We start from the raw sequence: 96,401 nt of genomic DNA, 5'->3' as shown, positions 1-96,401 counted from the left end.
TGATGGCCGTAGTGCTGTGGTCCCACCTGATTCCATCCCGAACTCAGAAGTGAAACGCAGTAACGCCGATGGTAGTGTGGGGTTTCCCCATGTGAGAGTAGGGCACCATCAGGGTTTTATTAACTTAGTTCATTAAATTAGTGAACTAACTTAATAAAAGAATTTATTGGCAACCATAGTGCTGTGGTCCCACCTGACTCCATCCCGAACTCAGAAGTGAAACGCAGTAACGCCGATGGTAGTGTGGGGATTCCCCATGTGAGAGTAGGGCATTGCCAATTACCTAATTCGCGGAGCGGTAGTTCAGCTGGTTAGAATACCTGCCTGTCACGCAGGGGGTCGCGGGTTCGAGTCCCGTCCGTTCCGCCACTTATTAATAAGCAAGTTTCATACTTGCTTTAGCTTTAGGGGCGTAGTTCAATTGGTAGAGCACCGGTCTCCAAAACCGGGTGTTGGGAGTTCGAGCCTCTCCGCCCCTGCCATTATTAGAAGAACCGATTAGTGAAAGCTAATCGGTTTTTTCGTTTGACGTATATCGAAATCCTGTTTCGCTTTTATGTTAGAATTTTGCAAATTTTTATGACAATCTCACCGCTTGTATGAAACAGCTTGATCCTATTATTGAACAATTTCTCGATTCATTATGGCAAGAACACGGTTTGTCGGATAATACCGTGGCCTCTTATCGTCTTGATTTGGAACATTTTGTCCGGTCATTACCGCATCCGAATGCATTTTTGTCATTGGAACATATTGATTTACAAACGTTTTTGGGTGAGCGTTTATTGCAAGGGTATAAAAGCAGTAGTTCGGCAAGAATGCTTAGTTGTTTGCGAAAATTTTTCCGTTTTCTTTATTTAGAGCATTATCGTCAGGATGATCCGACGGAAACGCTCACTTTCCCTCGAAAAGCAATGCATTTACCGAAATCATTAAGCGAAGAGCAAGTCATGGATTTGTTGAATGCTCCGCGAACCTCGGAGCCTCTGGAATTACGTGATAAAGCCATGCTGGAGTTGCTGTATGCGACAGGATTGCGCGTCACTGAGTTGGTCTCGTTAACGACGGATAATTTAAGTTTACGGCAAGGTGTTGTACGAATTATCGGTAAAGGGGATAAGGAGCGTCTCGTTCCGTTTGGCGAAGAAGCGGGGTACTGGCTTCAGGAGTTCTTTCGGTACGGGCGAGGTGCTCTGTTAAACGGTGAGCAATCCGATGTGGTCTTTCCCAGTCGGCGAGGGACTCAAATGACGCGTCAAACATTTTGGCATCGCATCAAGCATTATGCATTGCTTGCCGGAATTGATAACGATAAACTTTCTCCCCATGTGTTACGACATGCTTTTGCCACACATTTGGTGAATCACGGGGCGGATTTGCGCGTGGTACAGATGCTACTGGGGCATAGCGATTTATCGACAACACAAATTTATACGCAGGTTGCAAAGGCCCGCTTAAAATCATTACATCAACAATTTCATCCAAGAGGATAGCATGCAGAAAGGTTTTTCCGCGTTTAGCTGGGCGTTGGCACTGTTTTGTGTACCCGGCGCATTATGGCCGTTGGCATTATTAATCTCGCCTTCATTTTCGGAGAATCCGGCATTAACGCCCAGTCAAGTGGATTGGTTTTCCATCCTGTTTTGGGTGTATCCGTTAATATTACTTGTCATTGCCGGTATGTTGTACAAATTACACCGGACACACGCTAAGCTGGCGCGGGGGTTGCTCTTTATCGCCTTTGCCGTTTTTTACAGCATATTGATTTACATTGTCAAAAGTCTTTGAATACAAGCGGTCGGATTTGCGAAAAATTTTGCAAATCTGATTTGTTTCCGTGCCGTTAGTCTGAATCCGTCAATTTCCGTGCTATAATTCACCACTTTTTGAAACGTAAAAATTGAAAGATGACACAAAACTTAGTTCATTTCCTTACCCATACATTAGAGGGATTAAAAGCAAAAGATATTCGTGCGATTGATGTTCAAGGAAAATCCGGTATTACGGATACCATGATTGTTTGCACGGGTACCTCCAGTCGGCATGTGGCTTCTACTGCCGATAATTTAATTGAAGAAAGTAAAAAGGCCGGTGTGGAAGTCTTTGCGCAAGAGGGCAAAGCCATCGCCGATTGGGTCGTGATTGATTTCGGTCAGGCGATTGTGCATATCTTGCAGCAAGACAGCCGTGATATGTACCAACTTGAAAAACTTTGGGCGTAATGAAGATTCAGTTAATTGCCGTCGGTACCAAAATGCCTGATTGGGTGACAAAAGGTTTTGAGGAATATCAGCGCCGCTTTCCGAAAGATATGCCGTTTGAGTTGATTGAAGTACCGGCAGGAAAACGCGGTAAAAATGCGGATATCAAACGTATTTTAGAACAAGAAGGTAAAGCAATGTTGAGTGCTTGTGGTCGAGGAAAAGTGGTGACCTTGGATATTCCCGGTAAACCTTGGACGACGGAACAACTGGCTCGGCAGCTTGAAGGGTGGAAAAATGACGGTCGGGATATTTGTCTGTTGATCGGCGGTCCCGAAGGGTTGTCTCCCGAATGTAAAGCGGCGGCAGAACAAAGCTGGTCGCTTTCGCCGTTAACGTTACCGCATCCGTTGGTTCGGGTGGTGGTGGCTGAAAGTTTATATCGCGCCTGGTCATTGACGACCAATCATCCGTATCATCGAGAATAATGACGCATGCTCAATAAATTACTGAAACCGCAACAACGCTATGAAAAAGTGCGCAACGGTAAAGCAGAGGTGAATCTGTTTGTCCGTCGCGCACTGATTGCGTTTTTAGGGGTTTTGGCATTAACCGGAGTGCTGCTGACAAACCTGTATCATTTACAAGTGATCGATTATGAATCCTATCAAACGCGTTCAAACGGTAACCGTATTAAATTATTGCCCGTTCCTCCGACCAGGGGATTGATTTACGATCGTAACGGTAAGATCTTAGCGGAAAATCTGACGTTTTTCGGGTTATATATCGTGCCGGAAAAAGTGGAAAACTTGGACGAAACGTTTAATGAGTTGAAAAACGTTGTGGGATTAACCGACGAAGATATCGAGAACTATCGCAAAGAAAAAAAACGGACATCGCGCTATACGCCGATTCTATTAAAACCAAATTTGACGGAAGAGCAAATCGCCCGTTTTGCCGTGAATCAATACCGCTTTCCAAGTTTGGATATTCAGCCGTACTTTAAACGTAATTACCCTTACGGCGATATTTTGACACACGTATTGGGGTATGTTGCCAAAATTAACGATAAAGATAAGAAAAAGTTACAAGACGAAGGTAAATTCGGGAATTATGCGGGATCACACGATATCGGTAAACTCGGTATCGAAAAATATTATGAAGAGCAGTTACATGGCGTGACGGGTTTTGAAGAAGTGGAGATCAATAACCGAGGTAAAGTGATTCGAAAATTACGGGATCAACCGGCAATTGCGGGCGGTAGTATTCGTTTGACGATCGATGTTGACTTGCAACGTTATATCGTTTCGCTATTGGGTAATCAAAAAGGTGCCGTCGTGGTGTTGGATCCGCGTGACAGCAGCATTTTAGCCATGGTTTCGACACCGAGTTATGATAATAATTTATTCGTTGACGGCATTTCGGGGGCGGATTACAAAGCCTTGTTGGATGATCCTGATCGCCCGTTGTACAGCCGTACGACACAGGGAACCTATCCGCCGGCATCGACGATCAAACCATTCATGGCGGTTGCCGGTTTAGCGGAAGGAAAAATTACGCCGGCTACTGCGATTTTTGACCCGGGATATTGGATTCTGCCAGGCTCTACGCAACGTTTCCGCGACTGGAAAAAAGGCGGTCACGGCAGAACGGATGTGAATAAAGCGATTACGGAGTCATCCGATACGTTCTTTTATCAACTCGCTTATGATATGGGGATCGATAAAATGTCCGATTGGATGAAAAAATTCGGTTTCGGGGTAAAAACCGGGATTGATATCGGTGAAGAGTCCGTCGGCATTATGCCGAGCCGTGAGTGGAAACAAAAGCGCCATAAAAAATCGTGGATTCAAGGAGATACGATTTCTGTCGGGATTGGGCAAGGTTATTGGATAGCTACGCCGCTTCAATTGGCAAAAGCTACAGCGGTATTGATTAACGACGGCAAAGTGAATACGCCGCATTTGATGAAAGAAATAGTATCGACCGATACCAAGGTGTATCAGGATCCGCTGTTATATGAAGACATTAAAGATGTGCCGCCACGCTATTGGCAGTTGGCTAAGTTGGGTATGTATAATGTGGTGAACGCCAGTAACGGAACCGGTAGAAAGGCGTTTATCGGTGCGCCTTATCGCGCGGCGGGAAAAACGGGTACGGCTCAGGTTTTCAGCTTGAAAGGGCAAAGCTATAACTCCAGCGCAATTAAAAAAGAATTGCACGATCATGCTTGGTTCACCGGTTATGCGCCTTATGATGATCCGAAGGTGGTGGTGTCAATCATTTTAGAAAATGCGGGCGGCGGCTCCAGTGCCGCCGCACCTGTCGTGCGTAAGATCATGGATTATGTGCTGAGCCGTCAACCGGAAAGCAATACGGAGAATTTGCAAAATTCGGAACAAAACGCACCGCTTGTTACAGATGAGGGATTGAGTGAGTAAGAAATCGTTTTCAGAGCGTTTTTGGAAAGTGTTTGCCATTGACCTCTTATTGCTTATCGGCTTATTGGCGATCACATTATACGGCTTGTTGGTACTTTATAGTGCCAGCGGCGGTAATGAAAGAATGTTTATGAACCGTTTGATTCAAGTCGGGTTAGGCTTGGGCTTAATGCTGTTTATGGCTTTTTTCCCACCGCGGTTTTATGAAAAGGTTTCGCCCTATCTTTATGTTGTTTGCATTATTTTGTTGGTGTTGGTTGATGTCGCGGGAGAAATCAGTAAGGGCGCACAACGTTGGTTAAATTTGGGTTTTGTCCGTTTTCAACCTTCGGAAATCGCTAAACTTGCCGTGCCGCTGATGGTCGCGGCGTATTTAGGCAAACGTCAGCTTCCGCCGACATTTCGTGATACTTTTATTGCATTAGCCTTGATTATTGCGCCGACGTTGTTGGTAGCTGCTCAGCCGGATTTAGGGACGTCGATTTTGGTATGTGCCGCCGGTGTATTTGTTTTGTTTTTAGCCGGATTAAGTTGGAAACTGATCGCCGCCGGTGTTGTCTTTCTAGCAGGGTTTATTCCGATTATGTGGTTTTATTTGATGCATGATTATCAGAAAACCCGGGTAATGACCCTCATCGACCCTGAGAAGGACCCGTTAGGCTCAGGCTACCATATTATCCAATCCAAAATTGCTATTGGTTCGGGGGGTATGGAAGGTAAAGGGTGGATGGAAGGAACCCAATCCCAATTGGAATTTTTACCGGAACCGCATACGGATTTCATTTTTGCGGTGCTGAGTGAAGAGCACGGTATGATTGGAATATTGATTTTACTTGCCATTTACTTGTTTATCATTGCAAGAGGGCTTGTGATTGGCGCAAAAGCCAATACGGCGTTCGGACGGATATTGTCCGGCGGTACCGCATTGTTGTTTTTTGTGTATGTTTTTGTCAATATCGGTATGGTGAGTGGTATTCTACCGGTGGTTGGTGTTCCGTTACCGCTTTTTAGTTACGGCGGCACGTCTTATGTGACGCTGATGGCTGCTTTCGGATTAATGATGTCCGTGCATGTCCATCGTGAGCGTCGTGATAAAGACAATCCGTACAATAAATTGAAATAACCAACGCTATATTGCTTTCTTGCAGTAACGAAAGCAAAAAGGAGATTTTATGCCATTAAACAAAGTCGCATCGTTATTGCTAACGATTTTTATCGCATTAACCCCTTTGCAACATTCGTCGGCGACCACTCAAAATGTCACTAAAAAATTGTATGGTGTGAAGGGTGCAACGTTAAAGCCGACAAAGGTCAGTGAAAAGAAGTATAGTTACACCATAAAAGGGAAAACGCACTCAACCATCAGTAAAGAAGCGTCACGTGAATATAGCCAAACCGGTACGGCAAGTTATTACGGCGGTAAATTTCACGGGCGAAAAACCGCCAGCGGTGAAATCTACGATCAGGAGGGTTTTACTGCCGCTCATAAGTCGCTGGCTCTCGGATCGTATGCGTTAGTGACGAATTTAAAAAACAATCGTAAAGTGATTGTACGAATTAATGATCGCGGACCGTTCAGTAAAGCGCGTATTATTGACTTATCCAAAGGTGCGGCAAGGGAAATCGGCATGTTAAATGCGGGAATTTCAAAAGTCAGGGTTGAAGCGCTCCATGTTGATAGTCAAGGCTATATTACCGGTAAGGGTGCCGAACGATTAATGCAGTTGGCGAAAAAGGAAGGATTGCCGCTTAAAATCAAAGAAAACGGCGATGATTTGGCGATTAAAGCAACCGGTTCGGCATCCTCTTCCTCAGAAAAAAGTACCGATAAAACGTCTCGCTATTTGTTGAAGGTGATTGCCGATAATGAACGGGAAGCAAATAAAGTCACCCAAAAACTTAAACAGAAAACGCGTGTTGAAGCACGTAATCAGCGTTATGAAATTATAGTCAATGTGGCTGACCAAGCCGAAAGTTTACGCGTTAAAAGAGAACTTTCTAAGCTGGGTCAGTTTCAGGTTTTCAGTTATTCAGAAAAATAAAACGGAAATTTCTTTATGTTAAAAAATAAACTTCTCAAATCAGCCGTATTATGCGCCTTTGCGTTTTCGAGTGTCTCGCTTGTGCAGGCTAACGACTTCGATTACGGGATTCCCGTGCCGGAGTTAAATGCCCAAACCTTTGTGCTAATGGATTATAACTCGGGAGCCGTATTAGCCGGGCTGAATCCCGATCAACGCCAATATCCGGCAAGTTTGACCAAAATGATGACAAGCTATGTGGTCGGTCAGGCAATAAAAACGGGCAAAATTAATAATAATGATTTGGTGACGGTGACGGAAAGTTCTTGGAGCCAAAAATTTCCGGGATCATCAAAAATGTTCCTTGATTTAAACCAGCAGGTCTCGGTTGCCGATTTAAATCGAGGGATCATTATCGTGTCGGGTAACGATGCGTGCGTGGCGATTGCGGAACATATTTCCGGTTCGCAGCAAGCGTTTATTGATACGATGAACAAATACGTTCAGCAATTCGGTTTGAAAAATACCCATTTTGCTACCGTGCATGGTTTGGATGATCCGAATCAATATACTTCTGCGCGGGATATGGCGATTATCGGCGCACACATTATCCGTGATTTGCCGGAGGAATATAAAATCTATGCGGAGAAAGAATTTACCTTCAATAAAATCAAACAGCCGAACCGTAACGGGTTATTGTGGGATAAATCGATTAATGTTGACGGCATGAAAACCGGACATACGGAGAAAGCCGGTTACAATTTGGTTGCTTCCGCCTATAATTCCAACACTCGTCTGATTTCGGTCGTCATGGGCGTACCGACATATAAAGGCCGTGAAATTGAAAGCAAAAAACTTCTTCAATGGGGTTTTGCCAACTTTGAAACGATTAAACCGCTTTCTTCAGGACAAAACGTCGCGGAGCAAAGTGTTTATTACGGCGATTTAAACGAAGTCCAATTAGGTACCTTACAAGACCGTTATATCACCATACCGAAAGGTAAATCCGGTGAACTCAAAGCACAAGTGACCTTTGAAAAGAAAAATCTTGAGGCACCACTGACCAAAGGGCAAGTGGTGGGTAAAATTCTTTATCAATTAGACGGTAAAGATATTGCGAGCGTGAATTTACAAGTCATGCAAGATGTCGAAGAAGCGGGGATTTTCGGTCAGGCGTGGGACTGGATTGTATTGACCGTAAAAGGCTTATTCGAATAACTTGTAATTACAATGTTTACCCCCATATGACGGGGGTTCGCACAAGCGGTGTGATGTTGTAAATATTTTGCAATATCTCACCGCTTGTTGATTCGTATTCATTAACAGGATTGATAACATGACAGAAACCAAAAACGTCAACTTAGCCGATATTCCGCAACAAAAACTCAAAGACTTGCTCGAATTTCCTTGCTCATTCACTTTCAAAGTCGTGGGTGCCGCCCGTGATGGATTGATGGATGATGTGGTCAGCGAAGTGCAAAAAGTCGTCAAAGGCGACTACAATCCATCACTCAAAGAGAGCGGCAAAGGGACTTATCATTCGATATCCATCACTATTCAAGCCGAAAATATTGAACAAGTCGAAACACTCTATACCGACTTAGCCAAAATTGAAGGCGTTAGAATGGTGTTGTGACCTATGCCCCAACTTATCATTCGCCAACTTGGTGTGCAAGATTACCAAGAAATTTGGCACAAAATGCAGGACTTTACCGATAGCCGTGACGAACAGACCGCCGATGAAATTTGGCTGGTTCAGCACCCGTCGGTGTTTACTCAAGGTTCCGCAGGGAAACCTGAGCATCTGCTCAATCCGACGAATATTCCTGTCGTACAATCGGATCGTGGCGGGCAGATTACCTATCACGGTCTAGGACAGCAAATTATGTATGTGCTGATCGACATCAAACGCCACAAAGCAAAAGGTAACGATTTGAGCGTGCGAGATTTGGTGACGGCATTAGAGCAATCTGTGGTGAAAACCCTTGCTGATTATGGGATTGATGCCTATCCAAAACCGGACGCACCAGGGGTGTATGTGAACGGTAAGAAAATCTGTTCCCTTGGTTTACGCATTCGCAAAGGCTGTTCGTTTCACGGGCTGGCATTGAATATCCAGATGGATTTAACCCCATTTCGCAACATCAATCCTTGTGGCTATGCAGGATTGGAAATGTGTCAATTAGCTGATTTTGTCGCTGAAGCTGAAGCCGATTGTGACAAGGTTTCACCTAAATTGGTCGATTACTTTACCCAAATTCTCGGCTATAATAAGCAACAAATTATTAACAAATAGGACAATTATCGAATGGGTACACCTTTTAAAATGGAACGTGGCGTGAAATATCGTGATGCCGCTAAAACGTCCATTATTCCCGTTAAAAATATCGATCCCAACCAAGAATTACTGAAAAAACCTGAGTGGATGAAAATTAAACTACCAGCCAACTCAGCGAAAATTGAAAGTATCAAAAACGGTATGCGTCGCCATGGGTTACACTCTGTGTGTGAAGAAGCATCTTGCCCGAATTTGCACGAGTGTTTTAATCACGGCACGGCAACCTTTATGATTATGGGTGCAATTTGTACACGCCGCTGTCCGTTCTGCGATGTGGCTCACGGCAAACCGTTACCTTTAGATCAAGATGAGCCGAAGAAACTGGCGGAAACCATTCAGGATATGAAGCTCAAATATGTGGTGATTACCTCGGTGGATCGTGATGATTTACCTGACCGTGGTGCAGGGCATTTTGCGGAATGTGTGAAAGAAATTCGTGCGTTAAATCCGGGAATTAAAATTGAAATTTTAGTGCCGGATTTCCGAGGTCGCATTGAACAAGCGATTGAAATTTTAAAAGAAAATCCGCCGGATGTGTTCAACCATAATCTTGAGAACGTACCACGCCTGTATAAAGAAATTCGTCCGGGGGCAGATTATGAATGGTCACTCAAATTGCTCAAGGAATTTAAGGCGGTTTTCCCAGACATTCCAACCAAATCAGGGATTATGGTCGGTTTGGGCGAAACCAACGAAGAGATTTTACAGGTGATGCAAGACTTGCGTGATCACGGGGTCACAATGCTGACATTAGGGCAGTATTTACAGCCAAGTCGCCACCATTTACCTGTGGCACGTTACGTTCACCCGACGGAATTTGATATGTTCCGTGAAAAAGCCAACGAAATGGGCTTTGAGCACGCAGCCTGCGGGCCTTTTGTTCGTTCTTCCTACCATGCAGATTTACAAGCAAGCGGAGGGTTAGTGAAATAATTTTGCAAAAATGTAGGGCGCCATTTGGCGCCCTTCGTTATTCCAAAGTAATGGAATCTTTAATTTTCTTTAATGCTTGATTTTCAAGCTGGCGCACCCGCTCTGCGGAAATACCGTATTTATCCGCCAGCTCTTGGAGCGTTGCCTTTTCATCATCCAACCAACGGGTTTTAATGATATCCCGGCTGCGTTCGTCTAATTGCGCCAAGGCATAAGCCAGCTGTGCCGTCGCTTGACCGTTATATTCCTCATTCTCCATTTCTTCGGCAAAATTCGAGTTATTGTCTTCAATATACATGGAAGGCACATAAACTTCATCGCTGTCTTCACCGACCGGAATATCGAATCCCATATCTTGCCCGGTCATACGGGATTCCATCTCTTTCACATCTTCCGGTGAAACGCCCAATTCGTCCGCCACTTTTTGAATCTCTTCTTCATTAAACCATGCAAGACGTTGTTTATTTTTACGCAAGTTAAAGAATAATTTGCGCTGCGCTTTCGTCGTAGCGACTTTGACAATTCGCCAATTTCTCAGCACGTATTCGTGAATTTCCGCTTTTACCCAATGTACCGCAAACGAGACCAAGCGCACACCGACTTCCGGATTAAAGCGTTTTACCGCTTTCATTAAACCAATATTACCTTCTTGGATTAAATCCGCCAGCGGCAAGCCGTAACCCATATAACCACGGGCAATATGCACCACAAAGCGTAAGTGCGACATAATCAGCTGTTTTGCCGCCTCAAGATCTTCGTCATAATAAAAGCGCTCGGCCAGCTCTTTTTCTTGATCGGCGGTGAGCATAGGGTATTGATTTGCCATACGGATATAGCTGTCCAGATTACCCTGAGGGACCAACATGGCATTTGATAATGGTGAAGGTGCCTTATCACCGCTTTCTTCGATTAATTCCACCTCATCCGGCTCAATAATTTCCGTGTCTTCGATTTCTTCATCGTCATACGGTTTAGTCGTTAATTCTTTCATTCTCTATCTCTTTGCAAAAACGTTTACAGATCTTACCGCTTTCTGCTAAAATCACCAAACTTTTTGGGGCTGATTTTGGATTCGACGGGATTAGCGAAGCCCAAGGTGCACGTCGAGGTGCGGTAGGCCTCGTAAACAAACCGCAAAAAAATAGTCGCAAACGACGAACAATACGCTTTAGCAGCTTAATAACCTGCTCATAGCCTTATCGCCTCAGCTTCCGCTCGTAAGACGAGGAGTTCGATAAGTCACCCAAAACGAGATCGCGCGGACGCCTCCGCTTGAGGATCGAAGCGTTAAATTGAACCAAGCTAGTTTATTCTTTGCGTGTCTGTCCGCTGGGGGTAAGCGAAATGAAAGACGAGACTAAACGTGTAGTGCTGAAGGTAGAATAATTTCGGACGGGGGTTCAAATCCCCCCAGCTCCACCAAATTCTAATCCGATACGGTTCAATCGAGACCGACAAAGCCTTGAAAATCAATACTTCAAGGCTTTTTTATTGCCCATTCCGTACCGATGAGATACTATTAAATCCGCAGATTTTAGTAACACGGAATGTAACACAGCTTAAAACATAGAAAAAACTGTGTTACTAAAACTCCGCCAAACCTTGATTTTAAAGGCTTAGATGATGTTTATTTTTTCCGTTTAGTAACACGGAAATTGATTGAAATGTAACACAGCAAAACAGGCTTATTCTATGGCACGAGTAACCAAAGCACTCACAAACACCGAGATAGCCAAAGCCAAACCGCAGGAAAAAGAATACAGCCTAGCGGACGGGCAAGGGCTATTTTTACGGATCAGACCAAACGGGGCGAAAACGTGGATATTTAACTACGCCCAGCCCTACACCAAGAAACGCACAAATCTAGTTATTGGCGGTTATCCTGAAATATCGCTTTCACAAGCACGGGATAAGCGGGAAGAATACCGCTCACTACTTGCTAACGATATAGATCCACAGCAACACCGCCAACAGCAGGAACAGGCAAAACGGGCAGAAATTGAGAATACCTTCGAAGCCGTTACGTGGCAGTGGTTCGAATACCGCAAAACACGGGCGAACTTCTCCCCCGATTATCAAAAGGATATTGCGAGCCTAATCAACCGGTATTTACTCCCCGCTTTTGGCGGATTGCCTATTTCGCAGATAACCGCCCCGCTTGCCCTTAAAACATTCAAACCATTACAGGAAAGCGGGAAGCTGGAAACCTTAAAACGGGCCATTCAAAAGCTCAATGAGATAATGATTTATGCCGTTCATAGGGAAATAATTCCACACAATCCGACCGCCAACATTTCACGGGAATTTGATAATCCGAAAGTAGAACACTTCAAGACTATTACACCTGATGAACTCCCCGAATTTATGCGGGCATTGAGTACGGCACAAATCCACCTACAAACCCGTTACTTGATTTTGTGGCAGTTGCTCACGATGACCCGCCCGAATGAGGCGAGTAACGCCCGCTATGACGAGATAGACGAAAAAGCGAGACTATGGACAATCAAGATCAAGAAAGGGATAAAAGAGGACGATGGCGGACGTATTCATAAAATCACACTTTCCCGCCAAGCTCTAGCCCTTTTGCGAGAGATTAAGAAATTGAGTGGCGGGAAAACGTATTTATTCCCGAGTATCAAAAATCCACAAAAACCGATGAATTCTCAAACCGCCAACGATGTAATAAAGCGAATGGGCTTTAAAGGTAAGTTAGTGGCTCACGGATTGCGAAGCATTGCCAGCACCTACTTAAACGACAAGGGCTTTAATTCTGACGCTATCGAAGTGGCTTTATCGCATATGAACAGCGACCGCATAAAAGCCAGTTACGACAGAGGCGAACGCCTAGCAATGCGTTTTGAAATCCTCCAAGCGTGGGGCGATTTTGTCGAACAATGCTCACAGCAGACGATCCCGCAATATCATTTAAAAGTGGCATAAGCCATTATTCGAAAGGAAATGGAAACGATGAAATTCAATTTAGCAGACCTTGAAAATAAATTCCTGACAGAGAATAGGGAGATTGTGAAATTAGAAACCGTTTTAAGAAAGCTACAAGAAAAATCAAATCTATCCTTAGACTTTATTTTAGATGAGCTGGATAAAATAAAAAGAGAATTGCAACAACAGAGACACGAAATAAATATAATTCTGATTGATATAAATAAAAAACCTGAAATAGTTTTTTTAAAAAATTATTTTAATGAAATAAATTTAATTTTAGAGGGGAATATTTTTACAACCTTTAAATTATTATTCCAGCAATACAATATTCAAGAAAAACATTACAGGGAAAAAGTAAATGATTTTGGCGGGGTGATAAAAATTAATTTAGATGAGCTGGTTAAAGCTCTAAATGAATCGGAAGCGTACTTATTAAAATCAGATGTAGAAATGTTATCAGATGAGATTCAAATAAGTGATGATGAAGTATTCTTTATTCCTAATTTTCTAGGCATAGACGGGAATGATAGCGAAAGCTACACCACCGAAAAGAATTATGATGATTTTACATATAGCGGGGCTTGTGATCTAGCGTTTGATTTATGGCTAGATGACAAAGAAAACTACGCTACCAACCTAAACGGGCTTAAACAAGCAAAAGCGAGAATAGCCGAATTGTTGGCGGAAAATGAACGCTTAAAAGCACAAATAGAGCAAGCTCAAACCAGCACCGAAGATTATCTGCTAGGTAAATTTATACAAAATGACCCGCTTGCGATTGCCCTAAATGTTCGCCTTAATGAATGGAGAAACTATAACCACGAAACAGGGGAAGGGAAAAAATCAGCTACACAGATAAAAGCCAAAATTAAAAAACAATGGGGCATTAACGACACTTTGGCGGAACAAATAGAGCGTATAGCCTGCCCGATTGATCGATCCTTGAATAAATAGCCCGATTACTATCCCCCTGATACCCCCCCTTATTACAGGGGGAGATTTTTTAAAGCCCTCCCTATTGCCCCCCTATATTCCTCACTTCATAAAATCCACCCCGCACCGCTTACGCCCTTTCACGGTTTAAGCATTTCAACATTCACACTACACGGGGGAAACAATGACCGAAAGCACACTTACACACTTAGGCGATGATGTCCGCATTATCCGCCCTCTTCAAGTCCGCCAAAAGCTAGGCATAGGCAAGACCACGTTCAGCGATTGGCAGAACCCAAAGCATAAACGCTACCGCCCAGACTTTCCGAAGAAGATCAGATTAGGGGCAAATTCCGTAGGCTACTTAGAAAGCGAAATCAACGCTTTTATTCTGAAACTAGCGGGCAACCGCCAACACTAAAGGGGGCAATATGATTACATTTTCAAGTATTGCCGAAGAGTTAGACAACCTTTTGACTTATATCGACACCGTACGCAGTGGCACGCCGATTTATTGGGCAAACACCGCCACCGGCGAACGCACGAAATCCACCTTAGACGACAATCTAGCCTACATTGAAGACCACGTTTTATTAGTGGCGGCGGATTTAAACATTCTCAAAGAGGAATTTAAGAAACGGCTAGATCAACAGACAACCAAGAGAGAACGGGGAAAATGATGAAAGCACAACAAAAGCCAACCAATGAAGAAAAAGCCTTACGTTTTTTGATTCTGAACCCGCAGGGATTTAGCGAACGGGAAGCCGTTTTCAGCCTGAATTTTACCAGCGGGCGAAACTACATAAACACAGCCGAGAAACTGCTAGATGTGAGGTTTAAGCGGGAATGGGAGAAAACCGCAGACGGCCAAGGGCAATACTACCGTTATTCTTGCCCTGACCGCCACACAGCCGAAAAGGTGATCCGACACCTTAACGCAAAATCAGCTTTACGGGGAGAAATTGCGATAAGCCCAGCACAGGCAGAAAGCATTTTACAGCGTTTTACTGATTAAGCGAGGGGATTTTATGACCGAAACCACAAACACCGCCAAACAAGCGAATATGGGCGTTATTTACCGAGTTTTCGCACGGGATTTACTAGGCAACCACTTCTTAAAGGGCAGTTATGCGAGTAAGTCTGAGGCGTGGCGGAAAGTGGTTGAGCTTGAAAACACCACCACACCCAGCGGGCTAACCCGCATTTATGACAGCGTCTATTTAACTTCAATCAACCCACACACGGGGCAACCCGTGCTTTTAAACGATGAGGACTAAACGAATGACACAGACCCAGCCGAAAGCACTTAAATACACCTTAGACCCGAAAGGCATTACCGCTTTAATGAACGAACCAATCAAAGCAACGTTGAGCTTTTTAGATTTTCCCTATATCCAAATTGAACGACTGTACCAAGATGACGACAAGCCATTTTTTAACGGCGTTTTACATTTAGAACTAGACGATCAAATAACTATTGAAATGGCGGGCGCAACGGCATTTAGAGAAGCCCTGGCGATTGTGGCATTTCAGCAACAGATGACCGCTACCCCGTTACTTGTAAATGATGACCTGTTGGCGGAAATCAACAAGCTACCACCGCCACAGCGCACAAACCCATTTATCGACCGCAATAGCAACGAAATCACACGAGAACAGATGAGCAAAGAGAACCGCAAAGCCGTTGATCTACTCTTTACCGAAAAGCGAATGAATGCGGGAAAGTAGTAACGCAATGATTAACCCACTAACCGAGATGAAAGCCAAACGGCAACAAACCGCCCTAAATCAAACACAGACGGCGAAAACGGGAAAAGGCGAACAACCACAAGCCCAAACACAGAACACGCACAAGCGGGCGATTTTGGCAGTTTATCCGCAAATTTCCCGCCAGTTTGAAATGCTCAAATCGAGCGTAGGGCATTGTAAACAGAAATTCCCTGACTGCTTCCATCACAAACGGCAGACTGCCAATGAATGCCAACTGTTGGCGGAGAACTTACGAAAGGGCGTGGAGATGATAAAGGCAATGACGGTTATCAAGCCTGAAATGCGAGCAGAAGCACAGCAAGCAATCAATGCGAGCCGTTACCTAATCCGCCAATTTGAAAGCGTGATCGCAGAAGTGGAACGAGTGGAAAAAGCCAACGTTCTCCAAAATTGGAGAGGGGTATTTCACGACTAAACACCCTAAAAACAAAAGCCCCAAGCAGACAACGGCAAGGGGCGATCAAAAATTCAAAAAAGAAATGTAACAATTTAGCAAGGGCATTATATGCGAAATTCACACGGAAAAACAGTAAAGAAATACAGTACTGGTAAAAATAACACATTGAGAAAGCCGAGTAGTTGGCGGTATGATAAAAATACTACAACCTTTGACGGATACCGCAAGCGTTATTTAAGCGGTATTTTTTTACCTATAATTTCCTACAATCACGGGATTACTACACCCGAGATCTATTCAGAATTAGCGGTAAGGGCGACACTCCGAAATAAGGCGGGCAACCGCACGAATAAGGGGGGCTGTTCAAAGGCAGTAGTTGAACCCTTATCGCACCCTATCAAACAGGGCGATATATCCTATTCATCACCAACTAAAACCTTTGAAATTATGAAAAAAACAACCCAAACCCCATACACTTACTTAAATAAATCCGATGACCTAGATCGACACCTTTCCCAAGCAAAAGCCGTTATAGACTATCTTTGTGTAGATCACGGCGCAACTGGCGGAGAATTTAGCGTAAATGCGGAAATTGTCGGAAATATGCTATGGACGGCGCAAACCCTACTGGAAAACGCCATTCAAACCGCCAGCGAACTTCACGAAGTAAGCAAAGCAAAATTTCAAGGGGGCAAAAATGCGTAATATCGCCCTTAATAACCTGAAATTCAGCCTTGAAAGACTATGGCGGATCAACACTGTAAGCAGTCTTATTTCACGCTTAGACCCTAACAAGGTAGAGCCGAGCGAATATCAAGAGGCACTGGCATTCATTACGGCAACAATGAGCGAAGAAATGACCGAGTTTGAAGAAGTCTATTTTGAGATTGAGGAACTGCTAACCAAACCAATAACACCGCCAACAGAAGCGAAAGGGGGTGGCAAATGATATATAAATTTCAGACCACCGGCACAAAGCGGATCAACATTCTGATTTATGCTCAATCGTTGGCGGAAGCACAGGCAAAATTCAGCACCGCAGGAAATGCCCCTAAACCGCTCTTAGTGGCGAGATTACCTAAAAGCTAGGGGTAAACTATGGCAAGCTATGAAAAAAGCAAAGGGCGAGCGAGTAAAGGCGGTTTACAAAGCAAATTGAACGGCAACAGCTTTACACCGTTACGACACGACCTGATAGCCAGCCAAGAATTTAACGCTCTTAGCCTTTCCGCAAAAGCCGTATTTATCGCATTTCTAGGCAGGTTTAACGGCTTTAATAACGGCGCTATTGCTTTTCAGCAGAGCGAAGAACAGGCGGAAAAGCTGAATATCAGTGATAGAACGCTCCGAAATGCTATTAAAGAGTTGATAGAAGCGGATTTTATCGAAGTAACGAAACAGGGCTATAATCGCTCCCCCAGCCTCTACGCCTTAACGTGCTACCCAGTAAATGAAATCAAGCGAAAAGGCGAACCGAAACAGGTGGGAACCTTGCGAGCCTCCGACCGTTGGCGGAAATCGCAACCGCCCTAATCCGCCAAGCGACAATCTCAAAGGCTAGAATATCCCACATTCTAGCCTTTCTTATTGGCGGTAGAGGAGCGGGGGAATAGGTAAACGGCTTTCACACGGACAGAACTGCCCGCCTACTTGAATTTTTACGCACAGCAATTTTTCAGAAAATATAGGCGTGGTTATGATGAATACGCCATTATTTCACTTACTCACTTATGCGGATTTTTACTCAAAACTGACCGCTTGCGATTGCCTGTTTTTTTCCTGTTTTGACCTATCGCAGACCGCCCGCTATTTTTCTCTCTTTTTTTCTCTTTTTGACACAATAAAAAATAAAGGATATGGCAATAATTCTTAAGAAGCACGGTAAAATTTACCGTATAACTTTTAAAAAATGGCGAATTACACGGTAGATTTTACCGTATAACTCAATTTTAAAAGGCAAAAACGGTTAAAAAATGCCAGTTATACGGTAGATTTTACCGGTCTGACCGGTAGAATTTACCGTGCTAAAAATCGAAATTTGCGGAAAAATTCCCCACCTTTTCCACCGACGGACGGATTTTTTTCCGAGAGGCGGATTTTTTTCCGAGAGGCGGATCAGCCTAAAAGATGATGATGAAAACCAGCAAACCAATCAACAACATTCACCCCGCAAATACAGTCCGCAACCTTGCTACGCCCAGCAGGACAATTTCAAAAGATGATGATGCTTAGAACTCCAAAAATCAGCAACAAACCACGCACCCGAAACCCCGTGGAAAGCCCCACCCCGTGGGGAGTACCTTTTAAGCCAACCTACACCGCCAACCGCAGACAAAACACCACGCACAGCCCGCCAAATCGCTCAGTACTGAAAAGCACAATACAAGCTATTAGGTATACGGCATTGCCGTACCCCCCCCAGCTCACGAACCGCCACAAGGGAGGGGGGAGGGAAAATCTCTACACGGCTCAAAGCCGAAAACCGCCCAAGGAACTCAATTTTTACGCCCGCAAAATTAAAAATTTAGGGGATCAAGAAAAACCTGATAGGTTTTGACCTATCTACTAAAATGTAGCCTGTTATTTTTTAATTTTGCCTTAAAAAACTGTAATAGCGTTTTAATAATGTTCCGGTGGCGGTATTTAGAGCTTTTTTGCTGAACTTTATAACCGCCCCTAGTGGCTTTTGTGCGGGGCAGTGATTCGCTCTTCTGAAAATATGAGAAATGACTTTTGATTTTAGTAACACAAATAGTAACACAGAGAAAGTTTGAATTGAGAAAAACCCAGTAACCACAAGGCTTCATCGACTACAATTCAGCTCTCCCCAGCCCACCAAATCGAAATAAACCAACGTCAACGAACGTAACAAGAAGCCTTGAAAATCAACCTTTCAAGGCTTTTTTGTTTCTCTCAACGTAACCCAATGTAAACCTAAATAATAGACTTTTAGTAAGCTCACCCAAAGCAACATAAAAAGCCGTCCTACGAAAACCTTGAAAGCAATTGCTACACAATGCTTAAGCCTTATTACTTTTTCGAGAATTAAAATAAAGCGTTCTACTATGGCTAGGATATCGAAACCACTCACAAACCAGATTCAGGCTCAAAACCCTTTATTGATATAGAATTTACCAGTAAGGCAATCTTTGCTACAAAAAATATGCAAAATCTTGCTCAACCTCAGAATATCAATAACAATCAACGAAAAGAAATTGTAAGCAATGGTGGAGTTAATGTACACTCTAGTGGAATTGGTATGATGAAACGTGCGCCTTTAGTGTGTTTTCTTTAATATTTTATGTTCTTCTGTATTTACAAATACTACTATTTTTGAATGCAAAACAGATAATGGCAACGATATCCCTGTATCTTAAATCGCAGATGGGTATAAATATACTTTTGGCGCTTCAAAAAAAGAAACCTGAATTGTTTTTTAGAAACGAGAGTAATGAACTAGAGCAATGAACTAGAGCAAATTACTTCAGATGATGGAAATTATTCAGATTCATTTCTGCAAACTAAAAACGGGAAACACATTGCTAATGTATTATGTTCAAGACCTTAAGTTAACTAGAAAGTACAAAAGTTTATTCTGCGGTAACTCATAAGATTAGGACAGATATCCCTGCCGGAGAATACAAAGTTGTAGCAACTTCTGATGATAAAACAGCTAGTTTATTTGTCAGCTCCATGGCTAATTATCGAGAATCAGCAGTACACAGCGAGATATTCAAAAATTCACTTATGTAACCGTAAAAGATGGGCAGTATTTACGAGTTTAGCTTGAATAAGTAAATATATCTAACCTCTGTTTTTAAAAGGTGCTGAAGAGTTTCAATTAATAAAATATCTTAAAGGAAATCTTATGGCAAAACGATCTAATAACCTTTTTAATTTTCGTAAAAGAATAAAAGTATTACCAGGGATTACATTAAATCTGAGTAATAGTGGTGTGAGTACTACATTAGGGGGGAAAGGGGTATCTATAAATATTGGCAAACAAGGTGTTTTTGCAAATATGGGCATCCCCGGGACTGGTATTTACAAAAGACAAAAATTAATGTCTACTTCTCTAGATAATACTTCTTATGAATGCTCATCAGATTTTGATTGTATATACCAGAATTATCTTAAAAATAGTAAAAAAAGACAAAAAGCTGTATGGCTTTCATTTTTATTTGGTTTTTTAGGTCTTCATAAATTCTATCTTGGTAAAAAATGGCAAGGGATAATATATCTATTGCTTATATTTACTGGTGTTAGTTTTGTTCTTTGGGTAATTGATGTATTCTATTTATCGCTAATGAGTGATGAAACATTCACACTTAAATATAACAAAGATTTATTATATTCATATGGGATAAATGTCAATTTTATTGACAAAGATTCATATGAGTGGGATTTATTAGTTAGAAATGGGAGTAAATTTAGGCATTATGGAGGTTTTTTTAGAACAGTTTTAAAATTACTATTTTTATTCATTGTGTTTATATTTACGTTTTATGTAGTTCAAAGTAAATAGTTTAAGTCTTAAACCTCCAAAGCCGAAACATCATCAAGAAAAGCATTAAGCCATTCTATGATTGTTTCGGTTTCTTCTTCTGTGGCATCGATGAAACAAGGTTTCTGGCTAATTGGCCAATTTTTGAAAAGCTCTTTCATTGCTCTGATCCAAAAAAGTTAGATCACTATTGATCTGCACCTTTATCAGTTGGTTTTTAATCCAACTTTTGGGGGGCAGAGCAAACAGACCCTTTATATTTCCCAAGAAGTGAGCTTGCTCAACGCATTTTGAATAGTTTAAAAGATGGCATTACGCACGCTTTAACGCTTTTTGCGCCTCGAAGCATAGGTAAAACGCTACAAATTAACAACCCTCATTTTAAAATCTAGATCAAGTAAAGTACTCACGACTAGCACAATATAAGAGGCTATCTATCTCCAAATGGAATAGATAGCTTAACCATGAAATACAAGCGGTCTGTTTTGGCTGAAAATTTGCAAATTTTTCACTGAAATCGACCGCTTGTTTCCGTTTTATTGCCGGGCAGGAGTTGAGATAACGCCTATGTATCACGGCGTTGAGTTTATTTCCAACAAAAACGTTCATCCACTTGATTGGCTTTACGATCGGCTAAAAATTCTTGTTCATGCTGTTTCAAATAGCTATCTTCTTCAACCGCCATGTTGTCCAGATATTTTTCGACTTCTCGTATTGCTTCTAGGCGATCCGTATGTTTGCTTGGCAGTTTGGGCGATAATAGTGCTCGATAGGGATGTGCTTTAGTCCATGCGATAGCGTTTTGGCGAATCTGTTTACGTTTTTCGATATCGCAATAAGAGTAAGGATTTATGAAACTTCCTACCAGCTGAACAAAACCGGCATATTCCGCCTGATTTACTTTTGGTAAATCGGCAATATCTCGGACCATAATATAGCGATACTGACCGTTTAAATACCAAAAAACCGCATCGTCACGTAGTCCTAGATCATAGGCTCTTGCCGATAGTGTCAATAAGGTCATCGGTGTCACATAATCCGGCTCTTTTTCGACAATTTGTACGGCTTTGTGAAACGCGGCTATATTATTTTCCATCAGGAGTTGATCGATTTTAGAATAAACATTTACGTATTCCGGCTTTCCGTTTGCCGCAGAATAATAAGGCGTAGCATAAATATCGACCGATTTGACCGGCTTTGCGGTATTCGCTGAAACCATACCGGAAATAGCAAGAAAACTGATTAAAGACAAAAGTAATTGTTTGGCTAAGTTCATATTATTTTTTCCTATTAACGTGTACGATGTAATGACAAGGATGAAAATACGACTTTTAATCCGCTCTTCGATAACGGTGAATCGCATATACTATACTCAAAAAAAACGGCATCACAATGGTGATACCGTTTTTTAATGATTGATTTTATCCAGTTTATTTATTTTTTAATAAATCACGAATTTCGGTAAGCAGTTTTTCTTCTGCTGATGGTTCCGGTGCAACTTCCGGCTCAGGTTCCGGTGCTCTTTTCAAGTTATTGATCACTTTAACCATTGCAAATACGGCAATAGCGATAATTAAGAAATCAAAAACGTTTTGGATAAATGCACCGTATTTCAACGTAACGGCTTCAGCACCGTCTTGTGCTTCTTTTAATACGATTGCAAGATCTTTAAAATCAACGCCGCCGATTAATAAACCGATTGGTGGCATAATGACGTCACTGACTAAAGAAGAAACGATTTTACCGAAAGCACCACCGATGATCACACCGACTGCTAAATCAACGACATTACCTTTTACCGCAAATTCACGGAACTCTTTTAAAATACTCATTACTCTTTCCTTAAAACTTGAAAGTGAATAAAAAATGAACTGCCTGAATTTAGGCAGAAAAGTATTATAATCAAATTTTTCATATAAAGGTAAAATTTAACAAAATTTACTTTTATATTAATAAATATTTTATGGAAAATATTGATTTAAATGCTTAGCGAATTGGTTTACTTTTTGCCAGTCGGTATATTCGTACTCTTTACTGGTATCCGTATCGCCTTTGGTAATTTTCATAATAAAGCGAATCATAAAACGGTCGAAAAATGTATAGCGTGGGTAGCGCAACGCTCCTGCAATCACTTCGACTAAATTCGGCTTCCACTGAATACGTCTGAGTAATTTTCGGGTGTAGACATTGGTTTCTGGGGTATTACGATTCGCCTTACGAGCGGTCAGATTGACGCTAAAAAATGCAGATTTTTTTTGATTGAGCAGAGCATAGTGTTGCTGAATAAACGGCTCTAAAATCGGATCAAAATGCCCATAACGAATAGAAGCTCCGATGATAATACAGTCAAACTGTGCAAGTTGTTCGGCGGATGGTTGCGGTACATCACGCAAAGAGATGAGCGTTATATCACCATGGAGTGATTGAGCAATATATTCCGAAATCTTTTTAGTTTGTCCGTCACGGGTGAGATAGAGAATCGCCGTTTTCATTTGAAGTCCTTACGATAAAATTTGTCGCTATCTTAGCAGATTCTGCAAAATTTTGAGGAAATCCGACCGCTTTTTTGCTATGGTACGCCTAATTTTTCCTAACGAGAACAAGACAATGAACGACGCTCAACAACCCCAATCAGAAACCACCCACTTTGGCTTTAAAACCGTTGCCAAAGAAGAAAAACAGCAGTTAGTTGCCAATGTATTCCATAGTGTTGCAGGCAAATATGATTTAATGAACGATCTGCTCTCTTTTGGTATTCACCGTGTATGGAAGCGTTTTACCATTGATTGCAGTGGGGTGCGAAAAGGGCAGAAAGTGTTGGATTTAGCAGGGGGAACAGGGGATTTCACCGCTAAATTTTCTCGTATTGTTGGCGAAACAGGCGAAGTTGTACTTGCCGATATTAACAGCTCAATGTTGGAAGTCGGGCGTGAAAAATTGCGGAATTTGGGCGTTGTCGGCAATGTGAATTATGTGCAAGCGAATGCAGAGTGCCTGCCGTTTGCGGATAACACCTTTGATTGCATTGTGATTAGCTTCGGTTTGCGTAATGTTACTGATAAAGATAAGGCGTTACGTTCAATGTTCCGTGTGTTGAAACCGGGCGGACGTTTGCTGGTGTTGGAATTTTCTAAGCCGATTATCGATCCGATTAGCCAAGTTTATAACTTCTATTCATTTAATATTTTGCCGAAAGTGGGCGAAGTGGTCGTCAATGATGCCGACAGCTATCGTTACCTTGCCGAGTCTATTCGTATGCACCCGAAACAAGATGAGTTAAAGGGAATGATGGAAAATGCAGGGTTTGAAAATGTCGGTTATTACAATTTAAGTGCTGGGATTGTGGCATTGCATCGTGGGTACAAATTTTAAAAATGAAAATGTTATTACAACAGTTGATGTTACCGCAATTTGCGTTAGGGGCATTGGAAACGGCGTTTAATCATTTGATTGAACGTTCACCCCAAACATTGCCGATGTTACGTAAACTTGCAGGGAAAATTCTTAAAATTCAGTTAAATCAACCGAATATTATACTTTTTGTGATTTTCAGTGAAAATCGTGCGGATTGGCTGGCGAATTATGAAGGTGAAGTTGATTGTGCGGTGAGCCTTGATGCAACAGCTCTCCCAAAACTGGCGGATAAAAGTAAACTGAGTGAGTTGATTAATAATAAAACACTGATTTTGACGGGCGATATTCAAGTATTACAGCATTTTTCACAGTTACTTGACGAGTTGGAAAAAGATCCTGCGGAATTGCTCTCACGTTTTATCGGTGATGTACCGGCTCAGGCTTCAACAGATTTCGCCAAAGGTATTTTTACCAAGGTGAAAAATCAGTTTGTGCAAGACAGTCAGCACCTTGTCGATAACCTGACTACCGAACGCCCTGTGCTTGTTCATCGTTTGCAAGTGGTTGATTTTTGCGATCAGGTAAAAGAGTTGGAACAACAAGCGGTACGATTAGAGCAAAAATTTGCAAAATTGGGAATGTAATGAACATCAAAAGCCTGCGTCGCCTTTATCACATTATTCACACCTTTCTTCGCTATGGTATTGATGAGGTGATTCCGGATATTCCGCTAACACGGGGGATTCGTTGTGGGCGGAAATCCTTGTTTTGGGTAAAAAATCAATATCCGAACGAGCCTTTTGGCGTGCGTTTACGCCTTGCCTTGCAAGAGCTTGGGCCTGTGTGGATTAAGCTGGGGCAGATGCTTTCTACTCGTCGGGATCTGTTTGAGCCTGAACTGGCGGATCAGCTTGCGTTGCTACAAGACTCCGTTGAAGCCTTTGACGGAAAACTGGCTCGTCGTTTAATTGAAGAGGCTCTGGGTGATAAGCTGGAAAAATGGTTTGATGATTTTGATGAAACCGCATTGGCTTCTGCGTCTATTGCCCAAGTGCATACGGCAAAATTCAATCAAAACCAACCGCTTGCAGGTAAAGAGGTGGTATTAAAAGTCCTTCGCCCGGAAATTGACCGTGTGATCAAAGACGATTTAGCCTTGATGTACCGTTTGGCGAGTTGGATTCCACGTTTAAATAAAGAAGGCAGACGCTTACGCCCTGTGGAAGTGGTGCGTGAATATGAAAAAACGCTGTTGGACGAACTTGATCTTCGCAAAGAAATGGCGAATGCTATTCGCTTGCGTAACAATTTTGAAAACAGTGAAATGCTCTATGTACCTGAGATGTATCAAGATTTTTGCCATAAAAATGTGATTGTGATGGAACGGATTTATGGTATTCCTGTGGCAAATATTGATGAACTAAAAGCTAATGGTACGGATATGAAACTGCTTGCCGAACGTGGCGTGCAGGTGTTTTTTACGCAGGTTTTCCGTGATAGCTTTTTTCACGCCGATATGCACCCGGGGAATATTTTTGTGAACCCAAATCATCCCGAAAATCCACAATATATTGGGATTGATTGCGGTATTGTCGGCACCTTAAATCAGAACGATAAACGTTACCTTGCCGAAAGTTTTGTTGCCTTTTTCAATCGTGATTATCGCCGAGTTGCGTTAATGCACGTTGAGTCAGGCTGGACACCGGCGGATACCGATATTGATGCTTTTGAAGAAGCCTTTCGAGAAGTCTGCGAACCGATTTTTGCCAAACCGCTATCAGAGATTTCTTTCGGGCAGGTGCTATTGAATCTGTTTAACGTAGCCCGTGAGTTTAATATGGAAGTGCAACCGCAGTTGGTGTTATTGCAAAAAACATTACTTTATATTGAAGGTTTAGGCAGACAGGTTTATCCCCAGTTAGATTTATGGCAAACCGCTAAACCGTTTTTACAAGATTGGTTGAATGAACAAGTGGGCTTTAAAGCCATGTGGCGAGATCTAAAACAGCGTGCGCCGCAATTTAGAGAGCATTTCGCCGAGTTTCCCGAAGCAATGTTCCAAGCGTTACAACAGCAAAAACAGATCAATTTCCGTTTAAATGAAATCAATCAAAGCCTGAAGGCACAAAATAATCACAGCAGTTTTTACCGTTTAATGATTTTAGGTGTGGCGATTGCCGGCACCTTTTGGAAGTTTGAGGCGCTGCCGTTGTGGGTGAGTGTGCCGTTGTTGGCGGTGGAATTGGGATTGCTGGTGAGGAAATAGCTGACCGAATCGATACAAAAGAGGGGAGAAAACACTTCAGTTATTGATAAAACGGCATGGCTGAGGGGCTCCGCCCCTCAATTTGTCGACAACTTTTCGGTTCGGCTAAACCCATATTCCCAATTTACCCGCACTCCACTGAGATCAAAAATCACGGTGTTGATTGTGGCTGTATTCATACGAGAGCCTCCGATTGATTAAAAATGATTCATCGATGTTTTCATTGCGCCGAAACGCCTTGCCGTGTTCGTCAATGCAGGCGTGCCACTCTTGGCATTGCTTGAGCGTCGCTTGCTCAACAATCGGTTGTAACGCTTTTCGCATTGTCTCATAGTGATGAAAGTCACCTAAATTTAAGCGCTTAAATAAGCGCATGGCGTATTGGTCGGCAATAAAGACTTTACGTTCAAACAGGTACAGTAACATCACGTCCGCCGTTTCAAAACCAATCCCCTTTACCTCAAGTAACATATCGCGCAAATTGTCCGTCGGAATAGCGTGGCAAGCGGTCAGATCGTAGTGAAAATTTGCAAAAAACGCCGTGATATTTTTCAAATAATGCGCCTTTTGTTGATAAAATCCCGCCGGGCGGATCAAAGTCTGCAAATGGGTGATGTTCAATTCCGCCAACTGCGGAAAAGTCAAATAGGGGGTGAGATTTTCAAGGGCTTTTTCCACATTTTGCTGTGTGGAGCGCTGAATTAATATCATCGAGACACAATCCCGTACCCGATTTTCCGCCTGCCACCAATGCTGTTCACCATAGTGTAGGACAAGGTTATTTAACACATTCAGTATATTTGCCGATTCCACTTTTGGTCCTATTCGAAATGTTAGTGAGAGCAGGGAGATTACCCAGCCTCAAGACTTCCGCAAATCGCCGGGTTGCTTGTGCATCCGTATGCAAATACAGTGCCGGTTCGATCAATTCCAATTCGTTTAACAGAAAATCATCGTCAATCACCGTACCGTCGATACGGGCGTAAACCGGCATATCAGGCAGCGCCGCCAACACTTGACGGGCAAGCCAAATAATTTGTGTCGGTGGGGCTATTGAGTTAACAGTAACACCATAAGCTGAATTGGCTCGAAAGTCGCCTGCTTTAGGTTGTCGCCGTACCGCATGGCTAAATTCGCCGTTAAAGAAAATCAAGCTGGTTTCACCGTTTGTAGCCACCTCTGCAATATAAGGCTGAATAATCAATCCTTGAGCATACGGTGACAAGTCGGGTAACGGCTCACCTTGGCGATATTTCACCACCGCCGTTCCACTCTGTCCGATTGCCGGTTTGAATACCACATCCCGCCAGCCTTGTCGGTCTATGGTTTGTCGGATCCGCAACGGTTCGGCGGTGAGATGAACGGTCGGAATCACCTGAATACCTTGGGTTTGTAAATCACACAAATAGCTTTTATGCATGTTCCATAACATCAATTCAGGTGAATTGATAAAACAACTGCCTTGTTGGGCTAATTGTTTGATCCATTGGCGAAATTGCACCGGCACTGAGGCATAATCCCAAGCTGCAAGCGGTAAGATTGCGTCACTTTTTTGCACCTTTTGCCAAGGTAGAACTTCACACTCAATCCCTATGCCATTGAGTGTTTTTGCTAAGGTTTTAATGTCCTCGGACGGTGTCGGATAAGCGAGACAAGTAGCGATAGTAAGTGAATTCATCGCAATATTCTCTGAATGTTTGGCGTGGGGTAGACCCACTTTTATTTCATATAAATGATATTACTTCACTTGTGCCATATATTCGGCTAAACGTCCTTTATTTTCCGTTGCACGTTTTTCCAATTTATCCACTTCGGCTTGAGCGGCATCTTTATTCACCGGGTTACCGACCTGAATAATCCCACTCATATTCATCATACGGTGTGGTGGACAAATATAGACGTAAACGCCCTCTTTCGTAAGAGTTAAGGTAAATTCCTCATCTTCTTTAGATAGAAATTTATCAACCCCCTCAGGCACAGCACGACTTTGTACCCAATGTCCTTTATGAGTTGGCTTGAACGTAACGGTATCGCCCACCTCAGCTTTTAAAAAGCCAGGTTCGAATACCATACCGCCATCTTTGCCGTTATCGAGCATTTTAACTTCATAGTTAGCTGCAAAAGCAGTCGTGGAAAGAGCCATTAAGGCAGTTATCAGGATCTTGTTCATATTTTAATTCTCCGAAGATAAACAACATTTGTCCGACAAGCATTTTCGTAACGGGCGAATCACAGGTGAACCGGTGCTGTCGTATAAAATTTCAATCTGTACGTTATACAGACGGCTGATGATGTCCGATTGTAACACTTGTCGTGCGGCACCCTGTCTTTGTACTTTTCCTTCTCCAAGCAAGATCACGCAATCGGAAAATTGGGCGGCAAGACTTAAGTCGTGTAAGACCATCAGCGTAATCAAATTGTGTTGCCGCGTATAGTTACAAACGTGTTCCAGCAAATTAATTTGGTGATGCATATCCAGTGCGCTGACCGGCTCGTCCAACATCAAGATTTCAGGATGACGCAATAATACTTGAGCAAACATGACCATTTGGCGTTGACCGCCGCTTAAGCGCATCACATCTTTATGGGCAAGGTGGGCAATACCGAGTTTATCCATAATTCGAGCGACTTCCCGTAACAATTCATCACCGACATGCATATGCAAGGCATCAATCCGCCCGAGTAAAATGACTTCCAGTGCGGTCAATGAGGCTTCTACCAGCGTGTCTTGCGGCATATAACCAATGCGCTTACGCCAACTCAGTAAATTGCGTTTACTCAAGCTTTCTTCGTTGTAGCGAATTGTACCGTGAAAAGGCACTTCACCGAAAATCGTTTTAATCATCGAAGACTTACCCGCACCGTTAGGGCCGAGAATCGTATACACCTTTCCTTTTTCAAGGGTAAGGTTGATGTTGTCGGCGACGCATTGCGTTCCCCGTCGAACGGTTAAATTTTCTAACTGTAACATCCGATTACCCACGCTTAGTTAATACGATCCAAAAGAAGAACGGCACACCGACAAATGCAGTGATGATCCCGACCGGAAATAATGCTCCGGGGATAATCACTTTAGAGAGTACGGAGGCAATCGACAAAAACGCCGCGCCGACCAACATTGCCCCCGGTAGGAAGAAACGCTGATCTTCCCCAAGCAACATTCTGGCAACGTGAGGTGCAACCAAGCCGATGAAGCCGATAATACCGACAAAACTGATTGCCGTTGCCGTCATTATTGCGACGATCACCAAGGTCTTTAAGCGCAACCGTTGTAAATTGATGCCGAGGCTTAATGCCCGTTCTTCGCCGAGGCGTAAAGCGGTCAGTTTCCACACGTCTTTTGCCAAAAGTGTTACGCTAATAGCGGTCACCACCGTAGCGATAATCAGCGTTTCCCAAGTTGATTTAGTTAAGCTGCCGAATAGCCAAAATAAGATCTGTTGGGAAATTTCGGGGGCGGAAATAAATTGAATTAACGACAATAACGATTGGAATAGGAAAAGCAAGGCGATACCGACTAACACCAACATTGCCGAGCTGAAACGACGTAGGGAAGCAAACACAAACAGAATCCCTGAAGCCAACATGGTCATCAAAAACGCACCGACCGGGACAGCAAAGCCGAGAGGCAAACCGAAGCCACCGAATGCGATTACCGTTGATGCGCCTAATCCAGCTGCCGCTGCTAATCCTAACGTATAAGGGCTTGCCATCGGGTTGTTCAGTAAGGTTTGAATTTCCGCTCCACCTACACCCAGTGCAGCACCGACAACTAACGCCATTAATGCCATCGGTAATCGCAGATCGTACACAATCACATGGGTTGTCGTTTCAACATTATCTAAGCGTAACAATGCTCTCACAACATCTTCAAGAGGGAGCATTGACGGACCGGTGACAATATCAAATACCAACCCCACAACGCTGATTACTAAAAATACGATTACAACAAGCCAGCGTTTGCGTTCCAACGCCCGCTGGCTTTGAATGATTTGTTCAACCGCTTGACTCATTATTTATTCTCAGGGTAGAGATAGAATGTACCTTGCGGCACAACCGGTAAATTTTGGCGGTAAAACTCGACATAGGTTTTGGTCGGATCCAAATCTTTAAAGAGCTCGGGATAAACGGCTTTAGCCACAAACTGAATTGAGGCGCTGTCCGACAAGGTACGTGAGTTCGCATGATATACGCCGTACAAGCGGTTAGATTTGATTGCCGGCAGTTCGCTCCAACCCGCACGGTTCTTAAAGCCGTCTAGACGTTTTCTTGCTTCGCTCTCTTCGATATTAAAGCCCATGACCATCGCTTCGGGGTTCTTCTTTAATTCGGTTTCACGACCACTGATGATAACGACATCCGGTTTTGCCGCTAAGACCAATTCAGGATTGATCGGGCTATAAAATTCCACTGCGGTTTTTGATACATTATCGGCACCGACTAAATCGAGCATTGCTCCCCACATACTTTTCCCGAAGGTGAAGCTGTGTTCTTTCGGACCTTTATTCCCGAACTCCACATAAACTTTCGGTTTCGGTAAGTTTGCCTTGGCGACGCGATGTTGGATCTCTTTAACAACTGCTTGGTACTCATCATTAAGCTGTTTGGCTTTTTCTTCGTTGCCGGTAAGTAAACCGATAATTTCCGTCGAGCGCACGTGTTTTTCTACCGTTTGGGCTAAATAATCAATAACCACGATCGGAATACCCGCCGTTTCAAGCGGTTCCAAATCGGAATCTAAGGCTTTGTACTGCCAATCCGCCATCACCACCAAATCAGGCTTCAACGCTAAAATTTTCTCTACGGAAAACGTACCGACTTCCACTTCACCGACATCTTCCAATTCATTTAAACGCGGAACCGCTTTGCTAAACTCCGTCCAACTTGCCGGTGCCCAATCCGACCAAACCGCTTTCGAAAAACCGACGACATTATCAAATGATTTTACGCCGGCAACCGCCATATAATCTTGATAGTTAAACGCAAGTACAACGCGCTTCGCCGGTACGTCTACGGTGACTTTGCGATCTAAAATATCCGTCAATTCAACAGGTTTTGCGTATGCCATTGAATTCAATGCAAGTAAAGATGAGAGTGCGACAGCACAAAGTTTAACGGTTTTTAACATAAACGTTCCTTTTTATAAATGAGAATGAATCGCACATAGATTACAAAAAAGTTCGTTCTTATGCAAACGGCTGAAATAAAAAAACGCAATCCTCTACATAAAAGATTGCGTTTTTGTGGTATGGAGGAGTCGGATTACGGATTACGTTTAAACTTACTAAAGTCAGGCGCACGTTTTTCATTAAACGCATTGCGACCTTCTTGACCTTCTTCCGTCATATAGAACAGCATTGTTGCATTACCTGCTAATTCTTGAAGACCCGCTTGTCCGTCACAGTCCGCATTTAATGCTGCTTTTAAGCAACGTAATGCAATCGGGCTGTTGCGTAACATTTCACGACACCAACGCACCGTTTCTTTTTCCAAATCCGCATAAGGCACAACGGTATTCACCAAGCCCATCTCTAAGGCTTCTTTCGCATCATATTGACGGCATAAGAACCAAATTTCACGCGCTTTTTTCTGCCCAACGATACGTGCCATATAGCTTGCACCCCAACCGCCATCGAATGAACCCACTTTCGGACCTGTTTGACCGAAAATCGCATTTTCTGCCGCAATGGTTAAATCACAAAGCATATGTAAAACGTGACCGCCACCAATCGCATAACCAGCCACCATTGCCACCACAGGCTTCGGACAGCTACGAATATCACGTTGGAAATCCAATACGTTTAAGTGATGTACACCACTTTCATCTTTATAACCGCCGTAATCGCCACGCACTTTTTGATCGCCACCGGAACAGAACGCTTTTTCGCCTTGACCCGTTAAAACAATCACACCGATTTTTTCATCAAAACGAGCATCAGAAAATGCTTGGATCATCTCTTTTACCGTTTGCGGACGGAACGCATTACGCACTTCAGGGCGATTGATGGTGATTTTGGCAATACCGTCAGTCGATTTATGATAAAGAATATCCGTATAACCTTCGCTACAATCGTGCCATTCAACAGGGGCATAAAGTACATCATCTTTTGGGTTTTGCATTTTGTATTCCTTTTAGTTTAAACAAGCGGTCGGATTATACCCGAAATTTGCAAATTTTTGCCAAAATCCGACCGCTTGTACTTGTAATTTGCCAATCTGGCTCTATATTACAGCCGTCATTATTTTAATGAATGTAGGGGCGAGGTTTATCCTCGCCCGAATTTATATAAACACATTAACGGGTGGGGATAAACCCACCCCTACACATAAGGAAAAATTATGTCTTTAAATTTAGAACAAGTGAAATTAGAAAGCGTTGAAGCAAAAGGCGGTTACGGTATCGGTTTACAAATCGGTCAGCAATTATTAGGCAGTGGTTTAGACGTTGAACCGGAAGCGGTGGTAAAAGGGATTTTTGATGTGTTAAATCAAAACCCACCGGCATTAGATTTGAATGAAGTAACCAAAGCGTTACAAGAGTTATCTCAACGTGCTGAAGCGGAACAAGCAAAAGCCTTTGAAGCGTTAGCTGCAGAAGGTAAAGCGTTCTTAGAAGAGAATAAAAAACACCCGTCTGTGAAAGAAACAGAAAGCGGTTTACAGTATGAAGTGTTAGTGGAAGGTACAGGTAAAGTGCCTGCGAAAACGGATAAAGTGCGTGTTCACTATACGGGTTCATTAATTGACGGTACGGTATTTGACAGCTCAGTGAAACGTGGTACACCGGCAGAGTTCCCGGTCACAGGCGTGATTGCAGGTTGGGTTGAAGCGTTACAAATGATGCCTGTGGGTTCAAAATGGCGTTTAACCATTCCACATAACCTAGCTTACGGTGAGCGTGGTGCAGGCGCGTCCATTCCGCCGTTTAGCACATTGATTTTTGAAGTGGAATTATTAGATATTGTTTAATAACGAGAAAAATAACGAAAGGCTGTCGGTTTTAGAGACAGCCTTTTTGTTTTGAACGTTAATTACAACGCGTCAATGATCGCATTCAATATCGTACTTGGACGCATGGCTTGAGCCACTTTCAGCGGATTCGGCGCATAATAACCGCCCATATCTACCGAACCGCTCACGCCATTCAGTTCAGACAAAATAGCAGATTCTTGGTTGGCTAATTGAATCGCAATCGGTGCAAAACGCGTTTTTAAATCCGCATCTAGATTTTGTTCGGCAAGCGCTTCCGCCCAATAACGGGCTAAATAATAGTGGCTGCCACGGTTATCCAATTGACCGGCTTTGCGCTTAGGCGATTTATCGCTAAGTAACAATTGCTCGGTTGCTTTATCTAAGGTATCCGCCAATAGTTGAGCTTTGATATTACCCGTTTTTTGTGCTAAATGTTCAAGCGATACGGCTAATGCTAAGAATTCACCCAACGAATCCCAACGTAAATGGTTTTCTGCAACAAATTGTTGAACGTGCTTCGGTGCGGAACCGCCGGCACCGGTTTCAAACATTCCGCCACCATTCATGAGCGGCACAATGGATAACATTTTAGCGCTGGTTCCCAATTCCAAGATAGGGAATAAATCGGTCAAGTAATCACGCAAGACATTACCGGTAACCGAAATGGTATCTTCACCGTTTTTCAATCGTTTCAAACTGAATAAACAAGCGTCAACCGGCGATAAAATACGAATGTCCAAGCCGTCGGTATCCAATTCCGCCAAATAAGTTTTCACTTTGGCGATTAAACTGCGATCGTGCGCCCGTTTTTCATCCAACCAAAATACCGCCGGTGTTTGGCTTAGGCGTGCACGGTTAACGGCCAATTGAACCCAATCTTTGATCGGCGCATCTTTCGTTTGGCAAGCTCGCCAAATATCTCCCGCTTCAACTTGGTGGGAAGTCAAGATATTACCCTTATCATCAATCAATTCCACAATACCGTTTTCGGTCATTTCAAAGGTTTTATCGTGAGAACCGTATTCTTCGGCTTTTTGTGCCATCAACCCGACATTCGGCACACTCCCCATGGTCGTCGGATCGAACGCGCCGTTCTCACGGCAGAAATCAATCACGGTTTGGTAAACACCGGCATAGCTGCTGTCCGGGATCACCGCTTTCGTATCACGGGCTTCACCGTTTTTATCCCACATACGACCGGAATTACGGATCATTGCCGGCATAGACGCATCTACGATAACATCGCTCGGCACATGTAAATTGGTGATGCCTTTATCCGAATCGACCATCGCCAAATCCGGGTTTACGGCGTAAGCGTCGGCAATGGCTTTTTCTACGCCTTCGCGGGTTGAGGCATCCAATTTGTCTAAGTTTGCCAACAAATGACCGAAACCATTGTTTACATTGATTCCCGCTTTATCAAGTTGATCACCGTATTGTTCAAATACTTTTGCAAAATAGGCTTTCACCGCATGACCGAAAATAATCGGATCAGACACTTTCATCATGGTGGCTTTCATATGCAAAGAGAACAACACGCCCTGTGCTTTCGCATCGGCAATCTGCTCGTGTAAAAATGCCGTTAATGCTTTTTTGTTCATTACGGTTGCATCGATAATCTCACCGGCTTTGAGCCCTAAAGGCTTACGCAGCTCGGTTTTGTTACCTGCCGTATCGGTAAACACCACGGATACGGTGGTGGGTTCGGCTACCGTAACGGATTGCTCATTGGAAAAGAAATCTCCCGCTTGCATCGTTGCCACATGAGACTTGGAATCTTTTCCCCACGCCCCCATGCTGTGCGGGTATTTTTTAGCAAAATTTTTCACGGCTTTCGGCGCACGACGATCGGAATTGCCTTCTCGTAGCACCGGGTTTACCGCACTACCTTTAATACGGTCATAACGTTCACGTACCGCTTTTTCTTCATCCGTTTGCGGGTCCGAAGGGTAATCCGGCAAAGCATAGCCTTGAGCTTGTAATTCGGCAATTGCCGCGGTTAACTGCGGAATGGACGCACTGATATTGGGTAATTTGATCACATTAGCTTGCGGTTGTTTAACCAATTCGCCCAGTTCCGCCAATGCATCCGGAATACGTTGTGCTTCAGTTAAATAATCGGGAAATGCAGCGATGATTCGACCGGCTAACGAAATGTCGGAAGTCACGACATGAATATCGGCGCTTTTGGTAAAAGCGCGAATGATAGGAAGTAAAGATTGGGTAGCCAGCGCAGGGGCTTCATCCGTATGTGTATAAATAATGGTGTGTTTGTGACTCACAGAGACCTCCTAGAGAAGAGATGGATTTTTATGTGACTGCCGCTAATGCGGTGAAGAAGATTATGGCATAAATTGAACGGTTTTTGCGGATATTTTGTTAAAATTTTGTTATTTTTTTACACCAATCAAATTATCGTTTTATCTTCACCGGACAAGCGGTATGTTTGACGCAGTTTTTTGCAAAAATGCGAACCGCCTTTTGTCGGTTTCGGACTGAAATCTACACACGATTACATAAAAGGCATTGGAGAGTTGGGCAACCTATATTAGAATAGTCGCTTTTCCGGTGTGGGGCTTTCCCCATTTCACATTAACCACAGAGAACCTAACATGAACTCAAACCGTAGTTTACTGATTATGGGGTTATTCCTTGTGTCATTTTTGATCTTTACGCAATGGCAACAAGATTTTAACCCTGAAATTCAGGCTCAAAAGCAAGCTCAGGCTCAAGCACAGGCCGCAGCACAGTCAAACGGTGATGTGCCTGCGTCGTCTAATGCGACATCGCCGATTAACGAGCAATCAACCAAAGGTAAAACCATCACGATTGAAACCGATGTATTACGTTTAACCGTAGATACGCTCGGTGGTGATGTCATTGATTCTGACTTATTAAAATACAATGCGGAATTGAATTCCACTGCGCCGTTTGAATTGTTGCAAGACAACGGTAAAGTGTTATATGTCGCACAAAGCGGTTTAGTCGGTAAAAACGGGATTGATACCAATGCCGGCCGCGCGCAATACCAAACCACCGCCGACCAATTTACCTTGGCAGATGGTCAAAATGAGTTAAGCGTGCCGCTTATGTTGGAAAAAGACGGCGTGATTTACACCAAAACCTTCACGCTCAAACGCGGCAGTTATGATATTGCCGTCAATTACAATATTAAAAATAACACGGCGGACACACTTGAAGTCCAACCTTACGGACAACTCAAGCACACCTTGGTTGAAAGTGCCGGTAACTTTGCCATGCCGACTTACACGGGCGGTGCTTATTCTTCGTCAGAAGTGAATTATAAAAAATACAGTTTTGACGAAATGGCCAAAGCGAACCTCTCCATCAACACCAAAGCCGGTTGGGCGGCGATTTTACAGCATTATTTCGTGTCCGCTTGGATTCCGAATCAAGATGCGGAAAATAACCTGTATACCCGTACCGCCAACGGCGTAGGAACTATCGGCTACCGCGGACCGGTTACTCAAGTGGCACCAAACAGTGAAGCAACGATTACCAGCCACTTATGGACGGGACCGAAAGATCAAGAGGCAATGGCGCAAGCGGCAAATAATTTTGACTTAACCGTCGATTACGGCTGGGCATGGTTTATTGCCAAACCGCTATTCTGGTTATTAACCTTTATTCAAGGCATTGTGTCTAACTGGGGCTTGGCAATTATCGGCGTCACGATTGTCGTGAAAACCATTCTGTATCCGTTAACCAAAGCGCAATATACCTCTATGGCGAAAATGCGCATGCTCCAACCCCGCATTCAAGAGATGCGCGAACGTTTCGGTGACGACCGTCAGCGTATGAGCCAAGAGATGATGAAATTGTATAAAGAAGAGAAAGTCAACCCAATGGGCGGTTGCTTACCGATTCTTCTGCAAATGCCGATTTTCATCGCCTTGTATTGGACATTTATGGAAGCGGTGGAATTACGTCATGCGCCGTTCTTCGGCTGGATTCAAGACTTATCGGCACAAGACCCGTACTATATCTTGCCACTGTTAATGGGCGGCTCGATGTTCTTACTGCAAAAAATGTCACCGACACCGGTGGCGGATCCCGTGCAACAAAAAGTCATGACATTTATGCCGGTACTGTTTACGGTATTCTTCTTATGGTTCCCGTCCGGCTTAGTACTTTACTGGTTAACCTCTAACTTGATTACGATTGTGCAACAATGGCTCATCTACCGTAATTTAGAGAAGAAAGGTTTACACACACGTGTGAAAAAATAAGCCGAGTAAATCCATCTTATAGGGGCGAACCGGTGTGTTCGCCCTTTTACCGATACAAGCGGTCACTTTTCATCTGTTTTTTGCAAATTAACTATGACGTCAACGCCCTGCCCTTGCCAATCCAATCTGTCTTATCACCAATGCTGCCGACCGTTCCACCTCGGTGAGCAGTTGCCTGCAACGGCAGAACAATTGATGCGCTCCCGTTATACGGCGTATACGCAAGGAAATATCGATTATCTTGTAAAAACCACCGTACCGAGCCAACAAACGTTGTTAAATCAAGACGCAATGAAAGCGTGGAGCGAAAGTACCCGATGGGCAGGGTTGGAGATCGTGGCGCATCAACCGAATATCGACAAAATTCACGGTACGGTAGAATTTCATGCTTATTTCGAAACCGAAGATGGAAAAAACGCGCATCACGAATTATCATTGTTCGTGAAAATTGACGGACGCTGGTATTTTGTCGATCCGACCGTACCGTTACCGACGATGAAACAACCTTGCATTTGCGGTTCGGGAAAGAAATTTAAACATTGTTGCGGGGGTTTTTAACTTTTGCTTTCATAATATTCCATTTGGTTATTTGCAAGCGGTCAGTTTTCCCCTTAAATTTGCAAAAATTAATTTCACCTATTAAAAGGATTTCATCATGTTTAAAAAACTATCAGTTATTACTTTATCCGCCTTCGCTCTCATCACCACAACGGCGGCCGTTGCCAAAGAAAGTTTATTGGAACGTATCAATAATAAAGGCACTATTACCGTCGGTACCGAGGGAACTTACGCGCCGTTCACTTACCATGATGCCAGCGGCAAATTGACCGGTTATGACGTTGAAGTGACCCGTGCGGTAGCGGACAAGCTAGGCGTTAAAGTGGAGTTTAAAGAAACCCAGTGGGATGCAATGCTTGCCGGCTTAAAAGGCGAACGTTTTGATTTGGTCGCAAACCAAGTCGGTTTAACCACACCGGAACGTCGCGCCACCTTCGATAAATCGACGCCTTACAGTTGGTCCGGTGCCATGTTGGTTGCCCGTACGGATGAAACCCGCGTATCCAAACCGGAAGACGTAAAAGGGCTCAAAGCCGCTCAAACGTTAAGCTCTAACTACGGCGAATTAGCCCGCCAATACCAAGCCGATATCGTCCCTATCGATGGCATGGCGCAAGGTTTACTGTTAATTCAACAGAAACGTGCCGACGTGACATTTAATGACTCTTTGGCATTATTGGATTACTTGAAGAAAAACCCGAATTCAGGCTTAAAAACCGTATGGGAATCCAATGAAAAAGTAGATGCCGGTTTTATTGCAAACAAAGGCAATGAGGAAGCCCTTGCGAAAATCAGTGCGGCGCTTGTCGAGTTGCAAAATGACGGTACATTGAAAAAACTAGGCGAACAGTTCTTCGGAAAAGATATCAGTGTTAAATGAGTTATTAATGTCTCTGCCATTTATGACCGAAGCCCGTGCGGAATTGGTCATAAGTGGCTTTTTACCGATGGTTGAAGCGGCGATTTTAGTCTCCATCCCGCTTGCCGTCGCGTCTTTTTTTATCGGGATGATCATTGCTGTTGCCGTCGCTCTCATTCGGATCAGTCCGTCAACGGGAATTATTCACACCCTTTTACTGATGTTGGTCAAAGGGTATATTTCGATTATTCGTGGCACACCGATGTTGGTACAAATCTGTATCGTTTTCTACGGATTACCTGCAATCGGTGTGTTTATCGATCCGATCCCGGCGGCCATTATCGGTTTTTCCCTAAACATCGGCGCTTACGGTTCCGAAACCATTCGTGCGGCGATTTTGTCCGTCCCTAAAGGGCAATGGGAAGCGGGTTACACCATCGGCATGACCTATATGCAGACCTTCCGCCGTATTATTGCACCGCAAGCGTTCCGTGTTGCCGTACCACCACTCAGCAATACCTTTATCGGATTATTTAAAGATACTTCGCTGGCTTCCGTGGTGACCGTAACCGAAATGTTCCGTGTGGCGCAACAAGTGGCTAATATGTCCTATGATTTTCTCCCGGTATATATCGAAGCGGCCTTGATTTATTGGTGTTATTGTTGGGTACTGTTTTTCATTCAAGCGCGCTTGGAAAAACGTTTTGATCGATATGTGGCGAAATAACTCATGATTAAGATTCGAAATATTCATAAAACCTTTGGTAACAATACCATTTTGCGGGGCATTGATTTAGATATCGAAAAAGGTCAGGTGGTGGTCATCTTAGGGCCGTCCGGTTCCGGTAAAACCACGTTTCTACGCTGTTTGAACGCGTTGGAAATGCCGGAACAAGGCACGATTGACTTTGACGGCACCGACCCGCTTCATATCGATTTCAGTGCCAAATCGGTCAAAAAAGCGATCTTGGCATTACGGCGCAAATCCGGTATGGTCTTTCAAAACTATAATCTCTTTCCGCATAAAACTGCGCTTGAAAACGTGATGGAAGGACCGGTGTTCGTACAAGGTAAGGCGCCCGAACAAGCCAAAGCCGAAGCGGAGGTGCTGTTAGCCAAGGTCGGGTTGGTTGACAAAATGTCGCTTTATCCTTTCCAACTCTCCGGCGGTCAGCAACAGCGTGTCGGTATTGCCCGTGCGCTGGCGATTCAGCCTCAACTCATGTTATTCGACGAACCGACCTCTGCGCTCGATCCGGAGTTGGTGCAAGATGTGTTAAATACGATGAAAGCGTTGGCGAATGAAGGTTGGACGATGGTGGTCGTCACACATGAAATCAAATTTGCGTTGGAAGTGGCGGATGTCGTGATTGTGATGGACGGCGGTGAAATTGTAGAACAAGGTTCGCCTTCCGAATTATTCGCTAACCCGCAACATGAGCGAACCAAGCGTTTCTTACACCAAATTCGGGCGGATTAGCCTATACAAGCGGTCTGTTTCGGCTGAAAATTTGCAAATCATAAGGCATCGTCGGTAATGATCACTGACGATGCCTTTATCTTTCTGCACGTTATCGATAAACAAACCCTGACTATTTCTTCAAAAACTCCACGGCAGTATCCGGGAAGTCTGTAAAGACACCGGTTGCACCGGCTTTATTATACAGTGCATCGTACATTTGATTCACATTGCTGAAAAACGGCGGCAAGGCATCTTTACGTACCGTATAAGGGTGTAATGCCATCTTATATTTCGCCAATTCTTTTACTAAAGGGGTATACACGATATTACCGGCGGTCGATTTGTCTTTATCAATCAACATATACCAGCCCGGTCCTACGCCGTCGGCATATTTCGCCACTTCCGCCATCGCGCCGTCTTTAAACATCCAATCATAGTTGTAATTTACCCATTTGCCGGACGGATCTTTTTCTTCCGTTTCATGCCAATCGGTATAGGCAATCAACTGAACCAGTTTTAAGTCCATTTTGAGTTGCGGCAGCAACTCATTTTTAATCCGCTTAAGTTCATTAAAATCAAAGGTTTGAAGATAAATCGGATCGGATTTTTCATCATAACCGTAATGTTTAAGAATTTTTAACGTCTCCAGCGCAATGTCTTTACCTTCTTTATGGTGTAACCAAGGCGCCTTAATTTCGGGATAAAGACCGATTTTTTTACCGCTTGATTTTTCTAAGCCTTGAATAAATTCAATTTCGTCCTCCAACGTATGGATTTTGAATTCTGATTTCCACATCGGGAAACGGTTCGGGTACACCTGCACCTGTTGACCGTTTTCCACTTTAAAGTTCTCGGTCATTTCCAATGTTTCAATTTCCGCTAACGTGAAATCCACCACATAATAACGCCCGTCTTCACGGGCACGATTCGGGAATTTTTTTGCGACATCGGTTAAGCCGTCAAGGAAATGATCATGGATGACGATAATCCGATTGTCCTTTGTCATCGCTAAGTCTTGCTCTAAATAATCGGCATGTTGCCCGAACGCCAAGGCTTTAGACGCTAACGTGTGTTCAGGTAAATACCCGCTTGCTCCACGGTGGGCAATCACTAATTTATCGGTAGCGGCTTGTGCGGTTGCGATAAATAATGTGCTTACAAGCATACCTAATGCAAATGTGCGTTGTGTCATAAACTACTCCTTTAAAATACAGTGTATTTCAGAAATGTATGGAAAATGTTGGGAATAACAAAGAATAAAAAGGGATATGAACGATCGCTCATATCCCCATTTCATCTCATTTATTTGCCGTAATGATCTTCAAGTTTGGCTTTGTGTTTGCTCTCTTCGATCATTGTAATGAACATTAACAGAACAGCTAATACGCCACCGCCGATCATAACGTAGAAACCGCCGTCCCAACCGTAATATTCAGCCGCCCAGCCGACTACTGCCGATGCGGAAACCGTACCGCCCAAGTAACCGAATAAGCCGGTGAAACCTGCGGAGGTCCCCGCTGCTTTTTTCGGCGCCAATTCAAGTGCGTGCAAGCCGATTAACATAACCGGACCATAAATCAGGAAACCGATCGTCGTCATTAAGATAAAATCCATTAATTGGTACGGGTTTTCATACCAAGCTTTGCCCGCATATTGTGCCAATTCGGCTTCCGGTGTTGCCGGATTTAACCATAATGCCACAACCGCTGCCGTTGTGAGGATCATAAAGATGAAACCGGTTAAACCACGTTTGCCTTTGAATACTTTATCCGAAACCCAACCGCATAGTAAGGTTCCCGGCACGGCCGCCAATTCATAAATCGTATATGCCCAAGCCGTCCCTTTGATATTAAAGTGTTTGACTTCGCCTAAATAAACCGGAGACCATTTCAATACGCCATAACGAATCAAATAAACGAAAACGTTGGCAATGGCGATGTACCACAATAAGCGGTTTTTCAAGACATAGGTAACGAAAATATCTTTGGTTGACAGATTATTTTCGTAAGTTTTTTCATCGTAATCGTCCGGATAATCGTTTTTCCATTTTTCGATTGACGGTAAACCACAAGATTGCGGCGTGTCTTTCATCAATAAATAGATCGGAATTGCCGCAATCATCGCCGCAATACCCGGATAGTAAAGCGCTTGTTGCCATACGTCTTTTGCCGTGGCTTCAACACCATAGTTGCTGAAATAAACGGCACTGGCTAATAAGACCATCGCACCCGGCACCATACCGCCAAGGTTATGTGCCGTATTCCAAATCGACACTATCGTACCGCGCTCACTTTTTGACCACCAATGCACCATCGTTCTACCGCACGGTGGCCACCCCATACCTTGGAACCAACCGTTAAGGAAAATCATGGTGAACATCACGGCAATACCGGAGGTTGCCCACGGCATTAACCCCATCATGGTCATACACAAACCGGACAACAATAAACCGAACGGTAAAAATACTTTCGGATTCGAACGGTCGGAAATTGCCGCCATGAAGAACTTAGACAAACCGTACGCTAAACCGGCACCTGTACCGATAATACCAAGTTCCGCTTTATTGTACATGCCGGCTTCAATCAACCCTTTTTGCGCCAAATCGAAATTGGCACGGACAAAATAGTAAGCCGCATAACCAAAAAAAATCCCTGCAAATACCTGCCAACGTAACCGACGGTAGACGGGATCGATTTTCTCTTTAGGTAGCTCCGCAATAAATGGAGCGGGTTTAAATGGACCAAACATAGAAAACTCCAATCGTTAATATATTAGTAATAATGACATCTTGAGGTGAAAACCACACGCTAATGATAAAACTTTTGTTTATATGAGAAAGCACTATTGTTCAAATTTGTGAGGTTATTCACAAAAAAGTCTGTCAAAAATTTCAAAATCGACAAAATGTGACTTATCTCACAAAATTAATTTCTTTTTCGCTCAAAACGTTGTTTAAAAACGAGTAATAGGGATAAAATAGAGACAAATTTATGTTGTTTTGTTTGTTTTTAGTCTTTGTGGGGGCGTTATGCACATATCACCTCAAATGTACCGCAATGTCGCCGATAATACACCGCTAACAACCGATGTCATCATTATCGGCGGTGGCGCAACAGGCGCCGGTATTGCGCGTGACTGCACCTTACGCGGTATCGATTGTATTTTATTGGAACGTCGGGATATTGCCACGGGGGCGACGGGGCGTAACCATGGCTTACTGCACAGTGGTGCGCGCTATGCGGTTAATGATGCCGAGTCTGCCAAAGAATGTATTGAAGAAAATAAAATCTTACGTCAAATCGCCCGCCATTGTATTGATGAAACGGAAGGGCTGTTCATTACCTTGCCTGAAGATGATCTCAATTATCAGCAGACGTTTCTGAAGGCATGCCATACCGCCGGTATCGAAGCCGTTGCGGTGGAACCTGACTTGGCCCGCCGTATGGAACCGTCGGTGAACCCCGCACTTCTCGGTGCCGTCGTCGTACCGGACGGTTCGGTTGATCCGTTTCGACTCACCGCTTCCAATATGCTGGATGCAACGGAAAATGGCGCCAAAGTGTTTACCTATTGTGAAGTAAAAGGCTTAATCCGTGAAGGCGGAAAAGTGATCGGCGTGAAAGCGTACGATCATAAAAACAAATTCGAACGCCAATTTTTTGCGCCTGTTGTCGTCAATGCCGGCGGTATTTGGGGGCAAGGCATTGCCGAATATGCCGATTTAAACATCCGTATGTTCCCGGCAAAAGGGGCATTGTTGGTGATGGGACACCGTATTAACAAAATGGTCATCAACCGTTGCCGTAAGCCTGCCGATGCCGATATTTTAGTACCGGGCGATACCATTTGCGTGATTGGCACGACCTCAAGCCGCATCCCTTATGATCAAATCGATAACATGGTCGTCACCCCCGAAGAAGTGGATATTCTCTTCCGCGAGGGAGAAAAATTGGCACCGAGTTTACGTCATACCCGCGTACTGCGTGCGTATGCGGGCGTACGCCCGTTAGTGGCGACCGACGATGATCCGTCCGGACGCAACGTCAGCCGCGGCATCGTCCTACTCGATCACCAAGAGCGCGACGGACTGGACGGCTTTATCACCATTACCGGCGGGAAACTCATGACCTACCGTTTAATGGCGGAATGGACGACGGATTTGGTATGTCAAAAATTGCATAAAACCGCCCGTTGCGTCACGGCGGAAAAACCCTTACCGGGTTCTAACGAAAGCCGAACGGAAACCAACAATAAGGTCATTTCACTTCCGAGTACGATCCGCTATTCCGCGATTTACCGTCACGGCTCCCGTGCAACACGCCTACTGGACAGCGAACGTTTGGATCGTTCACTGGTGTGTGAATGTGAAGCCGTCACTGCAGGGGAAGTCCGCTATGCGGTGGACGAACTGAACGTCAACAATCTGGTGGATTTACGTCGTCGTACACGGGTAGGCATGGGAACTTGCCAAGCGGAGCTGTGCGCCTGTCGGGCGGCGGGACTGATGACGCGTTTTAACGTTGCCGCACCGAGTCAATCCATTGTTCAGCTTTCTTCATTTATGGAAGAACGTTGGCGCGGGATTGAGCCGATTGCGTGGGGCGATGCTATTCGCGAAGCCGATTTTACCGCGTGGATCTACTATAGCCTGCTCGGTCTGAATGATGTACCACCGCTTGAAACCCAAGCTCAGCAAGGAACGGATAACAATGAATTTTGACGTAATTATTATCGGCGGCGGTCTTGCAGGTCTCACATGCGGGATTACGCTGCAACAACAAGGCAAACGTTGCGTGATCATCAATAACGGGCAGGCGGCGATTGATTTTTCTTCCGGCTCGATGGATCTGCTCGGGCGTTTAACAAGCGGTAAGATTGTGCAAGAATTTTGCAAATCCTATGCTTCCTTAAAAAGGAGCTTACCGGAACACCCTTACAGTTTACTCGGGAAAAAGAAAGTCCTTGAAAAAGCGCAACAATTCGAACAACTTGCCCGAGCGCTTGATTTAGCGCTCATCGGCTCGGCGGAGAAAAACCATTTACGGGTCACGCCGCTGGGCGGGCTACGTCCGAGTTGGCTTTCGCCGAACAGCGTACCAACGCTCGAACAGGATGCCACCTTTGCATACGACTCCGTCGCGATTTTGGGGATCGAAGGTTTCCATGATTTTCAACCGCAATTATTAGCCGATAATTTAAAACGGCAGGCGCCTTTTGCCGCCTGTACGTTGACGACCGGCTACCTTAACATTCCGCAGCTGGATCAACTGCGGAATAATGCGCGCGAATTTCGCAGCGTGAATATCGCCCAATTATTGGAACATAAATTGGCTTTCCGTGAGTTGGTCAACGAAATTCAACAAGCCGCACAAGGCGCTCAAGCCGTCTTTTTACCGGCATGCTTCGGCTTGGACGATCAACGCTTTTTCAATCAATTAAAAGAAGCGGTCGGCATTGCCCTGTTTGAACTACCGACGCTCCCACCGTCATTATTGGGGATTCGCCAACACAAACAGCTCCGCCAACGTTTTGAACAATTGGGCGGCTTTATGTTAAACGGCGACAGAGCGATAAAAGCGGACATCGAACAACATAAAGTCATGCGGGTTTACACCAATCTGTATCCGGATGATGCCGTGTCCGCCGAACACGTTGTGCTGGCAACCGGCAGTTATTTCAGTAATGGTTTGATTGCCGATTTTGATGAAATTTATGAACCGATTTTTCGAGCAGATATCATCGGTTGCAAAACGTTTGGCAAATCCGACCGCTTGTCGTGGACACAATCCCGCTTTTCACAGTCACAACCTTATCAATCCGCCGGCGTGGCGATCAATGACAAATGCCAAGTCCGCAAAGACGGGCGATTCATTGACAACCTCTACGCTATCGGCAATGTAATCGGCGGTTTTGACAGCTTGGCGCTCGGCTGCGCGTCCGGTGTTGCCGTAGTCACCGCCCTCAGTGTGGCGGAGTACATTTTGCAATCTGAGCAGGAGGGCAAATGAAATGAACAACATTCAACGTTTAATCGAACAAGCGCAACAAAATGTGCTACCGTCCGTCATTCACCAAGGCATCGATGCGTCGTTTGAAAGTTGTATCAAATGTACGGCATGTACGGCGGTTTGCCCGGTGTCCCGTCAGAATCCGCATTATCCCGGACCGAAGCAAGCCGGCCCAGACGGAGAGCGGTTACGCTTAAAAAGCGCCGAACTCTATGATGAAGCCTTGAAATATTGCACCAATTGTAAACGTTGTGAGATCGCCTGCCCGTCGGACGTTAAAATCGGCGACATTATCGTACGCGCCCGAAACCGTCATGTAGATCGTCAACATAAGCCGCTCATGCATAAACTTCGTGATGCGGTACTGAGTAACACCGACATCATGGGCAAGCTCAACACCCCGTTTGCACCGATTGTCAATACGATTACGGGACTCAAAGCGACCCGCTTTTTACTCGAAAAAACCTTAAATGTCAGCCGACACCGCACGCTGCCGAAATATGCTTTCGGCTCTTTCCGCAATTGGTATCTGAAAAAAGCCGCCGAACGCCAAGCGCTTTACCGCAATAAAGTGGCGTATTATCACGGTTGTTATGTCAATTATAATAATCCGCAGCTCGGAAAAGAATTGATTGACGTATTCAACGCCATGGACATCGGCGTAGTATTGTTAGAAAAAGAAAAATGTTGCGGCTTACCGCTGATGGTCAACGGTTTTCCTGAACGGGCAAAACAGCAAGCAACCTTTAATCTGCATCAATTGGAAAAAGCTGTAATTGAGCGGCGCTTGGATGTGGTCGGCACCTCCTCCAGTTGCACCATGAATTTACGTGACGAATATCATCATGTATTAGGCATGGACAATGCGAAAGTTCGTTCAAACGTCAATATTGTCACACGCTATCTCTACAAACTGTTCGAGCAAGGCAACATACCGACGTTTAAACCCATGCCGCTACGCATTGCTTATCATACCGCCTGCCATGTGGAAAAAGCCGGCTGGGCACGTTATACCTTGGCGGTGTTAAAACGGATTCCGGGACTGGAAATCGTCATTTTACCGTCGCAATGTTGCGGTATTGCCGGCACTTATGGTTTTAAATCCGAAAACTATAACACCGCACAGGCAATCGGTAACACATTATTTGAACGCATCAATAACGGCGGATTTGATTACGTTGTCTCCGAATGCGAAACCTGTAAATGGCAAATCGATATGTCAACCAATCTTACTTGCTTACATCCGATTACATTATTAGCAATGTCGATTCAAAAATAGTCAACAAGCGGTGGTTTCCGGTCTGAAATTTGTAAATTTTACAAGGAAACTCACCGCTTGCTCCTTTTATGCTCAAATAACCTACTGTTTTCATCAACTTTTACTTGAAAAACATTAATGCTTTGTAAATATTAACTTGCTAAATATTTCGCCCCTCCCTTATATTTCCCCCAAAATCACGGCATAAATGACAATAATTTGTAATAAATCTGCTGTTTGAGTAGTGTTTTTTTTGATCTAACCTGTTGTTTTAGATGGTGTTGTCATGCTAAATAACCATTTGTTATATGTTATATTACTCAGCATGATTAACGGCTATAAATTCGATTGTATTAGCCTTTGCTAAAGAAGTTTTGTAAATAAATGTAATTTATTTAGCTAAAATTTAGTTGTGAGTAAAGTATTGTTTTTTTTTTGATGAAGCTTAAAATAGGAGCTCCTACCAGTTGGTGGGGTTCACAATTAACAATTTGACGATTTAGTATTTAACTTAACTTGTCCTGAAAATGGACTTCAATGGAGAAAAAAAATGTTTAACTTAACAACTAAAGCTTACATCGCAGTAACAGAAGCTTTCCGTAACTTCAAAAAAGATGAAAAAGGGGTTACGGCTATCGAGTACGGTTTAATCGCCGTGGCTGTAGCGGCAATGATCGTAGTCGTATTCTACAGCAACGATGGATTTATCCAAAAACTACAAGCTAAATTCGGTTCTTTAGCTACAACTATGTCAACAACATCAGTGGCGAAATAATCACATAAACTGCAGACTTCCTTGACGGCTTTCGGGCAAAAAGGGAAGTCTGCCGGAAAAATATAACAAATAAAATGGATATCTCAAAAGCATTTTCCCGATTTTTTAGGGAGCAAAAAGGAATTACCTCATTAGAATACGGTTTAATCGTGGTTGCAATGGGCGTTGCCGTGGTGTTTATCCTTTACGGAGAAAAAGGGATAACTGAGGTAATTAAGGATAAATTTAATGAATTTAGCGATATCATCATCAATGCTATCGTGAGAGTGTAATAATTAATGGACTATATTATTGCTGTTTTATATCTTTCAGTAATTTTATTGCTAATAAGACTTTCATGGACAGATATTCGCTCAAGAATTATTAGCAATAACATTATTATTATTTTATTTTTTATTATTTTGCCACTTGCGTGGTTGACACATGGACAAATCTTTATCTTTTCCGCACTCATGACCTTATGTGCAGGGTTTATTCTCTTTACCTTGGGGGTTATCGGTGCCGGTGATGTCAAACTAGTTTCTGTGCTAATGTTAACCATATCGGCAGAGCAAATTATTCCTTTTTTCTTTTTTACCTCGTTCGCAGGTTTATTGTTAATTATTATCGGCTGGATTTTTTTCAGACAATCCATCCGAAATAACGGATTACCGTACGGTGTTGCCATCAGTATCGGTTTTCTGACGAATTTGGCACTATTTAATTTATAAATAATTGATTGTTATCTTACCTAAGGGCTAAAACATGAACTACAGGGCACTTTTTATTATTTCCATTCTTATCCTTGTTGTTGGTGTGGGAGGACTTTTTTTCCTTCCTTCGCCAAGCGAAGAGACTCCTGCTCAAACGGCGGAAGCGCCGCCTCCTCCACCGCCACCGGTTGAAGAAGTGGAGGAGAAAAAAATCGTTGAAGTATTGGTGACGACGGCAACCGCCAACCGAGATCTTAAAAAAGGGATGTTATTACAGGCTGACGATTATACTCTCTCCCAAGTCAAAGTAGAGGAGACCAGCCCGTTAGTCGAATCCGATCTGAGCGAATTAATAAAAAGCGGAGACAGCGGCACGCTTCAAGGCTTCCTTGTGGCGGAAAACCTGACTTCAGGATCGTTGTTATCTAAAAATAATGTGATTTCACCGAATGATACCCGTTTCTTAATTTCAAGCTTGGATCCGACGCAAGAAGTCGCTTATCGCATTTATATTAAAGAGCCGGAGCAATATATTTTGGACACTTTGCGTCAGGGTGACTCAGTCTCTATCTATAACCAGCAGCGCGATTTGGATCGTAGTGATACGGAAAAAATGAACTTAGTTAAACTCGTCGATAATTTAACCGTATTACAAGTCAAAATTTTTAAAACAAACGACGTTGAAAGCCAAGAAAGCGGCGTGATTCAAAACACGGATTTCTTAGGTTATGTCGCCGTCAAATTAAATGCCGCCAAACTCAAAGAACTTTATTCTTTAGAAAACGGTTCAAAACTGATTGTAATGCCAAGCCATAAAGCCGGACCGACTAATCACCGCGGTGCATTTGTCAGAGAATTAAGAGGTAATAAATAATGTTAACAACAACTACAATGATGAAAAAGCTCACCGGTATCGGGCTATGCGGGCTGATTTTATCCTCAAGTGCATTCGCTGCTACATACAATATGGAGCAAGGACAAAGTAAACGTATTAAAACCAATCAAAAAATCGATACGATTTTTGTGTCATCGCCGAATGTCGCCGATTATGAAATTTTGGACGATAACAGTTTTATGATTTACGCCAAGGCGGAAGGGAAATCCGAAGTGATTGCTTTCGGTGAAGACGGTGCGCCGATTACCGATGATGTCGTTAATGTCAACACGGTAATTAATAATATTTCGGATACGAATAATCAAATTAAGACCCGTTTCCCGGACAGTAATTTGTCCGTGAAAAAAGTCGGTAAAGCTTATGTGATTGAAGGCAATGCAAAATCAGAAGCTGAAAAAGATGATATTAATCGTATCGTCGGCGAGGGATTGGGGAGTTCCAGAAAAGTTATTGAAACGAAGTTAACCCGTGACGGCAAAGAAGAACACATACCGTTTTTGGACAAATATGATTATGAAGGTGTAGTGAACAACGCAAGCGTTGATGGAACAACACTGATTAACGTGAAATTAACCGTTGTTGAAGTGAATAAAAAATTCTCTGATGCTCTCGGCGTAAACTGGAGTAATTTACAAGGTAATTTCTTCAAAAACTTAAGTAACTTAAGTATGTCCGGCACTTTCGGTTCAAGCGGTACCTCATTAGCCTTAATTAATGCCAACAACTTGAACTTGTTTATTAACGCATTAGATGACCAACGAAACGGTAAAATTTTGTCCGAACCGAATATTTCGATGCTTTCCGGTGAAACCGCCGATATTTTAGTCGGTGGTGAGGTGCCGTTCACTCAACGTAACCGAGATGGTGAATTAAGCGTTATTTATAAAGATTTCGGGGTGAAATTAGGCGTAGGTGCCAAACTTCAAAAGAATAACCGTATTCGACTAATCTTGGCTCAAGAAGTCAGTACCATTGCCGGAAACTATTCCGTTGATGATACCGCCATCCCTTACTTCAATACGCGCCGTTCAAAATCGACCTTTGAACTGGCTGACGGTGAAAGCTTTATTTTAGGCGGATTACTCAGTAAAGAGGATTTGGAAGGCATTGCTAAAGTACCGGTGTTAGGTGATGTACCGATTTTAGGCTCATTATTCCGTAACGCATCGTCAACACGCGAAAGTAAAGAATTAGTGATTGTGGCGACGGTAAATTTGGTTAAACCGGTTAACGGCGACGACATTATCTACCCTAACTTTGAAAGAACGGGCACCATGGAACGCTTCTTTAATACGACATCGTTTAAAGACGTATACCATAAAACACTGACAACGAATTTCTTGAAAAATGGAGGATTTATCCAATGAGAAAATTGCTTTCCGTATTCTCGTTACTCTGTGTGTTCTCCGCACCAACTGTTGCCCTAAGCGGTGTTGAATTGGCTGAAAATATCAAACCGGCACAACCGACGAAGAGTGCTTATCTTCCAAGTAAAGAACTGTTGGTAAAACGTTATGTATTGGCAGACAGCACTCCGGTATCGGTATTGGATATCGCTCAAAACGTTACCCGTGAGCTCGGCAGTGATAGCACTAAAAAAGTATATATTATTTGGACGAATAAGGCTTCGGAACAAAGTGCCAAACAAGTTCGAGATGAATTAGTTAAATTAAAAGTCAAGCCGAAAAGTATTCAACTGGAACACAGTAAGATGAAACGTGATACTTATCCGGTCTATGTCGAGGTAAGACATATCGGCGAAAGACGTTTTAACTGTAAAGTAAATACTGCTGAAGATATGATGAGTTTTGACCCGTATAATCCTTGTGCATCTAAAAGCAATTTACATATTCAATTAAAGAATTAAACAATAACAAAAAAGGTTAAGTATATGCTATTACTTGATAAAGACAGCGTTGCAATTGATAGCGTACGTAAAATTATCGTTTTATCCGAACGCGAAGAGCTTAGAATGGAAGTCGCTCAGATGTTGCGTACGCGTGGTTTGGAGAATGTTGAAGTCGTTGATGACAATATCTTCATTACTCATGATATTGCTTTCTCTGAGGAAGAAACTCTAGGCGTTATTGCTGATATTGGTAATGAAACCAATGTTCATGTAATTACTGATTGTATTCATAGCGTTATACCCCAAAACGTATGGTGTTGCGTATTAGGTGAAAGCGACTCGATTTCATTATCTCAGAAATTGTTAGATGAAGGCGTACTTTATTTTAACTCTGACTCACAATTAGGGCAGATGGTTGAGAAAGTACTTTCAGGGGTTAATATTCCTTTAGTTCGTCATACCATTAAGATCAGTATTTTAGGTTGTAAAGGCGGTATCGGTTCGAGTTTAATCAGTTCACATATTGCCAATAATATTGTGACTAATAAAAAAGTTCCGGTGTTATTGGCGCAAGGTTCAAACGGTTCACAAGATCTCGATTTATTATTTGATAAAAAAATACAAAATGATGTTGTGGAATACAATGAATATTTAGGTTTATACAAAGGTCAGCCGGGAAATTTACCTAATGCGGTAACCAATAAATACAATTTTATTATTTATGATCAACCTATCTTTAATGTAAATAAAGAAGATTTTTCTAAATATATCGAGCAAAGCAATAACTTTGTATTGGTGGTAGAACGTCGTATCGGCTCTTTACGTGTTGCCAAACAATTTTTGGATGAATGCGAACGTGTTCGCAGCACAACGGGTAAACCTATCCGTACCTTTATTTGTCTTTCGGACAATAAATTAGAAACCTCAAAATTGATGGTGAAAACGGATATAGAAAATCTGATAAAAACCCAAGTAGATGCGGTTATCCCGTTTTTGAAACATACCGACAGCAATAAGGTTATTTCCATTGATTTGGGCAAGAATGGTCAGGAAGAGATTGAGTCATTATCAATGAAAGTAATCGGTATGGTTTCACGTAATAAAAAATCCAAAAAAAATAATAAAGGTTTTTTTGCCGCACTTTTCGGTAGAAAATAATCAATGGATCCGACAACTTAAAGAATAGTGTATGTTAACGAAAGAACAACAGGCTTTTTTTAGAAGTGAAGTACTAAGCAACCTTGATGTGGAAAAACTTGATCAAATTCAAGATGAAAGAGCCAAACTGGTTGAAGAGCTTATTCAAAATGTCAATAGGATTGCGGCGATTCACAATATCTACATTACATCCGGTGATGCGCTTGTTATGGCTGAAATCATTGCCGATGAAATCGGTGGGTACGGTCCGTTGCGCGAACTCATGGAAGATGACGGTGTTAACGATATTCTAGTGAACGGTCCGGATAATATTTGGGTTGAACGAGCGGGTATTCTGGAAAAAACCAATAAAACGTTTATTAATAACGAACAGCTGACGGATATTGCCAAACGCATGGTTGCCAAAGTAGGGCGCCGTATTGACGACAGCATGCCGTTAGTCGACTCCCGTTTACCGGACGGAAGCCGTTTAAACGTCGTAATTCATCCGATTGCATTGGACGGAACCTCTATTTCAATTCGTAAATTCAGTAAATCTAAAAAATCGCTACAAGAATTGGTTAATTTTGGTTCTATGACGTTGGCAATGGCGAATTTCCTCATCATTGCGGCGCGCTCTCGAGTGAATATTATTGTTTCCGGTGGTACCGGTTCCGGTAAAACCACATTGCTGAATGCGCTGTCGAGCTATATTTCACCGACGGAGCGTGTGCTAACTCTCGAGGATACGGCAGAGTTGCGTTTAGAGCAACCTCACGTAGTTCGTTTAGAAACGCGTTTGGCGGGTGTGGAAAAAACCGGTGAAATCACGATGCAGGATTTGGTTATCAACGCGTTACGTATGCGTCCTGAACGTATTATCGTCGGTGAGTGTCGTGGTGCGGAAGCATTCCAAATGCTACAAGCGATGAATACCGGTCACGACGGATCTATGTCAACACTGCACGCCAATAGTCCGCGTGATGCGACTGCCCGTTTGGAAGCAATGGTTATGATGTCGAATGCCTCTTTACCGCTTGAAGCTATTCGCCGCAATATTTCGTCTGCAGTAAATATTATTATCCAAGCCTCCCGTTTAAATGACGGTTCAAGAAAAGTTATGAATATTACCGAAGTCATGGGGATGGAGAATGGGCAAATTGTGCTTCAAGATATTTTCTCGTATCAGCCAAGTAAATATCGTGATGAGAAAGGGAAAATTATTGGAGAATTTGTCAATCATGGTTTATTAACTCGCTCAGCAGTATATCAAAACGCCCAAGTATTTAATTTAAGTGCTGAATTGCAAAGTATTTTCGGCGAGGTTTAATATGGTCTTATTTTACTATTCGATTCTTGCGTTTGGTATCGCGTTACTTATATATACCATTTTGAAATGGAATAAAACAAGAAGACGCATTCATGCCAAAGAACATAATGATACCAATAAACTCAAAGAAATTTGGGAAAGTATAAAGCAAGATTTGACACTATGGTTATTTTATTTTACAGGCGGAGATAAGAAGAATCTGTTTAAAAGTATTATTATCAGTGTTATTGTCTTCTTGGTTTTATACTATACCAATTTATTCTATATCAAAATAAATACGACATTATTTAGTTTGGGATTCTTAATTATCTTCTTTCTTCTTGTTTGGAAACTCGGGCAATACCGAAACAGAAAAATGTTTGAAGAAAAATTTCCTGAAATTATTCAGGTCATTAACTCGGCGACATCATCCGGTGCTGGTTTATTACAGGCATTGGATCGTTGCGGTAAAGATATTACCGGACAAATGGGGGAAGAGTTCCGAAATATCTATCGTCGCTTATCTATCGGTGAAGATCCGATGTCGGTATTTTTAGACAGTTATACACGTTATCCTTATAAAGAGTTTTACTTTTTTATTACGATTATCCGTACCAACTTAACGAAAGGCGGACAAATGCGGGAAGTGATCTCCCGTCTAGGTCGGGTAATTGCAGACAGTAAAAAAATGGAACAAAAAAAGAAAGCGATGACCTCCGAAGCAAGAATGTCGGCTATGATTGTGGCTTGTTTCCCGATAGGTTTCTTTTTCTTTATGAAATTCACTATGCCGGAAAATTTCGACTACCTGATTAACAACCCAAGCGGGCGAGTTATTTTATTTTATGTTATCGGTAGTGAATTATTAGGGATGTTTATTATTTGGTGGTTAATGAGGAAATCAACATGATTAAAATAGCATTATTTCTTTTAGCCCTCATTGTTTCCGGTGCAATTATCCTTTTTATTGCCTTTTCGTTAAAGAAAAAGTTTGATATCTATCAAGAGATTATTCTTAATCTTAGACCGAAAGAAAAAAGTGATGATGAAATTCCGAGAGGAAAAAGCAAACAACAAATAGAACTTGAATTGTTATTAATTAATAATAATCCGCTCCTGAAATTTTTAGGTACGGTAGATAGAGACGTAAGTATGAAGCTTCTGGTTATTTTTGTACTCTCTCTAATATATTATTTATTTAATATGGATAGCGACGGAACAAGTCTTTTTATCGGCATATTTTTTGTTATTCTTGCCGTTATTCTTATTCCGGGAATACTGACGAACAGTATTTTGGCAAGTAAAATCAAACGCATTATGACCGACTTGTCCGGTTTTATTGATTTAGTCGCCGTAAACGTACAAACCGGTATTACCATTGAAGCGGCGCTTAAACAAGTTGCCATGGATTTCAAAAAATTAAATCCGGATTTGACTTATGTACTTTTACGTATTATCCGTAAAGCGGAAATTACCGGGTTGGCAGCAGCATTACAAGATTTAGCCATTTCGTTACCGACAAAAGAAATCAGAATGTTTTGTACCGTAATGCAGCAGAGCTTAAATTTCGGTTCTTCGATTTATCCGCAGTTGACGCAATTGTCGGCAGATATTCGAGAAATGCAATTATTAGTCATGGAAGAAAAGTTAGGTACATTATCGGCCAAAATGAGTATTCCGTTGATCTTATTTATTATGTTCCCAATTATTATTTTAATTTTAGCACCTGGTGCGATGAGGGTCTTACCAAATGTATTCTAAATTAATTAAAACTACCGTTTTCTGTGGCTTGGTTATTTCATTATCCGCTTGTTCCTCTTTTCCGAATACGACAGGTTCAGCCGAAACGTTTGAGGCAAAAGAGAAACTGTATCAAAGCGTGAAAAACCACAATGCACTCATCTCGCTTTATCGTGATGTATTGAAAAAGAATGATGATCCGAACATTCGCTATAAATTGGCGGAAAGTTATTATCAAGCCGGCGACAGCAACTCATCATTACTCTATTTGCAACCGTTATTGGCAAGACAGGATCAATTAGGTGAGGCGGCAGCTATATTGCAAATCAGAAACCAAATTCAATTGGCAAAATATGATGAAGCAATGAATAACGCGACAGCCTTAATTGCCCGTTCGCCGAGCAATGGAGAAGCGTACAACCTGAGAGGCATTATTTTTGCGCAAAACGGTAAATTACAAGATGCCTTTAGCGATATTAACAAAGCGCGCGAATTATTTATTTCTGATCTTGTTGCCATCAATAATTTAGCGATGTTGAGCATTATTAACGGTGATTATCGTAATGCATCCGAATTATTGTTGCCGCAATATTTGAATGGTTCAAAAGATCGCCGTTTAATTCATAACTTAGTATTCGCCTTGGTTAAAAGCGGCGATACGGATTATGCCTTGGATATTATCCGTAAAGAAAAACTCAATACCAGTCCGGAAGATTTAATCAACGCATTGAAGAAAACGGAAAGAATGCCGAGTATTCATTATTAATAGTGTATGTTTATGAAAAAAATGATTAATCGTTTTATAAAAGATCATAAAGGCGTAGCTGCTGTTGAATTTGGCCTCACCATTGGATTCTTTTTGATGGTGTTGTTTATGATCTTTGAATTGGCAAGGATATCGATTACTTCGGCTTACTGGGATGCTGCGGTAATGCGCAGCATTATCGTAACTAAGAACCAAGAAGCGGAGAACGGTGATTATGTGGCATTATTTAAAAAAACCTTAACGGAACAGTTAGACAATAAAAACCAGTCTACTATGGCTTGGTTGTTTGTGGCCGCCGGAGAACCCAAAGTCGATGTGAAATATGCCGAGACTATTGACGATCTGATCAAGGAGAATTTCAAACAACCCGAGAAAGATCAAGACGGAAAAGCAATACCGATTAATGCGAAAGGGATAGCTATTGCCCGTTACCAATTAGGGTTTGAATATCAGTTTCCGGTAAAACTGCCTTTTTTACCTCAAAATATATTAAGTCATTTATTCAACAGAGAATTTGTCATCGTACAGGAACAAGAATATGGTAGAGAAAAAGCACAAAATAGTGTCGTTCATTAAAAAGAAGACCGGTTCTGTTTCGGTTGATGCGGTACTGATGATTTTTGTCTTAGGGCTAATGTTTGCTTTCACGGCAGATTTGGTTTTGGTTCGTTCGACCATGGGAAAATTGGATAACGCCTCTTATTCACTGGTGAGTTTATTACGTGAGCGGGCAGTACTGTATACAGAGGAAGGAGAAGAAAAAGATCCTAAAGTTACTCATGAAGATCTAAAAAATATGGAGTCCTTAGCGAAAAAATTCGTTTTCGGTGATAAAGACAGTGAAGAAAAGATCTATGTTGTATTGGAATATTGGAGTACAAAGGAACCGAATAATACCGTCGCAACGGATAGTGCTAAGTGTCAACCATACAAAAAGTTAAGTGATTCGGCGGATTTGTCACCGGTATCCGAAAAAGTGGGAGAGCGGAGAATTCCACTCTACCAAGTCACCCTTTGTATGGAAATAAGCAGCTTTTTTAAATCCTTCTTTTTAAAAGAAGAGAGTGAAATGAATACATTGGTTCGCTCTTCATCATTTGCCGTTTCTCGGTAATATATTTATAAGGTAACACTAGTTATGAAAAATAGATTTCAGGTCGTTTCCGCTCTAACAAAAGAAATGCGCCGCTTCTACAAAAACGAACAGGGCGTCTACTATATGATGATGATGTTGCTGTCTATGCCGTTATTAGGCTTGATGGCATTCGCCGTTGACGGCTCCGGTATGTTATTGGATAAAGCTCGCCTAATGCAAGCAACGGAACAGGCGGCATTGGCATTAGTGGCGGAAAATAATGCGTCGAGAAAAAATAAAGAACATAAAGAAATAGCAAGACAAAAAAATAAAGGCAAATTAACCGAAGATGAAACCGAACAATTCGGTGAAGATACCTTCTCCGCAATGCAAAATCGACGGAATCAAGAACTGTTGAAAGGCATCGTTGGGCTCTATCTCCCTCAAGCCAAGTTAGATAAAGATTTTAGTTATCAATGCGGCGAGGAGAAAATATATCATGATGGAAACGGAGAAAAAATAAATATTGCCGTAAAAACAGTGGTTGCTTGTCAGGTTTCGGGGAATATTTCGCGAAGCTCGTGGCTGTATAATGAAAATCTTAACGGCTTAACTTTTGAAAAAGAAACGAGCATACATTCCGGAGATGTATTTGTGCAAAAAGAACGGAATGCCGTAATTCCGATTGATTTGGTTATGGTGTTAGATTTTTCGACATCTATGTTGGATAATATCGCTGGAGATAATACAAAAGGAAATTGGAAAAATAACGGTCGTGAGCCTGATCCCGATAAAAGACGTGCACATATTTTAAGAGATACGGTATCTGAAATTACCAATATTCTTTTACCTACTAAGCAAACTGAAAATACGAGTCCATTTAATCGTATTGGTTTTGTTACTTTTTCAACTTATGCTCAAGAACGAGGAATCCCTAAGCGAGTTTTTCCTTTTATAGGGAAAAGAAATATATCTAAGGATATCTACCTAAGAGAGGAAGTTTATGATTATGCGAAAGGTAAATATGTCCCTTTTGGTGAGATATATAATAAAGAGCATGGTCTCGAAAGCTATAACACTGATGATTGCCATGGTTACTATGTTATATATAACGATTATCGCGTTAGGGAGTGTCGTGCTAGCATTGATTTAGATAAGGTAATGAAAAGAGCCTTATATTTAGGTGACCGAGATACGATTAGTCGGATTTTTAATGATTATGTTGATATGGAAAAAACCATATCACAAATTAATGAATTTGATGGAAAACCAAGAAATTATGAATTAGTCTACGATGAAGATAATAACATTGAGATTACACCTTATTTAATTGGAAAAAAAGGCGATATGGAATCGTATTCTGGTAAACCGCCGGGGCTAACAACATCGGAAGAGTGGTTTACAGTAAACAACAGAAATGTTGTAGAAACACTGGAAAAAACAGAATTGTGGGGGGCAACAAATATTTCTTCAGGGTTAATAGTTGGTGCAAATTATCTAATGGATAAAAATAAGGTAACGGCAAAAGAGATTGGAAGTAATACCCAACGGATTATGTTGATGTTATCGGATGGTGAAGATAATACCCCAACGGCTGATTTTATAGAGAATTTATTAAACCGCGGAGTTTGTGACAGAATCAGACAACAGGCAAATAAACTTCAAGATAAAGATTTTAAAGAGTTGCCAACTAAGCTTGCTTTCGTCGCCTTCGGCTATAACCCGCCTGCTAACTTAGCGGCAGCATGGAAAAAATGTGTTGGTGATAAAAATTATTATATCGTTAATAATAAAGAAGCCTTATTGGAAGCATTCAAACAAATTATCAGTATAGATGAAGAAGTCGGACGTGCAACCTCTAAAAAACCGTCTTTCTTAAAATAAACAGAGATCCGTATTGAAAGAGTCACCGAGTGACTTACTTATGCTTAACCCTGCACGCATTAGCGTGCAGTTTTTTTATGAGTAAAGGGGCAACTCTTTCATTTAGTAGGCTCGGGACTTGCCGCTATTTCAACCGGATAAAGAACGTACCTTCAGGTTTGATCGGCAAATATTGTTGATAGAAATCGTCATAGGTTTTCTGCGGATCGATATCGCTAAACAGTGTCGGATAAAGGGCTTTCGCCATAAATTGCGCACTGGCTAAATCGATTAACGAACGTGATGCGGTATGATACAAACCATAGACTCTGCCTTCTTTGACGGCGGGTAATGCCGACCAACCGACACGTTGAGTGAAGCCTTTCAAGCGTTTTTGCGCATCCGCTTCGGTAATATCAATCCCCATCGACATAATTTCCGGATTGGTTGTGTTTTCCATTTCCGTGCCGGAAATCATAATGACCTCAGGTTTCGATGCAAGTACTTGCTCAGGGTTAATCGGACCCCAATTTTCCACAAAAGGCGCGCTAATGTTATCGCCGCCGACGGTATTAGCGATCGCTCCCCACATATTATTGCCAAAGGTGAAGCTGTGCTCACTCGGTCCTTTATTGCCGAATTCGATGTAAATTTTCGGTTTCGGTAAATTCGCCGCTTTCACACGGCGCTGAATTTCTGCAATGCCTTTGGCGTATTCCTCGGCAATCTTATTCGCACGCGCTTCCGTTCCGGTAAGCTGTCCGAAAATACGGGCACTTTGCGTATGTTTTTCGACCGTTTGCGCATTAAAATCGACGACCACAATCGGAATGCCCGCTTGCTCAAGGCGCGGAATTTCACCGGCTATCGTTTGATATTGCCAATCGGCTAAGACAATCACGTCCGGTTTTAAGGCAAGGACTTTTTCAGTAGAAAAGGTACCGGTATTGATGTTACCGATATCGGCCATCTCTTTTAAATTCGGTAATTTCTCCGCAAACAACGCCCAGCTGCCCGGGTTGAATTTTTCCCAAAATTCGCGTGAAATACCGACAACATGTTTAAAATTTTCCGCCCCCGTGACGGCAATATAGTCCGGGTAATAGAAAGATAAAATAACCCGTTTTGCCGGGACATCAACCTTGACTTCTCGTCCCCGCACATCTTTAATCGTGGTGATTTCCGCATGCGTCAATGCAGAGAAGGAGAGAAAGGCTATAGTGAACAGATTGCGAAGAAAGGTTTTTTTCATAAATGGCTCCTAGAGTGGATTAAGGATGAATATCGGACTGAAGAACCGTCGTCAACCAAGACAGCAGCACTTGATAGAAACGGGTCTGTGTATTGATTGTTACCGCTTTTTCGCTGAGTCGGGGCAGCCAGTTGAGTAACCGCTCAGTGATAAAGGCATGTCGGTGTACGGATTCTTGTTCAATCAAATGAATCAATAGCGCTAAATGCATGCAAAGATGATCACTCGGTTCGTTTTTTGTCCGGTTAAGGGTTAAGGCGGATTGTTCGAGTAGTGTGTCTATGGCGTTGAGCTGGTGTGTCAATTCGGCATCATTCAGATACGCCGAGGCATAAGGCAGGGCGCTATTTTGCCCGTCCAGTAAAAACAGTTGGGTGTAATCGGCGGCAAGCTCTAAATGTGGGACGTCAAGCCGCTGACAAGCGGTCAGTTCGAGTCGGAATTTTGCAACCTGATCGGCAAAACCCAATTCGGTCATAAATGCAAAAAACGACTCAAATCTCCCCGCTTGTAAGGCTTGCAGTTGCTCGTCCGAGAGTTCCCGTTCGAGCAGGTAATTGAACCAGCGGTAAATAAAACTGCGTTCTTGTGCGCTTAACTCCATCAGAGATTTACCTCAATCGGACCGTTGAAGCCGTTGACCGACGGGGCGACGCCGATAAATTTTTCCACATTCACTAAACACGTATTGGCGCATACCGCTTGAGCAAGGCGGGATGTGCCGATATCAAGGGTGACGTTATTCGGATCACCGTAGCTATCCAACGATCCTACTTTTTCATCAACGGGCGAATACCATGCGCCTTCCTGTAAGCGTACCACACCTGTCGGAAAATTATCGGACAGCACGGCACCGGCAAGGGTTTGCCCGCGATCGTTATACACTCGTACAAGATCTCCGTCTTGAATACCTAACCGTTTGGCATCGTCAGGGTTCATATAAAGCGGCTCCCGCCCTTGTACGGCATAGGTTTCCCGTAGTGATTTCGACTCACACAGTTGTGAATGCAAGCGTTTGTCCGGGTGAACCGATTGCAACCAAAAAGCGAATTTGTCCGATTTCGGTCCGCCGTGAGAACGTTCCGCTTTTTCAAACCACATCGGATGTCCTTTGCAGTCGTCGTAACCGAAGCTGGCAATTTTATTGCTGAAAATTTCAATAAAGCCGGACGGTGTACCAAGGGCGTGCAGTTCGGGATCTTCACGGAAATCGGCGTGGCGAACCCAAGGTTTGCCTTCTGGGAATAACACATAGCCTTTTTTCCAAAACTCATCAAACTCAGGCATCTCAAATTTTTTGGCTTTATTTTCCCGACGGCAGTCATTGTAGAGTTTTTCCACCCATTGCATTTCATTCATACCACGACAGTATTCTTGCTCTTTACCGAAACGTTGGCAAAGCCCTTTGAAGATCTCAAAATCAGAACGGGATTCATATAGCGGTTCGATCAATTTGTGCATTGCAATCACGCCACGGTTACTGTAAGAACCATAGGCATCAATATCATTACGCTCAAACGGTGTACAGGCGGGTAACACGATATCCGAGAAGCGGCAGGTTGCCGTCCAGCTGTAGTTGATCGAGACAATAGTGTCCAATTTTTGAAACGCCAGCTTCATTTTATTGCGCTCCGATTGGCGATGCCATTGATTACACCCTGAGAATACCGCCATTTTATACGGTGCATACACTACTTTTTTCCCATTAAAATCAATGGTCTCTCCGGCATACAATAAAGAATCGGTAGCTCGTGCGACAGGGATCACCGCACTATAGCCTTGATAATCGTTGTTATCGTATTTCGGCTTTTGTTTTTCATCAAGATTTGATGGGAACGCCCCCGGCATTGCCGCACCGGACTCGGGTACACCGATGGAACTGTAATGATGGGCGTAACTTATCCCGCCGCCGGCCAAGCCGATTTGTCCCAACATGGCGGCAAGTACCGCACCCAACCAGTAAGGTTGCTCGCCGTGTTGTTGGCGTTGGATAGACCAGCCGAAAATCAACTGAGTGCGTTTACCCGCCAGCATGCGGCTGAATTCACGGATCTGCTCTGCGGAAATACCGCAAATTTGTTCTGCCCATTCCGGCGTTTTCGCCACCTTATCTTCCGTTTCACCTAACAAATAAGGGACGAATTTTTCAAAGCCGACAGTGTACATCTCGATAAACGCTTTATCGTACAGATTTTCCGTATAAAGCGTATGGGCAATCGCTAACATAAACGGCACGTCGGTTTGCGGGTGAATATAAAGTTGTTTACAGCCTAAGTAGTTTTGCGTTTTGCTTTTAACGGGATCAATCGAGATGACGTTAATAGCGTTCTCCGCAACTTTTTGTTTCAGTTGTTCAAGGTAGGTGTAAGCCTCGTGGGTTTCACAGTTCCAACCGACTTGTAAATTTTTAACGGGATCACTTGCCCAAAAAATGAGGTTTTGACTCTCTTTTAAAATAATCTCCCACGACGTACCTTGCGAATAAACCTCCGTCGAGCCTAACACATAAGGCAGAATCGTTTGTCCCGCCCCCGTTGAGTAGTCGCCTGCGGTGCTGACGCTGTTGCCGTGCATGCCAATCGCCCGAATCATATGGTTGCCGCAGCTGTGGAATTGTCCCGTCGAGCGCCAACCGACATTTGCCGTGTGCAACGCCCAAGGCCCGAATTCGGTTTGGATCCGCTCCAACTCTTCATAGAACAGATCTAACGCCTGATCCCAGCTGACCCGAACAAAGCGGTTATCTCCCCGTTGGGTTTTATCACTGTTATGGCGTTTTTTTAACCAATCCAAACGCACCATCGGATAACGAATACGCGATTCGCCGTAAATCAGCCCTTTAATGCCATGAATCATGTCGGTGGGGTATTTATCGTATTCGAACGGTTTAATCTCGGTGACTCGTCCGTTGATGACCTTGGCGCGAATCGCCCCCCAGTGCGAGCCGGTGATTTTCCATTCACTTTCTCCTGCTTCGGCAAGCGCCTTGCGGGGGACTAAAAAATCCGGTACCGCCATTGCACCTGCCATCACCGAAAGCTGTTTTAAAAATTGACGACGTGAGTGTTGCATAATTGATCCTTATTTGTCTTGTGAAGCGTCGGACGCGTGTAATTGCAAATAGCGCAGTACTTTTTTACCGGTTTCTTCGTCCATATCGGTAAAGCCGACCATACCGTTAAACACGGCAATCCATTCGTTGGCATCGTGCATTTTGGTGTCACGCTGTTTATGACAGACGCTGCACTCGGTTTTGTAGGTACTTTCCGTTTCCGCCCAAAAATCATTTAGTTCACTGACAAGCGGTGCTTTTTTTATCCAAGTTTGCAATTTGACTTGTTGCCATTCCAATCCCGTTAAAGGGTCTTCTTTGCTGCCGAGAACCTCAATGTCGGGATGGCTTTGCATAAAGGTTTTGGTGAGTACGACATCGGTAATTTGTTTGGCAAATTGGTTGTACCAAATGCGTTTAAAGCCTTTGTTTTTACGCCATGCGGTAATTTCAATCCGATCGGCGTGATCGCCGGTTTGAATCAACTTGACGGGCACACCCGCTTCAAGATAGCCGATGTTGTCGGTTAATTGTTGGTCGAGAAAGAGATCCGTCCGTTCCGAGGTGAATTGTATTGCGGTGTGCGCAAATACCGTCGGTAAGGCGCATAGTGATATAAAAACACCAAAAAGCGGTTTAAACATAGTCTGTTCCTTATAAAACGGGAGAGTGTCGAATGACATGGGGTTATCACTAAGAGATAGGAATTATTCTTATTTATGTCAGGTGCGTCAAGGAGATTCATGCAAAAACGATCGGGCGGAAAGGAAGAACCCGGCTCAAAACGCCATGCGTTTTTTGCAAAATTCTTGTAGAATCGTACCGCTTGTATAATGTTGCGGTGATAAACAATGTCAAAAACGGATAATACGGAAAGAGAATTACAGGAAGCGGAAGTGGCGGAAACCGATGAAAATCAACCTCGTCGGACATCGTTTAAAACTTATCTGTTTCATACTTCGTTAAAATTACTCTTATTAGGGATATGTTGTATCGGTATTTACGGTATTTATCTTGACGGTAAGATTCGCGCCAAAATGGACGGGCAAGTTTGGCAGCTTCCGGCGGAAGTGTATAGCCGTATCGAGAGCATTCGGGTCGATGACAATCTCAATCTCGAACAAGTGAAATTGGCGTTATTGGATAACGGTTATCGACAAGTCTCGTTGATTGCGACACCGGGGGATTTTAAGATCGAAGGGGATAACTTGGTGTTGTTGCGGCGCGCGTTCCAATTTCCCGAAACACCCGAAGCCCAACGTGTACTGCGCCTGCGTTTTGTGAATGACAAATTGGCGCGCATTGAAGATTTGGTGCAGTTTAAAGAAATCGCCGAATTCCGTCTTGACCCGAAATTAATCGCGATGTTGCATTCCGGTAATGACGAAGAGCGCCAGGCGTTGCGTTTACAAGAGTATCCGCGTTTATTGATTGAAGCGTTATTGCTCACCGAAGATAAACGTTTTTATCAGCATGACGGGATTAGTCCTTTAGGCATTGCCCGTGCATTTATTACGAATTATCAGGCGGGCAGAACCGTACAGGGCGGCAGTACGCTGACACAGCAGTTGGTCAAAAACCTGTTTTTAACCAATGAGAAATCTTTCACCCGTAAGATTAACGAAGCGCTGATGTCGTTGATCTTGGATTTTCGCTACGATAAAAACCGCATTTTAGAAACCTACCTGAACGAAATTTATCTCGGACAAAACGGCAGCTACCAAATTCACGGTTTTGCCTTGGCAAGCCAATTCTATTTCGGTCGTCCCGTACAAGAAATCAGCTTAAACCAAATCGCCTTGTTGGTCGGTATGGTAAAAGGACCGTCTTTATATAACCCTTGGAAAAACCCCGAAGGTGCATTAGAGCGCCGCAACATCGTATTGCGCATTTTGTTAGAGCACCAAGCGATCAATCAAGAGCTGTATGAGTTACTCAGCCAACAACCGCTCGGCATTAAAGAACGTGGTGATGTGTATCGTCAACAACCGGCGTTTATGCATGCACTGAATGTGGATTTGAAAAATGAATTGGGTGAAAGTCGGGCGGCGAACCTTTCCGGAGCGAAAATTTTCACCACTCTTGATCGTAAACAGCAGCGTTCCGCCGAACTGGCGGTGATCAATGGGGTTGCCGAATTAGAAAATAACAATAAGCGGATTAAAGATTTGCAATCGGCAATTGTGGTGGCGGAATATACCACGGGGAAAGTGCGAGCCATCGTCGGCGGCGTACAAACCCAGTACGCCGGGTTTAACCGTGCACTGCAGACCAAACGACAAATCGGTTCCTTGGTGAAGCCGTCGATTTATGCGATTGCGCTTTCAGAGCCGAGTTTGTTCCGTTTGAATACCCCGATTAACAACCAGCCGATTACTATTACCGTCAAAGGCAGTCCGCCGTGGTCGCCGCGTAACTATGATCGCAAATTCAGCGGATCCGTGATGTTGATGGATGCATTGGTTCGTTCGTTGAATATTCCGACGGTTAATATCGGAATGAAAGTCGGGTTAAAGACGGTGATCGCCAAGCAAAAAGAAATGGGCTGGGATGATGTGGAAATTCCGCCGTATCCGGCAACGTTGCTTGGCTCGTATTCCATCTCGCCTTATGATGTGACCAAATCCTATCAGGTGATTGCCAACAGCGGCTATAAGAAGCCGCTAACCACGATCGAAGCGATTGTCTCGCCGACGGGAGAAATGATTTATCAACCAAATTCGGTGAACAGTAAGCAAGTATTGCCACCGGAAGCGGCTATTCAAACGCTCTATGCGATGCAACAAGTGGTCGAACGCGGTACGGCTCGGAGCTTGCAACAAGATTTTTCCGCCTTACGCTTGGCGGGGAAAACCGGAACGACCAATAATGCACGCGATACGTGGTTTGTCGGTATTGACGGGGAAAATGTGACCACAGTTTGGCTGGGCAAGGACAACAACACCGACACCTATTTAACCGGCTCAAGCGGTGCTCTGCAAGTGTATAAAGAGTACTTAAAACGGGCATTGCCGATGCCGTTTAAATTGCCGACATCCACTAACATTCAATGGGTCGGTATTAACAGTTACGGTTCGTGGGATTGTGCAAGCAATCGGCAAATTCCGGTATGGAAAGACAAAGGACAACGTTATTGTGCGGGCGGCACGACCGTTGTCGAAGCCAAACCGAGCGTTTGGGATGCGCTCTCCTTAGGCAAAGAAAGCAACACGACACAACCGACCAAAGCGGAGGAAGCCGAAGGGCTGGCTCCGATAGAAGAAGTCGCACCGACAGAATAACGCCGCGGACAAGCGGTCGGTTCATTACGATTTTTTGCAAATCGTTTTATCATGCCGTGTATTCATATCAGACAGGGCGTATGACTACGCTCTGTTTTTCACTTTTCTTTTTTCTTTGTCATCTGATAAATCCCATTCTTTACAAAAACACAGCGTACAACTGTTCACTTTCTATGGATTTTTATAGTGCAAAGCTTTATATTGCCGACAAATTTTTAGCTAAAAATAATCAGGTAAAAAAGCAATATGAGCACATTGGATTTCCATTTTGTTAACCGTATCCGTCATCAGACACAAGTACTTGCACAACGTACCGCATTACGTTTTAAAGAGAATCATATTTGGGCGGAGATGAGCTGGGCGCAATTTCAAGCAAATATCGACACACTTTCTTATGCCTTGATTGCCAACGGTATCGGCGTTCAGGATAAAATCGGTATTTTCGCCCACAATATTCCGCGTTGGACGATCGCCGACATCGGCGCTATGCAGATTCGTGCGCTTGCCGTTCCCATCTACGCAACCAATACCGCAAAGCAGGTAGAATATATCATTAATGATGCGGACATTAAGATTTTATTCGTTGGTGATCAAGAGCAGTATGATCAGGCCATAGAAATAGCGAACAATTGTTCGCAATTACAGAAAATCGTCGCCATGAAATCGACGATTAATCTTTACAATCATGACATGGCTTGTCATTGGGATACATTTGTTGATGTTGAACCGCAACATCACGAATTTACCGAGCGTTTGGAAAACAAACAACTGTCGGATTTATTTACACTGATTTATACCTCCGGCACCACCGGCGAGCCGAAGGGCGTGATGTTGGATTATGCAAATCTTGCCCACCAGCTGCAAGCCCATGATATGGCATTGCCGCATGTGGATGAACATGACACGTCGCTTTCTTTTTTGCCGTTTTCGCACATTTTTGAACGGGCGTGGGTGGCTTATGTGTTTCATCGCGGTGCGACGAATTGCTACCTTGAAGATACCAACCATGTTCGCGAAACCTTGGCTTATATAAAGCCGACCTTAATGTGTGCGGTGCCGCGTCTTTATGAAAAAATGTATACGGCGGTGTGGGATAAAGTACATAAAGCGCCGCTACACCGTAGGGCATTATTTCATTGGGCAATCCGTATCGGTGAAAAATATTGGCGTAGTGCGAAGCCATCGGCATTATTGCGCTTACAACATGCATTGGCGGATAAACTGGTGCTGGCAAAATTGAGAGCGTTATTGGGCGGTCGGATTCGCATGATGCCGTGTGGCGGAGCCAAACTTGAGCCGACAATCGGTGTATTTTTCCACAGTATCGGTATTAATATTAAATTGGGGTACGGTATGACGGAAACGACCGCCACCGTGTCGTGTTGGGATGAAAAAGGGTTCGACCCGAATTCGATCGGCACGCTCATGCCGAATGCGGAAGTGAAAATCGGTGAAAATAACGAAATTTTAGTCCGTGGCGGCATGGTGATGCGCGGTTACTACAAAAAGCCGGAAGAAACGGCTCAAGCGTTTACCGCAGACGGTTTCTTAAAAACCGGCGATGCGGGGGAAATGGATGCGCAAGGGAATTTGTTTATCACCGATCGGATTAAAGAGTTGATGAAAACGTCCAACGGGAAATATATTGCGCCGCAATATATTGAAGGCAAAATCGGGAAAGATAAATTTATTGAACAAATTGCGGTGATTGCTGATGCGAAGAAATATGTTTCCGCCTTGATTGTCCCCTGTTTCGAAAGTTTGGAAGAGTATGCCCGACAATTGAATATCAAATATCAAGACCGCGTAGAGTTGATTAAACATTCGGACATCATTCAAATGTTTGAGAAACGGATTAACGAATTGCAACGCGAATTAGCCGGGTTTGAACAAATTAAAAGATTTACCTTATTACCTCAAGCCTTCAGCACGACAGCGGAAGAAATCACGCCGACGTTAAAATTACGCAGAAAGGTTATTCTTCAACGATATCGTGAACAAATAGACGCAATGTATAACTAAGTTCGTTTTACATACAAGCGGTACGATCTTGCAAAATTTTTGCGAAATCGTACCGCTTGTGTATTTAGGCGTGTGCGGTATTTTCTTTCGTGAAATGTTTCAGAAGGAAATAACCGACCACGGCGGAGACGGAAGAGCCGAGTAAAATCCCCAAGCGGGCGAGGGAGATGAATTTTCCGTCTGCTTCTTCTCCGCCGAACGCCAATCCCGCTAAGAACATCGACATGGTAAAACCGATACCGCAGAGTACCGAGACGGCAAAGATTTGTTTAAAGTTAATGCCTTCGGATAATTTGGCGATGCCGAGTTTCACCGCCAAAAAGCTAAAACTGAATACACCTAAGGTTTTACCGACAATCAAGCCGAGGGTTACGCCGAGGGTAAGCGGTGACGTTAAGGTGCTGAGGCTCATGCCGCCGAGTGAAACACCGGCGTTTGAGAAGGCGAATAACGGTAAAATCACGAAGGCGCACCAAGGTGCCAACAGGTGTTCAAAGTCTTCCAACGGTTTTTCTCCGTTGTTGCCTTTAAGCGGAATACAAAAGCCGATAATTACGCCGGCAAGTGTGGCGTGTACGCCCGATTTTAAAACGGATGCCCACAAAATCAGCCCGACCACCATATAAGCACAGAGGGCGGTAACCCGCAACCGGTTCATGACGATCAGCGCAACAATTGCAATCGCGGCGGAGACTAATGCAGTGGTACTTAAATCGTGGGAAAAGAAGATAGCAATGACGACAATCGCGCCCAAGTCATCAATGATTGCCAACGCCAGTAAGAAGATTTTCAAGGCAAACGGAACACGTTTACCGAGCAAACCAAGTACGCCGAGAGCAAACGCAATGTCGGTCGCCATCGGAATCGCCCATCCTGCTTGGAATTCCGGCGAATCATGGTTGATCAGCCAATAAACGATTGCCGGTACGATCATCCCGCCTAAAGCGCCGATTGCCGGAAAAATCGCTTTCTGATAACTGGAAATCGCACCGACCAACATTTCTCGTTTGACCTCTAAGCCGACCAACACGAAGAATACCGCCATAAAACCGTCGTTGACCCACATCAACAGGGGTTTATGGATACTAAAAAGCCCGACTTGAATACTCACCGGCATTCCTAAAAAGTCGAAATACAGCTCGTTTAAAGGACTGTTTGCCAATATAATTGCCAAAGCGGCGAAAACCAATAATAAAATACCGCTGGCCGATTCAAGTTTTAGAAAATTTTTTATTGATTGAACCATTTTTTCTCTCCATTCATTAAGAATCCGTAAAGATTGAAAATATTACCTTCTTTTAACAAAATAATAACGTGAGATCAAGGTAATCTGTTGTACTACGGAAGTAAAATAGCCATAAATTTGATCAACATTATGGAAACGATATGTCACAAGAATGGTTTTATTGGGCGTTAGCCTCGGCATTATTTGCTGCATTAACTGCGATTTTCGCCAAAGTCGGCTTACAAGGCGTGGATTCCGATTTTGCCACCTTTATCCGAACGACGGTAATTTTAATTGCACTGGCAGCGTTTTTAACTTATGCCGGCAAATGGCAGCCGTTCGGGGCGCTGACGGGAAAAAATTGGACGTTTTTAATACTTTCGGGTTTGGCAACCGGTGCCTCGTGGCTGGCTTATTTTAAAGCCTTACAAATGGGACCGGCTTCCCAAGTTGCTCCGATCGATAAGTTCAGCATTGTGCTGGTGACCGTTTTTGCCGTGATTTTTTTAGGTGAACGACCGAGCGGGCAAGATTGGTTGGGCATCGGGTTAATTGCCCTCGGCGTTTTAACCTTGGCGATAAAGAGATAACAAATTCGCCTTGATCTTTGCTCGGTTTATCGTTAAAATCCGCACTCTTTTTCATGTTCCTCTTTGGCGTTAGTGCCAATTTTTTAGATATTTTAGGTAGATAACAATGAAACGTACATTTCAACCATCTGTATTAAAACGTGCTCGTACTCACGGTTTCCGTGCCCGTATGGCAACTAAAAACGGTCGTCAAGTATTAGCGCGTCGTCGTGCTAAAGGTCGTAAAAGCTTATCTGCATAATGACAGATAAGTCAGCCGAAACACTCAGTGTGAATACGCTAACTTTTCCTCGGGAGCTACGTTTGTTAGCTCCCGTTCAATTTAAAGCGGTTTTTGAACTGCCTCTTCGTGCCAGCACGCCCCAGTTAACCCTTTTATCCCGTCAAAATCACCTTGAACATGCCCGTATCGGTTTAACCGTGGCGAAAAAGCATTTGAAAAGAGCTCATGATCGCAATCGTATCAAACGTATTGTGCGAGAAAGTTTTCGATTAAAACAACATCAGCTCCCGCCTTACGATTTTGTCTTTGTAGCAAAAGGCGGAATTGGTAAACTCAGCAACCAAGAATTATTTGAAACCTTGGATAAACTATGGCAACGCCACATTCGTCTCGCTCAGAAAGCACAGCAGGAACAACATCAAAGCTAAGCCCTTTGGCTTATGTAATGCTCGCTCTTGTGCATTTTTACCGCTATGTCATCAGTCCATTAATTGGACCTCGTTGTCGTTTTTACCCCACTTGCTCTACCTACGCCTTAGAAGCGATTAAAATTCACGGTGCATGGAAAGGTGGCTGGCTGGCATTGAAGCGGATTTTGCGTTGTCATCCGTTTAGCCAAGGCGGCGATGATCCGGTGCCGCCGAAATGTGATTGCGGTAAGAAGCATTAATATTCATAAAAAAACTCTCCCAAAACAATCTAACGACGATTTCGGGAGAGTAAGTTTAGTATCCTATACTACAAGTTACTTTAGAATTTATACTCTAATTTACCGCCGAACTGTGTTTGTTTGAATGTTGCATCAGACATCGAGTAACGGTAATTGACATAGACACCTAAACTTAATTGCGCAGTGATTTTGAAATCCACGTTGGCATTCAAACGTAAAGCATCTGCGACTTTTCCCGTATTGAATTGTGCTTGTTGGCTTGATGTAATACGAACGGACGAGGCGCTGTGGTTATAACGCTCATAGAACGCCCCCACATTGAAGCGACTAACGTCATTTTCCCATACCAAATCGGCACCGACATACGGACTGACAACGTTCAAGTTTTCCGGATCAATTTGCCAATTTAACGTATTTTGGATTTTGCTATCCAAGTGCGTGTAGTTGAGACCAACGGTTGGGATAACACTGAGTTTGCCTGTCGTAATCGGATAAGCAAAACCTACACCTATTTGTGTTTGGTCGGATTTGATATCACCGATATCTTTTTCACCGTTTGCACTCACTTTACCCTTATGACGGTGATAGCCGAAATGGGTATTCAGCAATACACCGTTGTTGAATCGATGTTGGTTTGCAAGTAAGAAAGAAACGGATTTGTAGCTTGTTTCACTTGAACCATCAACGGCTTTCGGTTTCACTTTATTTCGGCTAAAACCTAATCCTAGGTGTAATTCATTGCTTGCACTTAACGGAATATAACCGCCAAATAGAGTGCTGTTTTGTGTTGCGTCATATCCGTAGCCATATTGTTCGAAACTGAGATTTGAACGGTATTTGCCTTGGCTGTGTTGTTGATCGACATAGAACCCTTTCTTATCTTTTCGCCATAGGCTCGTCATGAATTGTCGGCGAATATTTTCACTATGCGTAAACAATGCATTATTCGCGACTAAATAAGACGGAATTTGTGCATTAATCGCAGCACGGCTTGCCGTATTCGAGGTACTGTTATCCGTTGTGCTCGGTGTCGTTTCTGCCATGGTGTTTGTTGTGTTGCTTGTCGGCTCGACATAACGAATAACCGCTTCGGGAGTTTCCCCGTTTTCGTTCACTAAAAGTGTTTGTAAGCGGTAGTCATAATAATCGCTGTTGTTTTCACCGAATTTATTTTCAGCTGCAATCGTCGCTTTTTTATCTACACTGACCAACGCATATTGGTAGATATCACTGCGACTAAACTCCAATGCTTTATTTAATACAAATTGCGATAAGTTTGCATTACCTTTGATTTGAATAAGCGAAATACCTTCGTCGGCATCATACTGGCCGTTACGGTTTTTATCCGAAATGCCTTGTGTTGATGAAAGCATTTGTAGATTGACCGGAATCGGCGTGTCACTGTCGACATTGCCTTTGATCAATAATTGATCATATTGCCATTTCGCCGGATCCTCACTCTCATTCAGCACATTTAATAATACGCTACCGCCATAATTTTTGAGATTATTCAATGAGAGCGATTTTGGTGAAAAGGCGGATGGATTTGCAAAAATCGTCGGGGAAATGACCGCTTGTTCATATAACGAGACGTCGGATTTGATTTCGCCAGAACCGCCGAGTACCGCATCGGAATGTACATATACAGGGCTGTTATGGATCACGCCGTTTACGGATAATCCGCCGGACTGAACATCGGTTTTGCCTCGGTGTAATAAATCACCGGACAAATACGCCACACCGTTACCCTGTTTAACCAGACTACCTTGACCGAGACTGTTGGCTTGTAAATACGCAGTTTGAGTATTATTAAAAATAATTTGTGCGGTATCGACCAAATTGACTTTGTCTAGTGTGACGTTTGCGCCGTCATGCAGTGTGATTGAGGTGTTCGGATGCACTTTTGCATCGCTGGCGACATGTTCGGCAGCCTTATAAATGACATTACCATTTTGAATGTCAATGATATTAAGCACGGAATTGCCATGTAGAGCAAGAGAAGCATCCGATGCTTGAGGTTGATAATTCAGATTAATTTTCCCTGCCGTTCCGCCGATATTACCGAGAATAGCTCGTTCACCGGAAAGGGCATAAGTCAAATTAGACGGGGTTAAGCTGTCGTTGACAAGATTACCGTTGAGGGTTTGAGCGTATAACCCGCTGTTTGCTTGTGTGCTTTCGGTTAAATTGAAATCCAATCCGTTGAAGTCCAAGGTTCCTTGATTTAGCGTGATATTGGTATGTTTAACTTGATCCAAGCTGTTTAAGCGGACTTTACCCAATTTATTGACAAGTACCGTTTCATAAGCTTGAGCTTGACCGTTGGTATTTGGTTGTTGATTTAATGTCGCTAAACCTTCTTCTACGATTAAATTTGCCGGATTAATACCGCTTCCTACTTTAATCATTTCACCGTCACCGATTTTGTAGAAGGTTTCCGCCTCAGTGCTGTCCAGGCTGATTTCAAGTGCCGATTTTCTTATGTCATTATGAATCAGATTCTCTTGCCATACGAGTTCTTGTAAGTTGAAAGAAACATAATTGATTTGTTCGGCACTTTCTTCATAGAGGAGACCGATGTCGCCGTTAGGTAACTCCGTGAGACTGTTGTAGGCGTAAGAACCGGTTGTAATCGTGGTGTTGTATTTCCATTCGATGGAGCCGTCCTCCTGCACTTCACCTAACCAGACTTTACCATTAACACGGGTACGATTGGACGAATGCGGATTGGCGAAAAGAACATATTCTTTACCATTAATGCGTTTGGAATATTTAATGACGGACATCTGTGAATAAGGATCAAGCAAGATATCATCGGCAACAACCTCTTTTTGCCAAGTAAAACCGCCGTCTTTACTCGTGGAAATATTGACACTTCCGTTCAGATTACGTGAGAACATCTTTAATTCACCGTTATCCAATTCAATTAATTGTGACTCGGTCAGTTGATAAGAATCACTATTTAATAAGCGGGATCCGCCGCTGCTTTCCAAACGACGATCATTCGGAGATTCACCTCTCACCCACGTTTTACCGCCGTCCTTACTGATAATGACTGCTGAAGATTGTTTGTTATTGCTGTTGGTGTAATAAATTGGCATGACTAACGAGCCGTCTTTTAATTGAATACCAACTCCCGGACCTGTACCGAGGAAGCGCATCCAATCGGCTTTAACTTGCGCGGTAATATCGACAGGATTACTCCAAGTTTGTCCTTCGTCATCACTGGTAGTTAACCATAAATAGCTGGTAACTTTCACTTTTAGTGGGGCGGCTTTACTAATCGGGTTGCGCGCTTGTAAGAACACGTTACCTAATAACGTGTCACCTTGATAAAGATCCCCAAGATCTTTGTAAGCTTTTTCCTGACTACCTTCTACGACTACACGATAATCCGTTGCCTGATTATTTTCATTATAAACAATACCGTTTTCACGTACCGTGTATTGATTATTTTCATCGTCGGTCAATAAACGATAGTGTTTACCGTCAATACTCTTATAACCGCTTCCTTCAGATGAGTGGTTTTGATTGATACCAAAGAATCCCCGTGTTTCAGGGAACATATCAACCAGCATAAAAATACGTCCGTTATTTTTATCTTGAACCAGTAACGGGTCGATTAAAAATGCGGAGTTTTGATTACCAAACGGTTGTTCAATCAGATCAATAACGACCTGATCCGTTTCCCATGTTTTACCGCCGTCTAAGCTACGGCGAATTGCGGTGTCGATATTCCCCCAGTCGGATGCATGCTGATGACGTTTATCAATCGCTGCAATGACCGTGCCTTTTTGAGTCGTCAACAACGCCGGGATACGATAGTTTCTCGCACCTTCTTGTCCTGCCATAAACAGTGGAACGGCTTCCTTAAAGTTGGCACCTAATTGTTGGTAACGGGCCTCTTTCTGTATTAATGCCTGTTCATGCTCGCCCTGCAATGTGATATGTTTGTTTTGAATTTCCTCATCGGAAAGCGGGCGATTAACCAAATCCGCATAGAAAATATCGCCGGTAAAACGCCAAGAAGAATTGCTATAACGTTGGGTTTTTCCTAGGTATGCGGAGTCCAAATTATCAATACTGTTGAAGAATTCTACCGCTTGGTGGATTTTGAGTTGTTGACCGTCCACATAAACGGAGATTTGATTATTTTCTTTATCAAAAATATAGGAAACAGTTCGGAATTCATTGGCAACCGATAAACGTGGAATAGAGACTTGAAGACTGCTGTTCGGAATAAGATTACTGTTATTACGGATTTCAATACCCAACACATCATTATCATTGGTACGGTTAATATAAAAACTGACATACTGTTGATTACTTTGAGAATTCGATACGCCGAAAAGAGAAACCAGCCCGTTTCCCATATTGTCACGAAATCTGACGGTAAGTGTTCCGCTTTCCAGATTGAATGCCTGTTTTTGCTCAAACTTCTCAGTGAATGCGACCGGTTTTAGAAACGATTTTGCATTTTGGTATTGAAATATCGTTGTTTCAGTCGCTAATCCCATTGGTACAACAAGAGATGAAACAAAAAGAGCTAAGGCTGTTTTTTTCATAGTATTCTCCTGAATGAGTGTAAATTGCGCCAATAAATGTAGCTTTACTCCAAATAAAAGTAAATTGATGGAGTAAATATTTGAGAAAGGGTTCACAAAATTAACAATATTTACAATTATGGAATTTAGAAAAAATACGGGAAAAATATGCGGCGCATTAGGTAAATTAATAAGATAAATCAATAGGTTATTTTATGGTGTAATATCAGTGATGTTTACTTATTAAGAAAACAATGTGATGAGCCGAAAGTTTTTTTAAGCTTTACCGGATAGGTTTATGTTCATGCCGTAATTTAGATTTAAGTTGCGCTGAAATGTGTAAAAAATGATTTCAATCAGACCGCTTGCGTGTAAAATTGTTAATAAAATGTGAAATTAAGCCAATTTTTGGCATAAAGTATTTGCATAAAAAATCGATCTCTTGTATATCTTTATGCCGTTTTCTCCTATGTGATATAGAGTCAAACGCAACATCTTAATTTTCCCAACCTTGAATTTTTAGAGGAAATAAAACATGAAGAATTTTTTAAAATTATCGTTAGTCGCAAGTTTAGCTATGGGTTCGATGGTAGCTCATGCAGAAGATAAGTTCGTGACTATTGGTACGGGCGGTCAAACGGGGGTTTACTATGTAGTCGGTCAATCGATTTGCCAATTGGTAAACCGTGATACGGCAAAAACCAATGTGAAATGTAATGCACCGTCAACGGGAGCGTCTGTTGCAAACTTGAATGCGATTGCCGATAAACAGATGGAAATGGGTATTGCCCAATCAGACTGGCAATACCATGCTTACAACGGCTCAAGTTCATTTGAAGGTAAGAAAAACGACAAATTACGTGCGGTTTTCTCTATTCACCCTGAACCGTTCACGGTAATGGCGCGTACCGATGCGAAAATTGCGACCTTTGATGACTTAAAAGGTAAGCGCGTGAATGTGGGCGACCCGGGTTCCGGTACGCGTGCAACGATGAACGTGATTTTAGCGGCAAAAGGTTGGACGGATAAAGAGTTCAAAGTCGCTTCCGAGTTAAAACCGGCAGAAATGGCATCCGTGATGTGTGATAACAACTTAGATGCAATTACTTATAACGTCGGTCACCCGAACGGTGCGTTAAAAGAAGCGGCGGCATCTTGTGATGCGCATTTAGTACCGGTAACCGGTGAAGCGATCGATAAATTAGTGGCAGCTCACCCTTACTATGCCAAAGCGACTATTCCGGGCGGGTTATATAAAGGTACTGATAATCCGGTAGAAACCTTTGGTGTGTATGCAACATTAGTAACTTCTGCGGATGTGGATGCGGATCGTGTTTATACCGTGGTAAAAGCCGTGTTTGATAACTTTGATCGCTTCAAACGTTTGCACCCGGCGTTTGCAAACTTAAAAGAAGAAGAAATGATCAAAAACGCACTTTCTGCGCCGTTACACGAAGGAGCAATCCGTTATTATAAAGAGCGTGGTTGGATGTAATTCATCCCTTTCTCTTAATATCAGGCAGGAGTCATCGCTTCCTGCCTTTTGTCGTTTTCATCAAGCGGTCAGATTTGGCTGATTTTTTGCAAATTTTTCGTTAAATCTAACCGCTTGTCTTAGGTTTTCTCGGAGGAGTTTATGTCTGCTCAATCCAAAACTATGGATTACGATGATCTGCAAGATCTCGTCGCCTCAAATGATTCAGGCGGTCGTAACCCGACAGGTTTTAGTAAAAAATTAATTGTTATTACAGCGATTTTATGGTCGCTATTCCAAATCTATTACACTTCACCATTTCCATTTTGGCTACAAGAAGTGGTGAGAGATTGGGGCTGGAATTTGAATGTGGTGGTAGATGATACCAAAGCTCGTTCTATTCACCTTGCCTTTGCCATGTTCCTTGCCTTCTTATCTTTTCCAGCCTTTGCAACATCGCCAAAACACCGCATTCCTTACCAAGATTGGTTATTTGCAACCTTAGGGGCTTTCCTTGCAGCGTACTATATTTTCTTCTATGAGGGGCTAGTTACCCGTTTTGGTGCGCCGAATACGCAAGATATTATTGCAGGCTGTTTAGGAATTCTATTATTACTGGAAGCATGTCGCCGTAGTTTAGGTTTGCCGTTAGTGATTATCGCAGGTGTATTCCTACTCTATAACTATTTTGGACAATTCTTACCGAGCAGTTCTATTATTAGCCACCGTTCTGGCTCATTATCTCAAATCATTAACCAACAATGGATCACCACGGAAGGGGTATTCGGTGTCGCCCTCGGTGTTTCAACCAAATATGTGTTCTTGTTCGTGTTATTCGGGGCTTTATTGGATAAAGCGGGAGCAGGCAACTACTTCATTAAAACCGCATTTGCTTATTTAGGCCACTTTAGTGGTGGTCCGGGTAAAGCTGCCGTAGTCTCTTCAGCTTTAACCGGTTTAGTGTCAGGTTCGTCTATTGCCAACGTGGTTACCACAGGGACATTCACTATTCCTATGATGAAGCGTGTCGGTTTGAGCTCAGAAAAAGCAGGCGCGATTGAAGTTGCATCATCGGTAAACGGACAAATTATGCCACCGGTCATGGGAGCGGCTGCGTTTTTGATGATTGAATACGTCAATATGCCGTATAGCCAATTGATTGTACACGCTTTCTTACCCGCATTAATTTCTTATATCGCCTTAGTTTACATTGTTCACCTTGAAGCACAAAAAATGGGCTTAAAAGGGTTGGAGCGTGTTGAACCTGTGAGCCCGATCTTAATTACGTTACTCAAAATAGTAAGCTATATTTTAGTAACACTTGGCTTGGCAATTGCGGTTCATTACGGATTAGGCTGGATTAAAGATGTCGCACCTGATTTTGCTTTCTTGATTGTGTGTATTTTATTAGCGGCGGTCTATATCAAATTGATTCACCGTGTTTCACAATTCCCTGATTTAGAAGCCGATGATCCAAACTCTCCAGTCGTATCATTACCTCGCCGTAAACCAACAGTAAATGCAGGCTTACATTTCTTATTACCTGTTGTGGTATTAATGTGGTGTTTGATGATTGAGCAATTCTCACCAGGGTTATCCGCTTTCTGGGGAACCGTTGCGCTTGCGGTCATTTTAGTCACACAACGCCCATTATTAAGTTTCTTCCGTAATGATGCAGGTAACAAAGTTGCGCTAGTTAAACAAGGCGTTCAAGAGTTAGTGGACGGTTTAGAGTCTGGCGCAAGAAACATGATTGGTATCGGTATTGCAACAGCAACGGCAGGTATCATTGTAGGTGCCGTATCGCTCACCGGTTTCGGAGTGCAACTTTCTGGTATTATTGAGATGCTCTCGATGGGCAATATCTTATTAATGCTGATTTTAGTCGCTATCTTTAGCTTAATTTTAGGGATGGGATTACCGACTACGGCAAACTATATCGTGGTATCTTCATTGATGGCATTGGTGATTGTCGAAGTCGGTAAACAGAATGGATTAATCGTACCATTGATCGCGGTTCACTTATTCGTGTTCTATTTCGGGATTATGGCAGACGTAACTCCACCGGTTGGTTTAGCCTCTTTCGCTGCCGCAGCTATTTCAGGCGGTAGCCCGATTAAAACCGGGGTGCAAGCGTTCTACTACAGCTTAAGAACAGCGATTTTACCGTTCCTGTTTATCTTCAATACCGATTTACTCTTAATTGATGTGGGTTGGGCAAAAGGTATTTTAGTATTCCTCACGGCAACTATCGGTATTTTGCTGTTTACCGCAGGCACGATGAATTACTTCTTCACCAAAAATAAACTATGGGAAACATTGGTATTAATTTTTGCTGCCTTTATGTTATTCCGTCCGGGCTTCTTTATGGAGCACATTTCGCCGACTTCACGCCATATCGAGCCGGCTCAAATGACTCAGGAGTTAGAGAAAGTACCCGCAGGTCAAAATCTGACGCTGAAAGTAGCAGGGGTAAATCCTTACGGCAAACCGATTGAATTCTACTCACAGCTCACCGTACCGGCAGGTGCAACAGGCGAAGAGCGTATCAAAGCAATGGGATTAACCTTGCTGGATACCGGAGAGAAAATTGAAATCAACGGCGAAATGTCACCGAAGATCTTAATTGATAATGTTGAAATTGATTCAGCGGCAGCGAAAGCAGGCTTAAATTGGGATCAAACCATTCTTGATGTGGCGTTACCACAAAGCTCGCTTCCAAAAGAATTAATGTTTATCCCGGCTTTCCTATTAGCGATTTTTGTCGGCTGGAATCAGCGCCGTCGCATAAAAAAATAAGGACAAATTATGTATAACAAACTTCTCCTTGCGATCGACTTAAACGATCTCAATAGCGCTAAGTATGTGGTTGATACGGCATTAAAACTCACGGCGAACAATCCCGATGCGGTATATCGGGTTGTGACCATTATCGAACCGATTGACGACAGCTTTATTTCTGCATTTTTACCGAAAAATTTCGATAAATCCGTGGTGGAAGAAGCGAACAAAGCCTTACACGCTTTTACCCAAGCTAACTTCCCGGAGGGCGCAAAGGTTCAGCACATTGTGGCTCATGGCACTATCTACGAAGAGATCAACCGTATTGCCGAAGAAAAATCCGTTGATCTGATCGTGATGCTGGCAAGCAGTAAACCTAAAGCGAAAGGGTTGAGTTCAAATACCGTGAAAGTAGCTCGACACAGCGATAAACCGATTTTGGTTCTGCGTTAAGCTTTATTTTGCGTTACAATAATGCCATTCAATAGAATGGCATTTTTATTATCAATGATGAAGAAACTTAATATTATTTTCGCCGGCACCCCCGATTTTGCCGCAACCCATTTACAAGCCTTGTTAAATTCGGAACATAACGTTATTGCCGTTTATACACAGCCGGATAAGCCTGCCGGGCGTGGGAAAAAGCTACAAGCCAGCCCTGTAAAACAATTGGCGGAAGCACATCATATTCCTGTGTATCAGCCGAAATCGTTACGCAAAGAAGAGGCTCAGGCAGAGTTACAGGCGTTAAACGCTGATGTGATGGTTGTGGTGGCTTATGGCTTAATTCTGCCGGAAGCGGTGTTAAAAGCACCGAAATATGGTTGCTTAAATGTTCACGGTTCGTTGTTACCACGTTGGCGTGGGGCTGCACCTATTCAGCGTTCAATTTGGGCTGGCGATACGGAAACGGGCGTGACCATTATGCAGATGGATATTGGCTTAGATACGGGTGATATGTTGCATAAGGTAACGACGCCGATTTTAGCAACCGAAACGTCCGCCAGCTTGTATGCCAAACTTGCCGAGCTTGCACCGCCAGCTTTGCTTGAAGTCTTAAACGGTTTAACAAGCGGTCAGTTTAAGCCTGAAAAACAGCAAGACGAGCAAGCGAACTACGCTGAAAAATTGACAAAAGAAGAAGCAAAATTAGATTGGAATCTGACCGCTTGTCAGCTTGAGCGTAATATCCGTGCCTTTAATCCTGCCCCGATGGCATATTTAACCTTGATGGTGAATGAAGTGGAAGAGCGGATAAAAGTGTATCAAGCTGAGGTTCTGCCACACCAAGAGAAAGCGGTCGGCACGGTGTTGGCGGTGGATAAAAACGGTATCCAAATTGCCACTCAACAAGGTGTGTTAAACATTACACAACTTCAGCCGGCAGGCAAGAAACCGATGTCCGTACAAGATTTCTTAAACGGTCGGGGGGATTGGTTTAAAGTAGGAAGCGTTCTCTAATGAAAAAACATTCCGCTCGTGTCGTTGCGGCACAGATTATTTTACAGGTGTTGGATCAGGGCAAATCCCTTTCAACCTTGATCCCCGAAGCACAATCGCAACTCGATGCTAAGGATTTAGCGTGGGTACAGGAAACGACCTTTGGCATTTGCCGTGTGTTGCCCCGTTTGGAAGCGATTATCAAATTATTGGTGGAAAAACCGCTGAAAAACAAAACTCGCTTGGTGCATTGTTTGCTTTTGGTCGGCTTGTATCAGCTACTTTATATGCGAGTACCGCCCCACGCCGCGGTAGATGAAGTGGTTAATGCCACAAAAGCGTTAAAGTTGGATAGCTTTCGAGCCTTGACTAACGGGGTGCTTCGCCGTTTTCTGCGTGAGCAAGAAGCAATTTTGGCGAAAGTGGATAAACATTGGCAAACGCTACACCCTGAATGGTTGGTGAATAAGCTGAAACAAGCCTATCCGAATTGGCGAGAGATTGTCGATGCAAATAACCAGAAACCGCCGATGTGGATTAGGGTTAATGCTCAACGGACTAACCGAGCGGACTATATGGCATTGTTAGGCGATCTTGCAAAAAATCACGAAGAACAGACCGCTTGCGTGCCTGATTGTGCGGTTTTATTAGATAAAGCCGTGTCGGTAAGCCAGCTTCCCCACTTTGAGCAAGGTTGGGTAACGGTGCAAGATGCACACGCACAATGGTCTGCCGAATTACTTGATGCACAAAACGGCGAGTTGATTTTAGATGCCTGTGCGGCACCAGGGGGCAAAACGACCCATATTTTAGAAAAAGCACCGCAAGCAAAAGTGATTGCGTTAGATATTGAAGAAGCCCGTTTAGTTCGGGTTAAAGAGAATTTAGCCCGTTTAAACCAAACGGCAACGGTGATTTGCGGTGATGCCAGCCAGCCTGAACAGTGGCTTACAAGCGGTGAGATGTTCGATAAAATTTTACTTGATGCTCCTTGCTCTGCAACGGGGGTAATCCGCCGTCACCCGGATATTAAATGGCTACGCAAAGAAGAGGATATTGCTGAGTTGGCGGAATTGCAGGGGAGCATTCTCAAAGCACTTTGGGCAAGGCTCAAACCCAACGGCGTGTTGCTGTATGCCACTTGTTCTGTGTTACCGGAAGAAAACAGTCAGCAAATCCAGCACTTTATCCAAGAAAATCAGGATGCAAAATTGGTTAACATGCATTTTAACGGTGAAATCGTTGAGCAGAAGCAGTTTCTGCCTGCCGAAAACAGCGGTGACGGTTTCTTTTATGCCAAATTAATCAAGCAAGTAAATTAAGATGAAAATAATCATTTTAGGGGCCGGGCAAGTCGGTGCGACTTTGGCGGAAAACCTCGCCAATGACGATAACGATATTACGATTATTGATGACACCCAAGAGCGTTTGACCAAGCTACAAGACAAACATGACCTGCGGGTGATCAGAGGAAACGCCGCTTCGCCTCGGGTTTTACGTGAAGCAGGCGCAAGCGATGCGGATTTGTTAGTTGCGGTAACGAACAGTGATGAAAGCAACATGATTGCTTGCCAAATTGCTTATACGTTATTCCATATACCGACCAAAATCGCCCGTATCCGTAATCCGGATTATGTGCGGGAAAGAGAAGCGTTATTTAATGATGACGTGCTGCCGATTGATCATATTATTGCGCCGGAATTATTGGTCACACAGGATATTCTACGCCTTGTCGATTATCCGGGTGCATTACAGGTCGCGCATTTTGCGGATGATTTGGTGAGTTTGGTCAGTGTCAAAGCGTATTACGGCGGACCGCTGGTCGGTTACCCGATTTCGGCGTTGGGCGATCATTTACCGCATATTGAAGCAAGAATCGTCTCGATTTTCCGTCAGGATAAAGCCTTTGTCCCGCAAGGTTCGACGATTATTGAAGCCGGTGACGAAGTTTTCTTTATTTGTGCGACGCAACATATCAAAGCCATTATGGCGGAGTTGCAACGCCTTGATAAACCGCACCGTCGGGTTATGATTGTCGGTGGCGGAAACGTGGGTACCGCCTTAGCACAGGCGTTAGAAGATAAATGCAGCGTGAAGTTGATTGAACGAAATCAGGAGCGTGCGGAAAAGCTGGCGACAAAATTATCTAAAACTCTTGTATTGTGTGGTGATGCGTCAGATCAGGAATTATTGTTTGAAGAGCATATTGAAGATATCGATCTGTTTTTGGCGTTAACCAGTGACGACGAGGCAAATATTATGTCGTCGTTGTTAGCCAAGCGGTTAGGGGCAAAAAAAGCAATCGTGCTGGTACAGCGAATGGCCTATTTGCACTTAATCCAAGGCGGTACGATTGATATTGCCCTGTCACCGCAACAAGCGACGATTTCAGCTTTGTCGAACCATGTCAGAAAAGGTGATATTGTGCGTGTTGCCGCATTCAAACAAGGGCTGATGGAAGGGATTGAGGCTGTGGCTCATGGAGATAGCGAATCATCGCGGGTCGTCGGTCGTAAAATCGGTGAATTAAAATTACCGCAGGGGACAATTGTCGGTGCCGTTGTGCGAGGGCATCAAGTGATGATTGCGCATAAATCGACCGTCATCGAAGAAGGCGACCATGTCATTGTGTTCGTTAACGACCGAAAACAATCGAGTGAAATTGAAAAATTGTTCCAATTAGGTACGTTTTTCTTATAACACACTTTAAATCTAATCAACCCACTTCTGTTCCAGCCGTGTCGCCAAGAGTGATAGAGGGTAGCAAATTAAGAAATACAGCACAAAAATCAACCCGTAAACGAAGAAAGAGGCATTCGGATTGGTTAACAGTGAATTTTCAATAATTTGTTGCCCGACTTTAACCACCTCAATGACGCCGATCAATGCCGCCAACGAACTGGTTTTTATCATACGGGTGAAGAGATTGATTGTCCCGGGAAGAACACGTCGGGTTCCTTGCGGCAGTTCGATATGCCAAAATATTTGCCAAGGCTTTAATCCGATCGCTTTTGCCGATTCAATTTGGTGTTTTTCAATCGAGCCTAAAGCACCGCGTACCAAATCGCCCATTTCTACCGTTCCCCATAGTACAAAGACCCAAATACAGATCCACAAACCGCTGGTTTGAATACCGAACCACGTGGACAGCCCGAAGTAAAGCATAAACAACCAGACCAAAATCGGTACGATACGCACTGTTTCGAGATAAAAGCGACAACATCCCCGCACGATCTTATTTTTTGTACGCATTAACAAACCGAATAAGGTGCCGGAAATCAGCGCAATCCCGACCGAGATAAACGAAATTTGCGCAGTCAGCCATAAACCTTGTGCCAGCCTAACGGCATTCTCGCCTTCAAATAACCAATCAAACCCCATATTTCGCTCTCCTTACACGGTTTTCCGCATAGCGGGCCAACAGCGAAACCGGTAATAAAATCACTAAATAACTGACAAACAGCAAAAATAGCGCTTCATTGGTTTTGTAATCCATGCCGATGATATCTTTGGTCACAAACATCAACTCCGCTACGGCAACGGCACTGATGACCGATGACTCTTTAATTAAAAATAAAACATTCGCACCTAAAGCCGGAAGAGAAATCGCCCAAGCCTGTGGAAAAATCACATAACGGAAAATTTGAAAACGGTTCAACCCGATTGATTTTGCCGCTTCCGTTTGCCCTTTGGGGATCGCAAGTAAGCCGGCGCGTAGCGCTTCCGCCATATAGCTTCCACCGAGAAAAACCAACGCAATCACGCCACAGGTAAAACCGTCCCATTTGATCCCGATTTTGGGCAAGCCGTAGTAAAGAAAGAAGAGTTGAATCAGCAACGGCGTATTACGGGATAATTCGACATAAGCACGGGCGAGCGACGTGAAGGGACGGATTTGGTAAGCCGTAATGACGGCGATAACGGTGCCAAGCAGAAGGGACAATAAGATTCCCCAAAAGGACAGTTGTAGCGTAATCCACGCGGCATCCGCAAAACGCGGAACGGAATCAATAACGTAAGACCAATTCATAGGATTGTGAAGTAAAAAATGAAACGGTCAAATTATGGCGGAGACAAATCAAGAAATAAAAGTCTCAGAAACTATTTTTTATAATGAAAAGCAATAAAAAACCGCAGTAGAGACTGCGGTTTTCCGGATTAAGGATTAACGGAACGGTTGATTTAAAGGTACTTCCGGATCCGGCTCTCTAGTAATACGGTTACGTAAATCGCGGCGGATGACCTCAATTGTCCAGAACCAGAAGATGTGGCCGACTAATTCGGAAATATGTTCATAAAACGGCCATTCGGCAACCGGCGGGGTTAAACCGAGCGCCGGGAAGGTGATGTAGTGAACACAGATATTGGCGATGATACCTGCGCCGATACCTTGCCAGAATTTAATTTTCGGGAAGATTTCAGCCACGATACAGTAACCGATCGCAAACACCAATGAGAAAATCATATGTGTCACACCGATGGCGTTAAACGGATGATCCGCAAACACGAAGGCAACCGTTTGATAAGGGTCGATACCGATGTAATCACGTAAGAAAACTGCCGGCGGGTTTAACACGGCACGAGAACATTGCTCTAATGCTCCATTCATGGCTAATGCACCGGAATTTAATGCATCTAATACCGGTTGCGGACACGCTGCAGTGAATAAATCAATCGGGCTGCGTGGCGGGTACGGATGTTCGGCACCCCATTTGACGAATGCGGAAATAATCCCTGCGATAATACCGACGAATACGGCTAAACCGTAACGACGGCGGGACGGATCGGTTTGTTGAAATAGACTCATAATTGCTCTCCGAGTACGAATAAAAAATGATTTATTTAAATGTTTCAAATAATTATCAAAACGGTTTCATTTTACAAAAATTTTTTCAGTGGTTGAGCAATAAATGACATATTGATTGATATAAATCAAATCGGATAAATGACAAGCGGTAAGATCTTACAAAAATTTTACAAGTAAAATACTGATGCAAGAGCCGTTGACAGTTTATTTGAAATATGTGAATATCCTGAATGTTTGTTGTTGAGAATTGTTTTCAATAATAAGTGAGTGTAAAAAGTCATTATCTTAAGGAAAGCATATATGAATAAATTTAAATTACTCCCTGTCTCCGCCGTGGTGTTAGGTACATTATCTGTAGGTTCCGCATTTGCAGAAAATAACGAGACGATGGAACTTGATACAATCAATGTGACTGATAATCAAGGATTAAAAGTAAAAAGTAATGTTGTGACGACACAGAAAAAAGACGAAAGTGTTGAAACGGATCTGCGTGGTTTACTCAAATATGAGCCTGCGATAGGTTTTGGTGGCGGTAATGGAACTTCCCAATACTTATATATCCGTGGTATGGGGCAAAACTCCGTGGATGTTAAAATCGATAATGCGTATTCCGATAGCCAAATTCACTATCACCAAGGTCGCCATATGCTTGATCCTGCGTTAGTGAAAATTGTTTCGGTACAAAAAGGGGCGGGGAGTGCTTCTGCCGGTATCGGTCAAACTAACGGTGCAATTATCGCTAAGACGATTGATGCCGAAGATTTACTCAAAAACAGCAGTAATAAAAATTTCGGCGTAAAAGTCAATGGCGGTTATAACAGTAATGATGGTTACAACTATGGTTTATCTACCTTCGGTAAAAATGATACCTTCGACTTTGTTGCCGCCGTAAACGGTATTAATGAAGACGACTACAAAGGCGGTAAAAATTATACAAATGGTAAAGACGGTTCAAATCGTGTGCCTTATAGCGCACTGGACAAACTCAGCTATTTATTCAAAGTAGGTACTAACGTAGCAAATCATCGTTTTGTATTGAGCCATATGAAAGAGCAGCATAAAGGCGATCGTACTGTACGTGAAGAGTTTCCTGTGGATAACTCACCGGGTAGCCGTTTAACAGATGCTCGCCAAGCTCCATCAGAACGTAAAATGACTGTAACGAATACTAACTTAGAATGGACAGGTAAAGAGTTAGGGTTTGTGAAAGAAGCAACAGCGAATATTTATCTTTTAGAACACGGTCGTTGGTCTGTGGATGATTCGAAAAATGGTTATGCCGGTGGTGCGCAAAATCAAGGAACAACCAAAACTAAAGTAGAAACCGTTGGGGCAAATATTAACTTCGACTCTGAAGTACACGAAAGCGTGTTGTTAAAATACGGTGTGAATTATCGTGAGCAAGAAGTCAAACCAAACAAAATTTTGCGTGCGGGTGTCGTAAATCAAGAAAAACGTGATGTCGGTGTTTATACGGAAGCGATTACGTTCATTAAAGATGTCGTTTTAACAACAGGTATCCGTTATGATCACTTCCGCTTCAAAGCAATGGACGGCAAAAAAGTCAGTGATGGTGCGGTAAATCCTAGTGTTGGTTTGATTTATCAACCGATGGAACACCTCTCCTTGAGTGCAAGCCATAACTATGCAACCCGTAGCCCGCGTATGCACGATGCACTAATGTCTCACGGTGCACGTGGTGTCGTGTCTATTGCTGACGGCACGAAAGCCGAAAAAGCCCGTAATACCGAAATCGGTTTTAACTATGATAACGGTGTTTGGGGTGTAGAAGGTAGCTACTTTTGGCAAAACATTAAAGACGCTTTAGGTACATCAACAGGTCGTAATAACCATTTATGTGACGGAACTAACCTTCAATGCGCCTCTGAAATTATCAATGCGGGCAAAATCAAAAACCACGGTTATGAATTAGCCGCATTTGTTAAGTATAACGGCTTCTTTGGTCGTTTAGGGGTGGCATACAGTAAACCTCGCTTCTACGGCGATAAATTAAGTTCAAACCCTGAATATGCCGCCGCGATCGGTAGAACTTGGACGGGAACCTTAGGTTATCGATTTGAAAAACCTAATGTAGAAATTGCGGTTCATCATCGTCAAGTGGAAGGCTTGGATGCGAAAGATAATTTCTTCTTATCTAATGCAACCGTTCGAGCCGCTACTCAAGGTAAAGCGGGTTATGGTATCACAGACTTAACCCTGAACTGGAAACCGTTTGATACGGATAAAATGAACGTAAACTTTGCGATTAATAATATCGGCAATAAAAACTACGTTCCTCACTGGCAACGTAGTTCTCTCCCAGGCGCGGGTCGTGAATATCGTGTAGCCGTGAATTACACCTTCTAATTTTAATGTTCGCCTTATCAATAACGCTCGATTTATCGGGCGTTATTTTTAACGTTTGCTAACTTATAGCAAACGTTTGCGCAATCCGTTATAATTCGCCCCAAATTTTCTTTCATCTTTACGGAATCGCCCAATGACTGTACAAACCTTTCGTGGCTCACCTGCCTTATCTGACTTTCGTTTAAACCAACTTCAACAAAAATTCGAGCAACATCAACTGCCTGTCAAATCGGTCTATGCCGAATATTTGCATTTTGTTGAACTAAACCGACCGCTTGTCGCTGATGAAACACAAAAAATTCAAGAGCTGTTGCACTATGGCCCAACCCTTGCGGAACACGAGCCAACGGGCTTTTGTTTGATTGTGACCCCACGCGTTGGCACGATCTCTTCGTGGTCGTCAAAAGCGACAGATATTGCCCATAACTGTGGCTTATCAGCAGTAAACCGCATTGAGCGTGGTTTGGCGTACTATTTTGAGTTTGAACAAGCATTGAATGAAACAGAGTTGGCAACCCTAAAAGGCTTGTTGCACGACCGTATGTTAGAAACCGTTTTAACCGATGAAAACCAAGCGAGCCAGCTGTTCGCCCAACACGAGCCGAAGCCGTTCACGACAGTAGATATTTTAAACGGCGGTCGCACAGCTTTAGAAGTGGCAAACGTGGAATTAGGTTTGGCGTTGGCGGAAGATGAAATTGATTATTTGGTAGAAAATTTCACGGCGTTAAACCGCAATCCGCACGACATTGAGCTTTATATGTTCGCACAGGCGAACTCTGAGCATTGCCGCCACAAAATTTTCAACGCAGACTGGACGATTGACGGTGAAAAACAAGATAAGTCACTGTTCAAAATGATTAAAAACACCTTCGAGCAAACCCCGGATTATGTGCTTTCCGCCTATAAAGATAATGCGGCGGTAATGGAAGGTTCAACCGTGGGTCGCTTCTTCCCGGATCAAGACGGGCAATATCGCTATCATCAAGAAGATGCCCATATTTTAATGAAAGTAGAAACCCACAACCACCCGACAGCCATTTCGCCATTCCCGGGGGCAGCGACAGGTTCTGGTGGAGAGATCCGTGATGAAGGGGCGACAGGGCGTGGTGCGAAACCAAAAGCTGGTTTAACCGGCTTCTCGGTGTCTAACTTAGTGATCCCAAACTTTGAACAGCCGTGGGAAAATCCGCTTTCTAAGCCGAACCGTATTGCTTCTGCGTTAGATATTATGATCGAAGGCCCACTCGGTGGAGCAGCGTTTAACAACGAATTTGGTCGCCCTGCGTTGCTTGGCTATTTCCGTACCTATGAAGAAAAAGTAAACAGCTTTGGTGGCATCGAGACGCGTGGTTATCACAAACCGATTATGCTCGCAGGCGGTATCGGTAACATTCGTGCCGAACACGTTCAAAAAGGTGAAATTCCTGTTGGGGCGAAATTAATTGTGCTTGGCGGACCTGCGATGAATATCGGTTTAGGCGGCGGTGCGGCTTCGTCAATGGCGTCTGGCAAATCCAAAGAAGATTTAGATTTTGCTTCCGTTCAGCGTGAAAATCCGGAAATGGAACGCCGTTGCCAAGAAGTGATCGACCGTTGCTGGCAGTTAGGCGATGAAAACCCGATTTTATTTATTCACGATGTGGGAGCGGGCGGTTTATCGAACGCAATGCCGGAATTAGTTCACGACGGTGATCGTGGCGGTAAGTTCGATTTACGCAAGATTCTGTGTGATGAAAAAGGAATGTCACCGCTTGAAATCTGGTGTAACGAGTCGCAAGAGCGTTATGTATTAGCGGTTGCAGCCGACAAATTACCATTATTTGAAGCGCTTTGCCAACGTGAGCGTGCGCCTTATGCAGTGATCGGTGAAGCGACCGAAGAGAAACATTTAACCCTGCACGACGATCATTTTGACAACAACCCGATTGATTTACCGATGAACGTGTTACTCGGCAAAACCCCAAAAATGCACCGTCAGGTTTCGTCAAAAACCGTCCAAAACCCACCGCTTGCACAGGAAGATATTCAGCTTAAAGAAGCCTTCCACCGTGTGTTACGCTTGCCAGTAGTCGCAGAAAAAACCTTCTTAATTACTATCGGCGACCGCTCGGTCACCGCAATGGTAGCTCGCGATCAGATGGTCGGCCCGTGGCAAATTCCTGTTGCTGACTGTGCCGTAACCACTGCAAGTTTAGACAGCTATCACGGCGAAGCAATGTCGATGGGCGAACGAGCGCCAGTTGCCTTACTTGACTTCGGGGCATCTGCTCGCTTAGCAGTAGCAGAAAGCATTACCAACATTGCTGCAACCAATATCGGCGATATTAAACGCATTAAACTCTCAGCAAACTGGATGTCGGCGGCAGGTCACGCTGGCGAAGATGCAGGCTTATATGAAGCAGTGAAAGCAGTGGGCGAAGAACTTTGCCCTACACTTGGCATTACTATTCCTGTGGGTAAAGACTCAATGTCAATGCGTACCACTTGGGAAGAGAACGGCGAGCAAAAAGCGGTAACTGCGCCACTTTCTCTCGTAATTTCGGCTTTCGCCCGTGTGGAAGATGTGCGTAAAACCGTGACTCCACAACTTCGCACCGATAAAGGCGCAACTCGCTTATTGTTACTCGATTTAGGCGAAGGCAAAAACCGCTTAGGTGCCACGGCGTTAGCACAGGTTTACAAACAACTTGGCGATAAACCAGCTGACGTGGTAAACGTAGAAACCTTGAAAAACTTCTTCAACGCAATGCAAGCCTTAGTCGCTGATGACAAATTACTCGCTTACCACGACCGTTCAGACGGCGGCTTAATCACCACCCTTGCGGAAATGGCGTTTGCAGGCAACTGTGGCGTATCGGCTCACATCACCGCATTAGGCGACAACGATTTAGCGGTATTATTCAACGAAGAACTCGGTGCCGTTATTCAAATCAAAGAGAGCGATTTAAATGCAGTGCGTGACGTATTGAAAGCCCACAACTTGTTACACATTACCAAAGACATCGGCTCGGCAACGGAAGGCGATCTGTTTGAAATCACCAGTGGTACACGCAAATTACTCAGCGAAAAACGCTCTGAATTGCGTGGAATTTGGGCAGAACTTACACACCAAATGCAACGCTTGCGAGATAACCCTGAATGTACCGACCAAGAATTTGCAACCAAAAAAGACCCGAATAACAAAGGGTTATCTGCATTCTTAACCTATGATGTGAATGAAGATATTGCTGCACCGTTTATCAATCGTGGCGTAAAACCAAGCATCGCTATCTTGCGTGAACAGGGCGTAAACAGCCATTACGAAATGGCGGCAGCTTTCGACCGTGCAGGCTTCAATGCGATTGATGTACATATGAGCGACTTAATGGCTGGCAGAAGAAATCTTAAAGATTTCAATGCGTTAGTTGCTTGTGGTGGTTTCTCTTACGGTGACGTACTCGGTGCAGGCGGCGGCTGGGCGAAATCGATCCTATTCAACCCAATGCTACGCGATCAATTCAGCCAATTCTTCGCCAACCCGAACACTCTTGCATTAGGCGTATGTAACGGTTGTCAAATGGTATCAAACTTGGCAGAAATCATTCCAGGTACAGAAAACTGGCCACGCTTCGTGCGTAACAAATCTGAACGCTTTGAAGCTCGTGTAGGACTGGTAAAAATCAATGAAACCAACTCACTCTGGTTCAGCGGAATGGCTGGCTCGCATATGCCGATTGCGGTTTCCCACGGTGAAGGACAGGTTGAATTTAAGCGGTCAGATCAGCTTGAAAATTTACAAAAACAGAACTTGGTTATCGCCCAATACATCGACAACAACGGCAACCCAACCGAAGTTTACCCTGCCAATCCGAACGGCTCAGTAAACGGCATTACCGCTATTTCTAACACAGACGGAAGAGTGGCGATTATGATGCCACACCCTGAACGTGTTTACCGTGCAGTGAGCAACTCTTGGTATCCGGAAGACTGGACAGAAGATGGGGCTTGGATGCGGATATTTAGGAATGCGAGGGTGGTGTTGAAATAATTAGACGTTAAATTGAAAAGAGGCAATTACCTCTCAGTAGTTGTCTTATTCTAGATTACCGATAGTGTAAGAATTCATACTTGTGGTATCGGAGTTAGAATAACTCACTTTTTCTTAGATTAATATCTAACTAAAAATATATTATTTATATTAATAAGTAGGAGATTATTATGCAATTATCTGAAATGCATTTTGATGCTAGCCATAAAACTTTTTCATCAATTCTAGAAGCTAATAATAAATACATTATTCCGCGCTATCAGAGAGAGTACTCTTGGGATAGTGAAATTCATGTTAAAGATTTTTGGGAAGATCTTTTAGAGCAAATTGACTTTTCAGATAAAACCGAGTTTAGAATAAATGATTATTTTATTGGCTCAGTCGTATTAGTTGGTTATGAAAACAAAAGTACAGAATTTTTAGTGATTGATGGTCAACAAAGAATTACTACATTAACAATTCTTTTGTCAGTATTAACTCACATAGGGAAAAGTTTATTCGCAGAAACATCAATAGATGATTTTAACGACTTTTCTGATGTCTGTTATAGATACATAGAAGGGAGAGATAGATTTAATAAGCCTTTTTTTAAATTAGTTAATGAAACTCCCAAGCCATTTTTCCAAAATTGTATTCAATATGAAAATAATAAAATAGAAAAAGCGACTACAGAAGAAGAGAAAAAGTTAAAAGAAGCTTATGATTTTTTTTATAAAAAGATAAAAAACTCTTTAGATAATGAATATGTGGATAGCAGACTTAATTTTCTTATTGCAATTAGAGAACAAGCATTAAAGTTTAGTGTTATTAATATAACTGTAAATAATGAAGTATATGCCCAGAAAATATTTGAAACATTAAACACTAAAGGTAAAGAATTAGAAACTATAGATTTAATCAAAAATAAATTGTTTGGTGTATTAAACGATGAACATCCAGATGATAATGCAAAAACAAAATGGAAAAATTTAAAAAATATTTTAGCTTCTAGGGATGATGATGTTCCATTATCTAAGTTTTTCTATCAGTATTGGGTATCAAAGTATAAATCTGTTGCAGAAAATAAAATATATTCTTCATTTCTTAAAACAATTCCTGAAGAAAAAGAGAAATACAATGAATTTTTAGATGATATAATCCTATTCTCTAAATCTTACATTAAGGTTTCTTCTCCTTTAGATGAGGACTGGAAAGAGTTATCTAAAAAAGATATATATAAATCTCTGAAATCATTACGAGCTTTCAAATCGATTTCTCACAGAACTCTAGTAACTACTCTGCTTCGTTACTATGATGATCGGCTCATAAAATTAAAGACTCTAAAAAGACTTTTATTAAAAATGTCTCTTTTTCATTTTGTTTTTATTATTGTTCAGTTTAGAACTAGAATAGAAATTACATATGCAAAATATTCTAGAATGCTTAATGCTGAAAATAAAAGTCCTAACATAAAAGATGTTATTAAAAGGTTTGAAGATGAATTAGATGAAAAGGTAAGGTCTATATCACTTAATGAGTTTGAATCTAAATTTTTAGAATTAAAGTATTCAGATTCTTTTACCAATCACAAAGAAATAATTAAATTTATATTCGATATAATTGAAAATAAAATAGAATCTAAAACAAAAGAATTAAAATTTGATATTGTGACTCTAGAGCATATTAGATCACAAAAAATTGACACAAACTGGTCTCATAAAATAGGAAATTTACTTCCATTATCTGAAAAATTAAACGCAGACTGTGCAAACAAAGAGTTCAAGGATAAATTAAAGTATTATAAGAATTCTGATTTGAAACAAGTTAAAAAATTTTGTGATGTTTATGGAAAGAGCATATGGAATGAAGAGCTTTCTCAAAAGAGAGCTCAAGAATTAGCTAAACAGGTCTATGATTATATATCTCATAATTTCTAAGATACTCCTGATGACATAAACCTCTGCATTAGACCCCGATGGCGCTCGTCTCTGACGAGTGCCATTTTTTCTATACTTAAAGTATTTTTCTTTTCTTAAATTACAGCACTCGTCAGAGACGAGCGCTATCTTTTCAATTTTGTAAGAAATTAAGTGAAATTGACCGCTTGTATTTTTGCGATCGTTGTCGAAGAATTGCGATTTTTTACTTGTCTGCCAAAATATTTTGCGTAAATTCTACTTATTGTTTTTGTTGTTGGGGCATATAGTGAGTAGAAAATACAAGATGAGAAATGGTGATGGCGTTTATTTTGTGAGTTTTGCGACGGTATATTGGATCGATGTTTTTATCCGTGAAGTTTATTTTCAAGCAATTATTCAAGCACTTGCATTTTGTCGTAAAGAAAAAGGAATCCGGATTTATGGTTACTGCATTATGCCAAGTCACATTCATTTGCTTTTTCAAGCTAAGAATCAAAATCCAACCGAGGTATTGAGAGATTTCAAGAAATTTACAGCAAATCAGCTGATTAAGCTAATTCGTGAAAACCAACAAGAAAGTCGGCGTGAGTGGTTGTTATGGATGTTTTCCCGAGCAGCCATAAAACGTGACAATGTGCAGAAATATCAATTCTGGCAGCATCACAATCAACCTATTGAAATTTATTCACAGAAATTCTTTGATGAAAAGTTAAATTATATCCATCAAAATCCTGTGGTAAGTGACTTTGTTTGTGAGCCTTGGGAGTGGAAATATAGTAGTGCGAGAAACTATGGCGGAATGTATGCCGTGATGGATATTGATATGCCTGTATAACAGTGCAAGATTAGAATGACAGTACCTCAATAGTGTTCGTCCTCAGATGGCGCTCGTCTCTGACGAGTGCCATTTTTTCTATACTTAAAGTATTTTTCTTTTCAAATTACAGCACTCGTCAGAGACGAGCGCTATCTTTTCTATTTTGTAAAAAATTAAGTGAAATTGACCGCTTGTATCACTGCCTTAAGCGATAAACGGCAATAACAATCCGCACGTAAAACGTGCGGTTTTTAGGCTACCCTATAAGGGCCTAGGACTTCACATGCCCCTCAAGAGGCATGTGAAAAACTGACAACCGCACAATAACTCTATGACTTACCCCTTAAAGGGGTCTACAT

90 protein-coding genes, 2 tRNA genes, 2 rRNA genes and 1 other RNA gene are annotated in these 96,401 nt (G+C 43.0%); 71 read left to right on the top strand and 24 right to left on the bottom strand.

The genetic code is table 11. The features are described 5' to 3' along the window. The 15 genes from rrf (ACEYKX_RS11305) to lipA all read left to right on the top strand — a co-directional run. Positions 1-114, top strand: a 5S ribosomal RNA gene (rrf, locus tag ACEYKX_RS11305); the annotation flags it as partial. A gap of 51 nt (positions 115-165) precedes the next feature. Further along, positions 166-281, top strand: a 5S ribosomal RNA gene (gene rrf, locus ACEYKX_RS11300). 11 nt (positions 282-292) lie between these two features. Continuing rightward, a tRNA-Asp gene (locus tag ACEYKX_RS11295) sits at positions 293-369 on the top strand. 37 nt (positions 370-406) lie between these two features. After that, positions 407-482: transfer RNA gene (locus ACEYKX_RS11290), tRNA-Trp, on the top strand. A 117-nt stretch (positions 483-599) separates the two neighbouring features. Beyond that, a complete protein-coding gene (xerD, locus tag ACEYKX_RS11285; protein ID WP_373766662.1) occupies positions 600-1,493 on the top strand; it encodes a site-specific tyrosine recombinase XerD in 894 nt (297 codons plus the stop codon). A 1-nt stretch (position 1,494) separates the two neighbouring features. Further along, the gene (locus tag ACEYKX_RS11280; protein WP_373766663.1) at positions 1,495-1,788 is read left to right on the top strand and encodes a DUF5389 family protein; all 294 of its coding nucleotides are present in this window, start codon (positions 1,495-1,497) and stop codon (positions 1,786-1,788) included. 119 nt (positions 1,789-1,907) lie between these two features. Beyond that, positions 1,908-2,222, top strand: a complete 315-nt coding sequence (gene rsfS / locus ACEYKX_RS11275; protein WP_373766664.1) for a ribosome silencing factor — start codon at positions 1,908-1,910, stop codon at positions 2,220-2,222. Continuing rightward, positions 2,222-2,689, top strand: coding sequence for a 23S rRNA (pseudouridine(1915)-N(3))-methyltransferase RlmH (rlmH, locus tag ACEYKX_RS11270; protein ID WP_373766665.1), 468 nt, complete (start codon positions 2,222-2,224; stop codon positions 2,687-2,689). The genes rsfS and rlmH overlap by 1 nt, the downstream gene beginning before the upstream one ends. Before the next feature lie 6 nt (positions 2,690-2,695). Then, a complete protein-coding gene (gene mrdA, locus ACEYKX_RS11265; RefSeq protein ID WP_373766666.1) occupies positions 2,696-4,642 on the top strand; it encodes a penicillin-binding protein 2 in 1,947 nt (648 codons plus the stop codon). Next, on the top strand, positions 4,635-5,765 hold the full coding sequence (rodA, locus tag ACEYKX_RS11260) for a rod shape-determining protein RodA (protein WP_373766667.1): 1,131 nt from the start codon (positions 4,635-4,637) through the stop codon (positions 5,763-5,765). Before mrdA ends, rodA begins: the two co-directional genes overlap by 8 nt. Positions 5,766-5,814: 49 nt before the next feature. Continuing rightward, positions 5,815-6,684 carry a septal ring lytic transglycosylase RlpA family protein gene (locus ACEYKX_RS11255; RefSeq protein ID WP_373766668.1) on the top strand — a complete coding sequence of 290 codons (870 nt, stop codon included), beginning with the start codon at positions 5,815-5,817 and terminating at the stop codon, positions 6,682-6,684. 15 nt (positions 6,685-6,699) lie between these two features. Next, complete coding sequence (locus ACEYKX_RS11250; protein ID WP_373766669.1) at positions 6,700-7,881, top strand: serine hydrolase; 1,182 nt, start codon at positions 6,700-6,702, stop codon at positions 7,879-7,881. Between the two features lie 118 nt (positions 7,882-7,999). Continuing rightward, positions 8,000-8,299, top strand: coding sequence for a DUF493 family protein YbeD (ybeD, locus tag ACEYKX_RS11245; RefSeq protein ID WP_373766670.1), 300 nt, complete (start codon positions 8,000-8,002; stop codon positions 8,297-8,299). Positions 8,300-8,302: 3 nt separating this feature from the next. Then, on the top strand, positions 8,303-8,959 hold the full coding sequence (lipB, locus tag ACEYKX_RS11240) for a lipoyl(octanoyl) transferase LipB (protein WP_373766671.1): 657 nt from the start codon (positions 8,303-8,305) through the stop codon (positions 8,957-8,959). 12 nt (positions 8,960-8,971) lie between these two features. After that, the gene (gene lipA / locus ACEYKX_RS11235; RefSeq protein ID WP_373766672.1) at positions 8,972-9,934 is read left to right on the top strand and encodes a lipoyl synthase; all 963 of its coding nucleotides are present in this window, start codon (positions 8,972-8,974) and stop codon (positions 9,932-9,934) included. Positions 9,935-9,971: 37 nt separating this feature from the next. On the opposite strand, the gene rpoH is transcribed toward lipA, so the two are convergent. After that, entirely contained in the window at positions 9,972-10,925 is a 954-nt protein-coding gene (rpoH, locus tag ACEYKX_RS11230; protein ID WP_373766673.1) for an RNA polymerase sigma factor RpoH, read from the bottom strand. Positions 10,926-10,990: 65 nt separating this feature from the next. Between rpoH and ssrA the strand changes: the two genes are divergently transcribed. The 14 genes from ssrA to ACEYKX_RS11160 all read left to right on the top strand — a co-directional run bounded on the left by ssrA (position 10,991) and on the right by ACEYKX_RS11160 (position 20,502). Then, positions 10,991-11,356: a transfer-messenger RNA gene (gene ssrA, locus ACEYKX_RS11225) on the top strand. 270 nt (positions 11,357-11,626) lie between these two features. Next, positions 11,627-12,874 carry an integrase arm-type DNA-binding domain-containing protein gene (locus ACEYKX_RS11220; protein ID WP_373766744.1) on the top strand — a complete coding sequence of 416 codons (1,248 nt, stop codon included), beginning with the start codon at positions 11,627-11,629 and terminating at the stop codon, positions 12,872-12,874. A gap of 27 nt (positions 12,875-12,901) precedes the next feature. Next, entirely contained in the window at positions 12,902-13,831 is a 930-nt protein-coding gene (locus tag ACEYKX_RS11215) for a hypothetical protein (protein ID WP_373766674.1), read from the top strand. A gap of 163 nt (positions 13,832-13,994) precedes the next feature. Then, positions 13,995-14,231 (top strand): helix-turn-helix transcriptional regulator, encoded by a 237-nt coding sequence (locus ACEYKX_RS11210; protein ID WP_373766675.1) that lies wholly within the window; start codon positions 13,995-13,997, stop codon positions 14,229-14,231. A gap of 10 nt (positions 14,232-14,241) precedes the next feature. Beyond that, positions 14,242-14,490: a hypothetical protein gene (locus ACEYKX_RS11205; protein ID WP_373766676.1), complete on the top strand. Its 249-nt coding sequence runs from the start codon at positions 14,242-14,244 to the stop codon at positions 14,488-14,490. After that, on the top strand, positions 14,487-14,825 hold the full coding sequence (locus tag ACEYKX_RS11200) for a hypothetical protein (RefSeq protein WP_373766677.1): 339 nt from the start codon (positions 14,487-14,489) through the stop codon (positions 14,823-14,825). The genes ACEYKX_RS11205 and ACEYKX_RS11200 overlap by 4 nt, the downstream gene beginning before the upstream one ends. Positions 14,826-14,838: 13 nt before the next feature. Further along, the gene (locus ACEYKX_RS11195) at positions 14,839-15,087 is read left to right on the top strand and encodes a hypothetical protein (protein WP_373766678.1); all 249 of its coding nucleotides are present in this window, start codon (positions 14,839-14,841) and stop codon (positions 15,085-15,087) included. Between the two features lie 4 nt (positions 15,088-15,091). Beyond that, positions 15,092-15,538: a hypothetical protein gene (locus ACEYKX_RS11190; protein WP_373766679.1), complete on the top strand. Its 447-nt coding sequence runs from the start codon at positions 15,092-15,094 to the stop codon at positions 15,536-15,538. 7 nt (positions 15,539-15,545) lie between these two features. Next, on the top strand, positions 15,546-15,995 hold the full coding sequence (locus ACEYKX_RS11185) for a hypothetical protein (protein ID WP_373766680.1): 450 nt from the start codon (positions 15,546-15,548) through the stop codon (positions 15,993-15,995). Between the two features lie 90 nt (positions 15,996-16,085). Then, complete coding sequence (locus ACEYKX_RS11180; RefSeq protein WP_373780730.1) at positions 16,086-16,682, top strand: hypothetical protein; 597 nt, start codon at positions 16,086-16,088, stop codon at positions 16,680-16,682. Further along, positions 16,675-16,926, top strand: a complete 252-nt coding sequence (locus tag ACEYKX_RS11175) for a hypothetical protein (RefSeq protein WP_373766682.1) — start codon at positions 16,675-16,677, stop codon at positions 16,924-16,926. Before ACEYKX_RS11180 ends, ACEYKX_RS11175 begins: the two co-directional genes overlap by 8 nt. Continuing rightward, positions 16,923-17,066 (top strand): hypothetical protein, encoded by a 144-nt coding sequence (locus ACEYKX_RS11170; RefSeq protein WP_373766683.1) that lies wholly within the window; start codon positions 16,923-16,925, stop codon positions 17,064-17,066. Before ACEYKX_RS11175 ends, ACEYKX_RS11170 begins: the two co-directional genes overlap by 4 nt. Positions 17,067-17,075: 9 nt before the next feature. Beyond that, on the top strand, positions 17,076-17,510 hold the full coding sequence (locus ACEYKX_RS11165; protein ID WP_373766684.1) for an ArsR family transcriptional regulator: 435 nt from the start codon (positions 17,076-17,078) through the stop codon (positions 17,508-17,510). Between the two features lie 2,335 nt (positions 17,511-19,845). Then, a complete protein-coding gene (locus ACEYKX_RS11160; protein WP_373766685.1) occupies positions 19,846-20,502 on the top strand; it encodes a DUF4236 domain-containing protein in 657 nt (218 codons plus the stop codon). A gap of 8 nt (positions 20,503-20,510) precedes the next feature. On the opposite strand, the gene ACEYKX_RS11155 is transcribed toward ACEYKX_RS11160, so the two are convergent. From ACEYKX_RS11155 to hemG, 4 genes are all read right to left on the bottom strand, one after another. Beyond that, positions 20,511-20,642: a hypothetical protein gene (locus ACEYKX_RS11155; RefSeq protein WP_373766686.1), complete on the bottom strand. Its 132-nt coding sequence runs from the start codon at positions 20,640-20,642 to the stop codon at positions 20,511-20,513. A gap of 425 nt (positions 20,643-21,067) precedes the next feature. Then, on the bottom strand, positions 21,068-21,757 hold the full coding sequence (locus ACEYKX_RS11150) for a hypothetical protein (RefSeq protein WP_373766687.1): 690 nt from the start codon (positions 21,755-21,757) through the stop codon (positions 21,068-21,070). A gap of 154 nt (positions 21,758-21,911) precedes the next feature. Beyond that, the gene (gene mscL / locus ACEYKX_RS11145; protein WP_373766688.1) at positions 21,912-22,313 is read right to left on the bottom strand and encodes a large-conductance mechanosensitive channel protein MscL; all 402 of its coding nucleotides are present in this window, start codon (positions 22,311-22,313) and stop codon (positions 21,912-21,914) included. Between the two features lie 129 nt (positions 22,314-22,442). Continuing rightward, the gene (hemG, locus tag ACEYKX_RS11140) at positions 22,443-22,973 is read right to left on the bottom strand and encodes a menaquinone-dependent protoporphyrinogen IX dehydrogenase (protein WP_373766689.1); all 531 of its coding nucleotides are present in this window, start codon (positions 22,971-22,973) and stop codon (positions 22,443-22,445) included. Positions 22,974-23,088: 115 nt separating this feature from the next. Here hemG and ubiE point away from each other — a divergent pair, with 115 nt between their 5' ends. Genes ubiE through ubiB form a run of 3 tightly spaced genes read left to right on the top strand, consistent with a single transcriptional unit; the run spans position 23,089 to position 26,101 of the window. Beyond that, positions 23,089-23,853, top strand: coding sequence for a bifunctional demethylmenaquinone methyltransferase/2-methoxy-6-polyprenyl-1,4-benzoquinol methylase UbiE (gene ubiE / locus ACEYKX_RS11135; RefSeq protein ID WP_160413517.1), 765 nt, complete (start codon positions 23,089-23,091; stop codon positions 23,851-23,853). Between the two features lie 2 nt (positions 23,854-23,855). Beyond that, on the top strand, positions 23,856-24,479 hold the full coding sequence (locus tag ACEYKX_RS11130; protein ID WP_373766690.1) for an SCP2 domain-containing protein: 624 nt from the start codon (positions 23,856-23,858) through the stop codon (positions 24,477-24,479). Beyond that, on the top strand, positions 24,479-26,101 hold the full coding sequence (gene ubiB, locus ACEYKX_RS11125) for a ubiquinone biosynthesis regulatory protein kinase UbiB (protein ID WP_373766691.1): 1,623 nt from the start codon (positions 24,479-24,481) through the stop codon (positions 26,099-26,101). The genes ACEYKX_RS11130 and ubiB overlap by 1 nt, the downstream gene beginning before the upstream one ends. 144 nt (positions 26,102-26,245) lie before the next feature. Here ubiB and ACEYKX_RS11120 read toward each other — a convergent pair whose 3' ends face one another. From ACEYKX_RS11120 to menB, 7 genes are all read right to left on the bottom strand, one after another. Further along, complete coding sequence (locus ACEYKX_RS11120) at positions 26,246-26,914, bottom strand: endonuclease III domain-containing protein (protein WP_373766692.1); 669 nt, start codon at positions 26,912-26,914, stop codon at positions 26,246-26,248. Further along, positions 26,880-27,779 carry a RimK family alpha-L-glutamate ligase gene (locus ACEYKX_RS11115; RefSeq protein WP_373766693.1) on the bottom strand — a complete coding sequence of 300 codons (900 nt, stop codon included), beginning with the start codon at positions 27,777-27,779 and terminating at the stop codon, positions 26,880-26,882. Before ACEYKX_RS11115 ends, ACEYKX_RS11120 begins: the two co-directional genes overlap by 35 nt. Positions 27,780-27,839: 60 nt before the next feature. Continuing rightward, positions 27,840-28,271, bottom strand: a complete 432-nt coding sequence (locus tag ACEYKX_RS11110) for a pseudoazurin (protein ID WP_373766694.1) — start codon at positions 28,269-28,271, stop codon at positions 27,840-27,842. Between the two features lie 3 nt (positions 28,272-28,274). Further along, positions 28,275-29,072, bottom strand: a complete 798-nt coding sequence (locus ACEYKX_RS11105) for an ABC transporter ATP-binding protein (protein WP_373766695.1) — start codon at positions 29,070-29,072, stop codon at positions 28,275-28,277. Between the two features lie 4 nt (positions 29,073-29,076). Beyond that, entirely contained in the window at positions 29,077-30,114 is a 1,038-nt protein-coding gene (locus ACEYKX_RS11100) for a FecCD family ABC transporter permease (RefSeq protein WP_373766696.1), read from the bottom strand. Then, the gene (locus ACEYKX_RS11095; protein WP_373766697.1) at positions 30,114-31,229 is read right to left on the bottom strand and encodes an ABC transporter substrate-binding protein; all 1,116 of its coding nucleotides are present in this window, start codon (positions 31,227-31,229) and stop codon (positions 30,114-30,116) included. Before ACEYKX_RS11095 ends, ACEYKX_RS11100 begins: the two co-directional genes overlap by 1 nt. A gap of 134 nt (positions 31,230-31,363) precedes the next feature. After that, positions 31,364-32,221, bottom strand: coding sequence for a 1,4-dihydroxy-2-naphthoyl-CoA synthase (gene menB / locus ACEYKX_RS11090; RefSeq protein WP_162856347.1), 858 nt, complete (start codon positions 32,219-32,221; stop codon positions 31,364-31,366). A 219-nt stretch (positions 32,222-32,440) separates the two neighbouring features. Between menB and ACEYKX_RS11085 the strand changes: the two genes are divergently transcribed. Then, positions 32,441-33,070 (top strand): FKBP-type peptidyl-prolyl cis-trans isomerase, encoded by a 630-nt coding sequence (locus tag ACEYKX_RS11085; protein ID WP_111749261.1) that lies wholly within the window; start codon positions 32,441-32,443, stop codon positions 33,068-33,070. Positions 33,071-33,132: 62 nt separating this feature from the next. Here the strand turns inward: ACEYKX_RS11085 and ACEYKX_RS11080 are convergent, their stop codons facing one another. Then, entirely contained in the window at positions 33,133-35,355 is a 2,223-nt protein-coding gene (locus ACEYKX_RS11080; protein WP_373766698.1) for an NADP-dependent isocitrate dehydrogenase, read from the bottom strand. A 330-nt stretch (positions 35,356-35,685) separates the two neighbouring features. Here ACEYKX_RS11080 and yidC point away from each other — a divergent pair, with 330 nt between their 5' ends. From yidC to ACEYKX_RS11055, 5 genes are all read left to right on the top strand, one after another. Next, positions 35,686-37,323, top strand: coding sequence for a membrane protein insertase YidC (yidC, locus tag ACEYKX_RS11075; RefSeq protein WP_373766699.1), 1,638 nt, complete (start codon positions 35,686-35,688; stop codon positions 37,321-37,323). Between the two features lie 93 nt (positions 37,324-37,416). Then, positions 37,417-37,881 carry a YchJ family protein gene (locus tag ACEYKX_RS11070; RefSeq protein ID WP_373766700.1) on the top strand — a complete coding sequence of 155 codons (465 nt, stop codon included), beginning with the start codon at positions 37,417-37,419 and terminating at the stop codon, positions 37,879-37,881. Positions 37,882-37,978: 97 nt separating this feature from the next. After that, positions 37,979-38,761, top strand: a complete 783-nt coding sequence (locus ACEYKX_RS11065; protein ID WP_373766701.1) for an amino acid ABC transporter substrate-binding protein — start codon at positions 37,979-37,981, stop codon at positions 38,759-38,761. A 22-nt stretch (positions 38,762-38,783) separates the two neighbouring features. Beyond that, positions 38,784-39,467, top strand: coding sequence for an amino acid ABC transporter permease (locus ACEYKX_RS11060; protein ID WP_373766745.1), 684 nt, complete (start codon positions 38,784-38,786; stop codon positions 39,465-39,467). 3 nt (positions 39,468-39,470) lie between these two features. Then, positions 39,471-40,220 (top strand): amino acid ABC transporter ATP-binding protein, encoded by a 750-nt coding sequence (locus ACEYKX_RS11055; RefSeq protein WP_373766702.1) that lies wholly within the window; start codon positions 39,471-39,473, stop codon positions 40,218-40,220. A gap of 112 nt (positions 40,221-40,332) precedes the next feature. On the opposite strand, the gene glpQ is transcribed toward ACEYKX_RS11055, so the two are convergent. Continuing rightward, on the bottom strand, positions 40,333-41,394 hold the full coding sequence (gene glpQ / locus ACEYKX_RS11050; RefSeq protein ID WP_373766703.1) for a glycerophosphodiester phosphodiesterase: 1,062 nt from the start codon (positions 41,392-41,394) through the stop codon (positions 40,333-40,335). A gap of 110 nt (positions 41,395-41,504) precedes the next feature. Next, positions 41,505-42,950, bottom strand: coding sequence for a glycerol-3-phosphate transporter (gene glpT, locus ACEYKX_RS11045; protein WP_373766704.1), 1,446 nt, complete (start codon positions 42,948-42,950; stop codon positions 41,505-41,507). A 280-nt stretch (positions 42,951-43,230) separates the two neighbouring features. Between glpT and glpA the strand changes: the two genes are divergently transcribed. From glpA to ACEYKX_RS10960, 17 genes are all read left to right on the top strand, one after another. Continuing rightward, the gene (gene glpA, locus ACEYKX_RS11040; RefSeq protein ID WP_373766705.1) at positions 43,231-44,922 is read left to right on the top strand and encodes an anaerobic glycerol-3-phosphate dehydrogenase subunit A; all 1,692 of its coding nucleotides are present in this window, start codon (positions 43,231-43,233) and stop codon (positions 44,920-44,922) included. After that, positions 44,912-46,210 (top strand): glycerol-3-phosphate dehydrogenase subunit GlpB, encoded by a 1,299-nt coding sequence (gene glpB, locus ACEYKX_RS11035; RefSeq protein ID WP_373766706.1) that lies wholly within the window; start codon positions 44,912-44,914, stop codon positions 46,208-46,210. The genes glpA and glpB overlap by 11 nt, the downstream gene beginning before the upstream one ends. A gap of 1 nt (position 46,211) precedes the next feature. Continuing rightward, positions 46,212-47,489: an anaerobic glycerol-3-phosphate dehydrogenase subunit GlpC gene (glpC, locus tag ACEYKX_RS11030; protein WP_373766707.1), complete on the top strand. Its 1,278-nt coding sequence runs from the start codon at positions 46,212-46,214 to the stop codon at positions 47,487-47,489. Between the two features lie 529 nt (positions 47,490-48,018). Then, a complete protein-coding gene (locus ACEYKX_RS11025; RefSeq protein ID WP_373766708.1) occupies positions 48,019-48,243 on the top strand; it encodes a Flp family type IVb pilin in 225 nt (74 codons plus the stop codon). A gap of 74 nt (positions 48,244-48,317) precedes the next feature. Further along, entirely contained in the window at positions 48,318-48,515 is a 198-nt protein-coding gene (locus ACEYKX_RS11020) for a Flp family type IVb pilin (RefSeq protein WP_373766709.1), read from the top strand. A gap of 6 nt (positions 48,516-48,521) precedes the next feature. Next, the gene (locus ACEYKX_RS11015; RefSeq protein ID WP_373766710.1) at positions 48,522-48,953 is read left to right on the top strand and encodes a prepilin peptidase; all 432 of its coding nucleotides are present in this window, start codon (positions 48,522-48,524) and stop codon (positions 48,951-48,953) included. 34 nt (positions 48,954-48,987) lie between these two features. Further along, entirely contained in the window at positions 48,988-49,809 is an 822-nt protein-coding gene (locus tag ACEYKX_RS11010) for an SAF domain-containing protein (RefSeq protein ID WP_373766711.1), read from the top strand. A gap of 92 nt (positions 49,810-49,901) precedes the next feature. Continuing rightward, positions 49,902-51,197 carry a type II and III secretion system protein family protein gene (locus tag ACEYKX_RS11005; RefSeq protein ID WP_373766746.1) on the top strand — a complete coding sequence of 432 codons (1,296 nt, stop codon included), beginning with the start codon at positions 49,902-49,904 and terminating at the stop codon, positions 51,195-51,197. Beyond that, positions 51,194-51,697 carry a protein RcpB gene (locus ACEYKX_RS11000; RefSeq protein WP_373766712.1) on the top strand — a complete coding sequence of 168 codons (504 nt, stop codon included), beginning with the start codon at positions 51,194-51,196 and terminating at the stop codon, positions 51,695-51,697. Before ACEYKX_RS11005 ends, ACEYKX_RS11000 begins: the two co-directional genes overlap by 4 nt. 24 nt (positions 51,698-51,721) lie before the next feature. After that, positions 51,722-52,837 (top strand): pilus assembly protein, encoded by a 1,116-nt coding sequence (locus ACEYKX_RS10995; protein WP_373766713.1) that lies wholly within the window; start codon positions 51,722-51,724, stop codon positions 52,835-52,837. Positions 52,838-52,868: 31 nt separating this feature from the next. Further along, positions 52,869-54,146, top strand: coding sequence for a CpaF family protein (locus ACEYKX_RS10990; protein WP_373766714.1), 1,278 nt, complete (start codon positions 52,869-52,871; stop codon positions 54,144-54,146). A gap of 1 nt (position 54,147) precedes the next feature. Next, complete coding sequence (locus tag ACEYKX_RS10985; RefSeq protein WP_373766715.1) at positions 54,148-55,035, top strand: type II secretion system F family protein; 888 nt, start codon at positions 54,148-54,150, stop codon at positions 55,033-55,035. Next, positions 55,032-55,886, top strand: coding sequence for a type II secretion system F family protein (locus tag ACEYKX_RS10980; RefSeq protein WP_373766716.1), 855 nt, complete (start codon positions 55,032-55,034; stop codon positions 55,884-55,886). Before ACEYKX_RS10985 ends, ACEYKX_RS10980 begins: the two co-directional genes overlap by 4 nt. Beyond that, positions 55,876-56,631 carry a tetratricopeptide repeat protein gene (locus tag ACEYKX_RS10975; RefSeq protein WP_373766717.1) on the top strand — a complete coding sequence of 252 codons (756 nt, stop codon included), beginning with the start codon at positions 55,876-55,878 and terminating at the stop codon, positions 56,629-56,631. The genes ACEYKX_RS10980 and ACEYKX_RS10975 overlap by 11 nt, the downstream gene beginning before the upstream one ends. Positions 56,632-56,643: 12 nt before the next feature. Next, a complete protein-coding gene (locus ACEYKX_RS10970; RefSeq protein ID WP_373766718.1) occupies positions 56,644-57,207 on the top strand; it encodes a TadE/TadG family type IV pilus assembly protein in 564 nt (187 codons plus the stop codon). Continuing rightward, positions 57,194-57,745: a tight adherence pilus pseudopilin TadF gene (gene tadF, locus ACEYKX_RS10965; RefSeq protein WP_373780729.1), complete on the top strand. Its 552-nt coding sequence runs from the start codon at positions 57,194-57,196 to the stop codon at positions 57,743-57,745. Before ACEYKX_RS10970 ends, tadF begins: the two co-directional genes overlap by 14 nt. Positions 57,746-57,769: 24 nt before the next feature. After that, positions 57,770-59,590: a pilus assembly protein TadG-related protein gene (locus ACEYKX_RS10960; RefSeq protein WP_373766720.1), complete on the top strand. Its 1,821-nt coding sequence runs from the start codon at positions 57,770-57,772 to the stop codon at positions 59,588-59,590. A gap of 124 nt (positions 59,591-59,714) precedes the next feature. Here the strand turns inward: ACEYKX_RS10960 and ACEYKX_RS10955 are convergent, their stop codons facing one another. Genes ACEYKX_RS10955 through ACEYKX_RS10940 form a run of 4 tightly spaced genes read right to left on the bottom strand, consistent with a single transcriptional unit; the run spans position 59,715 to position 64,517 of the window. Beyond that, the gene (locus ACEYKX_RS10955; RefSeq protein WP_373766721.1) at positions 59,715-60,821 is read right to left on the bottom strand and encodes an ABC transporter substrate-binding protein; all 1,107 of its coding nucleotides are present in this window, start codon (positions 60,819-60,821) and stop codon (positions 59,715-59,717) included. Positions 60,822-60,840: 19 nt separating this feature from the next. Further along, entirely contained in the window at positions 60,841-61,425 is a 585-nt protein-coding gene (gene torD / locus ACEYKX_RS10950) for a molecular chaperone TorD (RefSeq protein ID WP_373766722.1), read from the bottom strand. Beyond that, entirely contained in the window at positions 61,425-63,893 is a 2,469-nt protein-coding gene (gene torA / locus ACEYKX_RS10945; RefSeq protein ID WP_373766723.1) for a trimethylamine-N-oxide reductase TorA, read from the bottom strand. Before torA ends, torD begins: the two co-directional genes overlap by 1 nt. A gap of 9 nt (positions 63,894-63,902) precedes the next feature. Beyond that, a complete protein-coding gene (locus tag ACEYKX_RS10940) occupies positions 63,903-64,517 on the bottom strand; it encodes a pentahemic C cytochrome (protein WP_373766724.1) in 615 nt (204 codons plus the stop codon). A gap of 207 nt (positions 64,518-64,724) precedes the next feature. Here ACEYKX_RS10940 and mrcB point away from each other — a divergent pair, with 207 nt between their 5' ends. Further along, positions 64,725-67,154, top strand: coding sequence for a penicillin-binding protein 1B (mrcB, locus tag ACEYKX_RS10935; RefSeq protein ID WP_373766725.1), 2,430 nt, complete (start codon positions 64,725-64,727; stop codon positions 67,152-67,154). A 246-nt stretch (positions 67,155-67,400) separates the two neighbouring features. Then, positions 67,401-69,176, top strand: coding sequence for a long-chain fatty acid--CoA ligase (locus tag ACEYKX_RS10930; RefSeq protein ID WP_373766726.1), 1,776 nt, complete (start codon positions 67,401-67,403; stop codon positions 69,174-69,176). A gap of 64 nt (positions 69,177-69,240) precedes the next feature. On the opposite strand, the gene nhaA is transcribed toward ACEYKX_RS10930, so the two are convergent. Next, a complete protein-coding gene (nhaA, locus tag ACEYKX_RS10925) occupies positions 69,241-70,422 on the bottom strand; it encodes a Na+/H+ antiporter NhaA (RefSeq protein ID WP_373766727.1) in 1,182 nt (393 codons plus the stop codon). Positions 70,423-70,562: 140 nt separating this feature from the next. Here nhaA and ACEYKX_RS10920 point away from each other — a divergent pair, with 140 nt between their 5' ends. From ACEYKX_RS10920 to yidD, 4 genes are all read left to right on the top strand, one after another. Continuing rightward, the gene (locus ACEYKX_RS10920; protein ID WP_373766728.1) at positions 70,563-70,991 is read left to right on the top strand and encodes an EamA family transporter; all 429 of its coding nucleotides are present in this window, start codon (positions 70,563-70,565) and stop codon (positions 70,989-70,991) included. Between the two features lie 106 nt (positions 70,992-71,097). Further along, the gene (rpmH, locus tag ACEYKX_RS10915) at positions 71,098-71,232 is read left to right on the top strand and encodes a 50S ribosomal protein L34 (RefSeq protein ID WP_005599701.1); all 135 of its coding nucleotides are present in this window, start codon (positions 71,098-71,100) and stop codon (positions 71,230-71,232) included. After that, positions 71,232-71,642, top strand: a complete 411-nt coding sequence (gene rnpA / locus ACEYKX_RS10910) for a ribonuclease P protein component (protein WP_373766729.1) — start codon at positions 71,232-71,234, stop codon at positions 71,640-71,642. Before rpmH ends, rnpA begins: the two co-directional genes overlap by 1 nt. Beyond that, a complete protein-coding gene (yidD, locus tag ACEYKX_RS10905; protein WP_373766730.1) occupies positions 71,585-71,884 on the top strand; it encodes a membrane protein insertion efficiency factor YidD in 300 nt (99 codons plus the stop codon). The genes rnpA and yidD overlap by 58 nt, the downstream gene beginning before the upstream one ends. Before the next feature lie 80 nt (positions 71,885-71,964). Here the strand turns inward: yidD and ACEYKX_RS10900 are convergent, their stop codons facing one another. Continuing rightward, a complete protein-coding gene (locus ACEYKX_RS10900; RefSeq protein WP_373766731.1) occupies positions 71,965-76,449 on the bottom strand; it encodes an exo-alpha-sialidase in 4,485 nt (1,494 codons plus the stop codon). Between the two features lie 514 nt (positions 76,450-76,963). Here ACEYKX_RS10900 and ACEYKX_RS10895 point away from each other — a divergent pair. The 6 genes from ACEYKX_RS10895 (at position 76,964) to trkA (ending at position 84,823) form a co-directional block, all read left to right on the top strand. Next, positions 76,964-77,923 carry a TAXI family TRAP transporter solute-binding subunit gene (locus tag ACEYKX_RS10895; protein ID WP_373766732.1) on the top strand — a complete coding sequence of 320 codons (960 nt, stop codon included), beginning with the start codon at positions 76,964-76,966 and terminating at the stop codon, positions 77,921-77,923. Between the two features lie 141 nt (positions 77,924-78,064). Continuing rightward, entirely contained in the window at positions 78,065-80,701 is a 2,637-nt protein-coding gene (locus tag ACEYKX_RS10890) for a TRAP transporter permease (RefSeq protein ID WP_373766733.1), read from the top strand. Between the two features lie 9 nt (positions 80,702-80,710). Next, positions 80,711-81,136, top strand: coding sequence for a universal stress protein (locus ACEYKX_RS10885; protein WP_373766734.1), 426 nt, complete (start codon positions 80,711-80,713; stop codon positions 81,134-81,136). A gap of 57 nt (positions 81,137-81,193) precedes the next feature. Next, complete coding sequence (gene fmt / locus ACEYKX_RS10880) at positions 81,194-82,144, top strand: methionyl-tRNA formyltransferase (protein ID WP_373766747.1); 951 nt, start codon at positions 81,194-81,196, stop codon at positions 82,142-82,144. Continuing rightward, positions 82,144-83,445 (top strand): 16S rRNA (cytosine(967)-C(5))-methyltransferase RsmB, encoded by a 1,302-nt coding sequence (gene rsmB / locus ACEYKX_RS10875; protein ID WP_373766735.1) that lies wholly within the window; start codon positions 82,144-82,146, stop codon positions 83,443-83,445. The genes fmt and rsmB overlap by 1 nt, the downstream gene beginning before the upstream one ends. A 1-nt stretch (position 83,446) precedes the next feature. Then, positions 83,447-84,823 carry a Trk system potassium transporter TrkA gene (trkA, locus tag ACEYKX_RS10870; protein ID WP_373766736.1) on the top strand — a complete coding sequence of 459 codons (1,377 nt, stop codon included), beginning with the start codon at positions 83,447-83,449 and terminating at the stop codon, positions 84,821-84,823. A 12-nt stretch (positions 84,824-84,835) separates the two neighbouring features. Here trkA and ACEYKX_RS10865 read toward each other — a convergent pair whose 3' ends face one another. The 3 genes from ACEYKX_RS10865 to ACEYKX_RS10855 all read right to left on the bottom strand — a co-directional run bounded on the left by ACEYKX_RS10865 (position 84,836) and on the right by ACEYKX_RS10855 (position 86,930). After that, on the bottom strand, positions 84,836-85,504 hold the full coding sequence (locus tag ACEYKX_RS10865) for an amino acid ABC transporter permease (RefSeq protein ID WP_373766737.1): 669 nt from the start codon (positions 85,502-85,504) through the stop codon (positions 84,836-84,838). Then, positions 85,494-86,153 (bottom strand): amino acid ABC transporter permease, encoded by a 660-nt coding sequence (locus ACEYKX_RS10860; protein ID WP_373766738.1) that lies wholly within the window; start codon positions 86,151-86,153, stop codon positions 85,494-85,496. Before ACEYKX_RS10860 ends, ACEYKX_RS10865 begins: the two co-directional genes overlap by 11 nt. A gap of 135 nt (positions 86,154-86,288) precedes the next feature. Continuing rightward, positions 86,289-86,930 (bottom strand): YagU family protein, encoded by a 642-nt coding sequence (locus ACEYKX_RS10855; RefSeq protein ID WP_373766739.1) that lies wholly within the window; start codon positions 86,928-86,930, stop codon positions 86,289-86,291. Between the two features lie 300 nt (positions 86,931-87,230). On the opposite strand from ACEYKX_RS10855, the gene ACEYKX_RS10850 reads away from it, so the two are divergent. From ACEYKX_RS10850 to ACEYKX_RS10835, 4 genes are all read left to right on the top strand, one after another. Further along, on the top strand, positions 87,231-89,297 hold the full coding sequence (locus tag ACEYKX_RS10850; protein ID WP_373766740.1) for a TonB-dependent receptor domain-containing protein: 2,067 nt from the start codon (positions 87,231-87,233) through the stop codon (positions 89,295-89,297). Positions 89,298-89,430: 133 nt separating this feature from the next. Further along, positions 89,431-93,327, top strand: a complete 3,897-nt coding sequence (purL, locus tag ACEYKX_RS10845; protein WP_373766741.1) for a phosphoribosylformylglycinamidine synthase — start codon at positions 89,431-89,433, stop codon at positions 93,325-93,327. Between the two features lie 170 nt (positions 93,328-93,497). Then, complete coding sequence (locus ACEYKX_RS10840; RefSeq protein WP_373766742.1) at positions 93,498-95,243, top strand: DUF262 domain-containing protein; 1,746 nt, start codon at positions 93,498-93,500, stop codon at positions 95,241-95,243. 286 nt (positions 95,244-95,529) lie between these two features. Further along, the gene (locus tag ACEYKX_RS10835) at positions 95,530-96,060 is read left to right on the top strand and encodes a transposase (protein ID WP_373766743.1); all 531 of its coding nucleotides are present in this window, start codon (positions 95,530-95,532) and stop codon (positions 96,058-96,060) included. The last annotated feature ends 341 nt before the right edge of the window (positions 96,061-96,401 follow it).

Origin of the sequence: Glaesserella sp. (assembly GCF_041817755.1) — a bacterium.
Classification (GTDB): Bacteria; Pseudomonadota; Gammaproteobacteria; order Enterobacterales; family Pasteurellaceae; genus Glaesserella.
Note: the sequence above shows the minus strand (reverse complement) of the source record. Positions and strands in the feature narration are given on the sequence as shown.

Excerpts from the sequence above, each read along its gene's own strand:
- xerD (WP_373766662.1), top strand. The coding sequence starts at position 600 with ATGAAACAGCTTGATCCTATTATTGAACAATTTCTCGATTCATTATGG.
- ACEYKX_RS11280 (WP_373766663.1), top strand. The coding sequence starts at position 1,495 with ATGCAGAAAGGTTTTTCCGCGTTTAGCTGGGCGTTGGCACTGTTTTGT.
- rsfS (WP_373766664.1), top strand. The coding sequence starts at position 1,908 with ATGACACAAAACTTAGTTCATTTCCTTACCCATACATTAGAGGGATTA.
- rlmH (WP_373766665.1), top strand. The coding sequence starts at position 2,222 with ATGAAGATTCAGTTAATTGCCGTCGGTACCAAAATGCCTGATTGGGTG.
- mrdA (WP_373766666.1), top strand. The coding sequence starts at position 2,696 with ATGCTCAATAAATTACTGAAACCGCAACAACGCTATGAAAAAGTGCGC.
- ACEYKX_RS11255 (WP_373766668.1), top strand. The coding sequence starts at position 5,815 with ATGCCATTAAACAAAGTCGCATCGTTATTGCTAACGATTTTTATCGCA.
- ACEYKX_RS11250 (WP_373766669.1), top strand. The coding sequence starts at position 6,700 with ATGTTAAAAAATAAACTTCTCAAATCAGCCGTATTATGCGCCTTTGCG.
- ybeD (WP_373766670.1), top strand. The coding sequence starts at position 8,000 with ATGACAGAAACCAAAAACGTCAACTTAGCCGATATTCCGCAACAAAAA.
- lipB (WP_373766671.1), top strand. The coding sequence starts at position 8,303 with ATGCCCCAACTTATCATTCGCCAACTTGGTGTGCAAGATTACCAAGAA.
- lipA (WP_373766672.1), top strand. The coding sequence starts at position 8,972 with ATGGGTACACCTTTTAAAATGGAACGTGGCGTGAAATATCGTGATGCC.
- rpoH (WP_373766673.1), bottom strand. The coding sequence starts at position 10,925 with ATGAAAGAATTAACGACTAAACCGTATGACGATGAAGAAATCGAAGAC.
- ACEYKX_RS11220 (WP_373766744.1), top strand. The coding sequence starts at position 11,627 with ATGGCACGAGTAACCAAAGCACTCACAAACACCGAGATAGCCAAAGCC.
- ACEYKX_RS11215 (WP_373766674.1), top strand. The coding sequence starts at position 12,902 with ATGAAATTCAATTTAGCAGACCTTGAAAATAAATTCCTGACAGAGAAT.
- ACEYKX_RS11210 (WP_373766675.1), top strand. The coding sequence starts at position 13,995 with ATGACCGAAAGCACACTTACACACTTAGGCGATGATGTCCGCATTATC.
- ACEYKX_RS11205 (WP_373766676.1), top strand. The coding sequence starts at position 14,242 with ATGATTACATTTTCAAGTATTGCCGAAGAGTTAGACAACCTTTTGACT.
- ACEYKX_RS11200 (WP_373766677.1), top strand. The coding sequence starts at position 14,487 with ATGATGAAAGCACAACAAAAGCCAACCAATGAAGAAAAAGCCTTACGT.
- ACEYKX_RS11195 (WP_373766678.1), top strand. The coding sequence starts at position 14,839 with ATGACCGAAACCACAAACACCGCCAAACAAGCGAATATGGGCGTTATT.
- ACEYKX_RS11190 (WP_373766679.1), top strand. The coding sequence starts at position 15,092 with ATGACACAGACCCAGCCGAAAGCACTTAAATACACCTTAGACCCGAAA.
- ACEYKX_RS11185 (WP_373766680.1), top strand. The coding sequence starts at position 15,546 with ATGATTAACCCACTAACCGAGATGAAAGCCAAACGGCAACAAACCGCC.
- ACEYKX_RS11180 (WP_373780730.1), top strand. The coding sequence starts at position 16,086 with ATGCGAAATTCACACGGAAAAACAGTAAAGAAATACAGTACTGGTAAA.
- ACEYKX_RS11175 (WP_373766682.1), top strand. The coding sequence starts at position 16,675 with ATGCGTAATATCGCCCTTAATAACCTGAAATTCAGCCTTGAAAGACTA.
- ACEYKX_RS11170 (WP_373766683.1), top strand. The coding sequence starts at position 16,923 with ATGATATATAAATTTCAGACCACCGGCACAAAGCGGATCAACATTCTG.
- ACEYKX_RS11165 (WP_373766684.1), top strand. The coding sequence starts at position 17,076 with ATGGCAAGCTATGAAAAAAGCAAAGGGCGAGCGAGTAAAGGCGGTTTA.
- ACEYKX_RS11160 (WP_373766685.1), top strand. The coding sequence starts at position 19,846 with ATGGCAAAACGATCTAATAACCTTTTTAATTTTCGTAAAAGAATAAAA.
- ACEYKX_RS11155 (WP_373766686.1), bottom strand. The coding sequence starts at position 20,642 with ATGAAAGAGCTTTTCAAAAATTGGCCAATTAGCCAGAAACCTTGTTTC.
- ACEYKX_RS11150 (WP_373766687.1), bottom strand. The coding sequence starts at position 21,757 with ATGAACTTAGCCAAACAATTACTTTTGTCTTTAATCAGTTTTCTTGCT.
- mscL (WP_373766688.1), bottom strand. The coding sequence starts at position 22,313 with ATGAGTATTTTAAAAGAGTTCCGTGAATTTGCGGTAAAAGGTAATGTC.
- hemG (WP_373766689.1), bottom strand. The coding sequence starts at position 22,973 with ATGAAAACGGCGATTCTCTATCTCACCCGTGACGGACAAACTAAAAAG.
- ubiE (WP_160413517.1), top strand. The coding sequence starts at position 23,089 with ATGAACGACGCTCAACAACCCCAATCAGAAACCACCCACTTTGGCTTT.
- ACEYKX_RS11130 (WP_373766690.1), top strand. The coding sequence starts at position 23,856 with ATGAAAATGTTATTACAACAGTTGATGTTACCGCAATTTGCGTTAGGG.
- ubiB (WP_373766691.1), top strand. The coding sequence starts at position 24,479 with ATGAACATCAAAAGCCTGCGTCGCCTTTATCACATTATTCACACCTTT.
- ACEYKX_RS11115 (WP_373766693.1), bottom strand. The coding sequence starts at position 27,779 with ATGAATTCACTTACTATCGCTACTTGTCTCGCTTATCCGACACCGTCC.
- ACEYKX_RS11110 (WP_373766694.1), bottom strand. The coding sequence starts at position 28,271 with ATGAACAAGATCCTGATAACTGCCTTAATGGCTCTTTCCACGACTGCT.
- ACEYKX_RS11105 (WP_373766695.1), bottom strand. The coding sequence starts at position 29,072 with ATGTTACAGTTAGAAAATTTAACCGTTCGACGGGGAACGCAATGCGTC.
- ACEYKX_RS11100 (WP_373766696.1), bottom strand. The coding sequence starts at position 30,114 with ATGAGTCAAGCGGTTGAACAAATCATTCAAAGCCAGCGGGCGTTGGAA.
- ACEYKX_RS11095 (WP_373766697.1), bottom strand. The coding sequence starts at position 31,229 with ATGTTAAAAACCGTTAAACTTTGTGCTGTCGCACTCTCATCTTTACTT.
- menB (WP_162856347.1), bottom strand. The coding sequence starts at position 32,221 with ATGCAAAACCCAAAAGATGATGTACTTTATGCCCCTGTTGAATGGCAC.
- ACEYKX_RS11085 (WP_111749261.1), top strand. The coding sequence starts at position 32,441 with ATGTCTTTAAATTTAGAACAAGTGAAATTAGAAAGCGTTGAAGCAAAA.
- yidC (WP_373766699.1), top strand. The coding sequence starts at position 35,686 with ATGAACTCAAACCGTAGTTTACTGATTATGGGGTTATTCCTTGTGTCA.
- ACEYKX_RS11070 (WP_373766700.1), top strand. The coding sequence starts at position 37,417 with ATGACGTCAACGCCCTGCCCTTGCCAATCCAATCTGTCTTATCACCAA.
- ACEYKX_RS11065 (WP_373766701.1), top strand. The coding sequence starts at position 37,979 with ATGTTTAAAAAACTATCAGTTATTACTTTATCCGCCTTCGCTCTCATC.
- ACEYKX_RS11060 (WP_373766745.1), top strand. The coding sequence starts at position 38,784 with ATGACCGAAGCCCGTGCGGAATTGGTCATAAGTGGCTTTTTACCGATG.
- ACEYKX_RS11055 (WP_373766702.1), top strand. The coding sequence starts at position 39,471 with ATGATTAAGATTCGAAATATTCATAAAACCTTTGGTAACAATACCATT.
- glpQ (WP_373766703.1), bottom strand. The coding sequence starts at position 41,394 with ATGACACAACGCACATTTGCATTAGGTATGCTTGTAAGCACATTATTT.
- glpT (WP_373766704.1), bottom strand. The coding sequence starts at position 42,950 with ATGTTTGGTCCATTTAAACCCGCTCCATTTATTGCGGAGCTACCTAAA.
- glpA (WP_373766705.1), top strand. The coding sequence starts at position 43,231 with ATGCACATATCACCTCAAATGTACCGCAATGTCGCCGATAATACACCG.
- glpB (WP_373766706.1), top strand. The coding sequence starts at position 44,912 with ATGAATTTTGACGTAATTATTATCGGCGGCGGTCTTGCAGGTCTCACA.
- glpC (WP_373766707.1), top strand. The coding sequence starts at position 46,212 with ATGAACAACATTCAACGTTTAATCGAACAAGCGCAACAAAATGTGCTA.
- ACEYKX_RS11025 (WP_373766708.1), top strand. The coding sequence starts at position 48,019 with ATGTTTAACTTAACAACTAAAGCTTACATCGCAGTAACAGAAGCTTTC.
- ACEYKX_RS11020 (WP_373766709.1), top strand. The coding sequence starts at position 48,318 with ATGGATATCTCAAAAGCATTTTCCCGATTTTTTAGGGAGCAAAAAGGA.
- ACEYKX_RS11015 (WP_373766710.1), top strand. The coding sequence starts at position 48,522 with ATGGACTATATTATTGCTGTTTTATATCTTTCAGTAATTTTATTGCTA.
- ACEYKX_RS11010 (WP_373766711.1), top strand. The coding sequence starts at position 48,988 with ATGAACTACAGGGCACTTTTTATTATTTCCATTCTTATCCTTGTTGTT.
- ACEYKX_RS11005 (WP_373766746.1), top strand. The coding sequence starts at position 49,902 with ATGGAGCAAGGACAAAGTAAACGTATTAAAACCAATCAAAAAATCGAT.
- ACEYKX_RS11000 (WP_373766712.1), top strand. The coding sequence starts at position 51,194 with ATGAGAAAATTGCTTTCCGTATTCTCGTTACTCTGTGTGTTCTCCGCA.
- ACEYKX_RS10995 (WP_373766713.1), top strand. The coding sequence starts at position 51,722 with ATGCTATTACTTGATAAAGACAGCGTTGCAATTGATAGCGTACGTAAA.
- ACEYKX_RS10990 (WP_373766714.1), top strand. The coding sequence starts at position 52,869 with ATGTTAACGAAAGAACAACAGGCTTTTTTTAGAAGTGAAGTACTAAGC.
- ACEYKX_RS10985 (WP_373766715.1), top strand. The coding sequence starts at position 54,148 with ATGGTCTTATTTTACTATTCGATTCTTGCGTTTGGTATCGCGTTACTT.
- ACEYKX_RS10980 (WP_373766716.1), top strand. The coding sequence starts at position 55,032 with ATGATTAAAATAGCATTATTTCTTTTAGCCCTCATTGTTTCCGGTGCA.
- ACEYKX_RS10975 (WP_373766717.1), top strand. The coding sequence starts at position 55,876 with ATGTATTCTAAATTAATTAAAACTACCGTTTTCTGTGGCTTGGTTATT.
- ACEYKX_RS10970 (WP_373766718.1), top strand. The coding sequence starts at position 56,644 with ATGAAAAAAATGATTAATCGTTTTATAAAAGATCATAAAGGCGTAGCT.
- ACEYKX_RS10960 (WP_373766720.1), top strand. The coding sequence starts at position 57,770 with ATGAAAAATAGATTTCAGGTCGTTTCCGCTCTAACAAAAGAAATGCGC.
- ACEYKX_RS10955 (WP_373766721.1), bottom strand. The coding sequence starts at position 60,821 with ATGAAAAAAACCTTTCTTCGCAATCTGTTCACTATAGCCTTTCTCTCC.
- torD (WP_373766722.1), bottom strand. The coding sequence starts at position 61,425 with ATGGAGTTAAGCGCACAAGAACGCAGTTTTATTTACCGCTGGTTCAAT.
- torA (WP_373766723.1), bottom strand. The coding sequence starts at position 63,893 with ATGCAACACTCACGTCGTCAATTTTTAAAACAGCTTTCGGTGATGGCA.
- ACEYKX_RS10940 (WP_373766724.1), bottom strand. The coding sequence starts at position 64,517 with ATGTTTAAACCGCTTTTTGGTGTTTTTATATCACTATGCGCCTTACCG.
- mrcB (WP_373766725.1), top strand. The coding sequence starts at position 64,725 with ATGTCAAAAACGGATAATACGGAAAGAGAATTACAGGAAGCGGAAGTG.
- ACEYKX_RS10930 (WP_373766726.1), top strand. The coding sequence starts at position 67,401 with ATGAGCACATTGGATTTCCATTTTGTTAACCGTATCCGTCATCAGACA.
- nhaA (WP_373766727.1), bottom strand. The coding sequence starts at position 70,422 with ATGGTTCAATCAATAAAAAATTTTCTAAAACTTGAATCGGCCAGCGGT.
- ACEYKX_RS10920 (WP_373766728.1), top strand. The coding sequence starts at position 70,563 with ATGTCACAAGAATGGTTTTATTGGGCGTTAGCCTCGGCATTATTTGCT.
- rpmH (WP_005599701.1), top strand. The coding sequence starts at position 71,098 with ATGAAACGTACATTTCAACCATCTGTATTAAAACGTGCTCGTACTCAC.
- rnpA (WP_373766729.1), top strand. The coding sequence starts at position 71,232 with ATGACAGATAAGTCAGCCGAAACACTCAGTGTGAATACGCTAACTTTT.
- yidD (WP_373766730.1), top strand. The coding sequence starts at position 71,585 with ATGGCAACGCCACATTCGTCTCGCTCAGAAAGCACAGCAGGAACAACA.
- ACEYKX_RS10900 (WP_373766731.1), bottom strand. The coding sequence starts at position 76,449 with ATGAAAAAAACAGCCTTAGCTCTTTTTGTTTCATCTCTTGTTGTACCA.
- ACEYKX_RS10895 (WP_373766732.1), top strand. The coding sequence starts at position 76,964 with ATGAAGAATTTTTTAAAATTATCGTTAGTCGCAAGTTTAGCTATGGGT.
- ACEYKX_RS10890 (WP_373766733.1), top strand. The coding sequence starts at position 78,065 with ATGTCTGCTCAATCCAAAACTATGGATTACGATGATCTGCAAGATCTC.
- ACEYKX_RS10885 (WP_373766734.1), top strand. The coding sequence starts at position 80,711 with ATGTATAACAAACTTCTCCTTGCGATCGACTTAAACGATCTCAATAGC.
- fmt (WP_373766747.1), top strand. The coding sequence starts at position 81,194 with ATGAAGAAACTTAATATTATTTTCGCCGGCACCCCCGATTTTGCCGCA.
- rsmB (WP_373766735.1), top strand. The coding sequence starts at position 82,144 with ATGAAAAAACATTCCGCTCGTGTCGTTGCGGCACAGATTATTTTACAG.
- trkA (WP_373766736.1), top strand. The coding sequence starts at position 83,447 with ATGAAAATAATCATTTTAGGGGCCGGGCAAGTCGGTGCGACTTTGGCG.
- ACEYKX_RS10865 (WP_373766737.1), bottom strand. The coding sequence starts at position 85,504 with ATGGGGTTTGATTGGTTATTTGAAGGCGAGAATGCCGTTAGGCTGGCA.
- ACEYKX_RS10860 (WP_373766738.1), bottom strand. The coding sequence starts at position 86,153 with ATGAATTGGTCTTACGTTATTGATTCCGTTCCGCGTTTTGCGGATGCC.
- ACEYKX_RS10855 (WP_373766739.1), bottom strand. The coding sequence starts at position 86,930 with ATGAGTCTATTTCAACAAACCGATCCGTCCCGCCGTCGTTACGGTTTA.
- ACEYKX_RS10850 (WP_373766740.1), top strand. The coding sequence starts at position 87,231 with ATGAATAAATTTAAATTACTCCCTGTCTCCGCCGTGGTGTTAGGTACA.
- purL (WP_373766741.1), top strand. The coding sequence starts at position 89,431 with ATGACTGTACAAACCTTTCGTGGCTCACCTGCCTTATCTGACTTTCGT.
- ACEYKX_RS10840 (WP_373766742.1), top strand. The coding sequence starts at position 93,498 with ATGCAATTATCTGAAATGCATTTTGATGCTAGCCATAAAACTTTTTCA.
- ACEYKX_RS10835 (WP_373766743.1), top strand. The coding sequence starts at position 95,530 with ATGAGAAATGGTGATGGCGTTTATTTTGTGAGTTTTGCGACGGTATAT.